This is a genomic window from Antricoccus suffuscus (assembly GCF_003003235.1).
GTDB classification, from domain to species: domain Bacteria; phylum Actinomycetota; class Actinomycetes; order Mycobacteriales; family Antricoccaceae; genus Antricoccus; species Antricoccus suffuscus.
The window spans coordinates 171591-281107 of sequence record NZ_PVUE01000003.1; the positions used below are offsets into that span (position 1 = coordinate 171591).

Annotated in this window: 104 protein-coding genes, 1 tRNA gene and 1 riboswitch (1 of these 106 only partly in view); of the genes, 56 read left to right on the top strand and 49 right to left on the bottom strand. The window is 65.3% G+C overall.

The window, feature by feature from the left end; genetic code table 11:
* The 6 genes in view from CLV47_RS05890 to CLV47_RS05915 are tightly spaced (at most 52 nt apart) and all read left to right on the top strand, a layout consistent with a single transcriptional unit that may run on beyond the window.
* Positions 1–162, top strand: partial view of a type II secretion system F family protein gene (locus CLV47_RS05890; protein ID WP_146135298.1) — the end only. It extends 672 nt beyond the left edge of the window; the window shows 162 of its 834 coding nt (coding positions 673–834); its start codon lies off the left edge, out of view; it ends in the stop codon at positions 160–162.
* Entirely contained in the window at positions 159–920 is a 762-nt protein-coding gene (locus CLV47_RS05895; protein WP_106348081.1) for a type II secretion system F family protein, read from the top strand. The genes CLV47_RS05890 and CLV47_RS05895 overlap by 4 nt, the downstream gene beginning before the upstream one ends.
* 52 nt (positions 921–972) lie before the next feature.
* Positions 973–1236: a DUF4244 domain-containing protein gene (locus CLV47_RS05900; protein ID WP_238145247.1), complete on the top strand. Its 264-nt coding sequence runs from the start codon at positions 973–975 to the stop codon at positions 1234–1236.
* 34 nt (positions 1237–1270) lie between these two features.
* On the top strand, positions 1271–1657 hold the full coding sequence (locus CLV47_RS05905) for a TadE family type IV pilus minor pilin (protein WP_106348190.1): 387 nt from the start codon (positions 1271–1273) through the stop codon (positions 1655–1657).
* A gap of 23 nt (positions 1658–1680) precedes the next feature.
* The gene (locus CLV47_RS05910; RefSeq protein ID WP_106348191.1) at positions 1681–2034 is read left to right on the top strand and encodes an Rv3654c family TadE-like protein; all 354 of its coding nucleotides are present in this window, start codon (positions 1681–1683) and stop codon (positions 2032–2034) included.
* 37 nt (positions 2035–2071) lie between these two features.
* Positions 2072–2467 carry a PPOX class F420-dependent oxidoreductase gene (locus CLV47_RS05915; protein ID WP_106348082.1) on the top strand — a complete coding sequence of 132 codons (396 nt, stop codon included), beginning with the start codon at positions 2072–2074 and terminating at the stop codon, positions 2465–2467.
* Between the two features lie 7 nt (positions 2468–2474).
* On the opposite strand, the gene pdxR is transcribed toward CLV47_RS05915, so the two are convergent.
* The gene (gene pdxR / locus CLV47_RS05920; RefSeq protein ID WP_106348083.1) at positions 2475–3860 is read right to left on the bottom strand and encodes a MocR-like pyridoxine biosynthesis transcription factor PdxR; all 1386 of its coding nucleotides are present in this window, start codon (positions 3858–3860) and stop codon (positions 2475–2477) included.
* 65 nt (positions 3861–3925) lie between these two features.
* Between pdxR and CLV47_RS05925 the strand changes: the two genes are divergently transcribed.
* Positions 3926–4441: a carboxymuconolactone decarboxylase family protein gene (locus tag CLV47_RS05925; RefSeq protein WP_106348084.1), complete on the top strand. Its 516-nt coding sequence runs from the start codon at positions 3926–3928 to the stop codon at positions 4439–4441.
* 59 nt (positions 4442–4500) lie between these two features.
* Here CLV47_RS05925 and CLV47_RS05930 read toward each other — a convergent pair whose 3' ends face one another.
* From CLV47_RS05930 to CLV47_RS05940, 3 genes are all read right to left on the bottom strand, one after another.
* Positions 4501–6831, bottom strand: coding sequence for a Zn-binding domain-containing protein (locus CLV47_RS05930; RefSeq protein WP_106348085.1), 2331 nt, complete (start codon positions 6829–6831; stop codon positions 4501–4503).
* A gap of 95 nt (positions 6832–6926) precedes the next feature.
* Entirely contained in the window at positions 6927–8108 is a 1182-nt protein-coding gene (locus CLV47_RS05935) for a YeiH family protein (protein WP_106348086.1), read from the bottom strand.
* Positions 8109–8147: 39 nt separating this feature from the next.
* Positions 8148–9347, bottom strand: coding sequence for an MFS transporter (locus CLV47_RS05940; protein WP_202862413.1), 1200 nt, complete (start codon positions 9345–9347; stop codon positions 8148–8150).
* A gap of 74 nt (positions 9348–9421) precedes the next feature.
* On the opposite strand from CLV47_RS05940, the gene CLV47_RS05945 reads away from it, so the two are divergent.
* Positions 9422–10303, top strand: a complete 882-nt coding sequence (locus CLV47_RS05945; protein WP_106348088.1) for a LysR family transcriptional regulator — start codon at positions 9422–9424, stop codon at positions 10301–10303.
* A gap of 43 nt (positions 10304–10346) precedes the next feature.
* Here the strand turns inward: CLV47_RS05945 and CLV47_RS05950 are convergent, their stop codons facing one another.
* The 4 genes from CLV47_RS05950 to lysX form a co-directional block, all read right to left on the bottom strand.
* Positions 10347–10985 (bottom strand): phosphatase PAP2 family protein, encoded by a 639-nt coding sequence (locus CLV47_RS05950; protein WP_106348089.1) that lies wholly within the window; start codon positions 10983–10985, stop codon positions 10347–10349.
* Between the two features lie 12 nt (positions 10986–10997).
* Positions 10998–11690 carry a response regulator transcription factor gene (locus CLV47_RS05955; RefSeq protein ID WP_106348090.1) on the bottom strand — a complete coding sequence of 231 codons (693 nt, stop codon included), beginning with the start codon at positions 11688–11690 and terminating at the stop codon, positions 10998–11000.
* Between the two features lie 86 nt (positions 11691–11776).
* The gene (locus CLV47_RS05960; protein WP_106348091.1) at positions 11777–13129 is read right to left on the bottom strand and encodes a sensor histidine kinase; all 1353 of its coding nucleotides are present in this window, start codon (positions 13127–13129) and stop codon (positions 11777–11779) included.
* 261 nt (positions 13130–13390) lie between these two features.
* Positions 13391–16777, bottom strand: a complete 3387-nt coding sequence (gene lysX / locus CLV47_RS05965) for a bifunctional lysylphosphatidylglycerol synthetase/lysine--tRNA ligase LysX (protein ID WP_106348192.1) — start codon at positions 16775–16777, stop codon at positions 13391–13393.
* Between the two features lie 172 nt (positions 16778–16949).
* Between lysX and CLV47_RS05970 the strand changes: the two genes are divergently transcribed.
* The 3 genes from CLV47_RS05970 to CLV47_RS05980 all read left to right on the top strand — a co-directional run bounded on the left by CLV47_RS05970 (position 16950) and on the right by CLV47_RS05980 (position 21460).
* Complete coding sequence (locus CLV47_RS05970; RefSeq protein ID WP_106348092.1) at positions 16950–17531, top strand: hypothetical protein; 582 nt, start codon at positions 16950–16952, stop codon at positions 17529–17531.
* A 260-nt stretch (positions 17532–17791) separates the two neighbouring features.
* The gene (gene topA, locus CLV47_RS05975) at positions 17792–20683 is read left to right on the top strand and encodes a type I DNA topoisomerase (RefSeq protein ID WP_106348093.1); all 2892 of its coding nucleotides are present in this window, start codon (positions 17792–17794) and stop codon (positions 20681–20683) included.
* A 3-nt stretch (positions 20684–20686) separates the two neighbouring features.
* Positions 20687–21460, top strand: a complete 774-nt coding sequence (locus CLV47_RS05980; RefSeq protein WP_106348094.1) for an SGNH/GDSL hydrolase family protein — start codon at positions 20687–20689, stop codon at positions 21458–21460.
* Here the strand turns inward: CLV47_RS05980 and CLV47_RS05985 are convergent.
* The 5 genes from CLV47_RS05985 to CLV47_RS06005 all read right to left on the bottom strand — a co-directional run bounded on the left by CLV47_RS05985 (position 21411) and on the right by CLV47_RS06005 (position 29731).
* On the bottom strand, positions 21411–22469 hold the full coding sequence (locus tag CLV47_RS05985) for a winged helix DNA-binding domain-containing protein (RefSeq protein WP_106348095.1): 1059 nt from the start codon (positions 22467–22469) through the stop codon (positions 21411–21413). The two genes, CLV47_RS05980 and CLV47_RS05985, sit on opposite strands and share 50 nt — an antisense overlap.
* A 68-nt stretch (positions 22470–22537) precedes the next feature.
* Positions 22538–24181: an acyl-CoA dehydrogenase family protein gene (locus CLV47_RS05990; RefSeq protein ID WP_106348096.1), complete on the bottom strand. Its 1644-nt coding sequence runs from the start codon at positions 24179–24181 to the stop codon at positions 22538–22540.
* 155 nt (positions 24182–24336) lie between these two features.
* On the bottom strand, positions 24337–26352 hold the full coding sequence (locus CLV47_RS05995; RefSeq protein ID WP_106348097.1) for an HNH endonuclease signature motif containing protein: 2016 nt from the start codon (positions 26350–26352) through the stop codon (positions 24337–24339).
* An 88-nt stretch (positions 26353–26440) separates the two neighbouring features.
* The gene (pepN, locus tag CLV47_RS06000) at positions 26441–28912 is read right to left on the bottom strand and encodes an aminopeptidase N (RefSeq protein ID WP_106348098.1); all 2472 of its coding nucleotides are present in this window, start codon (positions 28910–28912) and stop codon (positions 26441–26443) included.
* 9 nt (positions 28913–28921) lie between these two features.
* Positions 28922–29731, bottom strand: coding sequence for a methyltransferase domain-containing protein (locus tag CLV47_RS06005; RefSeq protein ID WP_238145248.1), 810 nt, complete (start codon positions 29729–29731; stop codon positions 28922–28924).
* A gap of 60 nt (positions 29732–29791) precedes the next feature.
* Between CLV47_RS06005 and mgtE the strand changes: the two genes are divergently transcribed.
* Both mgtE and CLV47_RS06015 read left to right on the top strand, forming a co-directional pair.
* Entirely contained in the window at positions 29792–31141 is a 1350-nt protein-coding gene (gene mgtE / locus CLV47_RS06010) for a magnesium transporter (RefSeq protein ID WP_106348099.1), read from the top strand.
* A gap of 110 nt (positions 31142–31251) precedes the next feature.
* On the top strand, positions 31252–31908 hold the full coding sequence (locus tag CLV47_RS06015; protein WP_106348100.1) for a DedA family protein: 657 nt from the start codon (positions 31252–31254) through the stop codon (positions 31906–31908).
* Here the strand turns inward: CLV47_RS06015 and CLV47_RS06020 are convergent.
* Both CLV47_RS06020 and CLV47_RS06025 read right to left on the bottom strand, forming a co-directional pair.
* A complete protein-coding gene (locus CLV47_RS06020) occupies positions 31896–32783 on the bottom strand; it encodes an exodeoxyribonuclease III (protein WP_238145249.1) in 888 nt (295 codons plus the stop codon). The two genes, CLV47_RS06015 and CLV47_RS06020, sit on opposite strands and share 13 nt — an antisense overlap.
* A 41-nt stretch (positions 32784–32824) precedes the next feature.
* A complete protein-coding gene (locus tag CLV47_RS06025) occupies positions 32825–33724 on the bottom strand; it encodes a LysR family transcriptional regulator (RefSeq protein WP_106348101.1) in 900 nt (299 codons plus the stop codon).
* Between the two features lie 300 nt (positions 33725–34024).
* Here CLV47_RS06025 and CLV47_RS06030 point away from each other — a divergent pair, with 300 nt between their 5' ends.
* The 6 genes from CLV47_RS06030 (at position 34025) to CLV47_RS06055 (ending at position 40673) form a co-directional block, all read left to right on the top strand.
* Complete coding sequence (locus tag CLV47_RS06030) at positions 34025–35515, top strand: metallophosphoesterase family protein (RefSeq protein ID WP_106348102.1); 1491 nt, start codon at positions 34025–34027, stop codon at positions 35513–35515.
* Positions 35516–35602: 87 nt separating this feature from the next.
* On the top strand, positions 35603–37753 hold the full coding sequence (locus CLV47_RS06035) for a bifunctional MFS transporter/dTMP kinase (RefSeq protein ID WP_106348103.1): 2151 nt from the start codon (positions 35603–35605) through the stop codon (positions 37751–37753).
* A 9-nt stretch (positions 37754–37762) separates the two neighbouring features.
* On the top strand, positions 37763–38401 hold the full coding sequence (gene tmk, locus CLV47_RS06040) for a dTMP kinase (RefSeq protein ID WP_238145250.1): 639 nt from the start codon (positions 37763–37765) through the stop codon (positions 38399–38401).
* Complete coding sequence (locus tag CLV47_RS06045; RefSeq protein WP_202862415.1) at positions 38398–39606, top strand: DNA polymerase III subunit delta'; 1209 nt, start codon at positions 38398–38400, stop codon at positions 39604–39606. Before tmk ends, CLV47_RS06045 begins: the two co-directional genes overlap by 4 nt.
* A gap of 4 nt (positions 39607–39610) precedes the next feature.
* Positions 39611–40495, top strand: coding sequence for a PSP1 domain-containing protein (locus tag CLV47_RS06050; RefSeq protein WP_202862416.1), 885 nt, complete (start codon positions 39611–39613; stop codon positions 40493–40495).
* 105 nt (positions 40496–40600) lie between these two features.
* A tRNA-Thr gene (locus CLV47_RS06055) sits at positions 40601–40673 on the top strand.
* Positions 40674–40776: 103 nt separating this feature from the next.
* Here CLV47_RS06055 and CLV47_RS21990 read toward each other — a convergent pair.
* Entirely contained in the window at positions 40777–40932 is a 156-nt protein-coding gene (locus CLV47_RS21990) for a hypothetical protein (protein ID WP_170110971.1), read from the bottom strand.
* Between the two features lie 105 nt (positions 40933–41037).
* Between CLV47_RS21990 and CLV47_RS06065 the strand changes: the two genes are divergently transcribed.
* A complete protein-coding gene (locus tag CLV47_RS06065) occupies positions 41038–42081 on the top strand; it encodes an SPFH domain-containing protein (RefSeq protein ID WP_170110972.1) in 1044 nt (347 codons plus the stop codon).
* Positions 42082–42090: 9 nt separating this feature from the next.
* Here CLV47_RS06065 and CLV47_RS06070 read toward each other — a convergent pair whose 3' ends face one another.
* The 5 genes from CLV47_RS06070 to CLV47_RS06090 are packed head-to-tail and all read right to left on the bottom strand — an operon-like array spanning position 42091 to position 47315.
* A complete protein-coding gene (locus CLV47_RS06070) occupies positions 42091–42777 on the bottom strand; it encodes an ABC transporter ATP-binding protein (RefSeq protein ID WP_106348107.1) in 687 nt (228 codons plus the stop codon).
* Complete coding sequence (locus CLV47_RS06075) at positions 42771–43709, bottom strand: ATP-binding cassette domain-containing protein (RefSeq protein WP_106348108.1); 939 nt, start codon at positions 43707–43709, stop codon at positions 42771–42773. Before CLV47_RS06075 ends, CLV47_RS06070 begins: the two co-directional genes overlap by 7 nt.
* Positions 43706–44662 carry an ABC transporter permease gene (locus CLV47_RS06080; RefSeq protein ID WP_106348109.1) on the bottom strand — a complete coding sequence of 319 codons (957 nt, stop codon included), beginning with the start codon at positions 44660–44662 and terminating at the stop codon, positions 43706–43708. Before CLV47_RS06080 ends, CLV47_RS06075 begins: the two co-directional genes overlap by 4 nt.
* On the bottom strand, positions 44655–45692 hold the full coding sequence (locus CLV47_RS06085; protein ID WP_202862417.1) for an ABC transporter permease: 1038 nt from the start codon (positions 45690–45692) through the stop codon (positions 44655–44657). Before CLV47_RS06085 ends, CLV47_RS06080 begins: the two co-directional genes overlap by 8 nt.
* A 3-nt stretch (positions 45693–45695) precedes the next feature.
* Positions 45696–47315 (bottom strand): ABC transporter substrate-binding protein, encoded by a 1620-nt coding sequence (locus tag CLV47_RS06090; RefSeq protein WP_202862418.1) that lies wholly within the window; start codon positions 47313–47315, stop codon positions 45696–45698.
* Positions 47316–47419: 104 nt separating this feature from the next.
* Between CLV47_RS06090 and CLV47_RS06095 the strand changes: the two genes are divergently transcribed.
* A complete protein-coding gene (locus CLV47_RS06095) occupies positions 47420–47776 on the top strand; it encodes an ArsR/SmtB family transcription factor (protein ID WP_106348110.1) in 357 nt (118 codons plus the stop codon).
* A gap of 123 nt (positions 47777–47899) precedes the next feature.
* Here the strand turns inward: CLV47_RS06095 and CLV47_RS06100 are convergent, their stop codons facing one another.
* Positions 47900–49078, bottom strand: coding sequence for an acyl-CoA dehydrogenase family protein (locus CLV47_RS06100; RefSeq protein WP_170110973.1), 1179 nt, complete (start codon positions 49076–49078; stop codon positions 47900–47902).
* A 156-nt stretch (positions 49079–49234) separates the two neighbouring features.
* Here CLV47_RS06100 and CLV47_RS06105 point away from each other — a divergent pair, with 156 nt between their 5' ends.
* On the top strand, positions 49235–50026 hold the full coding sequence (locus tag CLV47_RS06105; RefSeq protein ID WP_106348112.1) for a DUF6597 domain-containing transcriptional factor: 792 nt from the start codon (positions 49235–49237) through the stop codon (positions 50024–50026).
* A gap of 34 nt (positions 50027–50060) precedes the next feature.
* Here CLV47_RS06105 and CLV47_RS06110 read toward each other — a convergent pair whose 3' ends face one another.
* Complete coding sequence (locus tag CLV47_RS06110; protein WP_106348113.1) at positions 50061–50531, bottom strand: peroxynitrite isomerase; 471 nt, start codon at positions 50529–50531, stop codon at positions 50061–50063.
* 53 nt (positions 50532–50584) lie between these two features.
* On the opposite strand from CLV47_RS06110, the gene CLV47_RS06115 reads away from it, so the two are divergent.
* Together CLV47_RS06115 and CLV47_RS06120 are read left to right on the top strand one after the other, a co-directional pair.
* The gene (locus CLV47_RS06115) at positions 50585–51091 is read left to right on the top strand and encodes an amino-acid N-acetyltransferase (protein WP_106348114.1); all 507 of its coding nucleotides are present in this window, start codon (positions 50585–50587) and stop codon (positions 51089–51091) included.
* 98 nt (positions 51092–51189) lie between these two features.
* On the top strand, positions 51190–52416 hold the full coding sequence (locus CLV47_RS06120; RefSeq protein WP_106348115.1) for an amidohydrolase: 1227 nt from the start codon (positions 51190–51192) through the stop codon (positions 52414–52416).
* A 16-nt stretch (positions 52417–52432) separates the two neighbouring features.
* On the opposite strand, the gene CLV47_RS06125 is transcribed toward CLV47_RS06120, so the two are convergent.
* The 3 genes from CLV47_RS06125 to CLV47_RS06135 all read right to left on the bottom strand — a co-directional run bounded on the left by CLV47_RS06125 (position 52433) and on the right by CLV47_RS06135 (position 53877).
* Entirely contained in the window at positions 52433–52843 is a 411-nt protein-coding gene (locus CLV47_RS06125; protein WP_202862419.1) for a DUF3817 domain-containing protein, read from the bottom strand.
* A 7-nt stretch (positions 52844–52850) separates the two neighbouring features.
* Positions 52851–53258, bottom strand: coding sequence for a hypothetical protein (locus CLV47_RS06130; RefSeq protein ID WP_106348116.1), 408 nt, complete (start codon positions 53256–53258; stop codon positions 52851–52853).
* A 121-nt stretch (positions 53259–53379) separates the two neighbouring features.
* Positions 53380–53877: an inorganic diphosphatase gene (locus CLV47_RS06135; protein WP_106348117.1), complete on the bottom strand. Its 498-nt coding sequence runs from the start codon at positions 53875–53877 to the stop codon at positions 53380–53382.
* Positions 53878–54099: 222 nt separating this feature from the next.
* Here CLV47_RS06135 and dacB point away from each other — a divergent pair, with 222 nt between their 5' ends.
* The 11 genes from dacB (at position 54100) to CLV47_RS06190 (ending at position 65984) form a co-directional block, all read left to right on the top strand.
* Positions 54100–55509, top strand: coding sequence for a D-alanyl-D-alanine carboxypeptidase/D-alanyl-D-alanine endopeptidase (dacB, locus tag CLV47_RS06140; RefSeq protein ID WP_170110974.1), 1410 nt, complete (start codon positions 54100–54102; stop codon positions 55507–55509).
* An 18-nt stretch (positions 55510–55527) separates the two neighbouring features.
* Positions 55528–56607 carry a zinc-dependent metalloprotease gene (locus CLV47_RS06145; protein WP_238145251.1) on the top strand — a complete coding sequence of 360 codons (1080 nt, stop codon included), beginning with the start codon at positions 55528–55530 and terminating at the stop codon, positions 56605–56607.
* Positions 56608–56614: 7 nt separating this feature from the next.
* Entirely contained in the window at positions 56615–57607 is a 993-nt protein-coding gene (gene tilS, locus CLV47_RS06150; protein ID WP_106348120.1) for a tRNA lysidine(34) synthetase TilS, read from the top strand.
* 24 nt (positions 57608–57631) lie between these two features.
* Positions 57632–58171 (top strand): hypoxanthine phosphoribosyltransferase, encoded by a 540-nt coding sequence (gene hpt, locus CLV47_RS06155; protein WP_106348121.1) that lies wholly within the window; start codon positions 57632–57634, stop codon positions 58169–58171.
* Positions 58172–58369: 198 nt separating this feature from the next.
* Positions 58370–60529: an ATP-dependent zinc metalloprotease FtsH gene (gene ftsH, locus CLV47_RS06160; RefSeq protein WP_106348122.1), complete on the top strand. Its 2160-nt coding sequence runs from the start codon at positions 58370–58372 to the stop codon at positions 60527–60529.
* The gene (gene folE / locus CLV47_RS06165) at positions 60529–61110 is read left to right on the top strand and encodes a GTP cyclohydrolase I FolE (RefSeq protein ID WP_106348123.1); all 582 of its coding nucleotides are present in this window, start codon (positions 60529–60531) and stop codon (positions 61108–61110) included. The genes ftsH and folE overlap by 1 nt, the downstream gene beginning before the upstream one ends.
* Before the next feature lie 3 nt (positions 61111–61113).
* Complete coding sequence (gene folP, locus CLV47_RS06170) at positions 61114–61980, top strand: dihydropteroate synthase (RefSeq protein ID WP_202862420.1); 867 nt, start codon at positions 61114–61116, stop codon at positions 61978–61980.
* The gene (folB, locus tag CLV47_RS06175) at positions 61977–62339 is read left to right on the top strand and encodes a dihydroneopterin aldolase (RefSeq protein ID WP_106348201.1); all 363 of its coding nucleotides are present in this window, start codon (positions 61977–61979) and stop codon (positions 62337–62339) included. Before folP ends, folB begins: the two co-directional genes overlap by 4 nt.
* A complete protein-coding gene (gene folK / locus CLV47_RS06180) occupies positions 62336–62857 on the top strand; it encodes a 2-amino-4-hydroxy-6-hydroxymethyldihydropteridine diphosphokinase (protein ID WP_106348202.1) in 522 nt (173 codons plus the stop codon). The genes folB and folK overlap by 4 nt, the downstream gene beginning before the upstream one ends.
* Entirely contained in the window at positions 62847–63350 is a 504-nt protein-coding gene (locus CLV47_RS06185) for a DUF3180 domain-containing protein (protein ID WP_170110975.1), read from the top strand. Before folK ends, CLV47_RS06185 begins: the two co-directional genes overlap by 11 nt.
* A gap of 156 nt (positions 63351–63506) precedes the next feature.
* A complete protein-coding gene (locus CLV47_RS06190; RefSeq protein ID WP_170110976.1) occupies positions 63507–65984 on the top strand; it encodes a bifunctional metallophosphatase/5'-nucleotidase in 2478 nt (825 codons plus the stop codon).
* Between the two features lie 74 nt (positions 65985–66058).
* Here CLV47_RS06190 and CLV47_RS06195 read toward each other — a convergent pair whose 3' ends face one another.
* Positions 66059–67525: an MFS transporter gene (locus CLV47_RS06195; protein WP_202862421.1), complete on the bottom strand. Its 1467-nt coding sequence runs from the start codon at positions 67523–67525 to the stop codon at positions 66059–66061.
* Between the two features lie 110 nt (positions 67526–67635).
* Here CLV47_RS06195 and CLV47_RS06200 point away from each other — a divergent pair, with 110 nt between their 5' ends.
* Positions 67636–68232: a TetR/AcrR family transcriptional regulator gene (locus CLV47_RS06200; protein WP_106348126.1), complete on the top strand. Its 597-nt coding sequence runs from the start codon at positions 67636–67638 to the stop codon at positions 68230–68232.
* 324 nt (positions 68233–68556) lie between these two features.
* On the opposite strand, the gene CLV47_RS06205 is transcribed toward CLV47_RS06200, so the two are convergent.
* Positions 68557–69108 (bottom strand): YceI family protein, encoded by a 552-nt coding sequence (locus CLV47_RS06205; protein ID WP_106348127.1) that lies wholly within the window; start codon positions 69106–69108, stop codon positions 68557–68559.
* A 165-nt stretch (positions 69109–69273) separates the two neighbouring features.
* Between CLV47_RS06205 and CLV47_RS06210 the strand changes: the two genes are divergently transcribed.
* Positions 69274–69768 (top strand): MarR family winged helix-turn-helix transcriptional regulator, encoded by a 495-nt coding sequence (locus CLV47_RS06210; RefSeq protein ID WP_106348128.1) that lies wholly within the window; start codon positions 69274–69276, stop codon positions 69766–69768.
* A 15-nt stretch (positions 69769–69783) separates the two neighbouring features.
* The gene (locus tag CLV47_RS06215) at positions 69784–70404 is read left to right on the top strand and encodes a carbonic anhydrase (protein ID WP_106348129.1); all 621 of its coding nucleotides are present in this window, start codon (positions 69784–69786) and stop codon (positions 70402–70404) included.
* 15 nt (positions 70405–70419) lie between these two features.
* Here CLV47_RS06215 and CLV47_RS06220 read toward each other — a convergent pair whose 3' ends face one another.
* Entirely contained in the window at positions 70420–71628 is a 1209-nt protein-coding gene (locus CLV47_RS06220) for a thiolase family protein (RefSeq protein ID WP_106348130.1), read from the bottom strand.
* A 28-nt stretch (positions 71629–71656) separates the two neighbouring features.
* Between CLV47_RS06220 and CLV47_RS06225 the strand changes: the two genes are divergently transcribed.
* Positions 71657–72160 carry an OsmC family protein gene (locus tag CLV47_RS06225; protein ID WP_202862422.1) on the top strand — a complete coding sequence of 168 codons (504 nt, stop codon included), beginning with the start codon at positions 71657–71659 and terminating at the stop codon, positions 72158–72160.
* Here CLV47_RS06225 and CLV47_RS06230 read toward each other — a convergent pair.
* Entirely contained in the window at positions 72150–72950 is an 801-nt protein-coding gene (locus CLV47_RS06230) for a YaaA family protein (protein ID WP_170110977.1), read from the bottom strand. The genes CLV47_RS06225 and CLV47_RS06230 overlap by 11 nt on opposite strands.
* A 109-nt stretch (positions 72951–73059) precedes the next feature.
* Between CLV47_RS06230 and CLV47_RS06235 the strand changes: the two genes are divergently transcribed.
* Together CLV47_RS06235 and CLV47_RS06240 are read left to right on the top strand one after the other, a co-directional pair.
* A complete protein-coding gene (locus CLV47_RS06235) occupies positions 73060–73950 on the top strand; it encodes an SCO6745 family protein (protein ID WP_106348132.1) in 891 nt (296 codons plus the stop codon).
* 37 nt (positions 73951–73987) lie between these two features.
* Complete coding sequence (locus CLV47_RS06240; RefSeq protein WP_106348133.1) at positions 73988–74578, top strand: 4'-phosphopantetheinyl transferase family protein; 591 nt, start codon at positions 73988–73990, stop codon at positions 74576–74578.
* Here CLV47_RS06240 and CLV47_RS06245 read toward each other — a convergent pair.
* The 5 genes from CLV47_RS06245 to CLV47_RS06265 all read right to left on the bottom strand — a co-directional run bounded on the left by CLV47_RS06245 (position 74503) and on the right by CLV47_RS06265 (position 82784).
* Positions 74503–75879, bottom strand: a complete 1377-nt coding sequence (locus tag CLV47_RS06245) for a M1 family metallopeptidase (RefSeq protein ID WP_177557499.1) — start codon at positions 75877–75879, stop codon at positions 74503–74505. The two genes, CLV47_RS06240 and CLV47_RS06245, sit on opposite strands and share 76 nt — an antisense overlap.
* Positions 75876–79799, bottom strand: a complete 3924-nt coding sequence (locus CLV47_RS06250) for a Pls/PosA family non-ribosomal peptide synthetase (RefSeq protein WP_106348135.1) — start codon at positions 79797–79799, stop codon at positions 75876–75878. Before CLV47_RS06250 ends, CLV47_RS06245 begins: the two co-directional genes overlap by 4 nt.
* A gap of 136 nt (positions 79800–79935) precedes the next feature.
* Complete coding sequence (locus CLV47_RS06255) at positions 79936–80742, bottom strand: ABC transporter ATP-binding protein (protein WP_106348136.1); 807 nt, start codon at positions 80740–80742, stop codon at positions 79936–79938.
* A complete protein-coding gene (locus tag CLV47_RS06260) occupies positions 80739–81812 on the bottom strand; it encodes a FecCD family ABC transporter permease (RefSeq protein ID WP_238145252.1) in 1074 nt (357 codons plus the stop codon). Before CLV47_RS06260 ends, CLV47_RS06255 begins: the two co-directional genes overlap by 4 nt.
* 6 nt (positions 81813–81818) lie before the next feature.
* A complete protein-coding gene (locus CLV47_RS06265) occupies positions 81819–82784 on the bottom strand; it encodes an ABC transporter substrate-binding protein (protein ID WP_106348138.1) in 966 nt (321 codons plus the stop codon).
* A 136-nt stretch (positions 82785–82920) separates the two neighbouring features.
* Positions 82921–83013, bottom strand: a riboswitch (cobalamin riboswitch).
* 37 nt (positions 83014–83050) lie between these two features.
* Here CLV47_RS06265 and CLV47_RS06270 point away from each other — a divergent pair.
* The gene (locus CLV47_RS06270; protein WP_106348139.1) at positions 83051–83683 is read left to right on the top strand and encodes a YigZ family protein; all 633 of its coding nucleotides are present in this window, start codon (positions 83051–83053) and stop codon (positions 83681–83683) included.
* A 43-nt stretch (positions 83684–83726) separates the two neighbouring features.
* Here the strand turns inward: CLV47_RS06270 and CLV47_RS06275 are convergent, their stop codons facing one another.
* Positions 83727–84491: an SDR family oxidoreductase gene (locus CLV47_RS06275; protein WP_238145253.1), complete on the bottom strand. Its 765-nt coding sequence runs from the start codon at positions 84489–84491 to the stop codon at positions 83727–83729.
* 198 nt (positions 84492–84689) lie between these two features.
* Between CLV47_RS06275 and CLV47_RS06280 the strand changes: the two genes are divergently transcribed.
* The 5 genes from CLV47_RS06280 to CLV47_RS06300 all read left to right on the top strand — a co-directional run bounded on the left by CLV47_RS06280 (position 84690) and on the right by CLV47_RS06300 (position 91664).
* Positions 84690–85142, top strand: a complete 453-nt coding sequence (locus tag CLV47_RS06280; protein WP_106348141.1) for a GNAT family N-acetyltransferase — start codon at positions 84690–84692, stop codon at positions 85140–85142.
* An 81-nt stretch (positions 85143–85223) separates the two neighbouring features.
* A complete protein-coding gene (lysS, locus tag CLV47_RS06285) occupies positions 85224–86747 on the top strand; it encodes a lysine--tRNA ligase (protein ID WP_106348142.1) in 1524 nt (507 codons plus the stop codon).
* A 153-nt stretch (positions 86748–86900) separates the two neighbouring features.
* Complete coding sequence (locus CLV47_RS06290; RefSeq protein WP_106348143.1) at positions 86901–87224, top strand: histone-like nucleoid-structuring protein Lsr2; 324 nt, start codon at positions 86901–86903, stop codon at positions 87222–87224.
* 100 nt (positions 87225–87324) lie between these two features.
* Positions 87325–88941 (top strand): thiamine pyrophosphate-binding protein, encoded by a 1617-nt coding sequence (locus CLV47_RS06295; RefSeq protein WP_170110978.1) that lies wholly within the window; start codon positions 87325–87327, stop codon positions 88939–88941.
* Between the two features lie 164 nt (positions 88942–89105).
* On the top strand, positions 89106–91664 hold the full coding sequence (locus CLV47_RS06300; protein WP_106348145.1) for an ATP-dependent Clp protease ATP-binding subunit: 2559 nt from the start codon (positions 89106–89108) through the stop codon (positions 91662–91664).
* Between the two features lie 125 nt (positions 91665–91789).
* Here CLV47_RS06300 and CLV47_RS06305 read toward each other — a convergent pair whose 3' ends face one another.
* Together CLV47_RS06305 and CLV47_RS06310 are read right to left on the bottom strand one after the other, a co-directional pair.
* Positions 91790–92281: an FBP domain-containing protein gene (locus CLV47_RS06305; RefSeq protein WP_170110979.1), complete on the bottom strand. Its 492-nt coding sequence runs from the start codon at positions 92279–92281 to the stop codon at positions 91790–91792.
* A gap of 266 nt (positions 92282–92547) precedes the next feature.
* Positions 92548–93450 carry an HhH-GPD family protein gene (locus tag CLV47_RS06310; protein ID WP_202862423.1) on the bottom strand — a complete coding sequence of 301 codons (903 nt, stop codon included), beginning with the start codon at positions 93448–93450 and terminating at the stop codon, positions 92548–92550.
* 55 nt (positions 93451–93505) lie between these two features.
* On the opposite strand from CLV47_RS06310, the gene CLV47_RS06315 reads away from it, so the two are divergent.
* Both CLV47_RS06315 and CLV47_RS06320 read left to right on the top strand, forming a co-directional pair.
* The gene (locus tag CLV47_RS06315) at positions 93506–93997 is read left to right on the top strand and encodes a type II toxin-antitoxin system PemK/MazF family toxin (protein WP_106348147.1); all 492 of its coding nucleotides are present in this window, start codon (positions 93506–93508) and stop codon (positions 93995–93997) included.
* Positions 93994–94617: a pentapeptide repeat-containing protein gene (locus CLV47_RS06320; protein ID WP_106348148.1), complete on the top strand. Its 624-nt coding sequence runs from the start codon at positions 93994–93996 to the stop codon at positions 94615–94617. The genes CLV47_RS06315 and CLV47_RS06320 overlap by 4 nt, the downstream gene beginning before the upstream one ends.
* 66 nt (positions 94618–94683) lie before the next feature.
* Here CLV47_RS06320 and CLV47_RS22435 read toward each other — a convergent pair whose 3' ends face one another.
* Positions 94684–95076 carry a hypothetical protein gene (locus CLV47_RS22435; RefSeq protein WP_106348149.1) on the bottom strand — a complete coding sequence of 131 codons (393 nt, stop codon included), beginning with the start codon at positions 95074–95076 and terminating at the stop codon, positions 94684–94686.
* A gap of 16 nt (positions 95077–95092) precedes the next feature.
* Between CLV47_RS22435 and CLV47_RS22440 the strand changes: the two genes are divergently transcribed.
* From CLV47_RS22440 to CLV47_RS06340, 3 genes are all read left to right on the top strand, one after another.
* On the top strand, positions 95093–95455 hold the full coding sequence (locus CLV47_RS22440) for a hypothetical protein (protein WP_106348150.1): 363 nt from the start codon (positions 95093–95095) through the stop codon (positions 95453–95455).
* Between the two features lie 98 nt (positions 95456–95553).
* On the top strand, positions 95554–97155 hold the full coding sequence (locus CLV47_RS06335; RefSeq protein ID WP_202862425.1) for an MFS transporter: 1602 nt from the start codon (positions 95554–95556) through the stop codon (positions 97153–97155).
* Positions 97115–97750 (top strand): TetR family transcriptional regulator, encoded by a 636-nt coding sequence (locus tag CLV47_RS06340; RefSeq protein ID WP_106348151.1) that lies wholly within the window; start codon positions 97115–97117, stop codon positions 97748–97750. The genes CLV47_RS06335 and CLV47_RS06340 overlap by 41 nt, the downstream gene beginning before the upstream one ends.
* Positions 97751–97780: 30 nt before the next feature.
* Here the strand turns inward: CLV47_RS06340 and disA are convergent, their stop codons facing one another.
* From disA to CLV47_RS06355, 3 genes are all read right to left on the bottom strand, one after another.
* Positions 97781–98836: a DNA integrity scanning diadenylate cyclase DisA gene (gene disA, locus CLV47_RS06345; RefSeq protein WP_238145254.1), complete on the bottom strand. Its 1056-nt coding sequence runs from the start codon at positions 98834–98836 to the stop codon at positions 97781–97783.
* A 104-nt stretch (positions 98837–98940) separates the two neighbouring features.
* Entirely contained in the window at positions 98941–100317 is a 1377-nt protein-coding gene (radA, locus tag CLV47_RS06350; protein ID WP_106348153.1) for a DNA repair protein RadA, read from the bottom strand.
* A gap of 91 nt (positions 100318–100408) precedes the next feature.
* Positions 100409–101038 carry a hypothetical protein gene (locus CLV47_RS06355; RefSeq protein ID WP_146135300.1) on the bottom strand — a complete coding sequence of 210 codons (630 nt, stop codon included), beginning with the start codon at positions 101036–101038 and terminating at the stop codon, positions 100409–100411.
* A 313-nt stretch (positions 101039–101351) separates the two neighbouring features.
* Between CLV47_RS06355 and CLV47_RS06360 the strand changes: the two genes are divergently transcribed.
* On the top strand, positions 101352–101834 hold the full coding sequence (locus tag CLV47_RS06360) for a CarD family transcriptional regulator (RefSeq protein WP_106348155.1): 483 nt from the start codon (positions 101352–101354) through the stop codon (positions 101832–101834).
* Between the two features lie 14 nt (positions 101835–101848).
* Positions 101849–102250, top strand: coding sequence for a hypothetical protein (locus CLV47_RS06365; RefSeq protein WP_106348156.1), 402 nt, complete (start codon positions 101849–101851; stop codon positions 102248–102250).
* Here CLV47_RS06365 and CLV47_RS06370 read toward each other — a convergent pair.
* The gene (locus tag CLV47_RS06370; RefSeq protein WP_106348157.1) at positions 102201–102998 is read right to left on the bottom strand and encodes an IspD/TarI family cytidylyltransferase; all 798 of its coding nucleotides are present in this window, start codon (positions 102996–102998) and stop codon (positions 102201–102203) included. The genes CLV47_RS06365 and CLV47_RS06370 overlap by 50 nt on opposite strands.
* Between CLV47_RS06370 and ispF the strand changes: the two genes are divergently transcribed.
* Both ispF and CLV47_RS06380 read left to right on the top strand, forming a co-directional pair.
* Complete coding sequence (gene ispF / locus CLV47_RS06375; protein ID WP_106348158.1) at positions 102997–103473, top strand: 2-C-methyl-D-erythritol 2,4-cyclodiphosphate synthase; 477 nt, start codon at positions 102997–102999, stop codon at positions 103471–103473. The two genes, CLV47_RS06370 and ispF, sit on opposite strands and share 2 nt — an antisense overlap.
* A 126-nt stretch (positions 103474–103599) precedes the next feature.
* Positions 103600–104364: a crotonase/enoyl-CoA hydratase family protein gene (locus tag CLV47_RS06380; protein WP_106348159.1), complete on the top strand. Its 765-nt coding sequence runs from the start codon at positions 103600–103602 to the stop codon at positions 104362–104364.
* A gap of 221 nt (positions 104365–104585) precedes the next feature.
* Here the strand turns inward: CLV47_RS06380 and CLV47_RS06385 are convergent, their stop codons facing one another.
* The 6 genes from CLV47_RS06385 to CLV47_RS06410 all read right to left on the bottom strand — a co-directional run.
* Positions 104586–105824, bottom strand: coding sequence for a cytochrome P450 (locus CLV47_RS06385; protein ID WP_106348160.1), 1239 nt, complete (start codon positions 105822–105824; stop codon positions 104586–104588).
* Complete coding sequence (locus tag CLV47_RS06390; protein WP_106348161.1) at positions 105821–106018, bottom strand: ferredoxin; 198 nt, start codon at positions 106016–106018, stop codon at positions 105821–105823. Before CLV47_RS06390 ends, CLV47_RS06385 begins: the two co-directional genes overlap by 4 nt.
* A 92-nt stretch (positions 106019–106110) precedes the next feature.
* Positions 106111–106782: a response regulator gene (locus tag CLV47_RS06395; RefSeq protein ID WP_106348162.1), complete on the bottom strand. Its 672-nt coding sequence runs from the start codon at positions 106780–106782 to the stop codon at positions 106111–106113.
* Positions 106779–108068, bottom strand: coding sequence for a sensor histidine kinase (locus CLV47_RS06400; protein WP_106348163.1), 1290 nt, complete (start codon positions 108066–108068; stop codon positions 106779–106781). Before CLV47_RS06400 ends, CLV47_RS06395 begins: the two co-directional genes overlap by 4 nt.
* Before the next feature lie 22 nt (positions 108069–108090).
* The gene (locus CLV47_RS06405; protein WP_146135301.1) at positions 108091–109221 is read right to left on the bottom strand and encodes a hypothetical protein; all 1131 of its coding nucleotides are present in this window, start codon (positions 109219–109221) and stop codon (positions 108091–108093) included.
* 89 nt (positions 109222–109310) lie between these two features.
* A partial coding sequence (locus CLV47_RS06410; RefSeq protein WP_202862426.1) for a hypothetical protein occupies positions 109311–109517 on the bottom strand: 207 nt, incomplete at its 5' end.

The window sequence follows — 109517 nt, forward strand, 5'->3', positions numbered from 1 at the left end:
GTATTCGGTCTGTTCATGGGTTCCGCGATTGGCGCGCGGCCACTGCACACGCTGACGCAGACGACCGTGGGCGGCGTCGTACTCATTGTCGGCACGCTGCTCACACTTGCCGGAGTCACGTGGACTCGATTGATTGTGCACAAGGCCAGGTCGTTCTCATGACGGGCGCCGTCGTACTGCTCGCGTGTGCGGTAGCGCTGTGGCCGCTGCAGCGTCCGGCCGGTCGATTCGGACTGCGTGCGCCGTTCCGCGCATCGGCGTACCCGGGTCGGGGCGCCGTTGCCCCATCGGAGGTGTCCACGTCACCTGACCAGGCTGCGCCGAGCGCGAGACCGCGCATAGCTATCGCACTGCTGGTCTTCGTGCTCGTTCTGGTGATTAGCCCGTCGATCGGCGGTGTCGTCGGAGCGACGCTCGTCGCGGTCGGCGCCTTTGTGGTCATGCACAGGTCCGGCCTACGGCAGCAGCGAGTAGACGATCGGGCTCGGATCTGGCAGTTGCCTATGGTGCTCGACGTGGCGGGGCTTTTGCTGCGTTCTGGATCACCGCCCGCAGGTGCCGTGTCGGCCGCGGCTGAGGTGTGCGGTCCGAGTCTGCTCGGCGACTTCCGCACGATCAGCCGGCTACAGGAAATGGGGCACGACCCGGACGCGGCGTGGCGATCGCGCCTGGCCGATCCCGTCATCGGCCCCGTCGCGCGGTCGGCTATCCGCTCCGCCGACAGCGGTGCGACCTTGGCGGCGTCGTGGTCGCAGCTAGCTTCTGCGGCCCGCGCCGAACGGCGAGTCCGCGCCGAGGTCTCGGCCCGCAAGGCCGGTGTCCACGCGCTGGCTCCGCTGGGGCTGTGCTTCTTGCCAGCGTTTGTCTGCCTCGGCGTCGTACCGATTGTCATCGGGCTGGCCGGTGACGTATTCGGCTAGGGCACGACCCACCCAAGACCACCAGTTGGAAACTACGAGAAGGGACAGCACTATGCACAGCAACTACGGGGAACGCCGCGCGCGGCAGGGACCACTGGGAGGGGCCGTGCGCGCGATCAGCGCCGCGGTCGCGTTAGGGATGGTCGCGCCACTGCGTCGTCGCGATCGTGACGCGGGTATGACGACGGCCGAGTACGCCGTCGGCACCGTCGCAGCGTGCGCATTCGCCGCGATCCTCTATCAGGTCGTTACGGGTTCGTCGGTGGTGTCGGCGCTTGGATCGCTGATTTCCTCTGCGCTCTCGGCGATCTCCTAGCGTGCGTCGGAAACTACGTGGCGACGAAGCGGGTATGGCGACGGCTGAGATCGCGGTCGCCATACCCGCAGTCGTCCTGCTACTCGGTGGGTTGATCGCAGTAATCGCAGCGGTTGCGGCGCAACTTCGATGCGTTGATGCGGCGCGGGAAGGAGCCCGTGCCGCGGCGCGCGGTGACTCGGCATCCGTGGTTGTCTCGATCGCTCAGCGCGCTGCGCCAAACGGCGCAGCGGTTTCAGTGGCGATCAACGGCGACACGGTGACGGTGACCGTGCAAGCGCCGACGCGACCGGTCGGCGGGCTTGTCGGGACCTATACCGTCACCGCCTCGGCCACCGGTCGAATGGAACCGACGAGCGACGACGCCGGTCCGGTGCCGGCGACCAAGGATGCCGCTACCGTAGCGGGGCCGGCTCCGTGAAATGCCTGCTACGTAAGGACTCGATGCCTACCGAACGTGGTAGTGGAACCATCTGGGTCGTCGCGATGGCCATGGTCCTGTGCGTGGTAGCGCTCTCAGTGATGCTGCTGGGCCTAGCCCAGACTGCGCGGCACAAGGCGAATTCGGCCGCCGACCTTGCCGCGCTGGCTGCCGCCCAAGTGCTCATAGATGGGACCGGATCGCCGTGCGACGTAGCGAGTGGCAATGCGGCCGCAAATGGTGCGCGCATTACCTCCTGCGCGGTCGATGGAGAGGTCGTCTTGATCGCGGTTAGCGTCGACGTACACCTGGGTCGGTTCGGCCTGGGCACGGCGACCGCGACCGCGCGCGCCGGCCCAGTCGACCTCGCGCCGTAAGCCAATCGATCGGGATCCAGCGGGTAAGTTCATCCTCATGGGAGATCTGGAGCGGCTCGGGGACGCGAAGTACGTCAGTCTGACGACGTACCGCAAGAACGGAGAAGGCGTGCCAACGGCGCTGTGGGCGGTGCGTGAGGGCGACCAGATCTTCGTATGGACCGTCGCCGACAGCTGGAAAGTGAAGCGCCTTAGGAAAAATCCGAAGGTTGAAGTCGCGGCGTGCGATATGCGAGGCAACGTCGCGGGCGCTCCCGTTAGCGGTACAGCCGCAATTCTCGACGGGGCACAGACCGAACGCGTCCGGCGCCTCCTGCGCGCGAAGTACGGCGTAGTCGGCAGACTCACGGTGCTTGGCAGCAGGCTGCGGCGTGGCAAGGACGGCACCGTCGGAATCGCGATCACGCTCACGGCGGGGTATACCCACGGATGAGCCGGCCTTAGTGACCGATCGCGTCCGCGAGGGCGGAGGTGAGCAGTTCGATGGCAGCGGCGAACTGGTGCCCAAAAGGTCGACCGTAGTTGACGACTATGGCGGGCTCATCACGGTGAGAACGTGTTGAGCGGAAGATGCCCAGTGGCATCACCGCCACCGAACGGTCGGCAAGCCGCGCCACCACCGTGTCCTCGTCGCAGTCTGCAGGTAGCCGGATGAGGCCGACCAGGCCCGCCGAAACGCCCTCGAGTCGTACGCCGGGCACTTGCGCAGCGAGCGACGAGGACAGCAGGTCGCGGCGCCGCCGGTATTCAGTACGGACCGTGCGCACGTGCCGGTCATACCTACCCGACGCCATGAGCTCGGCGAATGCGAGCTGGTCGAGCGACGAGACGGTCGGCCCGCCCATGTCCACGAGCGCGCCGACTGCCGGTTCGACGAGTGCGGGCGGTAACACGCACCAGCCGAGTCGCAGGCCCGGCGCCACCGACTTGCTGGCGGTGCCGCAATAGGCAATTCGCCCCGGATCGAGTGCCTGCAGTGCGCGCAGCGGTCGCCGGTCATAACGCAGTTCGCCATCGAAGTCGTCTTCGATGATGAAACCATCCACTGAGGCGGCCCAGGCGGCGAGCTCGCTACGCCGGGCCGGTGACAGGCTGACCCCGAGTGGCAGGTGGTGATTGGGGGTCACCTGCGCTGCCCGGACCTCGTGCTGGTCGATCATGCCCACTTGTGCGCCGTCAGCGTCAACGGATATCGGCGCACATTCGAGCCCGGCGCCCCGTAACAGTTCGAGGTGCACCTCGAGAGCAGGGTCCTCGACCACGATCCGGCGATGACCCCGCCGGTGCAGCACGCGCGCCAACATCGCAAGCGTCTGGCGAAAGCCGGATAGGACCATGACGTGCTCAACGGCGGCCGTCACCCCCCGGGTTCGGCCGAGATAGTCCACGAGCGCCGCTCGCAGCTCGATGCTGCCGCGGGGGTCTCCGTATCCGAGTGTCGACGCATCGGCCTGCGCTAGGGACTTGCGTACGGCGGCCGCCCACCACGAGCGCGGGAAGCGGGTGAGGTCCGGTTCGCCGCCGGTGAAGTCGGCCCGCGGCGCCTTGGGCGACGAGCGTTGTGTGCGCGTGGCGGTGACCGGCGGCGGTACATGCGCCACCCGCGTGAGCGCTCCCTGGCGAGTCTCCAACAGGCCTTCGACCGCCAGTTGCTCGACCGCCGCTACGACGGTCCCGCGCGCGAGTCCGAGCTCGGCGGCCAGAGTGCGGGTGGATGGCAGCGGCGCACCGGGTGCTAGACGGCCGGCGCTGATCGCGGTTCGAAGCGCCGCCTCCACCGCGTCCTGCCTGCCGAGCCCAGGAGAGAGGTCAACGAAGAGGTCCACTGGTCCAGTCTAGGCACCAAAAAGTGGACCAGCGGACTGGACCAGCAAGGTCATAGGCTAGGCACATGACAAGTCAAACCCAACCCGAATTCTTCAACGCCTACAAGGCACTTCCCGCTGGCTACCAGGCGATGTCGTCGCTCGAGGCAGCGGTCAAGAACAGCCCGCTGGATCCCACCGTCTTCGAACTGGTCAAGTTGCGGTCATCCCAAATCAACGGCTGCGCGTTCTGCATTGACATGCACTATAAGGACCTTCGCGCCATGGGCGAGAGCGAAGACCGCTTATATATGCTCAATGCGTGGCGTGAATCGGCACTTTACAGCGACGCCGAACGTGCGGCGCTGGCCTTCGCTGAGGCGGTCACGCTCATCTCCGAGCATCACGTTCCTGCTGAGGTGGAAGCGGCGGCACGAGCCCAATTCGATGACGAGTCCTATGCGGCGCTGTTGTTTGCGATAGTCGCGATCAACGCGTGGAACCGGCTGGCGATCACGACGCATTCGCCGTCCGGCCAGTACACGTCGCCAATCAAGCCATCCGAAGCTGAATCGCCAAAAGCAACTGCCGACGTCGGTTAGCCCTTAGAGGTGACGAGGCGGTCGCAAGGTCTGCATGAGTACGACTACGACATCGGGCTTTAGCTAAGCGCTGCGGTGAGCGTGCGGAGCACCGTGACTGCGCCGCCCTTATCGAGCGGATCGTTGCCGTTGCCGCACTTCGGTGACTGGATGCAGCTCGGGCACCCGGATGCGCACTCGCAGGACTCGATCGCCGATAGCGTCGCGCCGAGCCATTCGGCGGCGCGTTCGTAGGCGCGTTCGGCAAAGCCAGCGCCACCGGGGTGCCCGTCGTACACAAAGACGCTCGGCAGCCCAGTATCGGCGTGCAGCGCGGTCGATACGCCGCCGATGTCCCACCGATCGCACGTCGCGATCAGCGGCAGTAGGCCAATCGACGCGTGTTCGGCCGCGTGCAACGCGCCGGGCAGCAGGCTCGCGACTTCCTCGGCAGTTCCGAACCGATCGAGGGTCTCGGCGTTGAGGGTCCACATCACCGCCTTGGTGCGCAGTTCCTGCGCGGGCAGGTCGAGTGGGATCTGGTCGATGACCTCGTTGGTGGTGATCTTGCGTCGCTGGTAGGACACGACCTGGTTGCTCACTTCAACGTCGACAAACCCGAGCGTGCCAGTCGTCAGCTCCACCGACCGGCGTACCCCCAACAGCCGGATGTCGGTCTGCTGCTGGGCGTACGTCGAATAGCTCGGGTTGTCTGCATGCAGCATCGCCACCCGGTCTTCCAGATCCAGATCGTCGACCAGCCACGTCTCACCGCGGTGCAGGTAAACCGCGCCTGGGAAGGCGGTCGACGGTGCGGCGCCGGTGTCCACGGTGCCGAGTAGCCGGCCGGTCGCCGACTCGATCAGCGCGACCGTTCCGCCCGACCCACGGATGTCCGCGATCGGTCGCTCCTGCGCCACCCAGAACCATCCGGTGGGCCGACGTCGCACGCCGTCTAGGCCTGCAAGCACCTGGCGAGCGGCGTCGCCGCCGAAGAGATCGTCGACCTCGGCCTCGGTGATCGGCAGCTCGTACGCCGCACACGACAACTGTGGCGAGAGGACGTAGGGATTCGTCGGGTCGATGACTGTGGACTCGATCGGCCGGTCGAAGACGGCCTCCGGGTTGTGCACGAGGAAGGTGTCGAGCGGGTCGTCGCGGGCGATGAACACGGCCAACGATTCCTGCTGCCGGCGACCGGCGCGCCCGAACTGCTGCCAGAGGCTTGCCAGCGTGCCGGGAAACCCGGAGACGAGTACGGCGTCTAGCCCGGCGATATCGATTCCCAGCTCGAGCGCGGTCGTCGCGGCCGCACCGCAGAGCGTGCCGTCGTTGAGCCCGTTTTCGAGTGCGCGTCGTTCGGCAGGCAGATAGCCGGCCCGGTACGCCGCCACCTGTGCGGCCAGCTCGTGCGCGCCTGCTTCGCGCAAATGCTCCTGTGCCTGCAAAGTAACGATTTCGGCGGACCGGCGAGACAGGACGAAAGCTAACGTTCGCTTCCCTGCGATGACCACGTCGGCAAGTAGTCGTGCCGACTCGGTCGGTGCCGACCGGCGAATGGGCGCACCGTGTTCACCAGTGAGCTCGGTCAGGGGTGGCTCCCAGAGTGCGATGGTTCGCTCGCCGTGCGGTGCTTGGGAGGCCGTCACCTCGGCGCACGCCAAACCGGTCAGCTCGGACGCGATTTCGCCGGGGTCTCGCGCAGTCGCGGAGGCAAGGACGAACGTCGGTTCGCTGCCGTACTTCGCGCAGATCCGGCGCAGGCGTCGCAACACGTGCGCGATGTGCGAACCGAAAATGCCGCGGTATATATGGCATTCGTCGATGACGACGTATCGCAACCGCCGGAAATACATGTGCCAGTAGGCGTGCTGCGGCAGGATCGATCGGCTCAGCATGTCCGGATTGGAGAAGAGCCAGCGCGAATGCTCCCGAGCCCAGTCGCGTTCGTCGGGCACGGTGTCTCCGTCGTACGGGGCGGGGCGGATTCCGTCGTTGCCGCCGGGATCGACCTCCAGGGCTTCGACCGCGCGCAGCTGATCGTGGCCGAGTGCCTTGGTGGGTGAGAGGTAGAGCGCCTTGGCGCGCCGGTCGTGCAGCAGCCCGGACAGCACCGGAAGCTGATAGCCGAGCGACTTGCCGGTCGCCGTACCGGTAGCGATGACGAGCGACTCTCCTCGCCACGCATGCTCGGCGGCGATGACCTGATGCTTCCACGGCCGCTCGATGCCAAGTCTGGCGTATGCCGCAACGAGAGTGGGCGCGGCCCATGTCGGCCAGTCGACGGTTTCGCCGGGAATGGGCGGGAGGACCTTGAGGTGGGTGACCGGCGACTGATCGGCATCGCCGATGGGGAGCAACGAGCGCAGTAGCCCCATGGGCCAACTCTCGCTGCTCGTCACGTCGCTCATCCGCTACAGCCTGCCACCATCGGCAGCGCGCCGGGTGGCAGGAGCCGTCGGCGAAAGACTTTGCTACCGAAAGACTTGGCTACCGAAAGACTTGGCTACAGGGTGCCGGTCAGGTATTGCAGCCCGATGCTGGTCAACGCGACTATCACCCACAAGCAGGCGCCGAGCACGAGCGGCCGTGCGCCGGCACGGCGTAGGGCGCGCAGATCCGTCGACAATCCGATCGCAGACAGCGCGACGGTAATCAGGAAGACCGATATTTCATTGAGCGCAGGATGCACGGACGTCGGAATGATGCCGATCGAGTTGGCGGCCGCGACGATCAAAAACCCGACCAGGAACCATGGCACAAGTTTGATGACCCACAGCCGGGAGCGTGCCGGCTTATCGGTAGCGGCCTCGACGGTCGAGGGATCTTCAGCGGCCTGTTGCGTGCGATCGCGGCGCGCTTTGATGGCCGCGAGCCCGAGGCAGATTGGGATGATGAGCAGTGTCCGGGTCAGCTTGACGACGACGGCGTAGTTGGTGGCCTGGGGTCCGTACGTCGCCGCCGCGGCGACGACCGACGAGGTGTCGTTGACCGCCGTACCGGCAAACAGGCCGAAGGCGTGCTGGCTCATGCCCAGAAGGTGACCGATGACCGGAAACACCAGTACCGCAGCGATGTTGAACAAGAAGATCGTCGACACGGCGTACGCCACGTCCGCACTGACGGCCCCGATCACCGGCGTGACCGCGGCAATCGCGGAGGCGCCGCAGATGCCGGTACCGACGCCGATGAGCGTGCGCAGATCGCCGACTAGGCCTAACCAGCGTCCGATCCAGTAGGCCGCCAGAAGGCACATGATCAGTGAACCGAGCATGACCGGCAACGAGCTGAATCCGACCTTGACTATCTGGGTGAGCGACAGCTGCGAACCGAGCACTACGACGGAGATCTGCAAGATCGTCTTGCTGGAGAATTTGATGCCCGGATGTAGTGGTTCGCCGGGCTTGATAATGGCCGCGACGACTACGCCGATGACGATCCCGGAGACCGGACCGCCGACGATCGGTAGCAGTTTGCCGATGACGGTCGCGACCGCGGCGATGACGACCGCGAGTAGTACGCCGGGGCCGTACGCTCTCGCCGCGGCGAGGCGGCTCGGGCGAGAGTCGGCGGCAGTGGCGTCGTCCGGATGCTCTGCGGATTTAGAAATATTGGGTCGTATCTGCACACCTACGACGATAGGGACGCGAAACCCGGGGCGGTAGCCATCGATCCGCCATGAGGACATAGCCAATGGCTATGACGAGAAATGATGCGGGCGAGCCGGTCACCCGGGGCGTCGCTCGCGGAGCGTTTCAATGATCCACAGCAGCGTGCCGACCGTGGGGAACACGGCGCCGAGCACGCATACGCCGGCCCAGCCGTATCCGACGTACGTGACCGCAGAGAGCGCGCTTCCTAGTGAACCGGCCGCGAAGTACGTCGTCATGTACGCGGTATTCAGCCGGCTGCGCGCGTCGGGACGCAGCCGGTAGAACAGGCTCTGATTGCTGATGTGCGTGCCTTGGATGCCCAGATCGAGTAGCGCGACCCCGACGCCCAGCGCAATGACGTGGTGGCGCCCGATCGCCAAAAGCCCGAAGCTCAGTGCGGTGATCGCGACGAACGCGCCGGTCTGTATCCGGGCGTAGCCGCGGTCGGCCAGCGCTCCGGCGAACTTCGCCGCCAAGGCTCCCGCAACGCCGACCAGCGTGAACAGGCCGATGCTTGCATCCGACCACCGGTAGTCGGGGCCGGCGAGCAGAAACCCGACACTTGTCCAGAACACGCCGAACGACACATAAGTGAGTGCGCCGTAAGTCATTCTGCGGCGCAGCACGGGCTCATCGGCCACCAGACGCAGCACAGAGCGAAGCAGCGCGCGATAAGGAAGTTGTGTGCTTGGTGGTACGACCGGTAATTCGCGCCGGAGCATCACGGCGGTAGCGACCATTAAGCCCGCGGCCAGCCAGAAGACCGCTCGCCATCCCGCGACCTGCGCAACCAATCCGGCTACCACTCGCGAGAGCAAAATGCCCAGGAGTAGCCCAGTCATGACATTACCGATGACACGTCCGCGTTCGTCCGCTCGCGCTAAGGTAGCGGCCAACGGGACCAGCACCTGTCCGACCACCGAACTCACGCCGACCATTAATGCCGCCACTCCGAGCATCTGCCAGTTGGGCGAGAGCGCCATCCCGATCAGGCAGACGGTGGTCCCCGTCAGCAGCGTGACGAGCAGCCGACGTCGTTCAAGCAGATCTCCAAGCGGCACTAACAATGCAAGTCCCACGGCGTATCCGATCTGGCTCGCCGTGACCACGAGACCGACGCTTTGCGTCGAGGCGTGCAGACTCTCGGCGATCGTGCCGACTACAGGCTGGGCGTAGTAACTATTGGCCACGACCATTCCCGAGGCGAGTGCCATGGCCACGACCAGCCGTCGGCGGACCGCAGTGGATTGCGTTGATGTAGCTGGCTGGGGCATCGGTCAAGAATGCCGCCGCTCGATTGTCCTGTCCAACGGATTCTCGCGATGGAATTAACTGATACAGTCGATTAATGGAAGTACGTCAGATTGAACACTTCCTCGCCGTCGCGAACGCTGCCAACTTCACCCGCGCCGCCCGCAGTATCCATCTCTCCCAGTCGGCGCTGAGTGCCTCTATTCGCGCGCTGGAGCGAGAGCTACAAACTCAACTGTTCGAACGCACCACCCGCAAGGTTGCGTTGACCACCGCCGGCCAGACCTTCCGGGCGGCCGCTTACCGCATCCTCGGGCAGATCGCGACGGCACGCGAAGAACTGACCGACCTCCACGATCTCTCGGCCGGAACGCTCGCGGTGGGGACGGTGCAGACCTTGACCGTGGTCGACCTGCCGGCGGTGCTGGCGCAGTTCAACCAGCGTTACTCCCACATCCGGATCGCATTGCACGAGGCGACCACCGCAGAGCTCGTGCGTTCGGTCCAGGCAGCCGAACTCGATGTCGCGTACGTCGCACTCGATGCCAGTCCGCTCCCGCGAGACCTCACCCTCCTTCGGGGATATGAGGAGGATCTCGCGGTCGTCACGGCGCATGATCATCCGCTGGCGACCCGTGCCGAGACCACGCTTGCCGAACTGGCCGACTACACATTTGTGGAATTCAGTGCCGGCACCGGTCTGCAGACCGTCATCGAGACGCTGTGTGCCGAAGCCGGATTGCACCGGCGTATAGGATTTCGGGCGACCCAGATGGGACAGGTCCTTGCGCTGGTCGGACACGGACTCGGCATTAGCATCGTGCCGAGTTCCATTGCCGAAGGTAGTGGTCTCGCGACTGTGCCCATCGGTCCCGCATCGCCTTCGCGAAAGCTAGCCCTCGTTTCGCGCAGTGCCCGCCCGAGCAACCCGGCCGCACGCGCATTCTTGGAGCTATTAGCGCCCCGAATCTCATCGTAGGAACGACGCGCCGCCCGCGGCGATTATGCCTCTGGTGACGGGTTTAAGTGACGGATGGTCGAACATTAGTGACGGATGGTCGAGCATGAGGCGCCTCACGGACCGGCGCGACAAGGCGATACCAGCGTGACTGACTCAGCCGATCGACGACCAGTACGGCGCGGCGCCGGAGAAGTGCATAAATCGCCAAGGTAATCAGCGCGCCGGCGACCAGTCCCACGAGGACGTCCGAGGGGTAGTGCACCCCGACGTACACGCGCGAGAAGGCCAGCAGCAGCGACAGCAGTGTCGCGATGATGCCGAGCCGGCGGTCGATGAGCCAGAAGCCCGCGGCAAAGGCGCCGGCGATGATGGCGTGGTCGCTGGGCATGGAGTAGTCCGGGTTGCACGGCAGAAGGGTGGTCATGTGGGGGAGCGCGTTGCAGGGGCGCACCCGACCGATCAGCGGGGAGAGGACCTGCGCGTTGAGCCCAACGGCGACGAGGGTCGCGATCCCAGTGAGGACGGCTGCCGCGACGGCGGGCCGTCCAGTAGTACGCCGACGCGCCGACCACCACGCGCCGACCAACATGACTGCCAGCAGCACAAGGCCGCCCCACAAGGCGTACGCCGCCATGAAGCCGTGCAGCCAGGTGGTGTTGTCCATGAAGTTGTGTACGGCGCGGTAAATAGAAGTGTCCATGAGGTCCGCCCGCTACGCGTGCGCGTTTTGGGGTTTGTCCGCGACCAGCCGATAACCCATTCCGCGCACGGTCTGCAGTGTCGATAGCTCGTACGGCACGTCGATCTTGCGGCGCAGATATCCGATGTAGACCTCGACCACGTTTTCCGCGCCGTCGTACGCCGGATCCCATACGTTGGCGAGGATCTCGCTCTTCGAGACGATGGCACCCTTTTGCCGCATAAGGAAGTGCAGCAGGCCAAACTCCTTGGCGGTCAACGGAATTTCGTCGCCGTGGCGGGTGACCGAACGGCGCCCAGGGTTGAGGTTGAGCGACCCGATTGTCAATTCGACGGGGCGGGCGGGAGCGCCGCGCCGGATCAACGCGCGCAAACGTGCGGTGAGGACCAGGAAGCTAAACGGTTTAGTCAGGTAGTCATCGGCGCCAAGGTCGAAAGCGTCCGTCTGGTCATACTCGCCGTCTTTTGCCGTGAGCATCATGATCGGTGTCCAGATCTTGCGTTTGCGAATCTCGCGCAGCACGTTGTAGCCGTTGAGCCCGGGCAGCATGATGTCGATGACGATGACGTCGAAGCGCTCCTCGGTCGCGGCCCAGAGCCCGTCGTTGCCGTTGTGCTCGACGCGTACGACGAACCCCTCGTTGACCAGTCCGCGCCGGATGGTCTCGGCGAGTGCTTGTTCGTCTTCGATAATCAGCACCCGCATGCCTAGCTCCTCCGCCGAGTTCGATTCTTGACGGTTCTGATCGTGCCACCGCTGCCTGAGGAAATCCTGAGAACGTCTCAAAGTGGTCATGGTGCGTCGTCTACGGGCAAGGTGAATCGGAACCGGCAGTAGCCTTGGGGCGATTCGGTCGCGACGATCGTGCCGCCATGCGCGGTGACGAACTCTGCGGCGATCGCCAGCCCGAGTCCGCTGCTGCCGCTGTCGCGTGAGCGGCTGTCGTCCAGGCGGACGAAACGTTCGAAGATGCGTGTGCGGTCGGCCCGGGGCACGGCCGGGCCGTCGTTGTCCACGTCCACGGTCGCAATGCCGCCCTCGACCCGGCAGCTGACCCAGATCCGTGAGTTTGCGTGCCGTTCGGCGTTGTCCAGCAGATTGCGTAGCACCTGCGCGATCCGGGCCCCGTCACATACGACTCGGATTGGTTCGGCGCGTACGACGAACTGTTTGCTGGATCCGCCGCCGACGGCTCGGGCTTCGTTCTCGATGAGGTCGTCGAGGTCCTGTTCGGTACGCCGCAGGTGCACCTGATGGTCGTCGGCCTTGGCCAGCGTCAGCAGGTCATCGACCAGGCTCTTCATCCGGCCGGTCTGGCCGAGTAGCACCGGCTGCATGTCGCGCCACGTGTCGCCGGTCTCGTCCGCGATGGCGATCTCGAGGGTGGCGTTGAGGGTGGCCAGCGGGCTGCGCAGCTCGTGGCTCGCGTCCGATGCGAAGCGCCGCTGCGCCGCATCGGACTCCTCAAGCCGAGTCAGCATCGCGTTCATGGTGGTGGCGAGCCGGGCGATCTCATCGGCCGTCGGCGGTACGTCGATACGTTGGCTGAGCCGGGAGCGGCGTACTCCGTCGACCTGTTCGCGGATGCGCTCGACCTCGTGCAGCGCCCGTCCGACCAGCAGCCAGGTCAGCCAACCGACCACCAACAGCAACACCGGAATGCCGACCAGTAGGTAGAGCCCGACGGTGCGCACGGACTGCTTCTGTACGTCGATCTCGGCCATCACGTTGACGGCGTACGCCTTGCCGCCGCTGAGGAATCCGACCGATGTGACGACCGGGTCATCCTCGTGAGCGTTGATGTGTGGCGACCCTGCGGGATAGCTGACCGTCTGCCCTGGGGCGGCGGGTGTTTTGACGAGCGAGTGCTCCAGGTACTCCTCGTGCGCGGCGGCGACGACCTTGTCCTTGGAGGTGACGATCTGCACCTCTTGGCCCTTGTGCGTGAGGTCCTTGGCAAGTGTCGGTACGCCGGGAACCGTTTCCCCGGCGTACTTGCCGGCGAGGTCTCGTGCGGTAGACACGGTCTGGCTGGTGGCGTCGTTGACCAGAGCCTGCTGGAGCAGGACCAGGAGCAGAGCGCCGCCGGCAACGAGCGCGAGGAGCACCACCGAGGTGGCGGCCAGGGTAGCTCGGATGCGCACGCCCCATCGTCGGTGGTTGGAGGTGCGGTGCGGCGAAAGGGGCGCAACCACGGTCTCGTTAGGCTCCGGCGCTACCGTCGCGGGACGGTGCAATAGGCGCCGGAGTCGGTACGGGCGCGGGCGTGTCAATGGTCTGAGCCGTGCGCGCAGGGTACTTATCCGTGTGAGACGGGGGTAGGGGGGAGCTCATACCCAAATAGTGGGTCGTCGGCCTGAGCACGACCTGAGCCCAGATCGCCTTTGCCGCAGCTGAACACGCTGTTATCCCGGTGTGCTACTACCCAATGTGAGGCGACCTGGGGTGGGACGACCCAGCGTGGGACGACCTGGTGTGAGACGACCCAGTGTGGGACGGACAAACGGGAAGGTGAGGATGGACCGGATTGGCGATCCGGTCAGCAGCATGACGATCCGGTCGACGCCGAGCCCGAGACCACCGGTCGGTGGCATCCCGGTCTCGATCGCAGTCAGAAATGCCTCGTCGATCTCCATCGCTTCGGGGTCTCCCGCAGCCGCGCGCAACGACTGTTCGGTCAGCCGTGCTCGCTGGTCGATCGGATCGGTCAGCTCGGAGTACGCAGTGCCCAGTTCCATCCCGAATGCCACCAGGTCCCAGCGCTCAGCCAGTCGCGGGTCGACGCGATGCGGCCTGGTCAACGGCGAGGTCTCGACCGGGAAGTCGGTGTAGAACGTCGGGGACACAGTGGTCGGCTCGACGCGCCGCTCGTAGATCTCGGACACCACTTCACCGGCGCTGGCCCCGTCCGGTACGGCGATGCCCAGGTCGGCGGCGATGCCGGCCACTTCTGCGCGCGGCGTATCAGGGGTAATCGAGCGCCCGCAAGCGCGAGAAACGGCGTCGTGCACCGTGACCACCGGCCACTGCCCGGACAGGTCGACGCGCACTTGCTCGCCGGTCTGTGGGTCGGGACGGAGTGCCACCGGCGCGCCGTGTACGGCGATGGCGGCCTGCTGGATCAGCTCGGTCGCGAGCTCGCGCATACGGTCGTAGTCGCCGTATGGCAAATACGCCTCGAGCGAGGTGAATTCGGGATTGTGGGTCGCGTCGACACCTTCGTTGCGGAAGTTGCGGCCGAGCTCGAAAATCGGTCCCATCCCGCCCACGATGAGCCGCTTCAAGTAAAGCTCGGGCGCGATGCGCAGCGACAGGTCGATGCCGTACGCGTTGATGTGTGTGCGGAACGGTCGCGCCGACGCGCCACCGTGGACCGTCTGCAGGATCGGTGTCTCGACCTCGGCGTACCCCTCGGCGCCAAGGGTGTCGCGCAGCGAGCGTACGGCGCGGCTGCGGTCGGCGAGCAGCGTCCGTGCCTCCGGGTTGACGATGAGGTCGAGCGATCTCTGACGGGCCCGGCGCTCGGGATCGGTGAGCCCGCTGTGCGCCGGGGGCAGCGGGTGTAACGACTTCGCGGCCATCGCCCAATCCCGCACGAGCAGAGACCGCTCGCCGGTGCGGCTGTGCGCCATGATCCCGGTGGCGCTTACCAGGTCCCCGCGGTTGACCGTCTGCGACCACAGTCTCAACAGCGGCCGACCAAGGTCGGCGTCGTTGAGGAGCAACTGCAATAGGGCGCCACCCTCGGTGAGGTGCGCGAAGATCACGCCGCCGTGGTTGCGGATGCTCAGGACCCGCCCGGTCACACTCAGCTCCGTGCCGATCGGTGCATCGACAAGAGTGTCGAGGGATCCGGTGCGGGGCACGGCCACAGGGTACGGCGGCATGTGCGCGGCGCGCAGTTCCGCGAGGTCGTCGCGGCGCATCAAATGCTGTTGCGCCAGTCGACGTACCGGGATCGTCGCGGCTAGCGCGGCCGACTCTTGGGCGGCGACCGTCTCGCCGAACTGCGCGCTGGAAATCTTCTGAGTCAGCGCTCGGCTGGTGCTGGGATCGGGCAGAAACCCCTCCGCGGCGCCCGCCGCGATCATCACCCTCGGCAGGGACAGCGGCGAGTCGACACAGAGGTAGCGGGGCACCCATTCGGGTCGATACTTCGCGTTGGACCGGTAGAGCGTCTCGAGCTGGAAGAACCGCGAGAATACCGAGAGCACGCTGTTGTTGAGACGGGTGATGGGCCCGGCGTCGAACTCGTCGGCATCTGCGAACACTCGGCGGAACATCGCGAAGTTCAGCGAGATCCGTCGTACGCCGTGCGCCGCGGCATCGCCGATCAAGCTCGTCACCATCAACTCGACGAGCCCGTTGGGGCCGTTCTTGGATCGGCGCATCAGGTCGAGCGAAACCCCGGTGCGGCCCCACGGCACGAACGACAACAGGCCCGCGGGACGGCCATCGGGCGCAGCAGCGACGACCATCAGGCACGAGCCGTCGGCCGGGTCGCCGAGCCGGGACAGCGCCATCGAGAAGCCACGCTCGGGTGCGTCACCGCGCCACTGTTCGGCGAGCTCGGCCAGGTGCCGCAGCTCGTCAGGATCGATGTCGCGGTGCCGGCGGATCGACACGGCGTACCCCTCGCGAGTCAGCCTGCTCACCGCCTGCCGCACCCCCTTCATGCCGGGGCCGGTGAGCCGGAAGGTGTCGACGTTGATGATCGCCTCGTCGCCGAGGGGTATCGCGCGCAGGCCGGCGGCGACGTACGCCTCGGCCGCGCCCTTGCTCGCCGAGAGCACCGCCGGTACCCAGCCGTAGGTGCGCGCCTCGCTCAGCCATGCAGCGATCGCGCTCGGCCACGCCTCGGTCGGCCCGATCGGGTCCGCCGAGGCGATCGATACGGAGGCCAGCACGCGGTAGGTCACCGATGCCCTGCCGTCTGGAGAGAAGACGACTGCTTTGTCGCGACGGGTAGCAAAGTAGCCGAGCGAGTCGTCGTGGCCAGTCAGCAACTGGCGACGTACGCGCAGCTCAGCGTCCTCGTCGATGATCCGCAGGGTGCGCGGCGACCGCAGGAACACGACCGCTGCCACCAGCATCACGGCGGCCGCAATCCACCCGATAACGTCGGCTACCCACTCCGGGCCGTGAGTGCTCTGTAGAAACAGCCCCTCCTCGTTGATGCCGAACACCACCCGCAAGCCGAACACGAGATGCTGGCCGAGACTGCCGGGGGACTTCAGGCTCAGAAGTACGGCCAGCAACACGCATGCCGAGAGACCGACCGCCAGGATGAGGGCCGTGATCCGCCGGGAACCAGGAGAACGGCGCGCCTGAAATGCCAGCCGGGACCGCCACAGCACCACAATGATGACGATCCCGAATATGCCGCTGAACGTCGCGAGGACCTGGCTGCTTCCGCTGCCGAACAGCTGCCCGACGCGCGGTGTCCAGCTGGGCAGTGGCCTGCCGGCGACGTACCCAATCCAGATCAGGATCGCACGCAGTACGCCGAGTGCCTGAAAAATCAGCACGATCCAGAGCGCAAACCGTTTGTGGCGAAGGAGCGCCCCCGCGAGCACGAAGAGCAGAAGCCCCACAAAGAAGCTCTCGGACATCGGCACGTTGAACAGGCCGAAGAACCGTTCCGGCCAGAAATGTTGGACAAACCCCGCGTGGTGATGCCAGTAGGTCAGTGACACCAGCGCCGCGAAGGAGTAGACGACCGCGACCCATCGTGCGCACCGATTGGCGGCACTGCTGCCGACTGCCGCAAGGACCGGGCGTTGCTGGGTCACATCGAGAAGGTATCCCGTTGCGATGGTCACGGTCTATATTTGCGCACTAGTTTCTCAGGTAACGCTCAGTTGCCTGCCGACCGGCATGCGCCACCGCGCTATCAGCTACCCACCGTCGGCCCATCATTTGCGCCTCGCGTCTCCGACCACGGGTTGCCATTAGGATTGCGCCGTGGCTGAACAGATGTACCTCTTCGAGGCGGACGGCGCCGAACCGGCCGTCGACGATCTCGACGGTCTGCTGTTCGGTCCGGGACACGTCGTCAACCGGTCCGGTACGGCGCGGGTCTCGGTACTCACCGCGGACGCCTGGCGGGCCGAGGCGCTGGTCACCGCATTCGGCGTACGCGGACTCGGTGGTGAGTACAACGTCAGCCGCGACGTCGAGCGTGGCCTGCAGTTCGTCGCGCGAACCGACTTCACCGACGAACTCGCGCCGCTCGCACGCCGATGGTCGCCGGGCGCGGTTCGTAAGAGTTCGCCGGTCAAGATGACCCCCGCGGCTCTTCGGATCTGGGTGATCGCGGCCGGGCGACCGACCGACTCCGGCTACTTGCTGCCCCTTGCCGCGTCGGAGGAAGTGCGCTGGTCGGTCTCCGGATCCGCGCTTGCCGGCCTCGGCGTACCTGGAGCGCTGATCGGGGTACGAAGCGGTGAACCGGCGTACCGGATTAGCTCGCATAAGCGGCTCTCTCGTCTTGCGGTGCTTGTCGGTGAGCCACCGCCGGACGCTCCGGTGTCCGACTGGCCCTGAGCGTCGCGGGTCGTCAGAAAGGTCCTGCGCATCAGTCGCCGACGGGTGCTGGTCGCGTCACGTTTTTATCAACCGTGGCGGGTGGCGAGCGGTGGTGCGAGGCCCCGGCACGTCGTGAAGTGGGGTAGTTTGCGACAGTTAGTAGTGCTGTCGCGCCGCGATCGACGTACCGAAGTCGGTTGAGCGTGACCGCGTGAGCACGTTTTAGACCACTGGGAGTACCGATTTCCACCACCGATGCGACAGACGAAGAACTGCAGCTGGGTTCTGACTCAGACGCTGAAGCCGACGGCCTTGCCACTGACACGAGCGGGGACGGCACGACCGCACGCCCGAAGAAGTCCCGCGCCAAGGCCCGCGTCGGTGGCAAGAAGCTGGTCATTGTCGAGTCGCCGAAAAAGGCTCAGATGATTGCTGGCTACCTCGGCGACGATTACATGGTCGAGGCGAGCTACGGGCACATCCGGGATCTGCCCCGCAAGGGCTCACCGATACCCGCGAAGTACAAGGGCGAATCGTGGGCGCGGTTGGGCGTCGACACGGACAACGGCTTCATGCCGGTGTACGTCGTCGGTCCGGACAAGAAACAGCAGGTCGCGAAGCTCAAGAGTCTTCTGGCGCAGGCCGACGAGCTCTACCTCGCCACGGACGAGGACCGCGAAGGGGAGGCCATTGCCTGGCACCTCGCGGAGATCCTCAAGCCAACCGTCCCAGTGCACCGGATGGTGTTCCACGAGATCACCCCGGCCGCGATCCGGGACGCGATTGCCAACACCCGTGAGCTCAACAACGACATGGTCCAGGCGCAGGAAACTCGCCGGGTCCTAGATCGGTTGTACGGCTACGAAGTTTCGCCGGTCCTGTGGCGCAAGGTCGGTCAGGGCCTATCGGCTGGCCGGGTGCAGTCGGTGGCGACGCGCATCATCGTCGAGCGCGAGCGCTTGCGGATGAAGTTCAAGGCGGCCGACTACTGGAGCGTCAGCGGCGACTTCGCGACAGGGCTTAAAAACGACGATCCGCTCGAGCCAGGCTCGGTCAAGGCGACCCTCATCAACCTCGACGATCGCCGGGTAGCCGTCGGCCGCGACTTCGACCCCGACACAGGCCTCGCCGCGGCCAGCGTCGTACACCTTGACGAGTCTGGCGCCCGCGGCCTCATCGCGCGCCTCGAGGGTGCGGCATTTGAGGTCACCCGGGTCGATGAGAAGCCATACCGGCGTCGTCCGGCGGCGCCGTTCATGACCTCCACGCTGCAGCAGGAGGCCGGACGCAAGATGCGCTGGTCGAGCTCGCAGACGATGCGTACGGCGCAGCGACTGTATGAAAACGGCTTCATCACCTACATGCGTACCGACTCCACGACGCTGTCGGAAACCGCGTTGAGCGCGGCCCGCAACCAGGCTCGCGAACTGTACGGCGACAAATACGTCCCGGCCGAGCCCCGCCGTTACCAGCGCAAAGTCAAGAATGCGCAGGAGGCGCACGAGGCGATCCGTCCGGCTGGTGACCAGTTCCGCACACCGGGCCAGGTGGCGAATCAGATGTCCTCAGACGAGTTCAGGCTCTACGAGATGGTCTGGATGCGCACGATCGCCTCTCAGATGGCCGATGCCGTCGGGCAGACCGTCTCAATCCGGCTGACGGGCGACTCCAGCACAGGTGAAAAGGCGGAGTTCAGCGCGACCGGTACGACGATCACCTTCCCGGGTTTCCTTCGTGCCTACGTCGAGTCGAAGGACGAAGACGACAGCAGCGGCAGCGACGACGAAGAGCGCCGGATGCCGAGAGTCGCGAAAGGCCAAGCGCTCACCGCTACGGACCTCACCGCCAAGGGCCACACGACCCAGCCGCCGGCCCGCTACACCGAACCGAGTCTCGTCAGCGCGTTGGAGGAGCTCGGTATCGGCCGGCCCGCGACGTACGCCTCAATCATCCAGACAATCCAAGATCGCGGATATGTATGGAAAAAGGGCTCCGCGCTGATTCCGTCGTTCACAGCGTTTGCCGTCGTCACGCTCCTCGAACGCTATTTCACCCGACTTGTCGACTACGACTTCACCGCCCAGGTCGAAGGCGACCTCGACGACATCGCCGATGGCACCCGCAGTCGTGTTGACTGGTTGACGCGCTTCTACTTCGGCGGCACCGGTGGCGAAGAGGGCGGCATCGCCCAGCTTGGCGGGCTGAAGAAGCTCGTCGCGGACAACCTCGGCGAGATCGACGCCCGCGGGATCAACTCGATCCCGCTCGAGGGCGGCGTCGTCGTACGCGTCGGCCGCTATGGGCCTTATCTTCAGCAGGGTGCGGACGATGACAGTCGGCGCGCGTCGGTGCCGGACAATCTGGCGCCCGATGAGCTGACGCCTGAGAAGGTCGAGGAGTTGCTGTCCGCGCCGTCGGGCGACCGGCCGCTCGGCAACGATCCGGAGTCCGGACAGGAAATCATCGCGAAGTCCGGTCGCTACGGGCCGTATGTCACGACCGTTCCCCCGGAAGACTCCAAGGAGTCCCCGCGGACCGCGAGCCTGTTCAAGTCGATGGACCTCGACACGATCACGCTTGAGGATGCGCTGAAGCTGCTCCAGATCCCGCGCCTCGTCGGCGCCGATGCCGAAGGCAACGAGATCCAGGCACTCAATGGTCGCTACGGTCCCTACCTCAAGAAGGGGTCGGACTCGCGCTCGCTGGAGACCGAGGAACAGATCCTCAACATCACGCTTGAAGAGGCGCTCGCGATCCTCGCCCAGCCGAAGCAGCGCGGGCGGGCGGCCGCGAAACCGCCGCTGCGCGAGATGGGTGACGATCCGGTCAGCGGCGTGAAGATGGTGGTCAAGGACGGTCGTTTCGGCCCGTATGTCACCGACGGTGAATACAACGCGTCACTGCGCAAGGACGACACGGTCGAGGAGTTGACCGACGAACGCGCGGCCGAGCTACTCGCCGACCGGCGCGCACGCGGCCCGGCCAAGAAGGCCAAGCGCGCGGCGAAAAAGGCACCCGCGAAGAAGGCGCCGGCGAAGAAAGCCGCCAAGAAGGCGCCCGCGAAGGCGACTGCTAAGAAGACCACGGCAGCTAAGAAGACCACTGCGACCAAGAAGACCACGGCGAAGAAGACCACCGCAGCGAAGGCTCCCGCCAAGAAGTCGACCTAGGTCGTGACCCCGGTCAATGTGGTCGCTCTCGGCGACAGCGTGTCGGAGGGCGTGGGTGACCCGGGCAAGGGTCGTCTTTTGGGCTGGATCCACCACCTGACAACCGATCCGGAAATCGCGACCGGTCTCAACCTGCCGACCAACTTTGCGCTGACCGGAGCGAAGATCTGCGACGTACGCCGTGATCAGCTACCGCAGGCGCGCGCGATGGACGCGGATCTCTACATCTGCGTGATCGGCGTCAACGACGTGATGTCGAGCAGCTTCCGACGATCGCGGTTCGAGGCCGACTACGACTACGTCATCGACGCATTGATGAACGTAGCTCGCCGCGGTGTACTGACGATGACGCTGCACGACGTAGTTGGAGGCATCCCGCTTCCGGCAAGCAAGTTGGCCTGTCATCGCGACCGCGCCGAGCAGGCCAACCGCGTGATCGAACGCGTGTCGGCGAAGTACGGCGCGTGGCTGCTCGAGGCGCGAGACGCGCTGCCCATGCGGGGCAGTGGAATGCTCAGCATCGATCGGTTGCACCCCAACCGGCGTGGTCATCGCTACCTCGCGTCGATGGCCGCCGCCGAGCTGCACGCCCATGGTGTGGTGCCGCAACCGCCAAAGCTGACGGTCCCGCCGGCGCAGCCGTTGCGCGCTCGTAGTCTCGGTGCGGCCCGTCATGGGCTGTGGCTCGGGCGCCACCTGACCGCGCCGGTCGTCGATCACGTCTGGTTCAGGGCAGCGCGGCGTACCGACGGGGGATCGCTGACTCCGCTTTCTTAGTGAAGGTGGTAAACGGCGTCGCGGAGACGGTTGCCTTCTTGCCGCTGCCGTGGCGTTTCCAGGTGCCCACCACTGCGCCGTTGTCGACGACGGACGCCATGAACATGCCGTTGTTGCCAGGGACGAGGCGAGGGGCGAACTTGGTCGGTAGGGCCGCGCCGCGGTCTTGATAACCGAGCATGAACTCGTCGAACCCGGGTAGCAGGAAGACGCCCTTCGCGTTGGCGCTGTGCTCCGCGAGCCGGTCCGGTGTTTGCGGATCCATAAAGTATTCGACGCCGTCGACTTCGACGCGCTCGAGAAACGGTCGGGCGATCGCGAGTCCGGCCTTGACATCAACCATCAACAGCTTCGTCCACCACGCGAAGTCTTTGACCGTGGCCGGTCCGTGGCTGCGGAAGTAGCGCAGCGCCCACTCGCCGACCGCTTCGTCGCGATCGAGCCTCCGCGGTCGGCGTACCCATTCGTCGAGCATTACGAGCCGTTGCTCGCCTTTTTGGAAGGGGCCGAAGCACAGTACGCCGAGCTGCGCGAGCTGGAAGATCAGGCGATAACCTTGCCCGGGCGCGACGACTAGGCCGGCTTCATCCCAAAGGGCGAGGAGTTCGCTGCGGCGTAGTTGGCCGCCGCCTTCCAGAGCGGTGACGGCCACCTTGCGAGCCTGGTCGATCATCGCATCGTCGATGCCGAGCTCGGCACGCCGGGGCGCGGTCGCGATGATCATCCGAGCCGCCGTGAGGCCAAGCATCCAGCCGAGATCTTCGCCTGCGACGAAGTGCAGCGTGCCGCGCATCGGCCACGACTTCACGATCTCGCCGGCATCCATTGCCTCATGCACACCGGACCGATCTCGCCCGGCGGTGCGTAGGGCAACTGACGTGACGGCACCGGGATCTTGCGCCTGGACGGCGGTCATCCATTGCACCGCCTCGCCGGCCGATCCGAAGCCGGGTCCGGCGATGCGTTGCGCGGCTAGCCGAAGTCGCGCGAGGTCTCGTTGGCTCGTCATCGCCCGACAGTAGTCAACGACCCCGACAAACAACGTGCCACGACCTGTCCGCGCGGTGTAATCGCGCGCTATCCCAGGCGGGCGTAGTCGATGATCGCCTCGTAGTCGACGTTGCGCAGAGTGCCGAAGCCTGGACCCCAGTCGCCGCCCAGCCGACTATCGATGAATGCTTCGGCGACAACGGTTGGCGCATGCTCCAGCAGCAGGGCCGCCTGGGTTGCCAACGCGATCTTGGTGACAAGGTAGCGCGCCGTATCGGCTGGGGAGTCCAGCATCGACTCGATGTCGCGCATCGCCTGGTCCAATGCGGAGTGCGCGCCGGAGACGGTCCGGATCTCGTCCAGGATCGGTTCGATCGTCTTGGGCTCACGGGTGAGGACCCGACCGACATCCATCACCATCATGTTGGAGGTACCTTCCCAGATCGCATTCAGCGGCGCTTCGCGGTAGTAGCGCGGCAGCGGGTGTTCCTCGATGTAGCCGTTGCCGCCGACGCACTGAATCGACTCCTCGACTACCGCGCTTACTCGGCGGCAGTTCCAGTATTTGCTCACCGGTGTCAGAAGCCGGCTCGTCAGCGAGTCCTCCAGATCGTGGCCGTCTTCGGCCCGGGCGACCCGGAATCCCAAGTGCGCCGCGCCGGCCCATTCCAGCGCGAGGTCGGCGAGGACCGGTGCCTGGATCGGTAGATCGGACAGTCGCTTTCCGAAGGCCCCGCGGTAGTCGTTGTAGAAGAGTGCCTGCGATAGTGCCGCCCGCATCAGGCCGGCCGAACCGACGGCGAAGTCGAGCCGGGTGTATTCGGACGAGCTGAGGATGGTGCGAATGCCGTGTGCTTCTTCGCCGACCAAAATCGCGTATGCATCGTGATACTCGATCTCCGACGACGCATTCGCCCGGTTGCCAAGTTTGTCTTTGAGGCGGTTGATCCGGATTCCGTTGGGGGTGCCGTCGGGTCGCCAGCGCGGCACGAACAGGCACGACGTACCACCCTCGGTCTGCGCGACGGTGAGGTAAGCGTCCGACATCGGTGCGCTGCAGAACCATTTGTGGCCGTTCACGATGTATTCCTCGCCGTCTCCGCGCGGCCCGACGGGGCGGGCGACGGTCACGTTGGCGCGCAAATCGGAGCCGCCCTGTTTCTCGGTCATCGCGTAGGCGATCGTCGCCGCCCGCTTCGTCTCGATTGGTGCGTACGCCGGGTCGTAGTCATGCGCCGCCACGCGCTCGGCCCACGGCGCGAGCGCCGGATGCGCCCGCAGGATGGGGATCGCGGCGTACGCCATTCCCATCGGGCAGGCAGTGCTGCCGTCGACTTGATTCCACAGGTAGGACTGGACCGCGCGCGCGAGATGGGAGCCTTGTTCCTTGCTCGTCCAAGCGAGAGCATGGGCGCTGGCGCCGAAGGCCATCGACATGAGCTCGTGGTACGCCGGATGGAACTCGACGACGTCAAGCCGGTTGCCGACTCGGTCGAGGGTGCGCAGCTCAGGCAGGAAACGCTGAGCGTCGCGGGCCGCTCGAAGGGTGTTCGGATCCCAGACGAGATCGCCCAGGTCGGTGGCGTTGTGCTCCGACCACGGCGCGAATCGAGCGAGGACGTCGGTCGCGATCTTGTCTCCGGTAAATGCGTTGACGTTATTGAGGTCGGGAACGAGGTTGGCGGCGCTCTCGCGTGGGCGGGTGAAATCGGACTCGGCAGCACTGGTCATTTTTTGGTCCTTTGCTTGGGCTGTTAGTCGACAATGCGCGCCGCGGCGGGTCGGTGGTGATCGCCCGTACGACCTCCAATTCGCGTGTGCAGATCGAATCGAGCATCATGATTCATCAGTGGATCAGGATTGATTCCTGACGTCAACGAGCAGTCTCATTCGCCGGCGTTCTTGCGCCGGCCGGCCTTCTTGATCGTGCGAGATGGTGTTTTACGGCTCGCGGGATAGGTCGTGTAGCGACGCCCGGTGGGGCTGATCCAGTCGATGCTGGCGTCGTCGTTGAGGGTGAGCCGCCACCCGGTCTGGTGTTTCACTCGATGATGTAGCGCGCACAGGCATGCCAGATTATGGTCGGCCGTCGACCCGAGCGGGAACTCCACGACATGGTCGAGGTGACAGTACTGCGCCTTGCGTGCGCAGCCCGGGAAGCGGCAGGTCTGGTCCCGGGTGATAACTCGCCGGCGCATGTCGGCTGGTATCCGATAGCGGGTTTTGCCGACGTCATAGACGATGCCGGTGACGGGATCGGCGAGGACGCGTCGCCAGCGAGCGTCGCGAGCGAGGTGGCGGGCGAGGTCGGGGTCGATCGGACCGACTCCGTCGAGGACTGCGGTATGCCGCGCCGCGATTTCGTCGTTCTCGTCGTGCTGATCGCTGTCGTCGGGCACACGTGTCCCTTCGTCGAAATGGTCGGTTCGATTGGTGCGTGTGCCATTGTCGTCGGGCACAGGTGTCCCGTCGTGCTCGGCGCGATCCCTGCCGGCGAGTAGGTCAACCGGGATCGTCACGTCCAGATGCACGTCGGGTGGCCTGGGGATTGTGAAGTTGAGTTGCGCGGCCAGCTGCCGGATCATCTCCCACAGTTCACCGACCCGTTGGACCTCGCTCGGATCGATCAGCGGCAGGATCCGTTCGTTGCCACCCCATAGCGCCCGTCCCAGCCGGTCGGCGTCGTGTTCGGGCTTGTAGAAGGTGAAGTCTGGCTCGTCATCATCCCGGGCGACGGCTAGCGGTAGCCCACGATAGGGATCCGGCACGTCGTCCTCGGCGCTGCTGTCCGTGCCGGTTGTTGGAGCAACGTCAGCATCGCGGCTACCTACTGCGCCGTCTGTGGCATCCGTATCTTTGTCGCCCGCGGCCTCGTCGCTGTCGTCGCAATCGGAGGCGTGGGGATCGGCGCGCTGAGGGTCGACGTAGCCGTATCCGTAATCGGGCTCCGGTTCGTCGTTGTCGCAGTAATCGGCGTTCTCGGCCGCATCGCCCGGACCCGTGGCAGCGCCGCCGCCATGGTGGCCGTTAGCGTTGTCGCGGCCATCGGCGTTGCCCGCTGGAGTGGTGAACGCGGCCGGACCCAGCACACAAGTCACGAGCGCATCCGCGCGCAGCTGGTCGCGGGTGCGCGGGTCGTCCGGGTCCGCGGTATCGGCCAGTGCATCAAGCGCGAGGTCGAGAGCTTTGGCTTGAGCGGCGGGTAGCTCGCCGAGCAAGTGCGCGACCATCCCATCGGGCATGATGGCGACATAGCGGTCGTCTTCACGGTCTCGTCGTGTTTTGGCCGCAAGCGGTGCGCCGAGCACGGTGATGATCGCCTCGCGGATTCGCCGAGCCCATGACACGCTCGTATCACCCGCGGCGTGCGGCAGCACCAGCTTCTCTACCGCTTGCTTCTGCTCACGCGTGAGCGCGTTGGTCTCGGCCAGCAAGATGTTCAACTTTGCCGGCGTCACGCCACTTGCGGCCCGGGTGAGTGCATTGACCGTGTCCGGGAAGTTTTCCCCGGCGTTCAGGGCCTTGTCCAAGCGTCGACCCGCGGTGCGCAGGCTCAGCCCGCAGTCCGGCGCGTATTCGCTCAAGACAAGTTCGCGGGCATTGAGCCACGCGTCACCGCGGTCGGTTGTGCCATCGGTATGTGGTCGGGGTGCGCCCGGGAAGGTGCCTCCGGGAAGCAGGGTGAAGGCGTGCCGGTGAGCGGTAAGCAAGGCCGTAATTTCGCGGTAGGCCAGCAGCGCCTGCGCGTGTTCGAGAGAAGCGAGCTCGCAGAGCTGATGGTCGAAGACGCGTTCGGAGTAGCTCGACTCGGGAAGACTGGCCAGGTGGCTAGAGTCGCCACGACTGCCACCGTCGCTGGCGACGGCGCCGCCGGAGAGCGAGGTTTCCTGGGTCGTGGTCATGAATTAATCATAGAACATGCGTACGACAAGAATGTTGGCGTTTTTCAGCGCACGTGTTCAGTGCGGTCGCCATCTATTGGTGGGCAAGCTATGGAGCGGCGTATCTTTCGCGGACGGCGAGGCGGCGCTCAAGCTCGTCGGTCATGTCGACGACGGTACGACGCAGCGAACCTTCGAGGCCCTCGGTCTGGATCAGCGCCCGACACTGGTCCAGCGTGCCCGGTGACAGTGACGTGATCGGAAAGAACCATCCTGCGGCATCGGCCAACACCCATCCGCTGCGGACCGCCACAGTGCCTGGTAACTCGGCGAAGTAGCGCTCTACGTACGGCTCCGTCAGGGACTCCTGGCCGGTCCGCCACATGGCAGTTCCGGCCGCCTCGAGTTCGTAGTTGGGTACGTCGTCCTCGCCGGTGAACCGCCGCCACGCCCAATCCTTGGCCTCGGCGTCTGGAAGCGAGGCGACGGCGCGCGTATGTTCGACGATTGCCCGTGCCGTGGAGTCGACCTCGAGCGCCTTCGCCAAGTCGTCGCGGTCAGTCTCGCCGAGAACGGCAAGGCGCACCAGGATCCGCCACCGTAGGTCCAGATCGATGCGCAGTCCGGCCGGCAGCGAGCGTCCCGACAGCCATGCGCGAAGTTTGGCTGGATCTGTCGATGAGCTTGCGGCGGACTGGAAAGCGGATAGTTGCAACGTCGAGTCTGCGGGCGCATTGTCCAGCAGCGCAAGGCAAGCGCGGTGAATGCGTCCGAGCGCTAGGGGTTGATCGGCCGAAAGCGCGGCGACCTTGCCGATCGCCCACGGCATCGTGGCGCCGATCGCGTCGTCGTTGTCCTCGACCGGGATTGCAGCCTCGACGAGTGAGAGCACCTGTGCGGGATCGATGGCTGCGTTGTGGAATGCGCTGCGTACGCCGTTCCAGACTCCCGCCCGCATCAGTCCGTCCGTGGTTCTCGGGAGCAGTTCGACAAGGGCGTCCACGGTGGTGGCGTCCGGTTGGACGAGCGCCCAGGTGTCCTCGTGGGGATCGAGTACGACGGCGGCATCCGACGGTGCGGCGTACGGCGTGTCCGGCCCGTCGACGGTGATGGTGTCGATGCGCCAGTCCTCGCCTGGGGCCGCGACGCCGACCCGTAGGGTGTGCCGGCGATCGGCCGGGTAGTCCGACGGGGGAGTACGCCGTACTGCTCCCGCTGAGCGATCCAGCGCGAGTGTGTCGGGTCCGGCGGTGCGCAGCCAGCTGCTGGTGAACGTCGAAAGATCCGCGGCGCCGGCTTTCTCCCAGCTGTTGAAAAGATCGTCCATGGTCGCGTTGCCGAATCGGTGCGTTGTGAAATGGTCGATCGCGCCGCGCATGAACACGTCGTCGCCGATCGCCGTGTTGAGCTGCTTAAGAATGCTCGAGCCTTTTGTATAAGAGATGCCGTCGAAGTTCTGCAGCGCGGTCGAAGCGTCGGCCGCGCCGTTTCCCGCAACCGGATGAGTGCTTGGCCGCTGGTCGGCGATGAGTCCCCATTGGCGTCGGGCGAAGGCATTGTGGGTCCACGCATCTGCGTACTCGGTGACGTCGGCGGTCACTCGATTGCCCATATATTCGGCAAACGACTCGTTGAGCCACAAGTCGTCCCACCACTGCGGTGTAACCAGGTTGCCAAACCATTGGTGTGCCATTTCATGGGCTAGCGTCGTCGCACGCCGAATTCGGTCTCCTCGGGTGACCCGACTGGAGAAGACAAGCGGGTCACGGAAAGTCACGCATCCCGGGTTCTCCATCGCGCCGGCGTTGAACTCCGGGACGAATGCCTGGTGATAGTCGCCGAACGGGTAGCGAATCCCAAAGAGCCGGTGGTATTCATCGAAGCATTGCCGGGTCATCGTCAAGAGCTCGTCTGCGTCGGTGTCGAGATCCTTGGCGATGCTCTGTCGGGCCGAGAGTCCGAGTGGTATTCCGTCATGTTCGTCGCGGATCAGGTAATAGGGCCCCGCGACCAGGGTGACGAAGTACGTCGACAGCGGCTGACTTTTCGCGAACTCCCACACTCCGGTGGAAACTTGTTCGCCCGGCGCGTTGCCCACGACGATCCAGTCGGGTGGCGCGGTGACGTGGAACGTGTACGGCGCCTTCAGATCCGGTTGGTCGAAACACGCGAAGATGCTTGGCGCGGCGTCCATGAAGGACATCCCATAGACGTAGTGCCGCCCGTCCGCCGGATCGACGCTGCGGTGCAGGCCCTCGCCATCGTTGCGGAAGCGCATCACCGCGTCGACGGTCAGCTCGTTCGGTCCGTCGATCGTCTCCAGCGGCAGCCGGCCGCGATCCAGCAGGTCGGCATCGATAGCTCGACCGTTCAAGCGAATATCGTTGATCCGTAAGGGTTTCAGATCCACGAACGTGCGTCCACCGTGACTGTCGAAGCGGACCGTCGTGACCGAGCGGTACGTCGCATCATCGGCGGCGAGGTCCAGCCGCACGTCGTACGACCGCACAGTCAATAGCTCGGATCGGGCCTGTGCCTCAGTGTGTTGAAGGCTGTAAAAGGGAGCGTCGGTAGTAGCCACCCAACCACCTTAGTGTCGGATGCGGTGACCAACGGCAAAAAATCGGCGGAACGGGAAGACCGTGCCGTAGGGGCGGGCGGGGTACGCCGCCCGCAGCCGCGTTCCGAGGTCGTCGAGGAAGTCGGCCGTATCAACGGTAGAAAGGCGATCGAGTACGGGTCGCAGCGCCGTACCCTTGACCCATTCGAGCACTGGATCGTCGCCGGGTAGTACTTGGTTGTACGTCGTCTCCCATGTGTCGACCGCGAGGCCCTCGGCCGCGAAAATGTCGCCATAGCCATCGGGGGTGAGCACGGGATCGTGCCGTAGCGCGAAGTCCGGGCCGAGCGCGGTGGCCCAGCGTTCCTCGGCGACCACCTCGCGGATGATGCGGTGCGACGGGGCGTCGAAGTTGCCCGGCACCTGGATCGCGAGCCAGCCATCGATCGGCAGATCCGAGGCGATAGCGGTCAGAATCGTTTCGTGCCCCTCGACCCACTGGTACGCGGCGTTGGAGACCACCACGTCGTACGACGTGCCGGGCATGAAAGTAGTGAGATCGGCCTGCCGGAAGGTGACCGGATAGTCGCCCGCGGCGGCCTGGGTGAGCATCGTCTCCGAGCTGTCGACCCCTTCGACTGTGGCATTGGGCCACCGATCAGCCAGCGTCGCAGTCAGCTCGCCGGAGCCGCAGCCCAGGTCGATCACGCGGCCGGGGTCGGCGTCGATCCGGGCGACCAGGTCGAAGAACGGCCGGGACCGGTGGTCGGCGAAACGACCGTATTGCTGGGGATCCCAACCAAACTTCGCCATTGCAGATGCCTCCTTGACGTCCGTCATAGACACTAGCCTCGGCGTACTCCAAACCGGGCGCCTGTATGGTCCCGCGCGGAGGTACCAATGACAATCGTCGAGTTTGACACCATCGAGCGGCTACTACGGGACGAGGATCTCGCGGGCGTCACCTCCGTGCTCTCCACGATGTCGGTGGCGGAAATCCTCGCCGCGATGCGCCGGCTGCGATCGAACCGGCAAGCGCTGCTGTACCGGCTGCTCGACAAGGACGTCGCGATGGCGGTCTTCGAACGGCTCGCACCGGCTGTGCAGACCGAGCTGGTTGCCGGGCTACGCGACGAGGAGCTCGTCAGCCTCGTTGAGGACCTTGACCCCGACGACCGTGTGCTGTTGTTCGATGAGCTGCCCGCCCAGGTCGCGGATCGTCTGCTGCATGGTCTATCCCCGCAAGAACGTCGCCTGACCACGCCGATGCTCGGATACCCGCAGGGGTCGACAGGGCGTCGGATGAGTCCCGAATACGTGCGGGTAAAGCCGACCATGACCGTCGCCGAGACGTTGGACCGCGTACGCCGGGTCGGGTCGGACGTCGAGACGGTCTACACACTGATGGTGACCGACGAGGTACGTCATCTCGTCGGCGTCGTCGCGCTGGACGACGTCGTGCTTGCCTCCGAGTCCACCCCGATCGGTGAGATCTACCGAGAGACGGCCAGCGTCACGGCGATCAGCAACGCCGAGGACGCGGCTCGCCTGTGTGCTGACCTCCGGGCGATCGCGCTACCGGTCGTCGACAGCGAGCAGCGGCTGATCGGGATCTTGTCCATCGACGATGCGTTGACGATCTTGGAGGACGCCGAGTCCGAGGACGCCGCCCGCGCCGGTGGCGCCGAGCCGCTGCGGCGTCCGTATCTCTCGACACCGATCCATCGCCTGGTTCGCGCGCGAACGGTCTGGCTCCTAGTGCTTGCGGTGTCGGCGATGCTGACCGTAGGCGTCCTCGAACGGTTCGAGGCGACCCTCGGCGAGGCCGTCGTGCTCGCGCTGTTCATTCCGCTGCTGACTGGCATCGGTGGCAATACCGGGTCGCAAGCGGCGAGCACGCTCACCCGGGCGCTGGCCGTCGCCGACGTACGACCGGCCGACATCGGTCGGGTCGTCATGCGCGAGGCGCAGGTCGGGTTGACCATGGGCGCGGTGCTCGGCGCCCTCGGATGGTGCATTGCCACGCCGATCTATGGCGTGGACATCGGCAACATCATCGCCTTGACTTTGCTCAGCGTCTGCACGATTGCCGCAGTCGTCGGCGGCGCGATGCCGCTGCTGGCCAAGACGCTCCGAGTGGACCCGGCCGTATTCAGCACACCGTTTATCAGCACGTTCTGCGATGCGACCGGGCTGCTCATCTACTTCACCATCGCCTCGGCGATCCTTGGGCTCGGTTCGGGCTCGTAGACGCTGTAGAGAAGCTGAGCAGTCACCACGGTCCGCCTCCTCCTGCGAGGATGGCCGCTAACCTGGACTAGACCAGCATGTCCGTCCTCCTGCTATTACGAAGTGGTTGCATGAATATCGACGCGATTCTCACGAGCATCCCAGTGGCTCTCGTGTATGTGTTGGTCGCGTTGTTTGTCGGCGTCGAGAGCCTGGGTATCCCGCTGCCGGGCGAGATAGTGCTCGTGGCCGCGGCGCTCTTGTCCTCGCACCCGGGCCTCGGTGTGTCGCCAATCTGGGTCGCCGTTGCCGGCATCCTCGGCGCCGCTGTAGGCGACAGCATCGGATACGGCATCGGGCATCGGTACGGGCGAAGACTTTTCGCGGTGATGGGTCGACGATTCCCCAAGCACGTCAACGATGACACCGTGGCGTACGCCGAGCACATCTTTCGTCGGTTCGGCGTACTCGCGGTGTTTTTCGGCCGGTTCATCGCGCTGCTGCGGATCTTCGCCGGCCCCCTGGCCGGCATGCTGCGGATGCACTACCGCCGTTTCCTCGCGGCCAACATCGCGGGCGCGGTGTGCTGGGCCGGCGGTACGACGCTACTGATCTACCTGCTCGGAACCGTCGCCGACCGATGGCTCAAGGACTTCTCCTGGGTCGCCCTTCTGATCGCGGTCGTCGTCGGCATCGCCGCGGCGGTCCTACTGCGGCACCGAGTCGAACGCAACATGCACGCGTTTATCGAGTCCCGGCGCACCGGGAGCGTCGATCAGGCCGAGTAGGTCACGGTGAGGGGCGCGTGGTCGCTCCACCGTTCGGCGTACGTCGTCGCGCGACCTACCTCCGCGGCGACCGAGCGGTTCGCCAGGCCGCGCGTCGCGAGTTGATAGTCGATCCGCCAGCCGGTGTCGTTGTCGAAGGCCTGACCACGCCAGGTCCACCAGGTATAGGGACCTGGTCCGATGCCGCCATGCTTGCGACCGAGGTCGACCCATGCGCCGTCGAGTTCTTCGCCGCCGAGCCAGCGGTCGAAGTAGGCGCGCTCGTCCTCGAGAAATCCGGCCTTGCCGCGGTTGCCGCGCCAGTTCTTCATGTCGACCTCGCGGTGCGCGACATTGAGATCCCCGGTGATGAGCGCTTCACCTGCGCCACGGGCGGCACGCTGCGCGAACTGGTCCATGCGTACGTGCATCGCGTCCATAAACCGGTACTTGTCCGCTTGCTTCGGGGTGTCGGCCTCGCCGGTGTGGGTGTACGCCGACACGACCGTCAGCAGACTGTCACCGTCGACGAAGTCAGCCTCGACCCACCGCCCGTCGGTCTCGAACTCACCGAGCCCGGTCCGGACCTCGAGAGGTTGCCGCCCGGACAGGATGGCGACGCCCGCGCGGCCGGCCTGATCGGACGGCGCGTGTGCGACTTGCATGTCTGCCAGGGGCGAGTCGCTGAGCGCAGCGGCGAGCTGCTTGTCGTTTGCACGCACCTCCTGCAGGCAGATGATGTGCGGATCACGGTCGGCTAGCCACTTCACTCCGCCGCGCCGTTGCGCGGCGCGGATTCCGTTGACGTTGGCGGAGATGACGGTGAGCAAAATTCTGGTCCTTCGTACTGATGTGATGATGCGGGCCGGTACGGCGGCGTACGCATTCTTTTCCACTTGTGCAAAAGCGACAACGATACATCTGCGGCGTCGGCAAGTCAGCGGTGGTGGGCCAGCCGCGCCAGTGTGGTGGCCACCTCGTTGGGTCGATAGTCGCGGCGGCTCACCATGCGCAGCAGTCGGCGCAGGTCGAGCCCGTGGACGGGGACCTCGACAAGCCGGCTGTCGGCGAGTTCGGCCGCGACCGCAAGCTGGCTGATCACCGTGCACCCGGCGCCGGACGCGACGCTGATCTTGACCGCAGCGTTGCTGTCCAGCTCAAGCAGGTCGACGGCGTCGAGATTGCCGAGCGCACGCTCGAGCACCTCGCGGGTGCCAGAGCCCACCTCGCGGACGACGAGCTGGCTGGCGGCGAGCTCTTTGCGCGTGACGGCGCTCGCACGACCGGCGAAGGGATGTCCCGGTGCGACCACCAGTCGCAGCTCGTCGCGTCGTACTGTCGTCGCGGTCAGATCGGCTGGTACGCCGGGGGACTCGACAAAGCCGACGTCGCAGCTGCTGGCACGGACCGCGTCGATGACGCCCGCGGAGTTCATGACTTCGAGCCGGACCGCGGCGTCGGGCATCGCGGTGCGCAGCTTCGCGAGCCAGATCGGGACCAGATACTCGGCGATCGTCTGGCTTGCCGCGACTCGTAGTGTGCCGGTGTGCGCCGCGCGCAGGGCCGCCGATCCGGTCAGGAGTGCCTCGGTGGCCTCAAGCACCCCACGCGCCCATTCGGTGACGACCCGCCCGTTATCGGTGAGGGAAGAACCGCGGGTGCTACGTCGCAACAGCTCGACGCCGAGCCGTCGTTCGAGTACGGCGATCCGCTTGCTCGCTGATGGCTGGGTAATGCCTTCCCGGCGGGCGGCCGCGCCGATCGAACCGCAGTCGGCAATCACCACGAGAAGTCGGATCGCATCGAGGTCCGGTAACGGACGACCCACTTCAGTCATAGCCGAAGTCTATGATGCCGCCCGAGCGATCCGTGACGTCGTACCGCTTCCGCGTCGGCGGCTCCGGTGTTTGTGACCGAATTTCAAGCAGGCTAAACGCATCAGTAGCGCTGGGGATCGGCTCGTGGTTGGCCGTCGCACACAAATGTATGGTTCGGCATCGCTGATGACGAAATCTTGCTGTCAAACAGCACACTTGTACGACCCGGTTTGTGAATTCGCCCCCGGATTTCGTGACTGACGAGCGGGAGACGGCTCGGGTCCGGCGGGGTGACGTGGTGCGCCGTTAGGATTACTGCCATGTCCTCGCGCAGCCTGCGTCGCCGCTCTTCGGCCCGCCTCCTTCCGCAGCGGCTGGCCGGGATGGGACTCGCGCTCGTCGGCACGGGCCTCGGCATGCGCCTTGCCGGACGCTCCCGTATTAACGTTGGTCCGGCCGTGCTCGACGTGGCTATTGTCTTCGGCCGCTCCGGCGGTACGACGGTGCGGGTCCCGCCGCTTGGCGAGGCGCGGCTGGCTACCCACAAGGGACCGCTGCGCGCGGATGCGCGCCTGGTCGGAGTGGACGTGACCGTCGTCAGAGAGTTGATCGGCGCTCAAAAATTCGCGCTCGAACTGCCGCCGTTGACGCCCGCGCTCGTGAAGACCGCCGCACGTTCCGGTCTCGGTGGGGTAGCCGGCGCGGCAGCGCTTGCCGCGATCACGCGTCGTACCGCCGGATCCGCGCTCACAGCGACTATTACGTCGGTGGGGGCGCTGGCCGGAGCCGGTGCCGTCGCGGCCGCGTCACTCGACAAACAGTCCTGGCGTACGCCGCACCTGACCGGGCTGCTGACCCGGGCGCCGCAGCTGGTCGGGGACGTAAAGCACATCCCGGCACAGTTCTCTCGGTATCGCAAACAACTATCTGAGATCGCGGCCTCCGTGACTGGCGTGTTCCGCGGACTCGGGGCGCTCCCCGATGCACCGCCGGATGACGCGATCCGGCTCGTGCACCTCTCCGACATCCATAACAACCCGCTTGCGTATGCCGTCGCCAAGAGCCTTGTCGCGCAGTACGCCGCCGACGCCGTACTCGACACCGGCGATATCGGGGACTGGGGGACGCCGCAAGAGGCCAAGACATTTGAGGACGTCGGCACGATCGGCGCGCCGTACGTCTTCGTCAAGGGCAACCACGATTCCGACAAGACCCTTGCCGCACTGCGGAAACACGACAACGTGCGGATCCTTGACGGCGGCGCGACGACCGACATCGCGGGGCTCACGATCGCCGGCCAGGCGGACCCCCGCTTTACTCCGGACAAGTCGACCGGTGGCGACCACGTCACGAAAGACGCGCTTGCGGCGGTCGGTCGCCAGTTCGCCGACACCGTGAAGGGGAGGTCCGTCGACATCGCACTGACGCACGACCCGGTCGTCGCGGCGCAGTTGGCGGGGCTCGTCCCGCTTGTCCTGGCCGGTCACACGCACAAGCGTGGCGAACGCCGGATCGACGGCACGCTACTGCTCACGCAGGGGTCTAGCGGGGGCGCCGGCCTGCGCGGCGTACGGCAGGTGCCGCCGGACCCGTTGACAGCGTCGGTCCTGCACATCGACCGAAAACGGCACACACTGGTAGCCGTCGATGAATTCACGTTTGGCGGGCTGGGGCGGACCGAAGTGTCCCTGGTACGCCGTACCGCGGCGGACCTCGCACCTCCGGCGTCGGAGGCGACGACGCCAGTCACGCAGACGACGGGTCAGACGACGATCATGCAGCCCCCGACCGACCAGACCGACCCGATCTAGAGAGGGCACGACATTCCTTCGTCACGACGCTCCGAGCGCAGCGAAAGCGCCCTCCGTTCGCTGCTGGGGATCAAGGCATTCCGGCGGATGTGGCTATCCATCGGCGTGTCCAGCCTCGGCGACTGGCTGGCGTTGCTCGCGACGATCTCGATGGCGCAGCAACTGACCAACCATCGTTCAGCGGCCGCGCAGGGCGTCGCGATCTCCGGCGTACTGCTCGTGCGTTTGCTGCCGGACCTCCTGCTCGCCCCCCTCGCCGGGGCGATCGCGGATCGGCTGGATCGCCGTAAGGTCGTGATCATCGGCGAGTGTCTGGCAGGTTTGCTGTATCTGAGCATCGCGATCGTCTACGACCTGCGCTACCTCTACGTCGCACAGTTCGTCATCGAGGGGATCGGCCTGTTCACGGTGGCCTCCAAGCAGACGCTGTGGATGTCGACGGTCACGAAGGACAAGCTGCCGCTGGGCAACCAGATCCTGATGTTCACCATCTATGGATCGTTCCCGATCGCGGCGGTGGCGTCGGCGCTGTTCTCGACGATCAACCGGTTCTTCACCTCGGCTCCTATCGATCCCGCCCTGGCCGATGTGCGGTTTGCGGTGATCCTCGCGCTCGTGATCGACGCGGTCAGCTACTTCGCCTCGGCCTCGATCATCTACCTCAACCGACGACATTTGTCGCCGCACCCCGAACAACAGTCCAAGCACACGGGCATCTTCGGGCTGATCGCCGAAGGTGCGAAGTTCGTCTTCGGCGACCGCGTGATCCGCTCGCTCTACATCGGCGTTATCGGTGCGTTCGCGGCCGGCGGTATCACCGTCGGCGTGGCGCAGCTCTACGTCAACACGCTCGGCGCGGGTGTCGCCGGCTTCAACATCCTCGTCGGTACGGCCTTCACAGGACTCGCGCTGGGCATGGTGATCGGGCCGCGCGTACTGCCTAGCTTCTCGCGGCGCCGTGTCTTCGGTACGTCGATCGCCGGCGCCGGCCTGAGCTTGATCGGGATGGCGGTGGTCGGCGACTTCGTACTCGGGCTCGCGTTCTCGTTCGGGGTCGGCCTCTGCGCCGGTATGGCGTGGATCCTCGGCTACACGATGATCGGCGAAGAGGTCGAGGATCGACTTCGCGGGCGGACCTTCTCATTCGTGCAGTCCTCGGCGCGGATTGTGCTCATGATGACCCTGGCCGTCGGGCCGGTGCTCGCGGGCGTGTTCGGCCACTACTCGGTCAACCTTGGCGGCGTCGAGGTAGCGATCTCGGGCCCCGGCCTGGCGCTCCTACTCGCGGGCGCCGTCGCGCTGCTCATCGGCATGTTCGCCGCACGGCACGTATCCGGCGCCCGGGACATCCCCGTGCGCGCGTTCCTAGGCCGGATCTTGCTACGCCGAGGCAACCGGCTGATCGCCTCGGCGACCAACACCGGGCTGTTCGTCGTGCTGGAAGGCGCGGACCTGGAGCGGACCCGCGACTACGCGCAGCGCATCGTCGACCAGTTGCGCTCCGAGGGACGGCCCGTCGTACTGACGGGAGAGCCGACGGCGTCGCCGTACGGCAAGCGCGTGTCCGATGTCCTGCGCGCACGCGCTGCCGGCACGGAATCGGATCTGGACATTCAGCCGCAGACGGTGGTCTTCTTGGCCGCGGCCGATCGCGCCGAGCATGTGGGACAGGTGATCCGGCCGGCCCTCGAACGCGGCGATGTAGTCATCTGCGACCGCTATGTCGATACCACGGTCGCGTTCCTGAGCAGTTCCCACGACGCCGATCCGGAGGCGATCATCCGCCTGTCGGACTGGGGCAATGACGGGCTGCAGCCCGACTTGACGATCGTCCTGGACGAGTCGGCCGGGCGAGAGGCGATCCGCCACTCGTACCTCAGCCGGGTCCGGGCCAGTGCCGAGGGTTATCGCGTCGTACCCATCCCTGCTGAGACCGCCGCCGACGACGCCGAGGAGTCGCGGCCGGACCCATACGACGAGGTCCTTGATCAGGTACGCCGGGCGATGGCGCGCAACTACATGCGGATCGGCCCGCTCGCCGCGCTGTCCGAACTCGGCTCGCCGGTCGGTGATGAGATCGACGACGATCTCGAGGCCGCGGAGCGCGACGCCCCGGCTGTCGACTCAACGGCCGTTGACCCGCCGATCGAAGAGGATTCGTCGACCGACGCGCCAGCAGTCCAGCAGACGACAGCGCTGCCCGAAGAGGTCGCTCAGTCTCGTCGGCCCGCCGAGTAGGTTGGTGTGGTGCACGGGCTGTTTATCTCATTCGAAGGTGGCGAAGGCGTCGGTAAGTCGACGCAGATCGCCCGTCTCGCCGACCGTCTGCGCGGGCACGGCCACGAGGTGATCGTCACTCTCGAACCAGGCGGTACGCCGCTGGGCACGGAGCTACGCCGGCTGGTCCTCAACCCGGACGGGCATGTCACCCCCCGCGCCGAGGCGCTGCTCTATGCCGCGGACCGCGCGCACCACGTCGATACCGTCATCGAACCCGCGCTGGCCGCCGGCAAGGTGGTGATTACCGATCGATACGCCGACTCTTCGCTTGCCTACCAAGGGGTCGGGCGCGCGCTCGACCCGCAGCAGATGCGGGAGTTGTGCGAATTCGCGGTCGGAGGGCGCTGGCCAGAGGTGACGATCTTGCTCGATGTCGACCCGATCGTTGGGCTGCGCAGGGCTCGGGGTGACGGCGCCGGTGACCGGATCGAAGCGGAGGGCCTGGAATTCCATAAGGCTGTCCGCGCAGCGTTTCTCGACCTTGCCGGCCAGGATCCGGACCGGTTCGTGGTCGTCGACGCCTCGGGCAGCCTTGACGAGGTTGCACAACGTGTGCGGGTCGCAGTCGACCGGCATCTGGAGTCGTTACCGGGTGCGACCCGATGAGCGCGCACATGGAAACCACCGGCGTGTTTGCGCAGCTGGTCGGTCAGGACCGCGCAATCGAGGTCTTGACCGCGGCCTCCGCGGCGGCCAAGGAACTCATCGACGGCAGCGGCTCGGGTACGGCGATGACCCACGCGTGGTTGTTCGTCGGGCCGCCGGGATCGGGCCGCTCGGTCGCGGCGCGTGCCTTCGCGCAGGCGCTGCAGTGCCGCGACGGTGGCTGCGGACACTGCCAGGACTGCCACACGGTCAAGGTCGGCACGCACCCCGACGTACACGTCGTCATCCCCGAAGGTCTCTCGATCTCGGTCCGCGAAATCCGCGAGATCGTCCGCGTGGCGGCGTTCCATCCGGCCGGCGGACGTTGGCAGATCGTCATCATCGAGGACGCGGACCGGCTCACCGAAGGCGCGGCCAACGCCCTCCTCAAAGCGATCGAAGAACCCAGTGCGCACACCGTGTTCTTGCTCTGCGCGCCGACGACGCATCCCGACGATGTTTCGGTGACCATCCGGTCTCGGTGCCGGGTCCTGCCGCTGCGCACACCCCCGGCGGAGGCGGTCGCCGCCGTCCTGATCGACCGCGACGGGATAGACTCTGAGGCGGCCCATTGGGCGGCGCGGGCCGCGCAGGGTCACGTCGGGCGGGCCAAACGATTGGCCACTGACGAGGTCGCGAAGCAACGTCGCGCGGCTGTCCTGGCGATCCCGGCGAAGCTCGTCTCGATGGAAGCGTGCCTCAGCGCGGCGGACGACCTCGTCGGCGCCGCGGAAGCCGATGCCGCGGCGCTGGCCGACGAGCTCGATGCGCCCGAACGTGAGTCGCTGATGCAGTCGCTCGGTGCGGGAGGCACCGGCAAGGGCACCGGAGCCGCTCCTCGCGGATCGGCCGGAGCAGTCAAGGAGCTCGAACGCAAGCAGAAGGCGCGCGCGACGCGTGTGCAACGTGATGCGCTGGACCGGGCGCTGGTCGACCTGACCGGGTTCTACCGCGACGTACTTCTCGTTCATGCAGGCTCCGACGTACCGCTGTCGCATGCCGATCACCAGCAGGAAATCAACCAGGTCGCGTCCGCCGTCACGCCCGAATGGCTGCTGAAGTCGCTCGATGCGATCGTCGCCGCGCGGCAGTCGCTGGAAACCAACGTTAAACCGCGTATCGCGCTCGCCGCGTTGACAACTGGGTTGCGACTGCCACGTCAATAGCGCGATGCGGCCGCTGCCGCGGCCGATCTTCGGTATGGTCGGACCTGTGGGCATGCTCTGCGCGGTTAGCTTCACCCGAAACGGTCAGTTGTACTACTACGACCCGGGCGATCTTGACGTGCGAATTGGCGACAAAGTTCTGATCCCCGCCGAGGACGTCGACGAGGTCGCCGAGGTCATGTGGGCCTCGCAGTGGGTGAGTGAGGAGACCGACGGCTTTCCCAAGCTCGTCGGCCGCGCCGACGAGGTCGATATCGATCGTGCGGGCGTCGTACGTCGGTCCAAGGCGAAAGCGCGGGTTGCCGCCAAACGGCTGATCAAGGCGCACGGTCTGGCGATGAAGTTTGTCGGGGTAGACGTGGCGGTGCCGCGCGGGGCCAAGAAGCACGACCGGGTCACGGTGTTCTTCTCCGCACCGCACCGGATCGACTTTCGCGCGCTGGTGCGCGATCTTGGCGCGACGCTGGAGAGCCGCGTCGAGTTGCGCCAGATTTCGGCTCGCGACGAGGCGAAGCTCAGCGGATCGATCGGCAGCTGCGGGCGGGAGCTGTGCTGTTCGACGTTCCTCAAAGACTTTGAACCCGTCACGTTGCGGATGGCTAAAGACCAGGATCTGCCGATGAACCCGCTGCGAATCTCCGGCGCGTGTGGCAGGTTGATGTGCTGCTTGAAATACGAGCATCCGCTGTACGAGAAATTCAAGGAAGACGCCCCCGAGATCGGTTCGCGGGTCGACACCGAGCAGGGCAGCGGTGTCGTGGTCGGGCATAGCGTGCCCAGTGAGTCGGTCGTCGTACGGATGGATGAGGACGGCTCGCGCTGCGCGTGCACGCTGGCCAGTGTCTGCGGCTCGCGCCAGGAATACGAGGCCCACTACCTCGATCCCTGAGTAGGGACCGGGTAGGCCCGGCGCGACCCCTTCGGCGAAGTCAGCGTGAGGACCAGTTAAGATGGGACGGTTGTTTTCGGGCGTCCCGAAAACGCGTTGTTTATCGCCGCCTTAGCTCAGTCGGTAGAGCGTCTCACTCGTAATGAGAAGGTCTGGAGTTCGATTCTCCAAGGCGGCTCCGCGAAAAAGCCCCATCCGGTGATCCGGATGGGGCTTTTGGGTGGTGCGGGCGCTCGCGTGAGATCCCGCGGGATTTCGTCAGACAGGTCGATCTGCGGTAGCTAGCTTTTGACTCTGCGCTTGATGGCGCCGTAGGCGAGCGTAGCCAGGAACAGCACGATCCCGACGATCGCGAGCCAGAGCAGCCCCTTGACCACAAATCCGAGTACGGCGATTACAAGCCAGACGACCAGCAGTACCACTATCAATGTCAACATTCCAAAACCGTACCTGACCACGGCGTCGCAGGTACGCCGGATCGCCGCACCCGCCGATAGAGTGTGTGTCGACCGAATCGTCGGTAACACAAGGAGACACGCAACGTGAGCACACCAGGACCGGGTCAGTTCCCGCCGCCAACCGGACCGGGGCCGTCCGCTCAGCGGCAGCCGCCGGCGCCGCAATACGCGCAGCCTCCGGCTGGGCAATCGCAGTCGCCGGGCCAGAGCGTTGGTCCCGTCGGGCACGCCGGGGCAAAGGTCGCGGTGACGGAGAAGCATGCGTGGCAGGTCAGTGGGTTCCTTGCGCTGGCCGTTTCTTTGGTGCTGTTTCTGTTCGCTGCTATCGAGCTGATCTTGGCTATTTCCAATGGTTCGGAAGACAAGAGCGTCGCGGGCAACGTCGCGTTGTGCATCATCGCGTTCATCCTGGGACTGCTCCTCGCCCGCCCGTTGATCATCATCCAGCCGGGGCAGGCACGCGTGATCCAGTTCTTCGGCCGTTACGTCGGTACGGCGCGACGCACCGGGCTGACCTGGGTGATGCCGTTGACGACGCGCAGGCCGGTATCGATCAAGGTGCACAACTTCGAGACCAGCGCCCTGAAGGTCAACGACGCGGACGGTAATCCGGTGGACGTCGCGGCGATCGTGGTCTGGCAGGTCGCCGACACCGCGAAGGCGACGTTCGCGGTCGAGGATTATGGCAGCTTTGTCGCCGTACAGGCGGAGTCGGCCGTGCGACACGTCGCGACCACCCATCCGTACGACGACCCCACGGGCAGCGGTACGTCGCTGCGTGGGTCGACCGATCTGGTGTCTGCGGAGCTCGCTCGTGAGGTTGCCACGCGGGTGTACGTCGCGGGAGTGCAGATCGTCGAGGTGCGCATCAGCCACCTTGCGTACTCATCCGAGATCGCCCAGGCGATGTTGCAGCGGCAGCAGGCCAGCGCGATCGTCGCGGCACGTGAACGGATTGTTGAGGGCGCGGTGGGGATGGTCGAGATGGCCGTCAACCGGCTTGAAGCCAACAGCGTGGTCACCATGGACAACGAACGCAAATCCGCGATGGTGTCCAACTTGCTGGTCGTCCTCTGCGGCGATCAGAAGGCAACGCCCGTCGTCAACACTGGTACTTCGGTTATATAACGGCACAATTCACGTGACCTCGTCTCCTGATTGAAGCTCGGCGAGACTCGCGGCGTGGTCGCATGTCGCGTCCAGCAGTGGCAAGTCATGGGACGCGACAAGTACGGCGGCGCCCGCGTCCGCGTGAGCGCGAAGCAGCCGCATGATGACCGCCGTCGTTGGCGCATCGAGCATCGCGGTGGGTTCGTCGCAGATCAGCACCTTCGGATCGAGCGCTAAGGCACGGGCAAGGCATGCGCGCTGGAGTTGACCGTCGGATACCTGGTGCGGGAGCCGGTCGAGGAGATCGTCGGACAGTTGGACCTGTTCGGTCAGCTGGGCGACCAGCTCGGCGGTGTCCTTGTGCCTCGGCCGCAGCCGGCCGCGGTCGTGCGACAGTGGCGCGCAGATGATCTGTCGCAATGTCAGTCGACCATCGGTTGATGAGCGTGGCGACTGGAAGACGATTCCTACCTTGCGACGCACGTCCCGTGGTACGGCGTAGCCAGCGCCGTTCACGGCGGATCCGTCCAGCGTCACGTTGCCGTGCTCTGGGGCAAGTAACAGCGCAGCCGTCTTCAATAGGGTCGTCTTGCCGCTGCCGGACGGCGCGTGTACGCCGGTGGTCAGGCGCGCGTGAGCGGTGAGGGTTAGGCCGGCGAACACCGGCCGCGGTTCGCCCGGGTAGCGCACCGCGAGGTCGTCCAGGACTAGCATCGCGCCGCCGAATCACACGCCACGAGATGATCGGCGCCGACCGCGCTCAGCGAGGCGGCACTGCATGACACACCGACCCGCTGGTGCCACGGGCACACGGCGGGGTGCGGGTCGACGAGCGAGGACGGGGTACCGGGCGGGGGTATTAGGCCGTTCTCGGGTAGCGCGGCCAGCAACGCGCGCGTGTAGTCGTGCGCCGGTGCACGCAGTGCGACCCTCGCGGGACCGGTCTCGAGAATCTGTCCGGCGTACATCACGGCGACATGGTCCGCGGCGGCCCGTGCGGCAACCAGGTCATGAGTAATGAGCACGACGGCGGCACCCCGATTGGCCTGATCGCGCAGTTGTCGTCGGACCAGCGCGGCGGTGTCCGCATCGAGCGCGGACGTCGGCTCGTCGGCGACCAGGATGGTCGGTTCAAGCGCGCAGGTGAGTGCGATGAGCACTCGCTGTGCCATCCCACCGGATACCTCGTGTGGGTAACGCCGCGCCGTTTCCGCGTCCAGCTCGACCGTCCGCAGTAGATGAGCGATATCGATCGGTCGCGCTGGGAACCCATGTATAGCAAGAGACTCGGCCATGGTCGAGCCGATGGTGCGTACCGGGGTGAGGTGCGTGGCCGCGGACTGCGGGATGAGTCCGACGCCGCGCCCGCGCACGTTGCGCAACTCGGACTCGGTAGCGGCGAGTACGTCGATGTCCCGGGCGAAGATCGAGCCGCTGGTCTGCGTCCCTGCCGGAAGCAGCCCCATCGCCGCGAGTGCGAGCACGGACTTGCCGCAGCCGGACTCTCCGACGATCGCGGTAATCGAGCCAGCATGGAACGGCAGGCTGATATCGCGGGCGGGATACACCCAACGCCGTGGTGTACCTGGAAGCGGTATTCGGATCGACAGGTCGACGAGCTCCATACCGGTGGCTGCGCTGCTCATCGCGTCACCTCCGCCTCGATCGCGCGCTTCGGAATCGACTTCTCCCGCAGTCTGCCGCCGAGTCCCGCTACGGCGAGACAGGCCGCGGTGAGAAGCGCTGCCGGAAACACCAGGAGCCACCAGCCGCCACCGAGGATGCCCTCTCTGGCGTCCTCGAGCAGGGTGCCGAGCGACGGGTCGTTCGGTGGCAGTCCGACGCCGAGAAATGACAGTGCGCTCTCATGCCAGATGGCGTGCGGAAGTGTGAGTACGACCGCGAGCAACGCTTGCGGTACGACGGCCGGGATTAAATGGGTGGCCCAGACCTGTCTGCGGGAGGCGCCGGACACGACGGCCGCGGCAACATGCTCTCGGCCGCGCAGAGACAGGATTTCCGAGCGGACGATGCGCGCGATCTGGGTCCAGTGAGTGATCCCGATTGACGCGACGATAGCCCACCACTGGCCGCGCCACAGTGACGCGATCACGACGCCCAGCAGCAGGTGAGGAAGTGAGTTGAGTGCGTCGACCGAGCGCATAACGAATTTGTCGACCAGGCCGCCAAACGCGGCCGCCAAGGTGCCGACCAGTACGCCGAGCACCGTGGAGAGGACTGCGGCCGCAGCGGCGAGGAGCAGCGAGATCCGTAGCGCCTGCGCGCAACGCACGAGAAGGTCCCGGCCGAGAAGGTCGGTGCCCATGAGATGGGCGCCGGACGGCACCTCGAGATACGCGCCTAGGTCGACGACGCGGGGGTCGGTGTCGCTGAACGCAGGAACGACGATGCAGTAGATGCCGAGCACCACCAGAGTGAGCACACAGATCGTGACTGTCCGCCGTCCGGTCGGGCGCTTCTGACGCCGGTCTCGGGGCCAGCCGGTGACTGTGCGCCACGTGCGATCGGTGACGGTCCGGCCGGCGGCGTGATCGGCCACGTCGTACCGCGGATCTGCGACGGTCTGTTTGTCAGGCATCGTCGACCCTCGGATCTACCAGCACGTAGAGGGCGTCGGCGAGCAGCGACCCGATGAGCACCATCAGGCAAGTCAGCACCGTGACGGCGGCGAGGAGCGGGAAGTCGCCGGACACTGCTGCGTCGACGGTCGCCGCGGCGAGGCCGGGCCAGGCGAATACGGTCTCGACGAGGACGGCGCCCGTTACCAGCTCGGGGAGTCGTGCGCCAATGACCGTGACGAATGGTAGTAACGCTGCGGGAAGCGCGTGGCGCCACACGGTCGTTCGGTCAGGAAGTCCGCGCGCGCGGGCAGCGGTCACGTGATCCTCGGTGAGGGCGGTGATCACCGACGTACGAATGTTGAGCAACAGCCACGGAACCTGCGAGAGGCCAAGAACCGTTGCGGGAAGGACGATATGGATGGCGATCGAACCCCACGTCGGGTCCGCTCCACCACGCGACACGCCGGCGACTGGCAGCCATCCCAGGGCAAGCGAGAAGACTGCGACCGCGCCCAGCGCGATGACAAACGGCGGTATTCCCTGGACAAGGTGTGCCAGTCCGGTCGCGAACCTATCGATCGTAGAACCCGGACGACGGGCCGCGCTGACGCCGAGCACGAGCGAAATCCCTACGCCGAGGGCGATGCCGACACCAGCGAGCATCAGGGTCCACGGGAGCCGCTCTGAAAGCACCTCGGCTACCGGACGGGACATCGACCTCGAGTAGCCCCAGTCCCAGTGCAGTACGACGTCGCGCACCCACCGTCCCCAAATCGCGATCCAGGCGTCGTTGATACCCAGCTCCTCGGCGAGCGCGGCGCGTTGCTCGATGCTTACCCGCTCGAACTTCGCTCCTAGGTACGCCGCGAGCGGGTTGAACGGCGCGATCGATGCGAGCCAGAAGACGACCATCGACACGAAAGCCGTGATCGGAAACGCGACCGCGGCACGCCAGCCTGCGAGCTTGGCAGCCTTCGTCCATCGCGCGCGAGATTGCCAACTTGGCGGTGGTTGAGACGCCTTTTCGGCGGTAGCGAGATCTGACACGGACTACTTCTTCGGGGTCCACTTCTCGATGTTGACCCACGGTCCCCACGCCGTACCATGCTCGTGCGGTTCGAGAATCGTCTGCGTGCCATTCCACGCTTCAGTCACGGATTTCAACTGAACGTAGGTGTGATCGACAAAGACGAGCACGACCATTGAGGGTTCGGCGAGGTAGATGTCCTGCACCTTCTCGTAAGCCGCGACCCGGTCCTCTGTAGTCAGCGATGTGCGGCCGAGGTCGAGGGCCGCGTCCATGTCGGGATTGGCGTACTGGCTTGGATTGTCGTAGTAGGCGCCAGCGGCCGGGTAGGAGGAGTGCAGCATGGAGTACAGCTGCGAGTCGACGTCGTACGGAGTGTCGCCGCCGCCCAGCATCACCGCGTCCTTGTGGATGCGAGGCTCCAGTACGTCGAAGCCTTGACCCTCGATCGACACGTCGAAGCCGGCCTTGAGTGCCTCGGATGCGAACGCGGCGGACAGATCCTTACGCAGTCGGTCTTCGGGCTTGTACATAACCGTGAACGCGGCGCGGACGCCGTTCTTGTGCCGAATTCCATCCGATCCCTCGATCCAGCCCGCCTCGTCGAGCATCGACTTCGCCTTGTCGAGCTCATACGGGAATACTGCGTCTTCGGAGTAATAGTCGACGTACTGTGGCGGAATGAACGTCGAAGCGATGCGGCCGTACCCCATCAGCACGCTGTCGAGCATCGCCTGACGGTCGACGGCGAGGTTGAGCGCCATCCGAACTGCCGGGTCGGAGGTGACCGGGTTGTCCAGTGGCAGCGAGATTCCGCGCCAGTCGGCGGATGTCGCGGCAATCACGTCGACTGCGTCGGACTTCTTGAAGTTGGCGGCGAGTCGTGGTGGCAGAACTGAACCGTCGTACTCACCGGCGGTCATCTGCTGAGCGCGAGTGTTGTCGTCGGCGGCCAGAACGTAGGTGACCTTCTTGACTGCGGGTGCCCCGTCCCGGAATCTGGCGTTGGCGGCGTAGACCAGTTTGCCGTTGGAGAAGGACTCCACGACGTATGGACCGGTCCCGATCGGCTTCTGGTTGAGCGCTGACTCCTCGACCTTCTGTCCGGCAACGATCGCGCTCGCCGGTGCGATCCCGACAAGGAGTTTGGTCGGGAATGCGACGTACGGGATATTGAGGGTGAAGACCACAGTGGCCGGGTCGGGCGCCTCGATGCCGGCCAGCATGGAGAGGTCGCCGGCGATCGGCGAGGCCGTCGCCGGGTCGATGATCGCCTTGTACGTCGCGACCACATCGTCGGCGGTCAGCGGCGTACCGTCGGAAAACGTGACACCCGAGCGAATTTTGACCGTCCAGGTCTTCGCGTCCTCGGACGGCTCCGGTGGACTCGCTGCCAGTTGAGGCACAAGGTCCGGCAGGTCGTTCGGCTTTGCCTTGAGGGTGAGCAGTCCCTCGTTGATCTTGCCCATCCCGTTGCTGTCGGCACCGGCGATCGGGTTGAGCGTTTCGGGGAGGAGCGCGGTGACCAGTGAGAGGGAAGCAGAACGACCGCCGCCGCCGGTCGTCGGCGCAGAACATGCGGCCGCGGCGAGCGCGGCACCCGCCGTGCCGATGAGGAAGAGTCGTCTGCTGAATTCGGACACGGGTAGCCTTCAGGTGGGGAGCGAGTGACGGTTTCCGACACTACCTCACATGTGTTTAACAAGACACATGTCGTGCTGGATCGTTGGCTGAACGCGAGGATGACGTGAGTGCGGAAAACGAGAGACCAGGCGACATCGCCGCAGATGCAGTGAACAGCAGTAGCGCCGCGATAAGCGAATGGGTTGGCACGTTTGAGCTGTTTGCGGATCCGACGCGAATGAAGATTCTCATCGCCGTACATGCCGCGCCCGAGGCCTCGGTGTCTGAGATCGCCGCGGCTACAGGGATAACCCCTAACACCGTGACGCAGGCCCTCGCGACGCTACAGGGTGCGCACGTAGTTTCGTGCCGCAAGGACGGCCGCTACCGCCGCTGGCGGCTCAGTGACGATGCGGCGCATCAGGTGTTGCACCACATGAAAGCGCCACACACGCAGCTGCACCCCGACCACGACACCTGATGCCCGACCGAGCGTCGTGAATTGAGCACGTCAACCGAAGTTTGTCGATGCGCTGCAGGAAAAATTCGGCATCGACCTCTCCGCTCTCGATGGGATGGAAGCGTCGATCAAAGAACTCCTGCTCTAGACGAGCGACCCGATCGGGAGCTCGTCGCCGAACATGTGCGTCGTAAACAGCTCGGCACTCGTGTCCTGATCGAACACGACGTGCCCGCTGCCGGTGTTGATGTCCCTGAGCGCACGCTGCAGTGGGGAGTCGAGGCGATGTGCGCTGGCGCCGCTGCCGGCGACCAGCTCGGTCACGACGCGGCGGCAGACACCGACGACCCACGCCACCGTCCAACGGATACGCACCCGCTCGGCGAGGTCCGGCGGCGGCGCACCATCTCGTACGGCGTCCAGCCGCGCGACGGCATCGTCGAAGGCGAGGGTCGCCGCGTGCAGCTCCGCAGTAGCGTGTGCCAGCCGCAGTCGGGCACCGGGCACGTCGCGCTGCTTCGTGCCGGGCGAGTAGGTCATTACCCGTTCGCTGAGCCGTGCCCGATATGCCTCGAGCACACCCTCGGCGATCCCGAGCAAGGGTGCGGCGGCGCCCAACGCGAGCACAGGGACCATCGGCCAGCCATATATGGGATCGCCGTACGGCGCCGCCACGGCCGGTCGTGCCTCGCGGATGGTGCCGAGCCGGAACGCGCGATCTTCGGGAACAAGGAGTTCCGCGGCACTGACGTCATCACTGCCCGTGGCACGCATGCCGTCGGTGTGCCACGTGTCGTGTACGACGACGTCCTCGGTGGGCAACAGGAACAGTCGTACGTCCGGTGGTCCGTGACCATCGGGTGGCGGGATCATTCCGCCGGCCATCACCCACGGACCGTGATGTACGCCGGTCGCCCACGACCAGCGGCCGGTGAGTCGGTAGCCGTCGCCGTCAGCGACCGCCTTACCGTTCGGCGCAAAAGGCCCTGAGGCCAAGGGCATCGGGTCGTTGGCGAACAGCTCCCTGACGGTGGCGTCCGGCCACAGCGACAGAATCCACGCGTGCAGGCCGAAGAAGCTCGTTACCCATCCCGTCGAGCCACATCCGCGGGCCAGGATGCGCGCGATCATCGTGTGCGTGCGGTAGTCCAGCTGGTGGCCACCGAGCTCCCTAGGCACAAGCGCGCTCAGCAGCTCGGCTTCGCGAAGATCTGCGATCGTCTCGTCAGGAAGGGTGCGGCCGCGTTCGGCGTCGTCGGCGCGCTTGGCGATGACCGGGACGAGGGAAGCGGCACGGTCGATCAGTTCGGCTGATGTCGTCATGCAATGCAGTGCATCACGGACACGACTCGTCCCACAATGGGCTAGTCGCCGGGACATTTAACAACGCCGATAATGCTCCCAGAGCCGACCGTCGCCAGTCTCTCAGGCATATTGGGTTCCGTTCTCGCAATACCCGCCGGGACGTGGGAAACTTGAATGATGCTCGACCGGGAATCCAAGACCATGGTCGCTGGATTTAGCCGTCCCGCACCAGATGGCCACGATCGGCCGGCGCCGACGTATCGGGAGCACACCGAGGTGGCCCGACCGGATCTCATTCGCTGCTGGTGGACGCATAGATTGCCGCCGCATAGCGGTGCCTCTCGGATTCTTCCCGATAACTGTGCGGATCTAATTGTCCGGGACGATGGCGCGGCGTGGCTCGTAGGGCCGGCTACCGGACCAGACCTTTTCGAGCTCGAGGGCCGCTTCAACTTGCGCGCGATCAGGATCAACCCGGCCGCTCTGGCCACGGTGACCCGACTCGACGCCGACGAGCTCGTGGATCAGCGGCTGGGCTTCGGCGAGATCTTCACGCCGTCCGTGGCGCGGGCCTTGACTGACGCGGTCTGGGCCGTTGACGAGCACACCGTACGCCGGATCTTTGCCGACAGGGAAGCGATCCCGTCGCTAGCCGAGGGATTCCGGATGCTTGAGTGTCATCCGGGTCAGGACATCAACCGAATCGCCGAGCGGCTCGGGCACTCGCCGCGCAACTTTCGCCGGCTGATGAAAAGGAACGCCGGTCTCGGGCCAAAGACGATCCAGCGAGTGAGCCGGTTCAGGTCGTTCCTTGATGCGGCCGAGCGTGCCGGTGACGTGGCATCGCTTGCGGGACTGGCATTCGCGGCCGGGTACGTCGACCAAGCGCACCTCACGCGCGACTCGACTGCGCTGAGCGGTCTCCCTCCGCGGGCACTACTCGTCGAGCGGTCGTCAGGTCGCTAGTCGACGACGTCGCGATGATTGGCAGGGCACAGACTCACAAGTCGCGGGTGAGGGTGGCGCTGAGGTGGTGGGTGAGCGGCAGGCCGACCGCGGCCATGCGCACGTCGTACCGCAACACGTCGCCGTCCAGGATGAAGTCGCGCTCGGTGGCGGTGACGTCCTTCGCCGTACTGGTGCCGTGCACGACCGTCGATCGCAGCCACACGCCGGACCCATCAAGCGTCCCTTCGAGTATCTCCACGATGCCGAACGGGTGCGCGAGGACAACCTCGACCTGGCCGGCCGAGGGCAGCCGCCAGTAGCCGGTCTCGGCATGCATCGGCAGCCCGTCGGGATTGCGCGTCTTCTGTGCGTAGGCCAGGAATGGCTTGCCGACGTGGCTGAAGGTCACGGACTCGACGTACTCGAACGGCTCAATCGTCGGATACTCGCCTTGGCCTGGACCGGACCAAGTGCCAAGAAGGTGCCGAAGCGGTTCAATACCTGGATGCAGCTGCGGAGTCATGACTCGACTGTCCCACATCGTCGTAGTAGCGGAGCGTGTTGGAAGATAGAAGCATGCCAGAGCAACAAGTCGTCGTACGCCGTGCACACACGCGAGACGTCCCCACCATCCGTCACATCGTCGAACCACTTTCGGATGCGCGTGTACTTGTCGCGAAGGAAGCTGTCGCATATTACGAGAGCTTGCAAGAATTTCGTGTCGCCGAAGTCGACGGCGAGATCGCTGGATTCGGTGCGCTGCACGTGATGTGGGAAGACCTCGCCGAAGTGCGCACGCTGGCTGTGTCGAAGGATTTTAAGAGCAAGGGCGTTGGCTCGATCCTTCTGGAGCACTTACTTGACGACGCTCGAGAAATCGGGGTCGACCGGGTCTTCTGCCTGACGTTCGAGATCGAGTTCTTCACCCGGCACGGATTTATGGAGATCGAAGGTACGCCGGTCGAGCCGGACGTGTACGTCGAACTGCTGCGCTCGCACGACGACGGTGTCGCGGAGTTCCTGGACCTGGCACGGGTCAAGCCCAATACGCTCGGCAACTCGCGGATGCTGCGCCTGCTGTAACGCCAACTGCCAGACGCTGTTGCGTCAGACAGCTAATATTGGGTGCTCACGGAGGACTCCGGCGGCGGGGTCCGGATACCCGACGCACTTGGAGAGACATGTCTGACGGGCTTGGAAAACAGACTGACTTCGCGCTGGTGGGCGGACGGCTGCTCAGCATGGCCGGCGAGCCGATCGACGACGCCACGGTGATTATCCGCGGCGGCAAGATCCTGGCGGCGGGTCGGCGTACCAAGACGAAAATACCCCGCGGATTGGCAAACGTCGATGCGAAAGGGAAGTGGATCCTGCCCGGATTCGTCGAGCCGCACGCGCACCTCGGCGTACACGAAGAGGGCGAGGGCTGGGCCGGCGACGACACCAACGAGATGACCGACCCCAACGGCGCGCGGCTAAGAGCGCTCGACGCGATTAACCCCGATGACGAGGGATTGCGCGATGCGCTCAGCGGCGGCATCACCACCGCCGTCGTCAAACCGGGCTCCGGCAACCCGATCGGCGGCCAGACCGTCGCGATCAAGACATGGGGACGGATCGTCGACGAGATGGTCCTTAAGGAACCGTGCAGCGTCAAGAGCGCGCTCGGTGAAAACCCCAAGCGCGTGTACGGCGAGAAGAAGGCGCTCCCGTCGACAAGGCTCGGCGTCGCGGCCGTGATCCGGGACGCGCTTACCGACGCGCGGGAGTACGCCGACGCGCGGATGCGGAAGAACAGCACTGAAAAGTACGACCCGACAAAGGAAACTCTCGCTCGGGTGCTCAGCGGTGAGCTTCCGTGGTGCCAGCACACGCATCGCGTGGATGACATCGCGACGGCGATCCGGCTTTCGGAGGAGTTTGGCTACCGGTTGGTGATCAACCACGGCACGGAGGCGCACCTGATCGCCAGTTTTATTGCCGAAAAGCAGATCCCGGTCGTCATCGGGCCACTCTTTACGTCTCGTTCCAAAGTCGAGGTACGGCGTCGTTCGTTGAAGAATCCGGGCCACCTGCAGAAGGCGGGTGTGAAGATCGCGCTCACCACGGACCACCCCGTCGTACCGATCGAGTTCCTCGTCTACCAGGCGGCGCTCGCGGTAAAAGAAGGTCTCGACCGCGATGAAGCGCTTAAAAGCCTCACGATCAATCCGGCCGAGATGCTCGGACTCGACGATCGAGTCGGCTCGCTAGAACCCGGTAAGGACGCCGACATCGCGCTGTGGTCGGGGGATCCGCTCGACGTGTACTCGCGCTGCGAGAAGGTGTGGATCGACGGCCGTAACGTCTACGAGTACGACTACGAGCGGGACCTGCCGGTCACCGCGAAGCAGTTCGAAAACAGCTAAGTCCCCGGCGACCTGTCTACCAACCGGGTTTGCCGGCAAGCACATTCTTGTGTACGACGTGCTCGGTGTAGAAGCTGAGAAGCGGAATCGTGCCGCACAGGATGACGATGATGGTGCGCTTGAAGTCCCAGCGGCGCTTGATCGACAACATCACGGCGGTAATGATGAAGATTAGGTAAAGGTAACCGTGCGCGACACCGATGACGGTGACCGGCGTCGGGTTGTTCCCGAAGTATTTGAGCGGCACCGCGACCAGGATGAGCACCGCCAGCGGTACGCCGACGATCCACGCCATGATCCGGTAGTTGCGCAGCGCCGTCGTGACGGCCATCCGGTCGATGAAGTTGGTCTTGCGCTTCCGGCGGGCGCCGGCGGGCCGCTTCACGTGGGGTTTCGCGGGCGCGTCGGTTTCGTTTATGTCGGTCACGGTCGGATCAAACTTCCTGTTCCTGTGCGGCTTTTTCGTTGAGCGCGCGGAGATGCTCGTTGTATGCCGCAGTCTCCGGGTCTTCGGGGCCAATGTAGTCCGAATAGTGTGGCCGGGATGTGATGGCCTTCGGACGTACGTCGTGGATCACGCGCCCCGGATCGGGCTCGTCCCACAGCAGGGCGGGCTCGTTGGCGCCTGGTGGATGGAAGTGCATCCAGATCGAGCGGCCCCATCCGTACAGCCCCATCAGCGCGAAGATCGGCCACTGGATCGCGTACAGGATGTTTTGCCAGTCACCGGCGCTCGATTCCGCCTTGTCGAACTGCCATAGGAATGCAAGCACGCAGACCGCCAAGTAAATGACGCATACGGCGTGCCACGTCAGCCACTTGGAGGTCAGGACGCTACGCATCAGTCAAGGGTACGTCGGCGTGCCGTGAGCGGCCCTCGCGGTGCACGAGATGCTGGCCGCATTCCGCAGGCGACTTGCCGCGGATCGCGGGGCGAGTTGCCGTGGATGGTGGGGAACGGGTTTAGATGTGCGGGTCGGCCGAGTCCTTGAACGCCTGGACGCACTTCAAGTACTCGGCTTCGGCTTCCGCTGCGCCGACCCAGTCCGAGCCCTGGACGTGCTTGCCGGGCTCGAGATCTTTGTAATGCTCGAAGAAGTGCTTGATCTCATCGAGTTGGAACTGCGAGACGTCGCCGATGTCCTTGATGCCGTCCCACCGAACGTCACCGGCTGGCACACACAACAACTTGTCGTCGCCGCCTGCTTCGTCGACCATCTTGTACATCGCGATCGGGCGGGCGGCGACATAACAGCCGGGAAACAGCGGCTCCGGGAGCAAGACCAGCGCGTCGAGTGGATCGCCGTCGTCCGCGAGAGTTCCGGCGATGTAGCCGTAGTCGGCGGGGTAGGCCATCGAGGTGTAGAGGTAGCGGTCGAGATGCACCCGGCCGGTGCTGTGGTCGACCTCGTATTTGTTGCGGCTTCCCTTGGGAATCTCAATGAGTACGTCGAATTCCACAGCTATCTCTCCTCGTATGAATGCGCTCGTCGATAAAAGGCACATCGCAAGTGACTTGGGGCCGGGCACACCGAATAGGGCGCACATCGGGCCCGCTCATTATGCCGTGTCCGGCGTGAGCGGCTGCGGGCCCATCCCGCGCGCCACTACTCTGGTACGTCGAGAGGCCGCACACGACTGAGGGGCTGGATGAAGACGCCGTCATTTCCTAACGTGGACCCCGTGGTCTGGCGTCGGAAGAACGCCGTGGCACGGGCCTTTATCGTGTTCGGCGCGGTCGTGCTTGCCGCGGTCCTCGGTGTCGCGGTTGTCGTCGTCGTAGGTCAGGTCACCGGGCCCACGCGCCCGGCCGCCGGCGCCAAGGGCCAGACCAAGCAACTCGTCACAGAGTTGCCGCCTAACTCCAGCCCGTCACCGGTCCTGGGCCGCCTCGATCCAAACGCCAAAACGCCCTCGACCACGGGCCTGGCGGCCGCGCTTGCGCCGGCACTAGCCAACCCGGCGCTCGGGAGTACCGCAGCCGTGGTCGTCGACCCGGCGTCGGGTACGACGTTGTTCGACCAGGATGGAACCGCTTCGTTGCAGCCCGGTTCGACGATGAAGCTATTCACCGCGATCGCGGCCGCGAAAGCGGTCAAGCCTGGCACCCGGTTGACCACGAAGGTCGTCGCCGGTGCCGCGCCGGGGGAGATCGTGCTGGTGGGAGGCGGCGACCCGACCCTCAGCTCGCAACCGACCTCGACGCTCTACCCGGGTGCGGCCTCGGTCGAGCAGCTGGCCGCCGCCGTGCGGGCCGCCGGAATCGCGCCGGGCAGCGTCACCAAGGTCACCGTCGACGACGGCGCGTTCGCGGGCCCGCCGCAGGCCGTCGGATGGGGCGCCGGCGACGCTCCATCGACGTACGCCACACCCATTTACCCCGTCATGGTCGACGCCGGCCGGTTGAGCCCGGAAGACAAGGCCCAGCGCACCGCGAACCCCGACCTTGCCGCGGGTACGGCGCTCGCGGCCGCGCTCGGCAGCCCGGGCGCCGTCGTCGGACGCGGTCAGGCCGGTCCGGGGGCAACCCTCCTCGGCAGCGTCCAGTCGGCGCCGATTGAGGATCTGATTGAGCAGGCGCTCGTCAACTCCGACAACGTGCTCGCCGAGATCCTCGGCCGGCAGGTCGCGATCGCCGAAGGTGCGCAGCCGTCGTTCACAGGCGCAGTATCGGCGGTCACCAAGGTCGTGCAGGGAATGGGCGTCGACCTGACCGGCTTTGAAGCGCACGACTCCAGCGGACTGTCGATGAATGACCGGGCCAGCGCCGGTTCGATCGCTTCCGCGCTTGCTGTGATGGCCAAAGGCGACCAGCCGTTGACCGACGTCGTCGGCTCGGCCCTTGCGGTCGCTGGCTACAACGGCACGCTCGCGACCCGCTACCTATCGGGTTCGGCGGCCGCCGCCGCGGGAGACGTGCGCGCAAAGACGGGGTCGCTCACGGCCGTCGATACGCTCGCCGGGACCGTCGTGACCGCCGATGGCCGGCTGCTCATATTTGCGCTGATCTCCAATGGAGCGCCCGCACAGGACCCGGCGAGGGCGGCGCTGGACGAGGTCGCTGCGACGATGGCCGGGTGCGGGTGCCAATAGGCACGTAACCTCAGACGTATGAGTTCTGATGCGATGATCGACTGGGATGTTGCCGCGCGCGCCGGCAAACGGGTAGTGCGTGCCGGACCGGAAGTATCGCTGCACGAGGCTAAATCGGCGGTCGCACAGCTGCGCGAGAGCGCGCTGGCGGCGGACGCGCACGTCAGCGCGATCACCAAGATCGCGCAGCCGCCGCACACCGCGCCGACCCTGGTGGTCGACCGCGCCGGCTGGATCGACGTCAACAGCGAGTCAGTGGGCCACCTCATGGCACCGCTGGTCGACAAGCTGGCCAGCGCCAACGCGACATCCGGGGTCGGCAAGCTCGTTGGGTCCAGGGTCACCGGGACCGAAGCCGGGGTCGTGCTCGGGTTCCTCGCCAGCCGCGTGCTGGGCCAGTTCGATGTATTCGGGCCCCGCGGCGGTCAGTTGCTACTCGTCGCGCCCAACATCATCGACGCCGAACGCAAGCTCGACGTCAACCCGACCGACTTCCGGCTCTGGGTCTGCCTGCATGAGGTCACGCACCGGCTGCAGTTCACCGCGGTGGACTGGATTGGCCAGTACATGCGCACCCAGATTGCCGATCTGGTCGATGCGTCGGACCTCGACTCCGATTCGCTCAAGCAGAAGATCAAGGAAGTCGCCGGCGAGCTCAAGGACCGCAAACGGTCCGGCGACAGGGAACCGGGCCTCGGCATCGTCTCGCTGGCGCAGTCCCCGCAGCAGCGCGCCATCATCGAACGGATGACCGCGGTGATGAGCCTGCTGGAGGGCCACGCCGAATACGTGATGGACGCGGTCGGGCCCTCCGTCGTGCCGTCGGTCGCGGAGATCCGCCGCAAGTTCAAGCGCCGCAGGGCGGGGCGCTCACCGATCGACCGGGTCTTCCGCAAGCTGCTGGGCCTCGAGGCCAAGATGCGCCAGTACGCCGAGGGGCGCAAGTTCATCGACGGCGTCGTCGACGAAGTGGGGATGGACGGGTTCAACCGCGTGTGGGCGACCCCGGACAACCTCCCGACGATGACCGAGTTGCGCGATCCGGCGCTCTGGGTCAAGCGCGTGCAGCCGCTGGGCATCACGCCCGGCGCCTCCTGACCAGCCGGTGGTCGGGCCTCCGCCCGCGGTCGCGGCCGTCCGGGTCGCCGTACGCCGGTGGCTCGAGAATGCCGGCCACGATCAGCCGTATCCGCCCGCCGAATCGTTGTGCGTGGCCGTCTCCGGTGGGGCCGACTCGCTGGCGCTCCTAACCGCGACAATCTTCGAGGCGGGCAAACTCGGCCTCGAGGTCGATGCGCTGAGCGTCGACCATCAGCTGCAGGACGGTTCCGCGGCGCGGGCCGCACAAGTTGCGGACCTGGCTCGGCGGCTTGGCGCTCGCTCGGCGACGGTGTGCACGGTGACCGTCGCGGGGACGTCCAATATCGAGGCGCAGGCACGAACCGCGCGGTACGCCGCCCTCGCCGCCCAGTCGCACGGCCGCTGGATCCTGCTCGGGCACACCCTCGACGACCAGGCCGAATCGGTGCTGCTCGGCCTCGGTCGGGGCTCCGGGCCACGGGCGATCGCCGGCATGTCGGCCCACAACTTCCCTTACGGACGGCCGCTTCTGACGGTACGGCGTGCCCAGACGCGCTCGGCCTGCCGCGACGAGGGTCTACCGATTTGGGACGATCCGCATAACGACGACCCCCGGTTCACCCGCGTCCGGATCCGAAACGAGGCGCTGCCGCTGCTGGAGGAGATCCTCGGCGGGGGAGTGGCCGAGGCGCTCGCCACCACCGCCGAATTGCTGCAGCACGATGACCGGGCCGTCGGCGAGCTCGCGCTGAGGGCGCTCGACGTACTTCGCGCGGATCCGGTGCCGGATATGGCCTCGGCGCTGCGGGCCCGGGCGCTCGCCGACCACCCGGCCGGGCTACGACGCCGGATCATTAAGCTCTGGCTCGAAAAAGACGGCGGGTTCGGCTCGCTGACCGGCCCGCACATCGCCGCCGTCGACGCGCTGGTCGCCGACTATCACGGCCAGGGTCCGGCGTACTTGCCCGGCGGTCGGCGCGTGACGCGCACTCGTGAGACGATCAATCTGACGCGCTAGCGACCACTTCAGGAAGGCCCGCCCGTGTACGACGGCGAAATCGAAAAGGTACTGATCTCCGAGGAAGAGATCGTGCAGAAGACCCGTGAGCTCGCGGAGGTGATCGCCGCGGACTACGCCGACAAGGAAGTCCTCATGATCGGGGTCCTCAAGGGTGCGGTGATGTTCATGTCGGACTTGGCGCGGGCGTTGCCGTTGCCGGTGCAGCTGGAGTTCATGGCGGTCTCGTCGTACGGCTCGTCCACCAGCTCAAGCGGGATCGTGCGGATTCTGAAGGACCTGGACAAGGACATCACCGGCAAGGACGTGCTGGTCGTCGAGGACATTATCGATTCCGGCCTGACGCTGTCGTGGCTGCTGAAGAACCTCGGCGCGCGCAACCCATCGTCCATCGAGGTGTGCACGCTACTGCGCAAGCCGGACGCGATCAAGGTCCCGATCGAGGTGAAATATCTCGGCTTCGACATCCCCAACGAGTTCGTCGTCGGCTACGGCCTCGACTACGCCGAGCGTTATCGCGACCTGCGCTATATCGGCACGTTGAAACCCGAGATCTACTCCTGAATCGCAGCGGCGTAGGTCACGTCGGAACAACAGTCCTCCGTGATGCGTTGGACCTCTGTTACGAGATGCGTACGTTCACGCGTGTAGGCGCGGGGACGGCGGGTATCGTCGTAACTTCCAGATCTGCGCGTAGCGCTAGGTCAGGCGTGTGTTGGCAGCCAGACTCAGGAGGTACGGACCGCCCCGGTCCGCGCAAGCATGAAAAATAAGCGTTTCTACAGATCGCCGTGGTTCTTCATCCTCATCGCGGCCGTCATCGCGCTCGTGCTGCCTTCTGTGCTGTCCGGCGGCGACAGTTACACCAACGTCAAGACGTCGGTGGCTATTGGGCAGCTTCAGGATGGCAACGCCAAATCCGTCAACATCAAGGACAAAGAGCAGTCCCTCGACATCATCCTGAAAAAGGCGATCGACCCAACGGGCGACGGCAAGGAAAAAGTCACCAAGATCACCACGTCGTACCCGTCCAGCGCCGGCACGGAGATCTTCAACGCGGTCCGTGACTCGCAGGGCGACAGTGCGACGGCGTCCAAGAACACCGGTTTCACGACAACGGTGACTCAACAGAGTGTTCTGGTCTCGATGCTGCTGAGCATCTTGCCGTTCATCATCATCCTCGGGCTGCTGTTCTTCCTCATGAACTCCATGCAGGGTGGCGGCCGTGGCGTGATGCAGTTCGGCAAGAGCAAAGCCAAGCTGGTCAGTAAAGACATGCCGAAGACGACTTTCGCCGACGTCGCGGGCGCCGATGAGGCACTTGAAGAGCTTGGCGAGCTCAAAGACTTCCTGGAGAACCCGGCCAAATTTCAGGCGGTCGGCGCGAAGATCCCCAAAGGCGTGCTGCTGTTCGGCCCGCCGGGTACCGGCAAGACGCTGCTCGCGCGCGCCGTCGCGGGCGAGGCCGGGGTGCCGTTCTACGCAATCTCCGGTTCGGACTTTGTGGAGATGTTCGTCGGTGTCGGCGCCTCTCGTGTGCGTGACCTTTTCGAGCAGGCCAAGGCCAACGCGCCGGCCATCATCTTCATCGATGAGATCGACGCCGTCGGCCGTCATCGTGGCGCGGGCATGGGCGGCGGTCACGACGAACGCGAGCAGACCCTCAACCAGATGCTTGTCGAGATGGACGGCTTCGACGTCAAGGGCGGCGTCATCATGATCGCCGCGACCAACCGTCCGGACATCCTCGACCCGGCACTGCTGCGCCCCGGTCGGTTTGACCGGCAGATCGCCGTCGACCGGCCCGACCTCGAGGGTCGCAAGGGGATCTTGCGGGTGCACGCCAAGGGCAAGCCGATGGCGCCCGGCGTCGACCTCGACACCGTCGCGCGTCGTACCCCCGGCTTCACCGGCGCGGACCTCGCCAACGTCATCAACGAGGCCGCTCTCCTCACGGCGCGCCACGGGAGTACGTCGATTACCAACGAGACTCTCGAAGAGTCGATCGACCGCGTTATCGCCGGCCCAGAACGCAAGGGTCGCGCGATGAGCGACAAGGAAAAGAAGCTCACGGCATACCACGAAGGCGGACACGCACTCGTCGCGCAGGCGTTGCCGCACTCCGCGCCGGTGCACAAGGTGACGATCCTGCCGCGTGGCCGCTCGCTCGGGCACACACTGATCCTGCCGACCGAAGACAAATACACCCAGACGCGCTCAGAGATGATCGACAGTCTCGCCTACATGCTCGGCGGGCGGGCCGCGGAAGAGCTGATCTTCCACGATCCGATGACCGGTGCGGGCAACGACATCGAGAAGGCGACGAGTGTTGCCCGGTCGATGGTGACCGAATACGGCATGAGCGCCAAGCTCGGCGCGGTCAAATACGGCAGCAAAGACTCCGAGCCGTTCCTCGGCCGCGAGATGAGCCACTCGCCGGAATACTCGCAGCAGGTGGCTTCCGTCATCGACTCCGAGGTCCACGAGTTGATCGAGATAGCGCACGATGAGGCCTACGAGATCCTCACCGCCCATCGCGCCGAGCTTGACCAGATCGTGTTGGAGCTGATGGCAAACGAGACGCTCAGCGCCGATGACATGAACCGGATCTGCATCAATGTCAAGAAACGCTCGCCCATGGCGCCGTACGTCGGTTCCTCCGACCGGCGTAAACCGTCCAACCAACCGCCGGTACTCACCCCGGCCGAAATGCGGGCGCAGCAGCAGACCAACGGTCACCCGGTCGATGAACTCGCCGCTCGCCCAGGCGGCGGCAGGCACAGCGCGGATCTCGACCATACGGTTGAGCTGCCCGCCGTACCACCGCAGTCGGCGACACCGGAAGCCGAACGCCCGCAACCGCCCGCTCAGGGCACTCGCCCAGCCGACTGGGTCAATCGGCCGCATCCCGGCGAGGCCTAATGGACGCGGCGCGCCCGTTCGACCGTGACCGTGCCATCGCCGCCGTCCGTGAACTGCTGATCGCGATCGGTGAGGACCCGGACCGCGAGGGTTTGCAGCGCACTCCCCAACGTGTCGCTAACGCCTACGCCGAAATATTCGCCGGTCTGCATAGCGATCCGAGCGAAGTTCTGCAGACCGTCTTCGACGAGGGCCATCAGGAGATGATCCTGGTCCGCGACATCGAGCTCTACTCGACCTGCGAGCATCACCTCGTTCCCTTCCACGGCGTCGCGCATGTCGGCTACATCCCCGGCGCTGACGGCAGAATCACCGGACTGTCCAAGCTTGCCCGCCTCGTCGACCTGCTCGCCAAGCGGCCGCAGGTGCAGGAGCGGCTCACCGGCCAGATCGCCGACGTACTGGTCGGCGAGCTCAAACCGCGTGGCGCGATCGTCGTAATCGAGTGCGAGCACCTGTGCATGGCGATGCGCGGCATCCGCAAGCCCGGTGCACGCACCGTCACGTCCGCCGTGCGCGGCATCTTCCAGCACAACCTGTCCACTCGAGCCGAGGCGATGAGCCTCATCGTCGGCAGGTAGTCGGTGCTCACGAGCGCTCCGGCGTCGCCGCCAGCAGGACTACCGGGCGGGGCGTCTCTCGGTCGGTGCGCGGTCATCGGCGTACTCAACGTCACCTCGGACTCGTTCTCGGACGGCGGCCGCTACCTCGACGAGTCCACGGCGTTGGCGCACGCCGAGCAGATGTACGCCGACGGCGCCGACATCATCGACGTTGGTGGCGAGTCCACCCGACCCGGTGCGGCCCGGGTCGCCAGCGGCGACGAGGCCCGGCGCGTGGTGCCGGTGCTCAAAACCCTTGCCGCGCGGGGGATCCCGACCACGGTTGACACCATGCGCGCCGATGTCGCGCGGGCCGCGCTCGATGCGGGGTGCACCGCGATCAACGACGTATCGGGCGGCCTCGCCGACCCGGACATGCTGCCGGTCGCCGCGGCGTACGACGTGCCGGTGATCCTGATGCACTGGCGGGCGCACTCGGCCACGATGCGGGACTTCGCGACGTACGAGGACGTCGTACAGGACGTACGCCGCGAGCTGTCGGCGAGGGTCGATGCTGCACTTGCGGCCGGAGTCAAGCCAGAGCGGATCGCGATCGACCCGGGACTCGGCTTCGCCAAGACCGCCGAGCACAACTGGCAGCTGCTTCGCCGGCTCGATGCGCTGCTGGAGCTGGGTTATCCGGTGCTTGTCGCCGCGTCACGCAAGTCTTTTCTCGGATCGTTGTTGGCGGCGCCGGACGGCACTCCACGGCCGCCGGACCAACGCGAAGACGCGACCGCCGCGATCAGCATGATGTCGGCGATGGTAGGCGCCTGGGCCGTGCGGGTGCACAAGGTGCGCCCGTCGATGGACGCGGTCCGGGTCGCGGCCGCATGGGCGGGCCGATGAGCGACGAGATACGGCTGCGCGGGCTGACGGTCCGTGGCCACCACGGGGTCTTCGATTTCGAACGACGTGACGGGCAGGACTTCGTCATCGACTGCACTCTTGGCCTGGACACGTCGGCCGCGGCGCAGACCGACGACGTGTTGCAGACCGTGCACTACGGCGAGCTGGCCGAAGGGCTTGCCGGCGTGGTGGCCGGTGAGCCATGCAACCTGATCGAGACGCTCGCTCAGCGGTTGCTGGATGTCGCGCTCGGCTACGACCTGGTCGAGTGGGCGGAGATCGTCGTGCACAAGCCGTCCGCGCCGATCCCTTTGACGTTTGCCGACGTGGCGGTCGTCGTACGCCGGGAGAAGTCGTGACTCGCGCCGTACTATCCATTGGCTCCAACATCGGCGACACCATCGGACACCTGCAGTCGGTGCTGACTGCCGCCGGTTCCGCCGTCCGAGCCGTGTCGTCGGTCTATGAGACCGCGCCGTGGGGCGGGGTCCAGCAAGATCCCTTCCATAACGCGGTTCTGATCGTTGACGACCCGGCCCGCGACGCTTGGCGTTGGCTCGAGTTCGCGCACTCATGTGAGGATCGAGCCCGCCGCACGAGGGAGGTGCGATGGGGACCGCGCACGCTCGACGTCGACATCGTCGCTGTGTACGACGGTCCCGCCTCGGTCACCAGCGCCGATCCGACGCTGACCCTGCCGCACCCGCGGGCACACCAACGCGCGTTCGTGCTCGTCCCGTGGGCAGAAATCGAGCCCGCAGCACGGCTGCCTCAGGGCCCGGTGGCCGAACTTGTCGGCGCACTTGACCTGGCAGACCCGGAGCAACGCGTCGTACGCCGTAGCGACATACACCTTGAGGTGCGTGGTGGCGCGTAAGCAACTCGCGTCGACGAAGGCGTCCACGCTAGCCACGATCGCCGTGGTGGCGGGCTTGTTGAGCTGGGGGTTGGTGCGCAGCTTCTACGGGTCAATCCCTCCATTGGACTGGTACGTCCCGCTGTGGTCTGCGATCCTCGCCGCCGCCGAGTTCGTGTTTGGGCGGCAGCTCAAGCGCCGTATCGACCGCGCGCCCGGTACGACTCCGCCGGAACCGTTGGTCGCCGCGCGGGCGCTCGCGTTTGCAAAGGCGAGCTCGATCGTGGGGTCACTGCTGGTCGGCGTGTGGGCCGGAGTCGCGATATATACCGGTGGGCAGTGGGGCTATCTACAGTCGGCGAAGGCCGACACCGTCGTTGCGGCGTTCGGGTTGCTGTGCTCGGCCGCGCTCGTAGCCGGCGGCATATTTCTGGAATACGGCTGTCGCACCCCGCCTCAAAAAGACGACGAGGACGACGACGACCCCGACGGCGACTGGTTGACCCACCGCTAGCCCCGGTTGCGCGCAGGTGAAGCACTCACGAATTCGAGGCTTCGCGCCGGCCTTTTATGCCGAATCGCTATGCAATCTCGGATCCGTCAGGCAGTGTGAGCGGATCTGTTAATGCCCGCCCTACACAAGTTAAGGGCGGATACGGGAGGTCTATCGATGAGGCAAGGCGTGCGCCGGATCGCGAGTGCCGCGGCAGTGGCAGCGTTATCAACCGGAACAATTTTCGCATTCGGCGCAGGCACGGCGAACGCCGCGACGAATATCGGCGACGGCGTGCTGGATCCCAGCCTTACTGAGGTCAACATCCTCAACTTCAATGACTTCCACGGTCGTATTGACGAAAACAACGGCGGCGCGACGGGTCTGGCGTTTGCCGATAACGTCAAGACGTCGATGGCGAAGTACGACCCTGCGAAGACCCTCCTGCTGTCGGACGGTGACAACATCGGCGCGTCGCCATTTACGTCGATGTCCGACGCGGACAACCCGACACTCGCGTACCTCAACGCGCTGGGAGTCGAAGCGTCCGCGGTCGGTAACCACGAGTTCGACAAAGGGGTCGATGACCTCACCGGGCGTGTGAGCACTGCGGCGGCGTTCCCATACCTGGCCGCAAACGTCTACGCCAAAGGTACGACGACCCCGATCCTCGACGAGTATGTCGTGATCGAGAAGAACGGCCTGAAGATCGGCGTCATCGGCGCGGTCACCCAGGAGACGCCGGCCCTGACCGGCCCCAACGCGACCGGAACGGTCGATTTCGTCGACCCTGTCGACGCGGTCAATCGGGTCGCGGACCAGCTCACCGATGGCAACGAGGCCAACGGCGAGGCCGACGTACTCATCGCCGAATACCACGAAGGTGCGGGCGCCGGTACGCCAGAAGGCGCGACGATCGAGCAGGAGGTCGCACACGGGGGAGCGTTCGCCAAGATCGTCACGCAGACCAGCGCGGCCGTATCGGCGATCTTCACCGGCCATACGCACAAGGAGTACGCCTGGGACGGGCCCGTCCCAGGCGAGCCCGGCCAGACTCGGCCGATCCTGCAGGCCGCGTCGTACGCGACCTTCCTTGGGCACGTGCAGCTCGGATTCGACGCCAACAAGAAGCTTGTCCAGTACAAAGTGGAAAACCTGCCCACCAGCACGGTCGACCAGTCGAAACCCGAAGGCCAGCAGACGATGGCCGACTGGAAAGCGAAATACCCGGCGATCTGGCAGATCATCGACGCCGCAATCCAGAAGGCCGCGATCATCGGCAAGGAACATCTGGGCAACGTCACCGCCGACATCACCACGGCGTACGCCGCCGGTAAACGCGACGACCGGGCAAGCGAGTCGACGCTGAGCAATCTGATCGCGCAGTCGATGGTCGACGTACTCAACGACCCGGGGCGCAGCGGCGCCGACATCGGTCTAATGAATCCGGGCGGCGTGCGTGCGGAGCTGCTGTTTAACGACGGGGCAGACAACACCGGCGACATCACATATGCCGAAGCCGCCGCCGTCGTACCGTTCGCCAACACGCTGCAGACAATCGAGCTCACCGGCGCGCAGCTCAAGACGGTGCTCGAGCAGCAGTGGCAGACAAACGAGGATGGCACGATTCCGTCTCGTCCCTACCTGCAGCTCGGGCTCTCAGACAACCTCACCTACACCTATGACCCTGCCGCGACGCAGGGTGCGCACATCACCTCGGTCTCGCTCGACGGCGCGCCGCTCGACCTGACCGCGACTTACACCGTTGTCGGATCGTCGTTTCTCATCGGCGGAGGCGACAACTTCCGCGAGGTCGCGGCCGGTCAGAACATGAAGGACTCCGGTCTGATTGACACGGAGTCGTTCGCGACCTGGATCAAAGACAAGGGCACACTGTCACCGTCGTTCAATCGGCACGCGGTCGTCACCAATGGGCAGCCGGATGCGGTCACGATCGGCGAGCAGACCAGTTTTGCCGCCTCCGGTCTGGACCTGACTAGCCTCGGCAGCCCCTCGAACACCGAGCTCACGGCGTACGTCGGTGACACCGCGGTGGGGATGTTCTCGGTCAGCGAAGGCGCGGCGACGATCGCATTCACGACGCCCGACGGCATCGCCACCGGTCCGGCAACGCTCAAGCTGGTCGCGACCCCGTCCAACACCACGGTGACGTTCCCGGTCACGGTCAACGCGGCCACGCCCATCACGCCACCGACAACCGAGCCACCGACAACTCAGCCACCGACAACCGAGCCGCCGGCCCCGCAGCCGACCGTCACGGTCGATCACGCCAAGATCGCCCCCGGCTCGAAGATCACCGTCAAGGCCGTCAACTTCTCCGCGGCAGTCGGATCGATGGCGCAGGTCGAGCTGCATTCCGATCCGGTCACCATCGGTCAGATGTCCGTCGGCAGCGGCGGCTCGGCGACCGGGGTGTTCACGATCCCGGCAGCTACGACGCGCGGTGCGCACTCGATTGTCGTCACCGCCGGTGGCGTGACCGCATCGGTGCAGATCACGGTGACAGCCTCGGGCGGCAAGGGTGGCACCCTCGCGAGCACCGGCGCCGACGTCGCGCCGAAGCTTGAGGTGGCCGCGATCATGTTGGTGCTTGGCGGCGGGCTCACTCTCGCAGGCCGCCGCCGTAACGGCTAGCCCCAAACGTCAACAGGGGCGGCGTTGTTGCGGACTACCGCAACAACGCCGCCCCACTTGACAGCAGCGAAGGACTATTCGGCCAGCTCAGGCTGTAGCACTGGACTGCGGCGTATGACTAGACCCACGACCGCCGCGGTTGCCGCGAGCAGGATCGCTCCGGCAAGGAAGGCTGCATCTGCGCCGGAGACAAACAGCCCGGTTGGGCTCGTGCCCGCTGCCGCGTCGCGGGTCGCGGTACCAAAGACCGTGACGAGAATCGCCAGTCCCAGTGATCCGCCGACCTGTTGCGACACGTTGACCAGACCGGACGCCGCGCCACTGTGCTCCGGCTTGACGCCGGCCAGCGCCGCGGAGGTGAGCGGTACGAACGCCGCCCCGTTGCCGAGCCCGAGCAGCAGCAGCGGACCCAGCACGTCCAGGTAGCCGCTCGAGGCGGACAGCTGCGTCATCCAGAGCATGCTCACCGTGGACATCGACGCGCCGACGATCATGACCAGGCGCTCGCCGTACCGCTCGACAAGCACCCGTGCGCTGAGCTGGGAGCCGGAGAACAGCGCGATCGATACCGGCAGAAAGGCAAGGCCGGTCGCGATCGGGCTGTAATGAAGGATGTCCTGCAGGAACTGTGTCAGGAAGAAGAACATTCCCATCATTCCGGCGGTCATGAGCATTCTCGCGACGTTGGCGCCAGATCGGGTGCGGCTGGCGAACAGTTGCAGGGGCGTGATCGGCTCCGCCGCCCGCCGTTCGATCACGATGTACGTCGCCAGCAGCACGACGCCGGCGCCGAATGCGAACAATGTGCTGCTGTCGCTCCACCCGTGCGTCGACGCCTGCACGAACCCAAGCACCAGGCCGGTCATTCCGAGCGTCGAGGTAATGGCGCCGGACAGATCGAACTTGCCGGGACGTCCGGGTGAGCGCGGCACGATCAGCGATCCGGCGATGACCAACGCGAGGCCGATCGGGACGTTGACATACATGACCGATCGCCAGGACAGCCACTGGGTGAGCATGCCGCCGGCCAACAGGCCGATGGCCGCGCCGCCGACGGAGATGGCGGTATAGAGACCGAGCGCGCGGGTGCGTTCGCGGCCCTCGGCGTACATGCCCATGAGGAGGGCAAGCACGGCCGGCGTTGCAAACGCGGCGCCACCGCCTTGCAGCGCGCGAGCGGCGATCAGCCACGCCGGCGATGTGGCGAGACCTCCGAGCAGGGAGGCCGCGGTGAAGACCGATACGCCGGTGAGCATGGTACGGCGCCGGCCGAGGAGATCACCGGTGCGTGCGCCGAGTAGCAGTAGTCCGCCGAAGGTGAGCGTGTAGGCGCTGAGCACCCACGACAGGCCCGACGCGGTGAAGCCGAGTGCGCTTTGCATGTGCGGGAGCGCGACATTGACGACGGTCATGTCGAGCACGACCATCAGCTGGGTGATGAGGATGACCGCGAGGATCAGCCCGCGACGGGTGACGCGTTGGGTGCCGGGTGCGCCGGTGGGCGGACGCGGCGAGATTGTGGATTCTTGCTGAACAGGCACGGAGTTAGACTCCTTGGAGTAGATTGATACGAAGAAACGGAAGGTCCCTCCAGTTACAATACGGAGGCATCCTCCGTTTAGCAACACTATTTCCAAGGAGGTTTGTCGCAATGTCTTCCAGCGCCCCGGCTTCGTCGGGTACGACGGTGAGTGCGACGACCGGCCGGCCGATGCGCGCAGACGCGCGTCGCAACTACGAATTGCTGGTCGAGGCGGCCAAGGCAGTGCTCGTCGAAAACGACGGCGACGCTCCGCTCGAGGACATCGCGCGTCGAGCAGGCGTCGGGATCGGCACCCTATACCGGCATTTTCCTAAGCGGCTCGATCTTCTCGAGGCCGTCTACCGCGAGGAAGTCGACGCGCTCGCGCACAGCAAAGACCAGCTGGCCGCGGACGTCTCGCCGTGGGAGGGGCTCGACCGATGGCTGCATCTGCTCGTCGGTTACGTCGCTACCAAGCGGGTGCTCTTTCAAGAACTCGTCGATGCGATCGGCAAGGAATCCGAGCTGTTGACGCACTCGCGGGCGGTCATGATGGATTCGACGGCTGCGATGCTCAAGGCCGCCCAGGATGCCGGCGTCGCACGCGCCGACGTGCGACCGGATGACCTGGTCCGCATTGTCGGTGGCTGCACGATGATGCCGCACGTCGCACCGGACCAGCAAGAACGCATGGTGCAGATCGTGCTGGACGGCGTACGCATCTAGACCCGCGATCCGTCACGTAATTCGCGCGATCCGTCACTTACGACCCGTGATCCGTCGCTTATGCCCCGTGATCGGTCGCTCCTGTCCCATGCGTCCGACCTTCGCCGACTTTCAAACGGGCTGACCACAGGCGGTACCGCTTCGGCCTACCTCCACCGTCCCGTCACCGATAATCGCCCGCGCGAGTACAAATGTGCCGACCCGCATCAAGGTCCGGACATTCTTGCTGCGTATCAGCACATTTGTGCGAATGTCGTTCAGCGACCAAAAAGCCCCGGGCCTCTAAAGCTCCCGGGACTTTCTGTGTAGCTGTATGACGATGCGTTAGGCGTTGGCCTCGACCTTCGCCGGATGAGCCTCGACGTCGAGAGTGATGGTCACCTTGTCGCCGACGACCACCCCGCCGTCTTCCATCGGAATCTGGAACTTGATGCCGAAGTCGGAGCGCAGGATCTCGGTGGACGCCTCGAACCCGGCGGTCTCACCCGCCACGCCGCCGAACTCGGTCTTGAGCTCGACCGGCTTGGTGATTCCGTTGATGGTCAGATCGCCGGTAACCACCCAGTCGTCGCCCTTTGGCGCGATGCTGGTCGACGCGAAGCCGATCGTGTTGTGGTTATCGAGGTCGAAGAAGTCCGCAGAGCGCAGGTGTCCGTCGCGCTGCTCGTTGCCGGTGTCGACCGACGGGACGTCAATGGTGACCTTGACCGAGGAATCCTCGACCTGGTCGGCGACGGTGATGGCGCCGGAGAACGTCTTGAACGTGCCCTTCACCTTGCTGACCATCATGTGGCGGACGCTGAAACCGATCGCGGTGTGTGCGGTGTCGATGTTCCAGACGCCGGGGGTGAGGTTGAGCGTGGATGCTGCGGTCATCGTTGAATGCTCCAGTCGGGATTCGGCCCAGGCCTGCCCGGGTCGGGTAATTTGTACGTCGGACGGAGGGTGTCGGCTAGTGTTGACCGACTTCGTCCGCGAGGCATGAATTGAAGTTACAACTATTAAGTTGAAATGTCAACCAAAGACAACTAGAGTGGTGTCATGACCGAGACCAAATGGCTAAGTTCCGAAGAGCAGCTAGGCTGGCGCGGATTTCTGCTTGCCTCCCGTCTGATCATGGACCAGCTCAACCGTGAGTTGCAGGACGCGCACGACTTGTCGCTCACTGACTACGCCATACTTGTCCGTCTCAGCGAAGAGCAAGACCACCAACTGCGGATGACCGAGTTGGCCGCGTCGAGCGGCCTGTCCAAGAGTCGGCTGTCCCACCAGATGAAGCGGCTCGAGCAACGTGGCCTAACATCGCGTTCGGTCTGCCCGGACGATGCGCGCGGCACCAACGCGGAGCTCACCAAGGCTGGTTACAAGGCATTGCAAGATGCCAGCCACACCCATGTCGCCGGTGTGCGCGAGCACTTGCTTGACCATTTCGACCCGGACCAAGTGCGCGAGCTGGCTCGATGGACCGAGGAAGTCGTACATCATCTTGATCAAGATGGAAGGTCCGGGCCGCTGCTGCCGTCCTGTCAGCCATAGGGCAAAATCGGTTGCATGCCACAACTGACGCCCACCCGTGCGTGGGAGAGGATGCTCGAAGGTAACGCCCGTTTCGTGAGCGGCGACCCCGCCCACCCGGATCAGGATGTCGCGAAGCGAGAAGAGCTCACCGGCGGCCAGAATCCGTTCGCCTTGGTGTTTGGCTGCGCCGACTCGCGCGTCGCCGCGGAGATCATTTTTGACCAGGGCCTCGGCGACCTATTCGTCGTACGCACGGCAGGGCACGTCATCGACCCCGGTGTACTCGGTTCTATCGAGTTCGGTGTCGAACTTCTGAATATCCCCCTGATCATCGTTCTCGGGCACGATTCCTGCGGCGCGATTGGTGCAACGCTTGCGACGACCAAATCAGGTGACATGCCTGGCGGCTTTATCCGCGACATCGTCGAACGAGTGATGCCGAGTGCCATCGCGGCGCGCTCCAAGGCAGGCGGTGCCGAGGTTGGGTCCGAAGAAGTTGTCTCCGAGCACGTCATGCAGTCGGCCAAGCTACTCGCAGATCGGTCGCGGATCATCTCCAACGCTATCGATTCCGGGAAACTCGCGATCGTCGGCGCCACATACAAACTGCATGACGGCGAAGCGCGCGTCGAAGGTGTCGTCGGCAATCTCTGACCACGACTGTGAGGCCTAAGCCTCGATGAGTACGGCGGCTCCTAGCCCGACTCCGATACATGCGGCCGCCACGCCGTAGCCACCGCCGCGACGCCGAAGCTCGCGCGCGCAGTCGATGATGACCCGCGGCATCGAGGCGCCCAACGGGTGGCCGATCGCGATCGCGCCGCCGTTCGGGTTGACGTCAGTGTCGGCGACCTTGGCCACCTCGGGCATCAATCGCAGGCAAGACAGCACCATCGACGCGAAAGCCTCGTTGATCTCCCATACTTTGATGTCGGAAGCGGAGAGCGCGGCCTTGTCCAAGAGCTTGCCTATCGCATCGACGGGTGCGATCGAGAACTGATCGGGCCGGCGAGCCGTCGTCACCGATGCGTGCAGCCTCGCGATCGGCTCCATTCCCTGTGCGGCAGCGGTCTTCTCGTGCATCATCAGCGTCGCGATCGCGCCGTCGTTGATCGGGGACGAGTTGCCCGCCGTACCGATGCCGTCGTCCGAGAACGCCGGGCGCAGCCGCCGCAACACGTCCATCGAGGTCGCGTCCCGGATCGACTCGTCTCGCTCGACGAGCCCGTCCCGTGCCTGGATCGGCAGCACGAAGTCGTGATGCAGCTTGTCTCGCCATGCCGCGGCAGCGCGCTGGTGTGAGCGAGTCGCCCACTCGTCCATCTCGGTGCGGGTGACGCCAAGTTTGACGGCCTCGATTTCTGCGCACCGGCCGAGCGAGGCCACCCACTCACGCGGGAAACGCGGATTGACCAGCCGCCAACCGACCGTCGTACCGACGAGATTCATGGCGCGGGGCAACTCCTCGTCGGGCCGGGGAAGGACATACGGCGCACGGCTCATCGACTCGACACCGCCTGCGATGACGGTATCGAGCTCGCCAACCGCGATCGCTCGCGCGGCTTGGATCATCGCCTCGCCACCAGAACCACAGAGGCGGTTGACCGTCACCCCGGGGACGGTGTGCGGCAGGTCCGCGATCAGCGCGGCCATCCGGGCCACGTTGCGGTTGTCTTCGCCCGCTCCATTGGTGTCACCCAGGATGACATCGTCGATGCTTGCCGGATCCACATCGTCATTGCGCCGGCAAAGTTCGGCGATCGGCATGGCCGCGAAGTCATCGGTGCGGATATGCGACAGGCCGCCGCGATACTTGCCGAACGGCGTGCGCACCGCGTCGATGATCACGGCACTGGACAATGGGAATCGAATAGCCATACCGCGACGATACAAAGGGGTTCGGAACGTGACTGAGGCATCCCAACGACCGGGTCGCCACCCGGCCAGCCACCACTACGAGGCCACGGTTGTGTGGACCGGCAACCGCGGCACCGGCACGTCGGCGTACCGCGAGTTCGGGCGTGAACACGACATCATCTCCGCGGGACGCCCGACACTCGCCGGCTCCGCAGATCCGGCCTTCCGCGGAGATCCGGAGCGATGGAATCCGGAGGACTTCCTGGTCGCCGCGCTTGCCGAGTGCCACATGCTGACATTTCTGCACCTCGCGGCGCTCGGCGGCGTGATTGTGACCGAATACGTCGACACCGCCACCGGAACGATGGAGATGAACAACGACGGTAGCGGGCAGTTCGCCGAGGTGACGCTGCATCCGGTCGTGACCGTGCAGGACGAGTCGATGCGCGAGAAGGCGATGTCACTGCACCACCCCGCGGGCGAGATGTGTTTCATTGCGCGGTCCGTCAACTTCCCGGTCAACCACGACGGGACCGTGGTCGTTACGTCGTAATGACGTCGAGCCCCAGGTCGTCCTGAGCGGCCTCCACATAGAGATCGACCTTTTCGCCGGTCGCGGTGTAGACGGCATGCTGATCGAAGTGTGCGTTGAGCAGTACGACGAGCTCGTCGACCGACTTCGGCGCAGCGGCCTGCTGGGTGAGGGCCCGGGCGATCAGACCGCGACTGTGTTTGGCCATGTGGGATACGACCGTGCGTACGCCCGCCTGCTCTCGGAAAACCCGCACCGGGACGTATCGCTTGGTGAGAGTGCCGCTGGGCCTCCACGATGCGGCGTACGTCGAGGACCGGCAGTCGATGATCAGGCCGCGCGCCGCGGCATCGGTCATCGGCTCGTCGAGCATCGGCTTCCAGAATCTCGCGAGTCCGCCGAGCCTCGGCAGTGACACCGACATCGATAGCCGGTACGCCGGAATCCGGTCGGTCAGCCGCACCGCACCCCAGAGTGCCGAGGAGACGACGACCTGCCGGGCGGCGCGTCGTTTAGCGGCAGGGTCGAGGTCGGCGTACCCGAACGCGTCGAACAGTACGCCGGTATAGACCTTCCAGGCTGGCGCCGCGGGGGCGTCGAGTAGGTCGGCGTTGGCCGCGACGAGCTCGCCAAGTCCGGCCGGGACCTTGAGCACCTTCAGTGCGTCTGCGCCGCCGGACACCTCGATGAGCGACTTGGCCACCTCGTGCCGCGCGGATGTCAGTTCTGGGAACGACAGCGAACTCACATCGACCGGTTTCCCGGTCGATGCTTGGGTTTTACCCTCGGACGGCGGTAGCAAGATCAGCACTGGCCCATCATCTCGCACCTCCGGCCGTCCGTCACGAATGTCCGGCCGTCCGTCGTGCTGACGTTGTGCTCGGTATCGTCACTGACCGGAATGGTCTAACGTCGTCGCCATGGAGATCTCCCCGTCGTCGCGACTCGCCCGTCAACTCGGCTCGGTATTGGAACCGATCGTCGGACAGGTGTACTTCTCGCCCGAAGCACACGCGAACTATGTGGCGCTCGGGTTCGACGCCAGCCGCGGAGACGCGAACGGCGTTGCGCTGCCGGACGGTCCGTCGTACTTCGCCAGCCGAGGAAGCGTGCTGGGCCAGGTCTCCGGCGAGGTGATCGCGGCGGGATTCGGTGTGTTCAGCCCGGCTGTCGTCGTACCGTCGGTGAAACTGGCGTGGACCCGGACCGACGCAGCCACAATCCGCGCCGCTCGCGCCGAGGGCGCCCTCGCCCAACTCCGCCGCCTCCTGGGTGAGCACCCCGACGGCACAGACCGTGGACTCGAACTGCTCGCCCGCGCGGCCGCCGTACTGTCGATCACGGGTCGGCCGATGGCGGCGGGGATCAGGTCTTTGCCGTTACCGTCCGATCCGCTGGCGGCGCTCTGGCACGTGGGCGACTTCCTGCGCGAGTACCGAGGCGACTGTCACAACGCGGCGTGGGTTGCCGCCGGGCTGTCGGCCACTGATATCGGCCTACTCACCGAGCTCTATTGGGGCATGACGCTGCGCAGCTACAGTCGCTCGCGCGGCTGGACCGAAGCGGAGTTCGACGCATCCGAATCGAGATTGCGCGACAGGGGGCTGCTCGACGGTCCCGGGCTGTCGGATGCCGGCCGGGAGCTCCGGGAGCAGCTGGAGGTCGCGACCGACGTGCAGATGCTTCCAGCGTTAAACGCGCTCGGCGAGGACGCGACCGAGCTGTGTGAGTTGCTCGAACCCTGGGGCAAGACAATCCGAGCAGGACACGGTTATCTCGCGTCCGGACCGCACGACCTTGGTGGACGCTGAGCGCCTACCCGGCAGCGGGAGGGTGATTAGTTACGCAATGGGGCTGCGCGGTCACACCAATGCGCTGATCGCTGCCGCACTGGCAATCCCTCAATCGAGTATCTGCATTGGCAAACGGTGCGCGACGTGCGGTTCGACCGACCACGGCAAGCCGTACCTGGTCAATGCGCCGGGACAGGCGATCTCGATCGCGCACGCCGGGGACTGGACAGTCGTAGCGTCGTACGCCGGGCCGAGCCTCGGAATCGACCTGGAGTCGACCGACCACCCGATGCTCGAGCCAAGCGATCTGCTCACCGTCAGCGAGGCGCGCCGGGTTGGCGAACTGCCTGCGGTTGACCGGTCCGACGCGTTGCGGCGACTTTGGGTGCGCAAGGAGGCGGTCGTCAAGGCGACCGGCACGGGACTCGCAGTACCGCTGGCCTCGATCGCCCTCGAGCAGTACGACGAACGGCACTACCTCGCTTCGGGCCGGCTGCTCGAGCGGCCCATGAGAGTGATCGACGTGCCGATGGGCACCGAATTCGACTGTGCCGTGGCGATCCCCGCGGATCAGGGCTTCGAACGGGTCGAGGGGCGGATTGCTAGTCCGCCGCCCCCGGGAAGGTCGTACGACGGAAGTGGGTGAGTGTCCAGCCACCTGCGCAGCAGTACGACGGCCGCGTTGCCGAGCCGGTCGCCGACAAGGACGATGAAATCCAACGTGGTCGCCGTCGAGTGGCGATAGCGCGACACCCACTCCCGCAGGACGTCGAAGAACGCGGGATCGCCTGCGGTGCGCCGCAACGCGTGCAAGGCCAGCGCTCCGCGTTTGTAGAGGCGATCGTCGAACATGAGCTCCGGACCGGGGTCGGAGATCGCGAAGTCCTGCGGTAGCGCGGACAGCTTGTCGTAGTAGCGGCGAGCCCAGTAGTCGGCGGTGCGGTCGCCGGAATGCTCGGCCCACAGCCATTCGCTGTAGCAGGCGAATCCTTCGTTGAGCCAGATGTCCTGCCAACGCGTGAGGCCGACGGAGTTGCCAAACCACTGGTGCGCAAGCTCGTGCGCGATGAGCCGATCCGAGCCGGACTGCCCATCCACATGGTTGGCGCCGAACGTCGAAAAACCCTGGGACTCAAGGGGAATCTCCAGCGCATCTTCGGTCACTACCACTTTGTACTCGGAGAATGGATACGCGCCGTACAACCCGGCGAACAGCTCGACCATCTCGTGTTGCCGCGCGAAGTCATGCTCAAACTTGGCCTGCAGCTGACGAGGGACCAGTGCCGTTTGCTTCACGGGGTCCTCGGCCAGGCCGACGAAGGGCTCCTGACCGATGTAGAGCGTGGCGAGGTAGGTCGCCATAGGTTCGTGCTGTTCGTAGATCCAGGTCGTCTGCGACGATCCGACGCGCTTAGACGTGAGCGTGCCGTTGGCGAGCACGGAGTACGGCGAATCAGTGGTGATCGCAAACCGGTACGGTGCTTTGCTGCTTGGGTGGTCGTTGCACGGGAACCAGGTCGAGGCGCCGGTCGGCTGGCTAGCGACCAGCGCGCCGTTGTCGAGCTCCTCCCAGCCGAGTTCCCCCCACGGGCTGGAGGCTGGCCGAGGATTGCCGCCATAGCTGACTTCTACCGAGATCGGTACGCCGGGGACGGTCGGACCGGCCGGCCAGATGTGCAGTTTGCCCGCTCGCGCGACGTACTTTTTGACTCGCCCGCCGTCGATGGTCACGCGCGATACCTTCAGCCCCGTGAGGTCGAAGGACAACCTGCTCAAAGCGCGGTGCGGGCGGACCGAGACAAGCGCCTTGGCGCTCAGTCGGTTGGGCGCGACTCGGTAGTTGAGTTCGAGGTAGTAGGAAAGTACGTCGTATCCGCCGTTTCCGTGTTTCGGCGTGTAGGGATCGCCGTACGTATCCGGACCGATCTCCGGCTCGCTCACACTCACGCATTTTCCTTCTGTGCCTCTGCAGTCGCCTGGTCGCCAACTGCGACATCGACCGACAGGTGGGGCATCTTTGGTGCATTTGTCGACCAGGGGCTGATGGGGTTACCCTGCCACAACGATCGGGCCGGTACCGACTCGCCTCGCATGACCAGGGACGCGGGGCCGACGGTCGCGTCGTCGTCGATCTGTGCTGCGGGCAAGATGACGCTGTGCGGGCCGAGGGTCGCGCCGCGGCCGAGTACGACGCTGTCGAGGCTCATTACCCGGTCATGGAACAGATGCGTCTGTACGACGCAGCCTCGGTTGACGGTGGCGCCGTCTTCGAGCCGGACCAGATCGGCTTCGGGCAGCCAGTAGCTTTCGCACCACACCCCGCGACCGATGTGTGCGCCGATGGTGCGCAGCCACAGGTTAAGGACCGGAGTGCCGGTAGCCGGCGCGGCGAACCACGGTGCGGCGACAAACTCCACGAAGGTGTCGACGACTTCGTTGCGCCAGACGAACGAGCTCCAGAGCGGGTGTTCCGATTTCGGTATGCGTCCGACGATCAGCCACTTCGCCGCCGTGGTGATGCCGGCGGCCACGGCGCCGACGACGGCCAGTACGACCCCGGAGAGCACGAATGCTTGCCATAGCCCGAGTTCGAGATGCAGCAGTTGGAGCGTGAGCAGCAGGCTCACGCCGATCGCGCCCGAGACGATTACCGGTATCGCGCGGCACACCTCGACGAGCGAGCGCATCACCTTGAGCCGCTTGGAAGGCTTATGCGTCAGCGAAGAATCGACGTCCTGTGCATTTCGGCGCAGCTTGACCGGCGGGCTACCGAGCCATGATGTGCCCGACTTCGACTTGTGCGGCGCCGCCGAAAGTACGGCGACCAGACCGTCTTTGGGCACCCGGCGCCCGCTGTGGGCCATGCCAGAGTTTCCGAGGAACGCACGTTTGCCGACCTTCGCCCTAGCTATCCGCATCCAACCGCCACCGAGCTCGTACGAGGCGACCATAGTGTCGTCGGCGAGGAACGCGCCGTCGCGCACCTCGGTCATTTTCGGCACGAGTAGCACGGTGGAGGCCTCGACGTTCTTACCGATCTTGGCGCCCAACGCGCGCAGCCACACGGGTGTGAAGAGGCTGGCATAGATCGGAAACAACAGCGTGCGGGCGGTGTCCAGCAGCCGCTCGGTAGCCCAGACCTGCCAGCCGATCCGGCTGCGCACCGGATGCGCGCCCTCACGTAGGCCGAGTCCGAGTAGCCTCACGAATCCCAGGATCAGGACCGCGAGCGTGACAAACGCGGCGATAGAGCCCAGGGGCACACCGATCATTGCTCGGCCATAGCCCTGCGCCCAGGTGTTTGCATCGCCGACGAACAGCTTGACGATCCACAGTCCGACGATCGCGGCGAGCACCGGCAGGAGCGCCATGACGAGCGATGAGGCGCCATAAGCCCACACCCACGCCGTGGCCCTCGGGGGTCGTTCCTCCGGCCACGGGTGCTTGACGCGGCCCATCCGCCGCGCCGGGGAGCCGCTCCAGAATTCGCCGGTAGGTACGTCGCCGAACACCGCCGATCCTGGCGCGACGTCGGAGTCTCTGCCGACCGATGACCCGGGCCCCATCGTGCTTCGGGAGCCTATCGTCGCGCGCGCACCGATCTTGATCGCACCGATGTGCACGAGGTCCCCGTCAATCCAGTAGCCGGAAAGATCCACCTCCGGTTCGACCGAACAGCCGCCGCCGAGCTCGAGCATGCCCGTGATGGGAGGCAGCGAGTGCAGGTCCACCCCTTTGCCGATCTTGCAGCCCAACGCCCGCGCGTAGTACGGAATCCAGGGTGCACCGGCCAGGTTGGCCGCGCCTACCGCGTCGGTGAGCCGCTCGGCCGCCCAGAGCTTGATGTGTGTCTTGCCGCCGCGGTCGTACGCCCCGGGGCGCACGCCATACAGCAACAGGCGGGTGCCGAGGACGGCGACCGTCATCCGGCCGAACGGCGTGAGCAGGATGAGTGCGCCGCCGCCGACGAGCCACCAGGACACCGGTGCCGGCCCGTAGTCACCAACGCCGCCGACGATGTTGGTCAGCAACAGGAGGATCACGACCCATCTGGCGCCGGCGATCGTGTTGATGATGACGCTGAGGCCGAGCTGCAGAAGCTGGGTGCGCCGCCGGGTCGGCTGGACGGTGCCACGTTGGCTGGCGGGCTGGATGGTGCGGAACTTCGACTCGAGAAACTCGGTCATCGAGCCGACGGAAGGCTGTGCGTAGAGATCGGCGACCGTCACCTCGGGGTAGCGCTGGCGGAGCTTGGACACCAGTTGAGCGGCGGTAAGGCTGCCGCCGCCGTTGGCGAAGAAGTCGTCAGTCCGGCTAGTCGGCGTGACGCCGAGGACCTCGCCGAACCGGTCTGCGACCCAGGTCTCGGTCTCGGTGAGATCGTCGGGTTCGTCGTGCGCCGGTGCCGAGGCTATCGGCCAGGGGAGTGCGTCGCGGTCAACCTTGCCCGAGGTGCGGGTCGGGAGGGTGTCGACGGCGGCGAGCATCGGCACGAGTGCTGCGGGGAGTGCCTCGGTAAGGCGGGCCCGCGCGGCGGACTGGTCGAACGGTACGTCGTCGGCCGGTACGACGTAGCCGACGAGGACCTGGTTGCCGCCCGCCGTCGTCTTCACCGCTGCGGCGCCCCCGGCGATACCTGGAAGCGATTGCAGTGCCGCGTCTACTTCGCCGAGCTCGATGCGGCGACCGCCGAGCTTGATCTGTTCGTCCGCGCGGCCGACGAACAGCAGACCGGCCGCATCGTTTTGGACGAGGTCGCCACTTCGGTACGCGCGGTCCCAGCCGAGGGTCGGCATGGCGACGTACTTCTCGGCGTCCTTGATCGGGTCCAGGTAGTGCGCAAGCCCGACGCCGCCGATAACCAGCTCGCCTATCTCGCCTTCACCGACCGGCTCGGAGGTGTCTTTGTTGACGACGGCCAGATCCCAGCCGTCTAACGGAAGCCCGATTCGCACCGGGCCATCGCCGGTCAACTGTGCGGCGCACGCAACGACTGTCGCCTCTGTAGGGCCGTAGGTGTTCCAGACTTCGCGGCTGTCCGTGACGAGCCGCTCGGCCAACTCCGGCGGACACGCCTCTCCGCCAAAGATCAGCAGCCGGACGTCGTCGAGGCTGTCGGCCGGCCACAGCGCCGCCAAGGTCGGCACCGTCGACACGATCGAGATGTGTCGAGCGACGAGCCATGGCCCAAGGTCCATTCCGGTGCGCACCAATGCGCGCGGGGCCGGTACGAGGCAGGCGCCATACCGCCAAGCGAGCCACATCTCCTCGCAGGAGGCGTCGAACGCGACCGACAACCCGGCCAAGACCCGGTCACCGGGACCGATCGGCTCGTCTTGCAGGAACAGCCGTGCCTCGGCATCTACAAATGCCGCGCCGGAACGGTGTGAGACGGCGACGCCCTTGGGTAGGCCGGTAGACCCTGAGGTGAAGATGATCCAGCAGTCGTTGTCCGGGGTTGGAGGTGACGGCGGCGCATCGGTGGCCGCGGCAAGTCGTCGTACCTGTTCGACGCTGTCGAGGATCGTCGTGACCGCCGCCTGGCCGAAGACGAGCTCGGCACGTTCCGGTGGGTCGTCTGCGTCCACTGGCACGTACGCCGCACCAGCGATCAGGATGCCCAGAATCGCCAGATATAACTCGGAAGTGCCGGATGGGATCTGGATGCCGACACGGTCTCCCTGGCGCACACCGTCGGCCGCGAGCCCGGCGGCGATACGCTCCGCCGTTGCGGTCAGCTCGGCGTAGCTGAGGATCGACGTACCGTCATCCAGTGCCGGCTTGCCGGGGTACGCCGCGGCGGTTGCCCGGAGTACGTCGACAAGGGTCCGTTCGTCGGGCCGTCGGTCGCCGCGCAACATCGTCATCGTGGAGGTGCGTGCTCTTTCGGGTCGGGTTGTCCGTCGGATTGCGGAGGTCGATCCTCAATTATGTATCAGGGGTGCCGTGTCACCCATTTGGCCAAGATGAACATTTGGTCGCCCGTGTGATGAACAATCGCGACTAGCCTCGGGTACGCCGTACCGGAATGATGATCGGGCCGTGCTGCGGCGACCCTTCGGGGGGCAGCAGTACGTCGAGGTGCGCGCCGTACGTCGCACGCAGCGTGTCGGGTCGTAGTACGTCGAGTGGCGCGCCAACCGTGACGACTTTGCCTCTGTGCATGAGCATCAGCCGGTCGGCGTACTCCGCTGCGAGGGTCAGGTCGTGCATCGTGCTGATGACGGTGAGCGCCGAGCCGCGGCGGAGCTCGTCGATCACCTCGAGGACCTCCTGTTGGTGGCCGATGTCGAGCGCGGAGGTGGGCTCGTCGAGGAGTAGGACCGTGGGCTCCTGGGCCAGCGCGCGGGCGATGAACACCCGCTGCAGTTCGCCGCCGGACATCGAACCGAGCATCCGGCCTGCGAATTCAGCGAGGTGGAGCCGGTCGAGCACGTCGGAGACGACCTGACGGTCTGTGGGGCCCTCGCGGTGCAGTGGGCCGAGATGTGGCGTACGGCCGAGGAGCACGTAGTCGGTCACGGTCGTGCCGGTTGGCACGGCGGGATTCTGAGCGACGACGGCGATCTGGCGGGCGATCTCGCGGCGCGGCATGCGGGTGATGTCCTTGCCTTGCAGGCTGACCTGACCGGTGCAACGGAGCAGGCCGGCGACCGCGCGCAGCAGCGTCGATTTCCCGGCGCCGTTCGGTCCGATGATGCACAGCCACTCGCCCGGCAACGCGTGCAGGTCGACGTCGTCGATCAGCGTCGCGTGGTCGAGGACGACCGAGACGCCATGTGCCGCTAGCGCGGGAAGGGTGGCGGTCATCGGCGCGAGGTCCGTAACAGTATGAGGAAGAACGGCGCCCCCAAGAAGGCCGTGACGACGCCGATCGGGATCTCCGCGGGTGCCAGCAGCATCCGCGCCGCGATGTCCGCGATCACCAGCAGCGCGCCGCCGACCAGCGCCGACAGCGGGATGATCGAGCGGTAGCTGTGCCCGCAGATGAGCCGCACGAGGTGCGGCACGATGATGCCGACGAAGCCGATCAGCCCACTCACCGAGACGGCGGCGGCGGTGCCGAGAGAGGCCGCGACGATCAGCAGGATCCGGGCCCTCGCGGGGTGCATGCCAAGCGCACTGGCCTCTTCGTCGCCGAGCGCCATCACGTCGAGGACTCGGCGGTAGGCAAGCAGGATCCCGACGCTGACCACGGCGTACGGCAGGATCATCAGCACCTCAGACCAGCCCGTCGTGCTCAACTTGCCGAGAATCCAGGAGTAGACCTGCTTCAGCGAGTCGGAGTTCTGCTGTACGACGAAGGTCTGGATGGCGGTCAGAAACGACGTCACAGCGACGCCGGCGAGGATCAGGGTGGCGGTGCCGGACCGCATCCCCGTCGCACCGAGGAGGTAGGTCAGTGCCACGGCGACCAGGGACCCGACGAAGGCGGCGATCGGGGTCAACGCGCCGCCCCAGCCGCCGGCGATCGCAAACGTGGCGCCTAGACCGGCTCCGGAGGCGGACCCCAGCAGATAGGGATCGGCCAGTGGGTTACGAAAGACGCCCTGGTACGCCGCACCGCAGATCGCCAGCAACATGCCGACCAGTACGCCGAGGATCACCCGTGGGAAACGGATCTGGGTGACGATCGCGGACTGCACTTCGGTCAGTCCGCTGTGGATATGTATGCCGGGAATGTGCCCGAGTAGCTCGGTGAACACGCCCCACGGGGGCAGCGCTACGGCACCCATGGCGACGCCGAACACAACGGCGACGATCAGGATCACGAAGCAGATCGCGGTGTGCGAGAGCCGCAGCCGGGCCGGCCGGATCGTCGGCATCGCCGGGGCTGAGTGCCCCGTGATCGACTGCCGCGCCGTGTCCGGCCGTGCCATGGAGTGCTAGCCCGCGTGCTTTTTGACCGCGTCGCCTATTTCCTTGGCGAGGTCGGCGATCCGGGGGCCCCACCGCGAGGCGATGTCGTCGTTGATGGACACGATGCCGTCGTCCTTGACCGCGCGGGTGACGTCCCAGCCGGGTCGCGCCTTGACGGTCGCCGCATCCTGCCCGCAGCATTTCGTGTCGGCCAGGAAGATGAGGTCGGGGTCGGCGTCGATGACGTACTCGGCGGACAGCTGCGGATAGCCGCCGGCGGTGTCGGGCGCCTTGTCGGCGATGTTCTCGAGGTTGAACTTCGAAAGGATCGAGCCGATAAACGTCTTGGACGTGACCGAGTAGCCGGTGCTGTCGAGCTCCCAGAAATACGTGAGCGGTTTCGATTTCGTTGGCGCGCTGGCGGCCGCGTCGTCGACGGACTTCTTGACCTTGGAAGCGAGCGCGGCGCCCTCGGTGTCATGGCCGGTGAGCTGGCCGATCTGCTTGAACTGGTCGTACGCCTCGTCCAGCGACTTCGGTGCGGACAGAACGACGGCGGTGATCTTCAGCTTCGCCAGTGCCTCGACGATGTTGTCCTGGTCATCGGTGAGCAGCACGAGGTCTGGCGCGAACGTCGCGATTGACTCGGCCTTCGGCGCGAAGGCGTCGAGGTCGGAGACCGGGGCGTCCTTTGGGTAGTTCGAGAGCTTGTCGACGGCCTTGACTTGGTCGCCCGCGCCGACGGCGTACACCGACTCGGTCAGCGACGGCGACAGTACGACGATGGACTCGGGCAGCGCCTTGAGATGGATCTTCTTGCCCTCGACGGTGACATCCCGGGGAAACTTCGACGAGTCGCCGGATCCCTTGCCGGCGGTGCCGCCGCTGGAGTCCGATCCGCAACCGGCGAGGAGCGCAACTACGACGAGTAGGGCGGCGCCGAGAGCGGCAATCGCCGCTCGTCCTGGTCGTCTGTTGCGGGTGGTGGTCATGTCGTGCCTTCCTGTCGGCTGAGGTGGTGCACTCGCTGACAGGAACCGCGCCGTGAGACCGGATGATCTTGGTGGCATAAGGACCGTCAAGCGATGAGCTCCGTGTCCTCGAGAGCGCTCGTCGCCGTTGAATCCCAGGCGTCCTGGCTTTCCGACGCGAGTCGAGCCATTTCTCGTCAGGCGGTCGGTCACAGTTGCGGGTCAGCGCCGGACTTGCACCGGCTTCGCTGAGGAGTCAACAGCAGTACTGTACTAGGTTCGGCAGCATGACCGTCGTCTCGTACCACACCGTCGCCGCCGACGTGGACGCCGAAATCGAGGTCAAGAAGTCCCGGTTTTTAGCGCGGGTACGACGTATCGAGTCCGAGGCTGACGCGCGGGCGGTGATTGACGGTTGCCGCAAGGAGTTCTGGGACGCTCGGCACCACTGTTCGGCGTACGTCATCGGGCCGGGCGCCGACCTGACCCGGTCCAACGATGACGGGGAACCATCGGGTACGGCGGGCGCACCGATGTTGCAGACCATCGCCGGGCGTTCGCTCAGCGATGTCGTGGCGGTGGTGACGCGTTATTTCGGCGGCACGCTACTCGGCGCCGGTGGCCTCGTGCGCGCCTATTCCGAGGCCGTCGCGGAGGGACTCGACCGGGCCGGAGTGGTACGCCGCACCAAACGACAGGTCGTGGAGATCAGGGTCGCGCCCGCAGTGGTTGGCAAGATCGAGAATCTCGTTCGTGCCAAGGGTTTTGGGATCGTCGGTACGTCGTACGCCGAGTCGGCGACGTTGGCGGTTGGCATACCGCACGGGCGGCTCGGCGAACTCAGAGCGGTTCTCGCGGGCGAGGGTGAGTACGCCGTGACCGGCGAGGCTTGGACAGACGAGCCGGCCACCTCGCAGTGAAGTGGCCGGCTCGTGGGTGCTTTTCGGTTAGGCAGATTTCGAGCTAGACGGTTTTGGTGTGCCCGCTTCCACCGTCGGCAACGAGGTTCTGTCCGGTGACCCAGGCCGCATCGTCGGACAGGAAGTACGCCGCGGCTGCGCCGATGTCCTCCGGTACGCCGAGCCGGCCGATCGGGTAGGCGCGAGCGACCTCGTCTTCCTTGTCGACGTACAGCGCCTCGGCGAACCGGGTCTTGACGACCGCGGGGGAGATCGCGTTGACGCGGACGCCCGGGGCCATGTCGTCCGACAGCTGCATCGTGAGGTGGATCAGTGCGGCCTTCGAGGTGCCGTAGATGCCGATCGGACCCGCCGATTTCAGGCCGCCGACGGACGCGATGATGACCATCGATCCACCGTTTTCCTTCCAGGTGCGGTGCCAGACCTGCTGCGCAAGGCCAAGCGTGGAGACCACGTTGGTATCGAGCACCTTGCGTGCTGTATCGAGCGGAAGGTCGAGCGTCGAGCCGTAGAACGGATTGATGCCGACGTTGCCCACGACGTGGTCGAGGCGGCCGAACTTGTCCATCGCGAGCTCGATCGCCTCGGCACGGTGGTCCTCGTGCGATGCGTTGCCGGCGAGCGTCAGCAGCCGGTCGCCCGCGTTGAGCCCCTTGGCGGCTTCATCGAGTGATTCTTGTTTGCGACCGGTGATGACGACCGATCCACCTTCTTGAAGGATCCGTTCGGCGATCCCGAGCCCGATACCACGGCTACCTCCGGTGACGAGTGCTGCTTTGCCTTCAAAACGGTTAAGTACGCCAGCCACATGTACTCCTTCAGTCAGTTTGGTCGGGTTCGTCATGCGATCCCGATCGAGAGTCGATGCGCTCGATCTTGTCATGATGTTCCGAATCGGATTCGGTTTGTGGTCAAAATCCCGCACACTAATTAGCCTCATGGGGACGACAACGATATGAGACAGTTTCATCGCGCCTATAGCGGGCGATAATCCAGGAGGTTGCACATGAAGATCCGCCGATACGAGGACCGTGACCGCGAACCGGCGCTCGCGCTAGCGCCCAGGTTGGTCGAGGGAATCGCCCCATGGCGCGATGAGAAGGCGGCGCGGGCGTCATACATCGATACCGTCGCGTGGTCGATCGACCATGGCGACGACGACGACATGGCCGTGTTTGTCGCCGAAGACGACGAGGGTTTCGCCGGCATAGTGACGGTGAAGGAGAAGGGTCACTTCACTGGCCAGAAGGACGCGTACGTCGAAGGCCTCGCCGTGCAGGAGCGCGTAGCGCGGACCGGGCTAGGCACCAAGCTTATGGATGCCTGCGAGGAGTGGGGCCGCCGTCGCGGCCATCGCCGGTTGATCATCAAGACCGGCGCCGGCAATAAGGTCGCGCGCGAGTTCTACGCCTCGATCGGCTACGAGGAAGAAGAGGTCAAGCTCAGTAAGGCGCTATAGCGCGCGATAGGCACACGTCAGGGCACCCTTGGATCATCCGCCGGTAAATCGGTCGCAGACCGCTTACCGTAGGGTTCAGGGGTGCCAAAGGACGAGAAGAACCCCCAGGACTCAGCGCCCAACCCGGTCGAGGTTGACGACACACCCGAGCAGCTCAAGATTCGCCGCGGAAAACGCGAACGGCTTCTCGCCGAAGGTGTCGAGCCTTATGTAGTTGGTGTCTCGCGCACGCATTCTCTTGCGCAAGTGCGGGCGGCGTACCCCGATCTGGAAGCAGACCATGCGACTGGTGACCGGGTCGGTATCACCGGTCGGGTCATTTTCTTTCGCAATTCCGGAAAGCTCTGCTTCGCGACCTTGCGTGAGGGCGGCGTCGAACTTCAAGTGATGATTTCGCTGGCGAAGGTCGGCGAGGAGGCGCTCGCGCGCTGGAAGTCCGACATCGATCTAGGCGACCATGTATTCGCCGATGGCGAAGTGATCACTTCGAAGCGTGGCGAACTGTCGGTACTAGCCGATCGCTTCGAGCTCACCGCTAAAGCGCTGCGTCCGCTTCCAGTCGCGCACAAACCAATGAATGAGGAAACTCGGGTCCGCCAGCGGTACGCCGACCTCATCGTGCGTCCGGAAGCGCGACAGATGGTTGAAGTGCGCGGAAAAGCAATAGCCTCGATCCGGGAAACGCTTACGTCGCACGACTACATCGAGGTCGAGACCCCGATGCTTCAGTCTGTCCAAGGTGGCGCCACGGCTCGGCCATTTACGACGTTTTACAACGCCTACGGTCTTGAGGTGTTCCTGCGGATCGCCCCCGAGCTCTATCTCAAGCGTTGTGTGGTCGGCGGAATTGATCGGGTATTCGAAATCAATCGGAACTTCCGTAATGAAGGCGCGGACTCGACTCATTCACCGGAATTCGTCATGTGCGAGTTTTATCAGGCTTACGCCGACTACAACGTCATGGCGGACTTGAGCCGGGAGATCTACCAACGCGCCGCACAGGCGGCCTTGGGCAGCATGGTCTTTGACCGCGCCGACGGTACGACGATGGACCTGTCCGGTGAGTGGCGCAGCGCTTCCCTGTATGAGATTACGTCGGAGGCGGCCGGCGTAGAACTCACTCCGCAGACACCGCTGGAGACGCTGCACGAAGTCGCGACTCAGAATGGGGTCAAGTTCAGTCCGGATTGGGTAGCCGGAAAGGTGCTCGAGGAAATTTTCGAGACGCTCTGCCGAGATCAGCTTCGTGGCCCGATCTTCATTCGGGACTTCCCGCTAGATACCAGTCCACTTGTGCGCTCGCATCGCAGCATCGAAGGCGTCGTCGAAAAGTGGGATCTCTACATCGACGGAATGGAGTGCGGGACCGGCTACTCCGAATTGGTTGACCCGGTTATTCAGCGCGAGCGGTTTATCGAACAATCCGCGGCCCGCGATGCCGGCGATAACGAGGCTATGCAAATCGATGAGGACTTCTTGCGTGCTCTGGAATACGGCATGCCGCCATCGGGTGGTGTGGGCCTCGGTATCGACCGGATGTTGCAAGTGCTGACCGGCCGCGGTATCCGCGAAACGATTCTCTTTCCGTTCGTCAGGCCGGAGTAACTCGTAGCGGTCCGCATAATGCCGTTTCGCTCGGCAATTTGTGATGCCTGTGTGAATTGCAACGCGCCATCACGGAATGGCCGCGCGGCGCAGCCAAAACATGTGTATTGTTTCGCTACGAAATTGTTATCTAGGCTACGGAAGTAAACACACATGGCACGCCAGATCCAAGTAAAGCTCATCGATGACATCGACGGATCGGAAGCTTCCGAGTCCGTTTCGTTCGGGCTCGATGGCGCGACGTACGAGATTGACCTGACGAAGAAGAATGCCGCCGCACTCCGCAACGCGTTGACGAAGTATGTCGGTGCGGCTCGCAAAGTCACCGGCGGGCGCAAATCTGCCGCCAAGTCCGCGACCGTCGACCGTGAAAAGAACAACGCGGTCCGTCAGTGGGCGCGCAAGAACGGCCACAAGGTGAGCGATCGCGGGCGTATTTCTGCGGAAATAATGAGCGCGTACGACGCGGCGCACTAATTCCAGAGCCAGCGCAATAAAGAGCCGGTCGCATTTGCGACCGGCTCTTTGCGATTGGGTAGTGTGGCGGATAAGAGTCCATCGTCACGAGGGAATGCCCATGCAAGTCCATGAAGCGATAGCCGCCGCACTGCTCGAGCACGACGTTGACACAGTCTTCGGTCTGATGGGCGATGCCAACATGCTGTACCTGACCAGCTACCAAAAGCAGGGCGGGCGATTCGTGGGTGCCGCACACGAAGGTAACTCGGTCGGCATGGCAGATGCTTATGCCCGCCTGACGGGGAAGACCGGCGTCGCGTCGGTGACGCACGGCCCCGCCCTGACCAATACTCTTACGTCGCTAGTCGAGGCGGTTCGAAGCCGTAGCAACGTACTTCTCATCACCGGCGATACGCCGCCCGAACCGACGTACTTCCAGCAGGTCGATATCGCGGCGGTCGCGGCCGCGGCGGGTGCCGGCTACGAGAAGGTGTACCGGCCGAAGACTTTGGTGCGAGATCTCAACCGGGCGTTGCAGCGGGTCACCTCCGAACAACGCGCGATCGTGCTGGACATACCGATCTCGATGATGCAGGCCGACGTCGGAGATCAGGCGGTAGCCGGCCGGGCCGTGGCGCCGGCCCTCGGTACGCCGGATCAGGACGCGTTGGAGCGCGCCGTCGGGCTTGCGCTGAGCGCTAACCGACCGGTCGTGCTCGCCGGCCGCGGTGCCGTCGACTCGGGCGCGCGTGACGAGCTTGTCGCGCTCGCCGAGAAGCTCGGTGCGCCGCTCGCGACGACCTTGCTCGGCAAGGACTACTTCGCCGGCCAACCGCAAAACCTTGGCATCTACGGCAACCTTTCGCACAGTGTCGCCTCCGGCGCAATCGGAGAGGCCGACTGTGTGCTCGTCTTCGGTGCCAGCCTCAATGCGTATACGTCGCATGGTGGGTCGCTGTTTGCGGGCAAGAAGGTCGTCCATGTCGACGCGGACCCGGGGCGGTTCGGTTGGTACACGCCGGTGACCGAGCCGATCGCGGCGGACGCCCGACTGACCGCGGCGGCGATGAACGCGCTGATCGACGAGGCCGGCCACAAGCCCAACACCGGATGGGTCTCCGGCCTGCAGAAAGCGCTCGCCGAGTACTCGCCCCGGGACGCATTCAAGGACCGCTCGGGCGTGGACACCGTCGACATCCGTACGGCGATGATCCGGCTCAACGAGTTGTTGCCGGCGAAACACAACCTCGTCACCGACATCGGCCGGTTCGTGCTCGGCGCGTGGCCCTACCTGCATGTGGCGGATCCGGCCGACTTCACCACGATGGGCGCATTCGGGTCGATCGGTCTTGGCATGGGCGGCGCGGTTGGCGTGGCGGTCGCCAAGCCGGACCAGCCGACCGTGGCGGTGTTCGGCGACGGCGGTTTCATGATGAACCTCGCCGACTTCACCACCGCGATCCGGGAGAAGCTCAACATCCTGTTCGTCGTACTCAATGACGGTGCGTACGGCGCCGAGCACTACAAGTTGCGCGACTACGGCGTAGACCCGGACTACTCGCTGACGACCTGGCCCGAACTTGCGCCGATGGCGGAGGCGATGGGGGCGCGTGCAGCGACGATCCGCAAGATCGAGGAGTTTGACGCCGTACCGGACCTGCTGGCCGCAGGTGAGGGTCCGTGCCTCATCGACGTACGTCTAGACCCCAATCTCAACATTCTCGACGAACAGTAACGCCAGGTCAGGGCGATGTTCGCTATCGGCGTAGCGACGAAACAGGCACAGTGGAACACCAGCCCGCGGATTACACGTTTAATGGGTTACTCGCAACACTGCGCACTGTCCCGTCGGCGGTCCAAGCCAGATCCGGCGCCGAAGACGGTATAAGGAGTTAATTCATGTTTGAACGGTTCACCGACCGGGCCCGGCGGGTCGTCGTGCTCGCGCAAGAAGAAGCCCGCATGCTGTCGCATAACTACATCGGTACCGAGCACGTCCTGCTTGGCTTGATCCACGAAGGTGAAGGCGTCGCGGCGAAGGCTCTCGAGTCGATGAACATCTCGCTCGAGGCCGTCCGTCAGCAGGTCGAGGAGATCATCGGCGAGGGCCAGCAGGCTCCTGCCGGTCACATCCCGTTCACGCCGCGGGCCAAGAAGGTCCTCGAATACTCCCTGCGTGAGGCGCTCCAGCTCGGCCACACCTACATCGGCACCGAGCACATTCTGCTCGGCCTGATCCGCGAAGGTGAAGGTGTCGCGGCGCAGGTCCTGGTCAAGCTCGGCGCGGAGCTCAACCGGGTTCGCACCCAGGTCATCCAGCTGCTGCAGGGCTACCAGGGCAAGGAAACGGCCACTGCCGGTGGCCCGGCAGAAGGTTCGCCGTCCACGTCGCTCGTGCTCGACCAGTTCGGCCGCAACCTGACGCAGGCCGCCCGCGAAGGCAAGCTCGACCCCGTCATCGGTCGCGAGAAGGAAATCGAACGCGTGATGCAGGTGCTCTCGCGGCGCACCAAAAACAACCCGGTGCTCATCGGGGAGCCCGGCGTCGGCAAGACCGCCGTCGTCGAAGGACTCGCTCAGGCGATCGTGCGCAACGACGTACCCGAGACGATCAAGGACAAGCACCTTTACACCCTTGACCTCGGCGCGCTCGTCGCCGGCAGCCGTTATCGCGGCGACTTCGAAGAGCGTCTCAAGAAGGTGCTCAAGGAGATCAAGACCCGCGGCGACATCATCCTGTTCATCGACGAGATCCACACCCTCGTCGGAGCCGGTGCCGCCGAAGGCGCGATCGACGCTGCGAGCATCCTCAAGCCGATGCTCGCACGCGGCGAGCTCCAGACCATCGGTGCGACGACTCTCGACGAATACCGCAAGCACCTCGAAAAGGACGCCGCGCTCGAACGTCGCTTCCAGCCCATCCAGGTTGGCGAGCCGTCGCTCACGCACACGATCGAGATCCTCAAGGGGTTGCGCGACCGTTATGAGGCGCACCACCGCATCTCGATCACCGATGATGCCCTGGTCGCGGCGGCAACCCTGGCCGACCGCTACATCAGCGACCGGTTCCTGCCGGACAAGGCAATCGACCTCATCGACGAGGCGGGCGCTCGGATGCGCATCCAGCGGATGACCGCGCCGCCAGACCTGCGCGAGTTCGACGAGAAGATCGCCGAGGCACGTCGCGACAAGGAATCGGCGATCGACGCGCAGGACTTCGAGCGCGCCGCGTCACTGCGCGACGACGAGCGGCGGCTGCAGGAGCAGCGCGCGAAGCGTGAAGAGCAGTGGAAGGCCGGTGACATGGATGTCATCACCGAGGTCGGCGAAGAGGAGATCGCGGAGGTCCTGGCCAACTGGACCGGCATCCCCGTCTTCAAGCTGACCGAGGAGGAGACGACTCGGCTGCTGCGCATGGAAGATGAGATGCACAAGACGATCATCGGCCAGAACGACGCCATCAAGTCGGTGTCCCAGGCGATTCGTCGTACCCGCGCCGGGCTGAAGGACCCCAAGCGTCCCGGTGGCTCGTTCATCTTCGCCGGTCCGTCCGGTGTCGGCAAGACCGAGACCGCCAAGGCGCTCGCCGGCTTCCTGTTCGGTGACCCCGATTCGTTGATCCAGATCGACATGTCGGAGTTCCACGATCGCTACACCGTCTCGCGGCTGGTCGGTGCCCCTCCCGGGTACGTCGGCTACGACGAGGGTGGCCAGCTGACCGAGAAGGTACGCCGCAAGCCGTTCTCCGTCGTACTGTTCGACGAGATCGAGAAGGCGCACCCGGACGTGTTCAACACGCTGTTGCAGGTGCTGGAAGACGGCCGGCTCACCGACGGTCAGGGGCGCGTCGTGGACTTCAAGAACACCGTGTTGATCTTGACGACCAACCTCGGCACCAAAGACATCGCCAAGGCTGTCGGGCTGGGCTTCCAGTCGGGCAACGATGACGAGTCCAACTACGACCGCATGAAGCTGAAGGTGCACGACGAGCTGAAGAAGAACTTCCGTCCGGAGTTCCTCAACCGCATCGACGACACTGTCGTCTTCCATCAGCTGACCCAGGACGAAATCGTCCAGATGGTCGACTTGATGATCGACCGGGTCGGCGAGCAGCTCGCCGCGAAGGACATGAAGGTCGAGCTCAGCGACGCGGCCAAAAACCTTCTGGCGCGTCGTGGCTTCGACCCGGTTCTCGGCGCTCGTCCGCTACGTCGGACGATCCAGCGGGAGATCGAGGACTCGCTTTCGGAGAAGATCCTGTACGGCGAGATCAACGCCGGGCAGGTCATCCACGTCGACGTCATCGATCCGGATGGCAAGCCGGTCGACGTCGAGTCGATCATCGCGCCCAACGCGGATCTGGTGAAGATGCACTTCTCGTTCCGTGGTGAGGCCAAGCCGGTGGCTGCGGTGGCCGCCGGTACCTCGACGGACGAGTCGGCAGCCGTCAACGAGTAGTAGCCGCTTCTAGTCACGTCAAAGTTCCCCTTGTATCGCCATCATCGGCGAGACAAGGGGAACTTTCTTGCGACAAGGGCGCGGACCCGACGGCGACCGGTCGAGTAGCCCATCAGTGCGCCGGCTCAGGCAAGCCCGGCGACCTTCCGGGCAAAGCCCTCAAGGTGCTCTCGTAAACGCGCGATCCGAGTCTCGATGAACTGTTCCGGATCGTCGCCTCCCTCCATCGGCGTCGGCTGACGGCGCACAAACCGCGAGCAGTCAAAGTCCGAATGGATCAGGGTGGCGACCGTATCGCCTTTACGCCCGGCGGCGCCAGCGAGTTTAGCGGAGAACATGCCGACCTCGGAGGTCTCTTTGATGTCCTCGCACCAAACGCACATTGCGCGCTTGCCGATATTCGATTGCGTCGATGTCAGGATGAATCCGACCACCCGCTCGCGCGCCGGGGCCACGACGAATGAGCGCCGCCTGTCACGAGGGTCCGACCAGGCGAGGAGATCCAGGTTGTCCCAATCGCAGGTGTCAAGGTCGTTCGGGAGCGGCAGTTGAGCGACTTCGCGACGCGAGGCATTGACGAATGAATTTCGTATTTGTTTTTCGGTGAGTTCTTGCACGATGTTGTCCTTAGGGATGAATGGACGAAGCCACCGCGATGTCTATGAGCTATCTCTATAGAAAAAGACCTAGTGGCACCGTCAACGTCACAATTTGATTGGCGACACCGTTTGTCCTGCAGGCCCTCATGGCCGCACCTCCTCTTCCGGAGTGACCATGGTGGTACTCCCTCAACCGGGGTGCCACCTTACGCCGCGTATTGCGGTTGTCCGCGGCCCACTCACCGGCGCAGCTGTGCACTTGGTGTGCGCACCGTTGGCCGGGCTCAGTCTGGCAGCGCGAACAGCCCGTTTTCGTCGATGACGGCGAGCCCGTCGCGCAGCAGACCGTCCAGGGCGCGCTCGCGCTGGTCGGCGTCCTGCCAGACGACGTCGAGATCGGCCTTCGTGACGGCGCGCTCGTTGTCGCGCAGCACATCCATGAGCAGGCCGCGCACCTGCCGGTCGGTGCCGGCGAACTTCTGCACGCGTTTAGGTTTCCCGTCGTACGCCGGCCGACCGGCCGCGACCCAGGCGCAGTCGGTCCGCAACGGGCATCGTTCACACACCGGGTTGGTCGCCGTGCAGAGCAGGGCGCCGAGTTCCATAAGCCCAATAGACATGCGGGCGGCGCGCTGCGGCGTACTCGGTAAGAGCGAGTCGGTCAGTGCAAAGTCCGCCTTGGTGGTCGACTGGCCTGCCTCCGCGGCGCCAAGAACGGCTCGATGTACGACGCGCCGTACGTTTGTGTCGACGACCGCGATCCGTTGCCCGTAAGCAAAAGAGGCGATCGCGGCAGCCGTGTAGTCGCCGACACCCGGCAGCGCCTTCAGGTCATCGACGTCGCGAGGCACGACGCCCCCGTGGTCGGCAACAATGGCTCCGGCGGCGGCGTGCAGGCGTAAGGCACGTCGCGGATAACCGAGCTTGCCCCACATGCGGACCGCCTCACCGACCGACTCCGCGGCGAGGTCAGCCGGAGCCGGCCACTTCACCATCCACGCCTCGAACACCGGAAGCACTCGGTTGACCGGCGTCTGCTGGAGCATGAACTCGCTGACCATCACCGCCCACGGGTCGACGTCGACTCCGCGCCATGGCAGGTCGCGGGCATTGACGTCGTACCAGTCGATAATCCGTTCGGCAAGAAGGTGGGCGCCGATCGCCGACTGCGTCGCATTTCGTGGCATGCCCATCTGACTCATTCTGCCAAAGTGTCTGACCGGCTCCGGTAACGTGCGGGCCATGAGCATCAAATCGACCCTGAAGCGAGTGCTGGGACGTGGTGGCAACGCGCCACGACAGCGCGCGGACGAGCACCACAAACCATTGACCGGTGCGAGCCCGCGGCCGCCCAAGGAGACCATCGCGATCAGCGAGGCAAGGCCGCAGATCGCCTATGCGCCGGAGAAGGACGGGGACGCGGATCCGGGCGAGGTCGTCTGGACCTGGGTGCCTTATGAGGAAGATGCGAGCCAGGGCAAGGACCGTCCAGTTGTCGTCATCGGCCGGATCGGCGCCGACGTCGCGGCGCTGATGCTCACGACCAAACGGCACGATACGCCGACGTACTTCTCTATCGGCAACGGTCCGTGGGACTCGTCCGGTCGGCCGAGTTGGGTGCGCCTGGACCGGGTGTTACGCCTGGAGCCCGATCAGATCAGGCGTGAGGGCGCCGTACTGGACCGGACCAGGTTTGACCAGGTTGTCGGTGCGTTTGCGCACGGTGGCCGATGAGCGAACCGTCGAGCGTGCCCGTCGAGGGGGAGACGTTCAGCGGGAATGACTGGTACGCCGAGGAACTTGACCGCAAGGAATACACCAACTGCGAGTTTTTCGACATCGACCTGACCGAGTCGATCGTGCGGGGCTGCACCTTCACTGACTGCCATTTCGCTAACGTGCGGTTCAACGCGAGCAAGCAGACCGCATCGGCGTACGTCGGATGCTCGTTCGTCGCGTGCAACTTCTTCGACACCACGTTCACCGGCTGCAAGCTCACCGGAAGCTCGTTCCGGGACTGCACGCTTCGTCCGATGCAGGTAAACGGCGGCGACTGGTCATTCGTCGGGCTTTCCGGAGCCGACCTTTCGGGCGATCGGTTTGAGGAAGTGCGGATGCGTGAGGCGGATCTGGGACACGCGAAATGCGCGAAAAGCCGGTTCCTGGACGTGGATCTTGCCGGCGCCACAATTGAGGGTGCGGACTTCGCGAAGGCGGACCTGCGGGGGAGTGCGCTGCCGGAGTTTGACCCGCCAACGGTTGGCCTTGACGGGACAGTGGTCCTGCCAGAACAGGCGATCTTTATCGCCCAGTTGTTCGGCGTACAGATCGCCGAGCGGATGATCGAACGCTGACCGCCTGCATGTGAGTCAAAGTCGAGGCCGTACGGCGTTTTGACAACGAATGCGGCCCGACACCGTCTAGTTTTCGATTGTGCTATCTCCGGTTGGACCGCTGCAACCGGCCGTGTACTGGCGTCGACGCGCCATTGCGCTGGCCGGTCTGATCGTCGCGCTCGCCCTGATTTTCTGGGGAGCCGCCCAGATCGGCTTCGCCGGATCTGGGACACCGGCCAGCGCCGCGGCGTCGGCCGCGTCCTCCTCGTCATCGACTGCTTCATCGACTGCTTCGTCGGAACCGTCAGTGTCGGGATCCGCAGCGGCGAGTGGTGGTCCGGCTTCTCCGGCCGATTCCGCCGTTCCTTCGGCCTCGGCGATATCGTCAGGGGCCGACGCGCCAGCCGGATCCGCTGCGCCCACCGCTCCAGGACCGCAAACTGCGGCGCCACCGCCGGCCGCGCCGGTCGCTTGCACACCCGACCAGCTCGAGGTGCAGGTCGCGACCGACAAGCCGGCCTACGTCGCCGGTGACAAGCCTCGGCTGATCCTGAGCGTGGTCAACAAGTCGACCGTCCCGTGCATCCGCGATCTCAACGCCGCCGGTCAGGAACTGCTGATCTTCGACGCGGCAGGCGGGCGGCTCTGGTCCAGCAATGACTGTTATCCAGAAAGCAGTAACGACACCAGGACGCTAGCTGCCGGACAGAAGGTCGACTACACCGTGATCTGGTCGGGGAAGGTGTCGGAGCCGACCTGCACGGCGCCCCGTCCACTGCTTGGCCCCGGCACCTACGCCGTGCAGGCCGTCCAGGGCGGAATCCAAAGCGCACCAGGGCAAATCGTCCTGCAGTAGTTTCGTTTGCTTCAACGAGCAGATCGCCTCGGCACCCTTGACAAACAATAAAATGACAGTCACTATCAAAAACAAGCGACATTCAAAAACTAGTGACTGTGAGTATTCTGATGCTGTCCAGCCCCAACGCCCGTTGGTGGGCTATGGCCGCCACCGCCATGAGCTTGCTCGTCGTCGGACTCGATATGACGGTGCTCAACGTGGCCTTGCCGGACATAGCCGTCGTCCTGCACGCGACCAACTCCGACCTGCAGTGGTTCGCCGATGCGTATTTACTGGTACTCGGCGCGCTCCTGCTGCCGGCCGGCATGCTCGGTGACCGGTATGGACGCAAACGTCTCACGCTGGGCGCGCTTGTCGTCTTCGGCGCCGGCTCGCTCTGGTGCGCGTACGCCGGTTCTCCGGCCGCCCTGATAGCCGCGCGGACCCTGCTAGGGGTTGGTGCCGCCGTGCTCATCCCGCTTGCGATGTCGTCGGTGGTTGTGCTTTTCGAACCAGAAGAGCGTCAGAAGGCGATCATGGTGCTCGGCGCCTCCACGATGATCGGGCTGCCACTGGGTCCGATCGTGGCCGGAGCGCTGCTACAACACTTCTGGTGGGGTTCGGTCTTCCTGATCAACGTGCCGGTCGTCTTGCTGGCGCTCATCGCGGTCTGGCTATTTCTTCCCGAAAGCACCTCTGGCGAAGGATCCCGCCGGTTCGACCTTGCCGGTATCGGGCTGTCGTCGGCGGGTTTGCTCGGCTTCACCTTCGGCATGATCGAGGGCCCGGCTCGTGGCTGGTCGGACGGCGTCGTGGTCGGCTCGCTCATCATCGGCATCGCATTGCTCGTGGCCTTCTTCGTCTGGGAGCGTCGCGTGCAGGGGGTCGAGCCGGTCTTTGACGCCCGGTTGTGGAGCGATCGGTCATTCCGGTGGGGCAGTATCGGCGCGACGGTTGCGAGCCTGGCGTTCTTCGGGCTGATGTTCGTCGTACCGCAGTATCTGCGCGCCGTGCTTGGCGCCGACGCGCTCGGCACCGGGCTGCGCACGCTCCCCATGGTTGCCGGACTCATCGCCGGTATGCGCGGAAGTATGAAGCTGACCGACAGGTTCGGTGGGCGGATCGTGGGTGCCGCCGGCTTCGCGGTGACCGCCGTTGGGCTGTTTCTCGGTACGACGACGCGACTCGGCGACGGCTACCTGCTGACCGCAATCTGGACCGCGATCGTGGGAATAGGGTTCGGCGCGGCGCTGTTCAGCGCGCAGAACGCGGCATTGCAGACGCTGCCCAAGGCCCGCGCAGGCGCAGGTTCGGCACTTATTCAGACACTGCGTCAAGTCGGCAGCGTCATCGGGATCGCCGGTCTGGGCGCGGTACTCAACGGTGTCTATCGGTCGCACGTGCAGGTCGCCGGGCTGCCGGCGACCGCGGCGCACGCGGTCCGGGACAACGTCGCATCGGGCGTCGCCGCCGGACAGGGCATCGGCTCGTCCGCGCTTGTGGACTCCGTGCGTAGCGCATTCGTCAGCGGGATGAGCGCGACTCTCTGGATCTCCTGTGGTGTCGCGATCCTAGGCGCCGTACTCACGTTGCTTTTCCTCCCGGACGGCAAGGACCGCACTATCGACAACGGCGGGGGTGCTCAGGCCCCCGGCCCGGATGTAGCACAATCGATAGATGCCAGTGACACCCGCGAAGCCCACCCCGCCGCCGGCTGAGCCCCCGGTGCTTGGGCTGCGTGAGCGAAAGAAGGCCAAGACTAAGGCTGCGATCCAGCAGCATGCGTTGAAGCTGTTCCGCGAGCGTGGGTACGCCGAGACCACAATCGAGCAGATCGCCGCGGCAGCCGAGGTGTCGCCGAGTACGTTCTTCCGCTACTACCCGACTAAGGAAGACGTCGTACTGACGGAGTTTATGGATAGCGAGACGTTTCGTCTGATGGTGGAGGCGCCGGCGGACTTGTCGCCGCTGCAGGCGGTTGCATACGCGATAGGGCAGACGTTCGGAAACATGCCCGACGAGGAACTCCAGCTCGAGTTCACTCGCAACGAGCTCATCCAGTCCGTCCCGGAACTGCGCCGGGGAATGCTCGCGGAAATCACTCGCCCGATCGAACTGCTCACCGAGGCGATCGCGATCCGGCTGGATCGCCCGCTGGACGATCCAGACCTGCGGCTCTATGCCGGCGCGGCCATCGGCGGATTGATGATGCTGACCCGGCGCACCGCCGAGATGGGCATCCCCGAGATGATGCGGTCGCTCCGTGACGGCATCGAACGCTTGGAGCGCATGCTTACCCTCGGACCGGTCTAACCCGGCCCTGTTACGGGGTCGTCGGCAGCGCTAGACGTAACGCTCGAGGATGCTGGTCTCGGCCAGACGGGACAGACTCTCACGGATGCCCCGGCCGCGCGTCTCGCCCACGCCCTCGACGTTCTGCAGCTCCTCGATCGACGCTGCCAACAGCTTCTGAAGGCTCTCGAAGTGGTCCACCAGACGATCGATGACCTGGGCCGGCAGCCGGGGGACCCGGGCCAACAGCCGGTAACCACGCGGGCTGATCGCGGTGTCGAGTGAGTCATTTCCGATTGGCAGCCCGATAATTCGCGCGAACTGCACCAGGTCGAGAAGCTCGATGGCGTTGAGCTCGCTGAGTTCGTCGAGCACTTCTTCGACGCTCTTGGCGTTCTTGCCCATCTCGAGATAGTCACGCAAGATCAGCTCGCGATCATCGACCACGCCGGCCATCAGCTCCTCGTGCTGCAGCGCGATCAGCCGGCCGTCGGTGCCCAGCTCGCTGACGTAACCGGCGATCTCGGCGGAGATCCGGCTGACCATCTCCAAGCGCTGGCTCACCGCGACCGCATCGCGCACGGTGACCAGATCCTCGATCTCGAGCGCGGCCAGGGTGCCGGCGACCTCGTCGAGACGGCGTTTGTACTTCTCAAGGGTGGCGAGGGCCTGATTGGCGCGGCCCTGGATGACCGTGGGGTGGTCTACCTGGTGGCGTTCGTCGCCGAGATAGACACTGATTGCGTTCATCGACTGGCTGACGGCGATGACCGGGAATCCGGTCTCTCGGGCGACCCGTTGCGCCGTACGGTGCCGAGTGCCCGACTCGTCGGTCGGGATGGCGGCGTTGGGCATCAGGTGCACGCCCGCGCGGATGATCCGGGTGCCGTCGGTGGCCAGCACGATGGCGCCGTCCATTTTGGACAGTTCGCGCAGCCGGGTCGCCGAAAACTCGACGTCGAGCGGGAAACCACCGGTGCAGATCGATTCGACGGTCTTGTTCCAGCCGATCACGACGAGCGCCCCGGTCCGGCCTCTGAGGGTGCGTTCGAGGCCTTCACGCAGCGCAGTGCCAGGGGCTAGGGATGCGAGAAATGGGCGCAGCAAGTGAATTCCTTAAACGACAGCACGAACGCGGCAATCGTATAGGCAAATCGGCCGCGTACTCCGTTAGGCACGATAACGGTACGGCGACAGGCCATCGTGCGGCTCTAGCTAACTAGGCGGGCGGCGAGTAGCGCAGAGTGCAGATCGCGGGCCTCGGTGACCTGGATACCGGCCGCCTTGAGCTGGCGAGCCTTGAGTCCGGAGTCTGGCGGCACGATCGCTTTGCGAAAGCCCATCCGCCTTGCCTCGGCAATGCGTCGCGACAGTCCGCGTACCCGGCGCAGGTCGCCCGCCAGCCCGACTTCGCCGATCGCGACCAGGTCGACGGGGAGCGCGATGTCGAGCTCGGCCGATGCGATTGCCAGCGCGAGGGAGAGGTCCGCCGCAGGCTCGGTGATTTTTACTCCGCCGACCGTCGCGCAGAACACGTCCTTGGTGGCGAGGCTGAGCGTTGCGTGCTTGCTGAGGACCGCGAGCACCATCGCGACCCGTGCCGAGTCCAGCCCGCTCACCGCTCGTCGTGGCGTCGCCAGCGGCGAGGGCGTGACCAGAGACTGCACTTCGGCCGGGATTGGTCGGCGTCCCTCGACGGTGATGGTGATGCAGGTGCCGGGCACGGCGTTTTCGCGTTTGGTCAGAAATAGTCCCGAGGGGTCCGGCAGTCCGACGATGCCGTCGTCGACCATCTCGAAACAGCCGACCTCATCGGCCGGGCCGTATCGGTTTTTGACCGCTCGAATCAGCCGGAGAGTTGAGTGCTGCTCGCCCTCGAAATGCAGTACGACGTCGACGAGGTGCTCAAGCAGCCGTGGACCGGCGATCTGCCCGTCCTTGGTTACGTGCCCGACGATGATAGTGGCGATCCCGCGTTCTTTGGCCAGCGCGATCAGACCGGCTGCGACGGCGCGGATCTGAGTCATCCCGCCTGCCGTGCCCTCTGCCGCCGGCGAGGCGATCGTTTGGATCGAGTCAACGACCAGCAGCCCGGGTTTGACCGCATCGACATGACCGATCAACGCCGCGAGATCAGTCTCCGCGGCGAGGTAGAGGTCGGCGGCGAGGTTGCCGGTACGTTCGGCCCGCAGCCTAACCTGCGCCGCGGACTCCTCGCCGGTGACCACGAGCGCAGGGCTGCCGCGGTCGGCGTACTTGCTGGCCACATCCAGCAACAGGGTCGACTTGCCGACGCCGGGTTCACCGGCGACGAGTACGACCGAGCCCGGCACCAGACCGCCGCCGAGGACCCGGTCGAGCTCGTCGACGCCGGTAGGGCGGGCGCGTGCGGCGAGTATGTCGACCTCGCCGATCCGTTGAGCCGGCGCCGTGACCGCGCCGGCCGAGACAGAACGCAGCGCGACCGCGCCACCGCCGGACTCCTCGATCGTGCCCCAGGCCTGGCACTCCGGGCACCGGCCGAACCACTTGGCCGTGAGGTTGCCGCAGTCGGAGCACTTGAAGCTTGCCCGGGTTTTTGCACTCATAGCCACATCATTGCTGATCGGGCAGACAAAAACGCTGCGTCCACATGCGGTGGAGGCAGCGTTTCTGTGATTGCTAGCTGAAGGCAGTCGATTAGTCGACCTCGCCCTGGTTCTCCTTGGGGTGCAGGTCGATCTTGTCGCTGTTGACCTTCGGCGCCTCAGTGATCGGCACGCCGATCGGCATGCTCATTTTGAGGTCGCCAGCGTCCTTGAAGGTGAGTACGACCTTGATGTACTGCGCGGGGTAGAACTTGCCCGCGGCATCCGCGGTAATCGTGTTGTCCTCGCCTATTGAGGTAATGCCCTGCTCGGCGATCGTGATCGTGGAAGCGAGTCCCGCGCCGGTGGACTCCGCGTTGCGCGGAGCGCTCGATGCGCTGGGACCCTCGAGCTTGGCGTCGACGCCGTCGATGGTCGCCGCGGTCAGTTGGTCCTCGGCCCCGTCATTGGCGATCTGCATTTCGAGGTACATCGTCGAGCCCTTGCTGAAGTAGTGACCCGACGTGGGCGGGCTAACTTCGGCAGCGCGGACATGCAGGTTGCCCAGATCAGCGGTCGTCCCGGGCACTTCGGAACGCTGGTCGGCGGTCTGAGTGATCTGGCCGGCGCTACAGCCGGCGAGCATCATCGTTGCGGCTATCGGCAGCGCCACGGCGGCGAATGCCTTTCGGCGTGGCCGGCGTGCTGGCGTGCTCGTCTTTACAGAAGCCGTCTGGCTCACGATCTTCCTCCTGCGTTCTCGCGCGTCGGGTTACCCCGACGTACCTGCGTTACAGACTAGTGCGCCGGTTGTGCAGGCTCGTCGGCGCCTCGCCGTTGCGGTAGGACGCCGCTTGTTAGGGCCGCGAATTTCATTACTTAGGCGAGGTAACAGTTTCGTCGATTCCGCACCTTAATGCACGTGAGCCAATGATTGTCAAACTGGCAACTTACGTAAAAACATGCTTTGACCTGCATCTTCGTATTCCCGGGCGATTTCAGTAAGCCCGATAAGCGTGTTAGAATTGACATAACCCGTAAGGAGAAAACACCACATGGATTTCAATATCGGCGAGACCGTCGTGTACCCCCATCACGGCGCGGCGCTCATTGAGGCGATCGAACAACGCACGATCAAGGGTGAAGAGAAAACCTATCTGGTTCTAAAAGTTGCGCAAGGTGACCTAACGGTCCGGGTGCCTGCGGACAACGCTGAAATTGTCGGCGTACGCGACGTTGTCGGGCAAGAGGGCCTCGACAAGGTCTTTGAAGTTCTGCGCGCGCCGCACACCGAAGAGCCGACCAACTGGTCGCGCCGATACAAAGCAAATGTGGAGAAACTCGCCTCGGGCGACGTCAACAAGGTCGCCGAGGTCGTCCGTGACCTGTGGCGTCGCGACAAGGAGCGCGGCCTCTCCGCTGGCGAGAAGCGGATGCTGTCCAAGGCCCGTCAGATTCTGGTCTCCGAGCTTGCGTTGGCTGAGGGAACCAATGAGGATAAGGCCGAGACACTTCTCGACGAAGTTCTCGCTTCCTAAGTTCGGCCGCGCTGATGCACTGGCATGACCTGCGCCTAATCGTGCTAGCCGATGACCTCGGTGCCACATCGATCGCCCGTCCGCTTCATGCGGCGGGCGATCTTTTGTCTCTGGCCGACGACGCGATCGTGGCCGTCGTGCCGGCCGGCACCGATCCGCCGCACGTCGATAATTCGGACCCATCAGTGGTCTTTGTGTCGATGTCTCCGATGACCGAGACGGTCAAAGAGGTACGCGGTGCGCAGATCCTGCACACGATCGACCGCGAGACGCTTTATGTCGCGTCGTTCCCGATCGTCACCTCCGGCGTGGTGCTGTCCGCTGCGGCCGGCTCGAGCCCGGCGCCGGACCAGCTGATAGAGATCCTTATTTCTGGTCGATGGCCAGTGCGTTCGCTCGCGCAAGATCGTCCTTGAACGTCACCTTGAGATTGCGGTCGTCCCCAAGTACGCCGACGATTTTCTCATCGTCACCGCAGACGCGTTCGACGTACGACGATGTGTCGGTGCCGACAAATCCTTCGCGCCGCGCCTCGTCATAGGCACGCAGCAGCAACCGCGCGTCGAAGGCCTGCGGTGTCTGTGCCCTGACCAGGCTCAGATGTCCGAGTGTGCGTACGTCGTCGTCGGCAAGCTGGATGAGCGGCGGTGACGCCAGGACTGGGATCGCCCCCACGATGCCGTTCTTGCCGCCAACGGCGTGAATAACCCGGTTGATCAGGTGATGGTCGACCAACGGGCGAGCGCCGTCGTGGATCGCAACGAGACCGATGGTGCCGGACTCTATCCGCGTACGTAGGTGTTCGAGCGCGGCGCGTTCGGAGTCCGGCCGCTCGGCGCCGCCCTCGATGACGGCTATCGACTCATCGACCTTCTGCGCCACAAGCCTCAGGTCGGCCAGATCGTCGCGGTTGCCGATCACTACGACCTCGTCAATGTCCGGATGTCCGGCGAACGCCTCGATGGCCCAGGCGATGATCGGCCGCCCGTGAAGGTCGTGCAGCACTTTATTGCGTTGGGCGCCCATCCGCCGTCCGCGACCGCCGGCCAACACGATTGCCACACGATGTCGAATAGTCTCCACGATCCAGACACTAACCGGTGTCGACGTCGTGGTGGCGAACCCTTCTGCGCCGTAGCCGGCGTTGTGTAAAGGTTGGGGCATGAGTATTCCGCGGATCGGCACTGGCACCGACGTACATCCGGTGGAGAAGGGCCGTCCCTGTCACCTCGCCGGCCTGCAGTGGGACGACGTCGACGGCTGTGCGGGTCATTCGGACGGCGATGTGGCGGCGCATGCACTTTGCGATGCGCTGCTGAGTGCCGCCGGGCTCGGCGACGTAGGTGCGGTGTTCGGTGTCGATGACCCTCGTTGGGAAGGCGTCAGCGGTCGCGAGATGCTCGTCGAGGTCGTTCGTCTGCTCGCCGAGAATGGCTACGTCGTAGGCAATGCCGCCGTGCAAGTGATCGGCAACCGGCCCAAGATTGGACCGCGGCGCGAGGAAGCGCAGCAGGCACTTGGTGACGCGGTGGGAGCGCCGGTCGCGGTGTCCGGCACCACCACAGACGGACTTGGCCTGACCGGTAGGGGACAAGGAATCGCGGCCACCGCCGTCGCGTTGATCATCGCCGCGTCGTAACGCTCGGCGGGCCGGCGAAGTTTGCGAGTGCGCCGCTCCTATGCCGCTCGCTCCTCCTATACAGTCGGAGAAAGTTGCTTGATCCGGTGAAATCTCACCCGCGATCCGTCATAAGAGGAGTGTCGAATGTCAGAGTCCGTGTTGGTGGAAGTTACAGATGGCGTCGGTGTCATCACGCTCAACCGTCCCGAAGCGAAGAACGCGCTCAACCTCGATGTGGCCACCAGGGTCGCCGAAGCCGTCGACAAGTTTGAGGCGGACGACGCCGTCATCGCGATCATCATCACCGGCGCCGGCAACACGTTCTGCGCCGGAATGGACCTCAAGGCATTCACCCGTGGCGAACGTCCGTCGATTGAGGGCCGCGGCCTGGCCGGGATCACCGAGGCGCCCCCGCAGAAGCCGCTGATCGCCGCTGTCGAGGGCTACGCGCTCGCCGGTGGCTGCGAGCTTGCGCTCGCCGCGGATATCATCGTGGCGGCCAAGACAGCCTTCTTCGGGATCCCCGAGGTCACCCGCGGGCTCGTCGCCGCTGCGGGCGGCGTGCTGCGCCTGGCCAAGACCATGCCGTACGGCGCGGCCATGGAGCTCGCGCTCACGGGCGACCGGATCCCTGCTGAGCGCGCTCAGCAGCTCGGCATCGTCACCCGCCTGACCGAGGACGGCAAGGCGCTCGACGGTGCACTGGAGCTCGCGAAGCGAATCGCGCAGAACGCGCCGATGTCGGTCAAGGTCAGCAAGCAGCTCGTCGCCCGGTCGATCAACTGGACCGACAAGGAGCTGATCGAGTGGCAGAAGGGCGTGCTTGGCCCGGTCATGACCAGCGAGGACGCCATCGAAGGCGCGACCGCGTTTGCCGAGAAGCGTGCGCCTGTCTGGAAGGGCCGCTAACCCTCACGTCCCGCGATCCGTCGCGTATGTCTCGCGATCCGTCGCGTATGTCCGGCGATCCGTCACGTATGTCTCGCGATCCGTCGATCCGTCACCCCGTGATGCGAGCGGTGGATACGTCGAACCGCATGTCTGAAAGCCGAAGCCCGACGGACGGACAAAAGCCGAAGCCCGGCGGAAGGACATTGTCCTTCCGCCGGGCTTCGACGTGAGAATTGCTTCTAGAGAATGCGGACCGGCAGCTGACGCGGGCCGCGGATCTGGCCGACACTCCATTCGACGGTGTCTGCGTCGACGAGCTCGAAGTCGTTGAACCGGGCGAGGAACTCCTCGACCGCGATCCGTAGCTCAAGACGGGCCAGGTTGGACCCCAGGCAGCGATGGATGCCGAGCCCGAACGCCGAGTGCCTGTTGACTTCGCGGTCGATGATGACCTCGTCGGCGCGGTCGAACGCCTTGGGGTCACGGTTGGCGGCCGGGAAGGGCAGCAGCACCCACTCGTCGGTTTTCATCGGGCAGCCGTTGAACTCGTGGTCCTTGGCGACCAGCCGGGCCATCGTGACCGGTGCATAGGCCCGCAGCAACTCCTCGATCGCGAACGGCACGACGTCAGGGTCGTTGATCATCCGCTTGCGATCGTCCGGGTTTTGGGCGAGATGCCAGAGCGACGATCCGATTGCGCTCCACGTGGTGTCGATGCCGGCGATCAGCAGCAGCACCACCGATCCGCGTACGTGCTCATGGCTCAGCGGCTGACCGTTGAGCTCGGCATTGAGGAGGTAGCTGATCATGTCGTCGCGCGGGTTGGCGCGATGATCCTCGATCTGGATGTCGAGGTAGTCCTGAAGCCGTTCGGTGGCGCCGCGGCGTTCTTCTTCGGTGCCGCCGATTCCTTCAATCGAGTCGTGCACGAACTTGCGGAACAAGTCATCGTCGTTCGGCGGCAGTCCGAGCATGCGTGCGATAACCGTCACGGGAATGAACTGCGCGTACTGTTTCGCGGCATCAATGATCGTCGTACCCGGCTCGATTTCGCCCATGGCGTCAAGACGTTGCCGGCACAGCTTGCGTACTTCGTCTTCCCATCCGGCCATGGCTTGCGGCCGGAACAGCGGCAGCAGTAGCCGGCGGGCCAACTTGTGGAACGGCGGATCACTGGTGATTGGTGGGGCGCCGCCGATCCCGGGTGGGTCATCGGCGCGAAGCGGGCTCACGATGACCTGGCGGCTGGTGTAGTTTTCGGTGTCGTAGGCGATGTCTCGGACTGCCTGATGGTCGACCGGCAGCCAGACGCCGCCGTAGCGCTCGGTGTGCGCGACCGGGCATTTCTCGCGCATGTCCTCCCAGATTTCATGGACATCGCGGTTGTAGTCGGGGTTGGCATGATCGAAGTCTGAGTGCCAGTCCGTGACCGGATCCACGGATATCTCAGACTGATAGGACTGCGGTTGAGCGGTCATTCGTCTTCCTCGATCGATATCGCGAATTCAGGACAGTTGGCGACGGCCAACCGTGCCTTGTCCTGTAACTCTGGTGGGACGTTGTCGACGCGGGCCGTTGACTGGCCGAAATCGTCAATCTCAAATAGCTCAGGGGCCAGCGCGTAACAGCGGTTGTGGCCTTGGCACAGGTCTGGGTCAACACTCACTCTCATTAACGGACAGTAACCCCTGTGCCCGACAACACACAAGAGCTTTTGGTCAATCGACCGATAAGTAGCGGAATTGGAGTCTGCCGTAAGTGATTTCAGGCCTCGCGCATCAATCCAGACTCGTACGCCGTGATCACAATTTGCACCCGGTCGCGCAGGTCGAGTTTGCGCAAGATGCTGCGCACGTGTGTCTTAACGGTGGTTTCGGACAAAAACAGTGCGCCGGCGATTTCCTGGTTGGACTGCCCGGTCGCGATCGCCCGGAACACGTCGGTCTCGCGCTCCGTGAGCGCGGCGAGCACGTCGTCTCGCCGGGTCGACTCGGCGTCGGCGGCGACCAGCCGGTCGAGCAACCGCTTCGTAGTCGACGGCGCGATCACCGCGTCGCCGCTGTGGACGTGGCGTATTGCCTCGACGATGTCCTCTCCGCGGGACTCTTTTAGCAAGAACCCGCTGGCACCGGCCTTCAGCGCGGCGAGCGCGTTCTTGTCGATGTCGAAAGTCGTGAGTACGAGGACCTTGGGCGGCGTCGGCAGTGCTTGCAGGTGCGCGGTTGCCGTGACCCCGTCCATCCGAGGCATGCGCACGTCCATGACGACGACGTCGACGCGAGTCGCGCGGAGCTTCTCCAACGCCTGCTGCCCGTCGGCTGCCTCGACGGCCACGTGCATGTCGTCCTGGGAGTCGATGATCATCTTGACGCCGGTGCGGATGAGCTCCTGGTCGTCGACGATGGCGACCCTAATCGGTACGGCGTTGTCACTCATGGAGACTCCCGCGGGGTTCGTGCGTCGTAAGGGATCGTGCAGGACAGCTCGAAACCGGTCGCCCGAGCCGGAATCGCTAGCGTGCCGCCGACGGCTGCGAGTCGTTCGCGCAGCCCGATCAGGCCGACGCCGTGTTCGCCTGGAAGCGCCCCGACGCCGTCGTCGACGATGGCGATCTGTACCGCATCCGATCGCCAGTCCACGCTGACTGCGGCCTGTGCGTCCCGGCCGGCGTGTTTCACCACGTTCGTAATCGCTTCTTGTACGACGCGGTACGCCGTCAGTCCGCTGCCCGCTGGAAGTGGGCACGGCGTACCTGAGGCCTGCAGGGTGACGTCAAGACCTGCTTCGCGCGCTCGCGCGACCAACGCCTCGATGTCGCCCGCGCCCGGTTGCGGACGCCGCTCGTTGGCAGCATCACCCTCGGGGTCGCGTAGCAACCCGACCATGGAGCGCATGTCGGCCAGCGCCGTGCGGCCAGTGGCGGAGATCGTCTCGAAGACGTCTGCGGACTGCGGGTCGCGGCTCTTCGCGCCCATGCGGCCGCCCTCGGCCTGCGCGATCACCACCGCGAGGGAGTGCGAGATGACATCGTGCAGCTCGCGCGCGATCCGGGTGCGTTCGGCGGCGACGACCTCGGCGGCTTCGCGCCGGCGGTCCTGCTCGGCGCGCCGGTTTTTCGACTCGAGCTCGGCGACGTATGCCGTACGAGTACGACGCAGCCGACCCAAGGCCCAAGTGCCGAAGACCGCGATGAACAACGTCGCGATGACCAGTGGCAGCCCGGCCGATTCGGCGAGGATCGTCGACCGGGCCGCGACTATCAGTTGAACGGCGACTATCACCGCGCCGACGAGCGCTATGAGGAGTGCCGCGCTCGCGGTACGTCGCCCGCGGACGGCGGCGATGCTGTAAAGCAGCACGAAAAAGACGATCGAGTTGGGTAGATAGACCGCCGGGACCTCGATGCCCCCGGAGGAGATGCTCGGACCCAAGGCCAACGCGCCCATGACGATCGCGCCGACGAGGTACGCCGCCTCAGGCTGGGCGCGGCGCAGCGCCACGCAGACGTGCAGGATGCCCACCGCGACGTACAGGAACACCTGCGCGGCGTGGCTCGCTGCGGCGTCACCGATGACGCTGGCCGCCATCGGTACAAGGATGACGGCGTACATCGTGGCGATGGCGATGTCGACCGGCAACGGGTGCGCTTCGAGCCAGTCGTGCGCCGACGAGGTACGCCGCGTGGACACGGCGTACCTGTCGGATGTCTGAGGCGCGGTCATCACGTCGTACCCTACGGGGCGATTACGGGGTACGGCGGTCGTCTACGGCCGCCAGCAAGTGTTCCTGGCGCTCGTCGTGCGCGGCGCGACGCCGGCGTTCGCGGTAAGCGAGGGCTGCGGTCGCCAGCGCCGCACCCCACAGCGGCCAGAACATCTCCGGCAGCCACGCGGCGACTTGGGACGCGGCACCGTTTGGTGCGAGGGCGAGGTCCCCGGACAGCGCGCCGCGGACGATGAAGATTCCGGCCGAGCTGACCAGCAGGCTCACGATGAGAGCGGAGTTGACCGCTAGCCCGACCGGCACGGGCCTGCCGCGCAGACCCAGCATCCACCGCGGGAAAATCGTTCCCCAGCGTTGGACCAAGCCAAGGGTCAGAATGGCGCCGACGATGGCGAACAGGCCGAGGCCGAGACCGATGTTGGTGATCTGGTCGATCTCCTTGAGAAAGCTCTCCGAAATCCCGAGTGGGATGCCGAGTGCCCACGCGATGCGGGTCACGGCGTACCCCACCGGTATCGCGGCGGCGATGTACGCCGCCACCCGGCCGACAAGGAGCAAACGGGGCGTGGAGATCCGGGTCCGCGTCTTGGGCCACGAGCGCACGGCTAGCACCGTAAAGCACAGTCCGGCGAGTACGCCGGCGGCGAGGATGACGGTGCTTCCGGTCCAGACCTGACCGAAGATCGACAGCGATTCTGTGCCGCTGATGACCATGACGAGCATGACGGGGAGGTAGCCGACTGCCGCGAGAACGCGGTAGTCGGGGATGACGTAGATCAGCATGACAGGCAGCAGCAGGGTCGTGACCGCGAGCGTGCGGCTGCGGGGGGCCACGCGCAGGACATGCGGTGCGCTGAGCGCCAGACCGGCGATCGCGATGCCGAGCAGGATGACCTGCGCCGTCGCGGGTGTGGTCGTGTCTAGTAACGAGGCGCCGGGGCCGTGGAACGGGAAACTCAGGACTCCGGTCAGCCAGAGGATGCTGAGTGCGCCGAGGAGCACTGACCAGACCAGCGCGAGCCACGCCGGCGTTTTCTTTCGGGGTCCGGCGGTAGCTAGCGCGTTTTGGGCTGGCCGGGGCGGTGTGAGTGTGCCTCCGGCAGGTGTGCTTCTGGTGGGCACGTTTTTGATGAGCATGTTTTTGGTAGGCATGGAGATGGCCTCATTGGGATCGGCGTTGCTGATACCCACATGCTCTGTCGGCCCACCGGCCGCAGACATCCTTCTTGGCGGCTGACTACCTAGTCCTTATGGACGAGTTCGTCGCGATCGCGCTTCGGTGCGAATTGTGCGGAGTGCGCCTCGAGCGCCATCCGTTCGCGCATATGCGGATAGTGCAGCTCGAACGCGGGCCGTTCGGACCGGATCCGCGGCAGGCTCAGGAAGTTGTGCCGTGGCGGTGGACTGGTAGTCGCCCACTCCAGCGAGTTGCCGAAGCCCCACGGGTC

Bases quoted from the DNA above. Each gene is read 5' to 3' on its own strand.
- CLV47_RS05895 (WP_106348081.1), top strand. From the start codon at position 159: ATGACGGGCGCCGTCGTACTGCTCGCGTGTGCGGTAGCGCTGTGGCCG.
- CLV47_RS05900 (WP_238145247.1), top strand. From the start codon at position 973: ATGCACAGCAACTACGGGGAACGCCGCGCGCGGCAGGGACCACTGGGA.
- CLV47_RS05905 (WP_106348190.1), top strand. From the start codon at position 1,271: ATGGCGACGGCTGAGATCGCGGTCGCCATACCCGCAGTCGTCCTGCTA.
- CLV47_RS05910 (WP_106348191.1), top strand. From the start codon at position 1,681: ATGCCTACCGAACGTGGTAGTGGAACCATCTGGGTCGTCGCGATGGCC.
- CLV47_RS05915 (WP_106348082.1), top strand. From the start codon at position 2,072: ATGGGAGATCTGGAGCGGCTCGGGGACGCGAAGTACGTCAGTCTGACG.
- CLV47_RS05925 (WP_106348084.1), top strand. From the start codon at position 3,926: ATGACAAGTCAAACCCAACCCGAATTCTTCAACGCCTACAAGGCACTT.
- CLV47_RS05930 (WP_106348085.1), bottom strand. From the start codon at position 6,831: ATGAGCGACGTGACGAGCAGCGAGAGTTGGCCCATGGGGCTACTGCGC.
- CLV47_RS05935 (WP_106348086.1), bottom strand. From the start codon at position 8,108: ATGTCCTCATGGCGGATCGATGGCTACCGCCCCGGGTTTCGCGTCCCT.
- CLV47_RS05940 (WP_202862413.1), bottom strand. From the start codon at position 9,347: ATGCCCCAGCCAGCTACATCAACGCAATCCACTGCGGTCCGCCGACGG.
- CLV47_RS05945 (WP_106348088.1), top strand. From the start codon at position 9,422: ATGGAAGTACGTCAGATTGAACACTTCCTCGCCGTCGCGAACGCTGCC.
- CLV47_RS05950 (WP_106348089.1), bottom strand. From the start codon at position 10,985: ATGGACACTTCTATTTACCGCGCCGTACACAACTTCATGGACAACACC.
- CLV47_RS05955 (WP_106348090.1), bottom strand. From the start codon at position 11,690: ATGCGGGTGCTGATTATCGAAGACGAACAAGCACTCGCCGAGACCATC.
- CLV47_RS05985 (WP_106348095.1), bottom strand. From the start codon at position 22,469: ATGACGAGCCAACGAGACCTCGCGCGACTTCGGCTAGCCGCGCAACGC.
- CLV47_RS05990 (WP_106348096.1), bottom strand. From the start codon at position 24,181: ATGACCAGTGCTGCCGAGTCCGATTTCACCCGCCCACGCGAGAGCGCC.
- CLV47_RS05995 (WP_106348097.1), bottom strand. From the start codon at position 26,352: ATGACCACGACCCAGGAAACCTCGCTCTCCGGCGGCGCCGTCGCCAGC.
- CLV47_RS06005 (WP_238145248.1), bottom strand. From the start codon at position 29,731: ATGACGGACGTCAAGGAGGCATCTGCAATGGCGAAGTTTGGTTGGGAT.
- mgtE (WP_106348099.1), top strand. From the start codon at position 29,792: ATGACAATCGTCGAGTTTGACACCATCGAGCGGCTACTACGGGACGAG.
- CLV47_RS06015 (WP_106348100.1), top strand. From the start codon at position 31,252: ATGAATATCGACGCGATTCTCACGAGCATCCCAGTGGCTCTCGTGTAT.
- CLV47_RS06025 (WP_106348101.1), bottom strand. From the start codon at position 33,724: ATGACTGAAGTGGGTCGTCCGTTACCGGACCTCGATGCGATCCGACTT.
- CLV47_RS06030 (WP_106348102.1), top strand. From the start codon at position 34,025: ATGTCCTCGCGCAGCCTGCGTCGCCGCTCTTCGGCCCGCCTCCTTCCG.
- CLV47_RS06035 (WP_106348103.1), top strand. From the start codon at position 35,603: ATGTGGCTATCCATCGGCGTGTCCAGCCTCGGCGACTGGCTGGCGTTG.
- CLV47_RS06045 (WP_202862415.1), top strand. From the start codon at position 38,398: ATGAGCGCGCACATGGAAACCACCGGCGTGTTTGCGCAGCTGGTCGGT.
- CLV47_RS06050 (WP_202862416.1), top strand. From the start codon at position 39,611: ATGCGGCCGCTGCCGCGGCCGATCTTCGGTATGGTCGGACCTGTGGGC.
- CLV47_RS21990 (WP_170110971.1), bottom strand. From the start codon at position 40,932: ATGTTGACATTGATAGTGGTACTGCTGGTCGTCTGGCTTGTAATCGCC.
- CLV47_RS06070 (WP_106348107.1), bottom strand. From the start codon at position 42,777: ATGCTAGTCCTGGACGACCTCGCGGTGCGCTACCCGGGCGAACCGCGG.
- CLV47_RS06075 (WP_106348108.1), bottom strand. From the start codon at position 43,709: ATGAGCAGCGCAGCCACCGGTATGGAGCTCGTCGACCTGTCGATCCGA.
- CLV47_RS06080 (WP_106348109.1), bottom strand. From the start codon at position 44,662: ATGCCTGACAAACAGACCGTCGCAGATCCGCGGTACGACGTGGCCGAT.
- CLV47_RS06100 (WP_170110973.1), bottom strand. From the start codon at position 49,078: ATGACGACATCAGCCGAACTGATCGACCGTGCCGCTTCCCTCGTCCCG.
- CLV47_RS06105 (WP_106348112.1), top strand. From the start codon at position 49,235: ATGATGCTCGACCGGGAATCCAAGACCATGGTCGCTGGATTTAGCCGT.
- CLV47_RS06110 (WP_106348113.1), bottom strand. From the start codon at position 50,531: ATGACTCCGCAGCTGCATCCAGGTATTGAACCGCTTCGGCACCTTCTT.
- CLV47_RS06115 (WP_106348114.1), top strand. From the start codon at position 50,585: ATGCCAGAGCAACAAGTCGTCGTACGCCGTGCACACACGCGAGACGTC.
- CLV47_RS06120 (WP_106348115.1), top strand. From the start codon at position 51,190: ATGTCTGACGGGCTTGGAAAACAGACTGACTTCGCGCTGGTGGGCGGA.
- CLV47_RS06130 (WP_106348116.1), bottom strand. From the start codon at position 53,258: ATGCGTAGCGTCCTGACCTCCAAGTGGCTGACGTGGCACGCCGTATGC.
- CLV47_RS06145 (WP_238145251.1), top strand. From the start codon at position 55,528: ATGAGTTCTGATGCGATGATCGACTGGGATGTTGCCGCGCGCGCCGGC.
- ftsH (WP_106348122.1), top strand. From the start codon at position 58,370: ATGAAAAATAAGCGTTTCTACAGATCGCCGTGGTTCTTCATCCTCATC.
- folE (WP_106348123.1), top strand. From the start codon at position 60,529: ATGGACGCGGCGCGCCCGTTCGACCGTGACCGTGCCATCGCCGCCGTC.
- folB (WP_106348201.1), top strand. From the start codon at position 61,977: ATGAGCGACGAGATACGGCTGCGCGGGCTGACGGTCCGTGGCCACCAC.
- CLV47_RS06190 (WP_170110976.1), top strand. From the start codon at position 63,507: ATGAGGCAAGGCGTGCGCCGGATCGCGAGTGCCGCGGCAGTGGCAGCG.
- CLV47_RS06200 (WP_106348126.1), top strand. From the start codon at position 67,636: ATGTCTTCCAGCGCCCCGGCTTCGTCGGGTACGACGGTGAGTGCGACG.
- CLV47_RS06205 (WP_106348127.1), bottom strand. From the start codon at position 69,108: ATGACCGCAGCATCCACGCTCAACCTCACCCCCGGCGTCTGGAACATC.
- CLV47_RS06210 (WP_106348128.1), top strand. From the start codon at position 69,274: ATGACCGAGACCAAATGGCTAAGTTCCGAAGAGCAGCTAGGCTGGCGC.
- CLV47_RS06215 (WP_106348129.1), top strand. From the start codon at position 69,784: ATGCCACAACTGACGCCCACCCGTGCGTGGGAGAGGATGCTCGAAGGT.
- CLV47_RS06220 (WP_106348130.1), bottom strand. From the start codon at position 71,628: ATGGCTATTCGATTCCCATTGTCCAGTGCCGTGATCATCGACGCGGTG.
- CLV47_RS06235 (WP_106348132.1), top strand. From the start codon at position 73,060: ATGGAGATCTCCCCGTCGTCGCGACTCGCCCGTCAACTCGGCTCGGTA.
- CLV47_RS06240 (WP_106348133.1), top strand. From the start codon at position 73,988: ATGGGGCTGCGCGGTCACACCAATGCGCTGATCGCTGCCGCACTGGCA.
- CLV47_RS06250 (WP_106348135.1), bottom strand. From the start codon at position 79,799: ATGACGATGTTGCGCGGCGACCGACGGCCCGACGAACGGACCCTTGTC.
- CLV47_RS06255 (WP_106348136.1), bottom strand. From the start codon at position 80,742: ATGACCGCCACCCTTCCCGCGCTAGCGGCACATGGCGTCTCGGTCGTC.
- CLV47_RS06260 (WP_238145252.1), bottom strand. From the start codon at position 81,812: ATGGCACGGCCGGACACGGCGCGGCAGTCGATCACGGGGCACTCAGCC.
- CLV47_RS06265 (WP_106348138.1), bottom strand. From the start codon at position 82,784: ATGACCACCACCCGCAACAGACGACCAGGACGAGCGGCGATTGCCGCT.
- CLV47_RS06270 (WP_106348139.1), top strand. From the start codon at position 83,051: ATGACCGTCGTCTCGTACCACACCGTCGCCGCCGACGTGGACGCCGAA.
- CLV47_RS06280 (WP_106348141.1), top strand. From the start codon at position 84,690: ATGAAGATCCGCCGATACGAGGACCGTGACCGCGAACCGGCGCTCGCG.
- CLV47_RS06290 (WP_106348143.1), top strand. From the start codon at position 86,901: ATGGCACGCCAGATCCAAGTAAAGCTCATCGATGACATCGACGGATCG.
- CLV47_RS06295 (WP_170110978.1), top strand. From the start codon at position 87,325: ATGCAAGTCCATGAAGCGATAGCCGCCGCACTGCTCGAGCACGACGTT.
- CLV47_RS06300 (WP_106348145.1), top strand. From the start codon at position 89,106: ATGTTTGAACGGTTCACCGACCGGGCCCGGCGGGTCGTCGTGCTCGCG.
- CLV47_RS06310 (WP_202862423.1), bottom strand. From the start codon at position 93,450: ATGCCACGAAATGCGACGCAGTCGGCGATCGGCGCCCACCTTCTTGCC.
- CLV47_RS06315 (WP_106348147.1), top strand. From the start codon at position 93,506: ATGAGCATCAAATCGACCCTGAAGCGAGTGCTGGGACGTGGTGGCAAC.
- CLV47_RS06320 (WP_106348148.1), top strand. From the start codon at position 93,994: ATGAGCGAACCGTCGAGCGTGCCCGTCGAGGGGGAGACGTTCAGCGGG.
- CLV47_RS06340 (WP_106348151.1), top strand. From the start codon at position 97,115: ATGCCAGTGACACCCGCGAAGCCCACCCCGCCGCCGGCTGAGCCCCCG.
- radA (WP_106348153.1), bottom strand. From the start codon at position 100,317: ATGAGTGCAAAAACCCGGGCAAGCTTCAAGTGCTCCGACTGCGGCAAC.
- CLV47_RS06360 (WP_106348155.1), top strand. From the start codon at position 101,352: ATGGATTTCAATATCGGCGAGACCGTCGTGTACCCCCATCACGGCGCG.
- CLV47_RS06365 (WP_106348156.1), top strand. From the start codon at position 101,849: ATGCACTGGCATGACCTGCGCCTAATCGTGCTAGCCGATGACCTCGGT.
- ispF (WP_106348158.1), top strand. From the start codon at position 102,997: ATGAGTATTCCGCGGATCGGCACTGGCACCGACGTACATCCGGTGGAG.
- CLV47_RS06370 (WP_106348157.1), bottom strand. From the start codon at position 102,998: ATGCCCCAACCTTTACACAACGCCGGCTACGGCGCAGAAGGGTTCGCC.
- CLV47_RS06380 (WP_106348159.1), top strand. From the start codon at position 103,600: ATGTCAGAGTCCGTGTTGGTGGAAGTTACAGATGGCGTCGGTGTCATC.
- CLV47_RS06385 (WP_106348160.1), bottom strand. From the start codon at position 105,824: ATGACCGCTCAACCGCAGTCCTATCAGTCTGAGATATCCGTGGATCCG.
- CLV47_RS06390 (WP_106348161.1), bottom strand. From the start codon at position 106,018: ATGAGAGTGAGTGTTGACCCAGACCTGTGCCAAGGCCACAACCGCTGT.
- CLV47_RS06395 (WP_106348162.1), bottom strand. From the start codon at position 106,782: ATGAGTGACAACGCCGTACCGATTAGGGTCGCCATCGTCGACGACCAG.
- CLV47_RS06400 (WP_106348163.1), bottom strand. From the start codon at position 108,068: ATGACCGCGCCTCAGACATCCGACAGGTACGCCGTGTCCACGCGGCGT.
- CLV47_RS06405 (WP_146135301.1), bottom strand. From the start codon at position 109,221: ATGCCTACCAAAAACATGCTCATCAAAAACGTGCCCACCAGAAGCACA.